The 112,526-nt window shown below is 59.9% G+C and carries 112 protein-coding genes and 5 tRNA genes (2 of these 117 running past the window's edge); 78 read left to right on the top strand and 39 right to left on the bottom strand.

Going from position 1 to position 112,526, the window contains the following annotated elements:
• Together lon and K3166_RS08110 are read left to right on the top strand one after the other, a co-directional pair.
• Positions 1–1,188, top strand: partial view of an endopeptidase La gene (gene lon / locus K3166_RS08115; protein WP_221421779.1) — the final stretch only. The gene continues 1,209 nt to the left of window position 1, outside the view; the window shows 1,188 of its 2,397 coding nt (coding positions 1,210–2,397); its start codon lies beyond the left edge, outside the window; the stop codon is at positions 1,186–1,188.
• Positions 1,189–1,432: 244 nt separating this feature from the next.
• The gene (locus K3166_RS08110; RefSeq protein ID WP_221421778.1) at positions 1,433–1,705 is read left to right on the top strand and encodes an HU family DNA-binding protein; all 273 of its coding nucleotides are present in this window, start codon (positions 1,433–1,435) and stop codon (positions 1,703–1,705) included.
• A 118-nt stretch (positions 1,706–1,823) separates the two neighbouring features.
• Here the strand turns inward: K3166_RS08110 and K3166_RS08105 are convergent, their stop codons facing one another.
• Positions 1,824–2,672: a hypothetical protein gene (locus K3166_RS08105; protein ID WP_221421777.1), complete on the bottom strand. Its 849-nt coding sequence runs from the start codon at positions 2,670–2,672 to the stop codon at positions 1,824–1,826.
• Between the two features lie 19 nt (positions 2,673–2,691).
• The gene (rlmB, locus tag K3166_RS08100; protein ID WP_221421776.1) at positions 2,692–3,483 is read right to left on the bottom strand and encodes a 23S rRNA (guanosine(2251)-2'-O)-methyltransferase RlmB; all 792 of its coding nucleotides are present in this window, start codon (positions 3,481–3,483) and stop codon (positions 2,692–2,694) included.
• A gap of 149 nt (positions 3,484–3,632) precedes the next feature.
• On the opposite strand from rlmB, the gene K3166_RS08095 reads away from it, so the two are divergent.
• From K3166_RS08095 to K3166_RS08080, 4 genes are all read left to right on the top strand, one after another.
• Positions 3,633–3,718, top strand: a tRNA-Tyr gene (locus K3166_RS08095).
• Positions 3,719–3,794: 76 nt separating this feature from the next.
• Positions 3,795–4,937: a beta-ketoacyl-ACP synthase III gene (locus K3166_RS08090; RefSeq protein ID WP_221421775.1), complete on the top strand. Its 1,143-nt coding sequence runs from the start codon at positions 3,795–3,797 to the stop codon at positions 4,935–4,937.
• Between the two features lie 40 nt (positions 4,938–4,977).
• Positions 4,978–5,727, top strand: a complete 750-nt coding sequence (locus tag K3166_RS08085; RefSeq protein ID WP_221421774.1) for a phosphatidylserine decarboxylase — start codon at positions 4,978–4,980, stop codon at positions 5,725–5,727.
• Positions 5,724–6,566 (top strand): CDP-alcohol phosphatidyltransferase family protein, encoded by an 843-nt coding sequence (locus K3166_RS08080; RefSeq protein WP_221421773.1) that lies wholly within the window; start codon positions 5,724–5,726, stop codon positions 6,564–6,566. Before K3166_RS08085 ends, K3166_RS08080 begins: the two co-directional genes overlap by 4 nt.
• On the opposite strand, the gene K3166_RS08075 is transcribed toward K3166_RS08080, so the two are convergent.
• A complete protein-coding gene (locus K3166_RS08075) occupies positions 6,535–6,774 on the bottom strand; it encodes a hypothetical protein (RefSeq protein WP_221421772.1) in 240 nt (79 codons plus the stop codon). The genes K3166_RS08080 and K3166_RS08075 overlap by 32 nt on opposite strands.
• Before the next feature lie 353 nt (positions 6,775–7,127).
• Here K3166_RS08075 and rpsB point away from each other — a divergent pair, with 353 nt between their 5' ends.
• Entirely contained in the window at positions 7,128–7,877 is a 750-nt protein-coding gene (rpsB, locus tag K3166_RS08070) for a 30S ribosomal protein S2 (protein ID WP_221421771.1), read from the top strand.
• A gap of 115 nt (positions 7,878–7,992) precedes the next feature.
• Complete coding sequence (tsf, locus tag K3166_RS08065; RefSeq protein WP_221421770.1) at positions 7,993–8,919, top strand: translation elongation factor Ts; 927 nt, start codon at positions 7,993–7,995, stop codon at positions 8,917–8,919.
• 152 nt (positions 8,920–9,071) lie between these two features.
• On the opposite strand, the gene K3166_RS08060 is transcribed toward tsf, so the two are convergent.
• On the bottom strand, positions 9,072–10,352 hold the full coding sequence (locus K3166_RS08060) for an APC family permease (RefSeq protein ID WP_282098794.1): 1,281 nt from the start codon (positions 10,350–10,352) through the stop codon (positions 9,072–9,074).
• Between the two features lie 231 nt (positions 10,353–10,583).
• On the opposite strand from K3166_RS08060, the gene pyrH reads away from it, so the two are divergent.
• The 10 genes from pyrH (at position 10,584) to rpmE (ending at position 19,941) form a co-directional block, all read left to right on the top strand.
• Positions 10,584–11,309: a UMP kinase gene (pyrH, locus tag K3166_RS08055; RefSeq protein WP_221421768.1), complete on the top strand. Its 726-nt coding sequence runs from the start codon at positions 10,584–10,586 to the stop codon at positions 11,307–11,309.
• Positions 11,310–11,340: 31 nt separating this feature from the next.
• Positions 11,341–11,898: a ribosome recycling factor gene (gene frr, locus K3166_RS08050; protein ID WP_221421767.1), complete on the top strand. Its 558-nt coding sequence runs from the start codon at positions 11,341–11,343 to the stop codon at positions 11,896–11,898.
• A gap of 37 nt (positions 11,899–11,935) precedes the next feature.
• Positions 11,936–12,622: a polyprenyl diphosphate synthase gene (uppS, locus tag K3166_RS08045; protein WP_221421766.1), complete on the top strand. Its 687-nt coding sequence runs from the start codon at positions 11,936–11,938 to the stop codon at positions 12,620–12,622.
• Positions 12,623–12,629: 7 nt separating this feature from the next.
• Complete coding sequence (locus K3166_RS08040) at positions 12,630–13,310, top strand: phosphatidate cytidylyltransferase (protein WP_247714575.1); 681 nt, start codon at positions 12,630–12,632, stop codon at positions 13,308–13,310.
• Positions 13,307–14,464, top strand: coding sequence for a 1-deoxy-D-xylulose-5-phosphate reductoisomerase (gene dxr, locus K3166_RS08035; protein WP_221421765.1), 1,158 nt, complete (start codon positions 13,307–13,309; stop codon positions 14,462–14,464). The genes K3166_RS08040 and dxr overlap by 4 nt, the downstream gene beginning before the upstream one ends.
• A 25-nt stretch (positions 14,465–14,489) precedes the next feature.
• Complete coding sequence (gene rseP, locus K3166_RS08030) at positions 14,490–15,599, top strand: RIP metalloprotease RseP (protein WP_221424019.1); 1,110 nt, start codon at positions 14,490–14,492, stop codon at positions 15,597–15,599.
• A 134-nt stretch (positions 15,600–15,733) separates the two neighbouring features.
• Positions 15,734–18,472 (top strand): outer membrane protein assembly factor BamA, encoded by a 2,739-nt coding sequence (gene bamA / locus K3166_RS08025; RefSeq protein ID WP_221421764.1) that lies wholly within the window; start codon positions 15,734–15,736, stop codon positions 18,470–18,472.
• Entirely contained in the window at positions 18,472–19,149 is a 678-nt protein-coding gene (locus K3166_RS08020; protein WP_221421763.1) for an OmpH family outer membrane protein, read from the top strand. The genes bamA and K3166_RS08020 overlap by 1 nt, the downstream gene beginning before the upstream one ends.
• Positions 19,150–19,169: 20 nt before the next feature.
• Positions 19,170–19,622, top strand: coding sequence for a 3-hydroxyacyl-ACP dehydratase FabZ (gene fabZ, locus K3166_RS08015; RefSeq protein WP_221421762.1), 453 nt, complete (start codon positions 19,170–19,172; stop codon positions 19,620–19,622).
• 94 nt (positions 19,623–19,716) lie between these two features.
• Positions 19,717–19,941, top strand: a complete 225-nt coding sequence (gene rpmE / locus K3166_RS08010) for a 50S ribosomal protein L31 (protein WP_221421761.1) — start codon at positions 19,717–19,719, stop codon at positions 19,939–19,941.
• A 90-nt stretch (positions 19,942–20,031) separates the two neighbouring features.
• Here rpmE and K3166_RS08005 read toward each other — a convergent pair whose 3' ends face one another.
• Together K3166_RS08005 and K3166_RS08000 are read right to left on the bottom strand one after the other, a co-directional pair.
• Positions 20,032–20,349 (bottom strand): TraR/DksA family transcriptional regulator, encoded by a 318-nt coding sequence (locus K3166_RS08005; RefSeq protein ID WP_221421760.1) that lies wholly within the window; start codon positions 20,347–20,349, stop codon positions 20,032–20,034.
• Positions 20,349–20,984: a prolyl hydroxylase family protein gene (locus K3166_RS08000; protein ID WP_221421759.1), complete on the bottom strand. Its 636-nt coding sequence runs from the start codon at positions 20,982–20,984 to the stop codon at positions 20,349–20,351. Before K3166_RS08000 ends, K3166_RS08005 begins: the two co-directional genes overlap by 1 nt.
• A 195-nt stretch (positions 20,985–21,179) precedes the next feature.
• Between K3166_RS08000 and K3166_RS07995 the strand changes: the two genes are divergently transcribed.
• The 11 genes from K3166_RS07995 (at position 21,180) to K3166_RS07945 (ending at position 29,697) form a co-directional block, all read left to right on the top strand.
• Positions 21,180–21,256 (top strand) — tRNA-His (locus K3166_RS07995).
• A gap of 47 nt (positions 21,257–21,303) precedes the next feature.
• Entirely contained in the window at positions 21,304–22,368 is a 1,065-nt protein-coding gene (locus K3166_RS07990) for a Leu/Phe/Val dehydrogenase (protein ID WP_221421758.1), read from the top strand.
• A 65-nt stretch (positions 22,369–22,433) separates the two neighbouring features.
• A complete protein-coding gene (gene ccmC / locus K3166_RS07985; protein ID WP_221421757.1) occupies positions 22,434–23,156 on the top strand; it encodes a heme ABC transporter permease CcmC in 723 nt (240 codons plus the stop codon).
• 1 nt (position 23,157) lies between these two features.
• Positions 23,158–23,298 (top strand): hypothetical protein, encoded by a 141-nt coding sequence (locus K3166_RS07980; protein WP_221421756.1) that lies wholly within the window; start codon positions 23,158–23,160, stop codon positions 23,296–23,298.
• Complete coding sequence (gene ccmE / locus K3166_RS07975) at positions 23,295–23,756, top strand: cytochrome c maturation protein CcmE (RefSeq protein WP_221421755.1); 462 nt, start codon at positions 23,295–23,297, stop codon at positions 23,754–23,756. Before K3166_RS07980 ends, ccmE begins: the two co-directional genes overlap by 4 nt.
• Complete coding sequence (locus K3166_RS07970) at positions 23,753–25,705, top strand: heme lyase CcmF/NrfE family subunit (RefSeq protein WP_221421754.1); 1,953 nt, start codon at positions 23,753–23,755, stop codon at positions 25,703–25,705. Before ccmE ends, K3166_RS07970 begins: the two co-directional genes overlap by 4 nt.
• On the top strand, positions 25,705–26,232 hold the full coding sequence (locus tag K3166_RS07965; RefSeq protein ID WP_221421753.1) for a DsbE family thiol:disulfide interchange protein: 528 nt from the start codon (positions 25,705–25,707) through the stop codon (positions 26,230–26,232). Before K3166_RS07970 ends, K3166_RS07965 begins: the two co-directional genes overlap by 1 nt.
• On the top strand, positions 26,229–26,633 hold the full coding sequence (locus K3166_RS07960; RefSeq protein WP_221421752.1) for a cytochrome c-type biogenesis protein: 405 nt from the start codon (positions 26,229–26,231) through the stop codon (positions 26,631–26,633). The genes K3166_RS07965 and K3166_RS07960 overlap by 4 nt, the downstream gene beginning before the upstream one ends.
• A complete protein-coding gene (locus tag K3166_RS07955) occupies positions 26,630–27,277 on the top strand; it encodes a tetratricopeptide repeat protein (protein WP_221421751.1) in 648 nt (215 codons plus the stop codon). The genes K3166_RS07960 and K3166_RS07955 overlap by 4 nt, the downstream gene beginning before the upstream one ends.
• A 115-nt stretch (positions 27,278–27,392) precedes the next feature.
• On the top strand, positions 27,393–29,351 hold the full coding sequence (locus tag K3166_RS07950) for a potassium transporter Kup (RefSeq protein ID WP_221421750.1): 1,959 nt from the start codon (positions 27,393–27,395) through the stop codon (positions 29,349–29,351).
• A gap of 22 nt (positions 29,352–29,373) precedes the next feature.
• Complete coding sequence (locus K3166_RS07945; protein ID WP_221421749.1) at positions 29,374–29,697, top strand: low molecular weight protein tyrosine phosphatase family protein; 324 nt, start codon at positions 29,374–29,376, stop codon at positions 29,695–29,697.
• Here the strand turns inward: K3166_RS07945 and K3166_RS07940 are convergent.
• The 5 genes from K3166_RS07940 to K3166_RS07920 are packed head-to-tail and all read right to left on the bottom strand — an operon-like array spanning position 29,694 to position 34,873.
• The gene (locus K3166_RS07940; RefSeq protein WP_345719126.1) at positions 29,694–30,347 is read right to left on the bottom strand and encodes an inner membrane-spanning protein YciB; all 654 of its coding nucleotides are present in this window, start codon (positions 30,345–30,347) and stop codon (positions 29,694–29,696) included. The genes K3166_RS07945 and K3166_RS07940 overlap by 4 nt on opposite strands.
• Positions 30,344–31,267, bottom strand: coding sequence for a signal recognition particle-docking protein FtsY (gene ftsY / locus K3166_RS07935; RefSeq protein WP_221421748.1), 924 nt, complete (start codon positions 31,265–31,267; stop codon positions 30,344–30,346). Before ftsY ends, K3166_RS07940 begins: the two co-directional genes overlap by 4 nt.
• Positions 31,264–32,439 carry a tRNA (N(6)-L-threonylcarbamoyladenosine(37)-C(2))-methylthiotransferase MtaB gene (mtaB, locus tag K3166_RS07930; RefSeq protein ID WP_221421747.1) on the bottom strand — a complete coding sequence of 392 codons (1,176 nt, stop codon included), beginning with the start codon at positions 32,437–32,439 and terminating at the stop codon, positions 31,264–31,266. The genes ftsY and mtaB overlap by 4 nt, the downstream gene beginning before the upstream one ends.
• Positions 32,436–33,245 carry a diaminopimelate epimerase gene (dapF, locus tag K3166_RS07925; protein WP_221421746.1) on the bottom strand — a complete coding sequence of 270 codons (810 nt, stop codon included), beginning with the start codon at positions 33,243–33,245 and terminating at the stop codon, positions 32,436–32,438. The genes mtaB and dapF overlap by 4 nt, the downstream gene beginning before the upstream one ends.
• Before the next feature lie 41 nt (positions 33,246–33,286).
• Positions 33,287–34,873, bottom strand: a complete 1,587-nt coding sequence (locus K3166_RS07920; protein WP_221421745.1) for a putative bifunctional diguanylate cyclase/phosphodiesterase — start codon at positions 34,871–34,873, stop codon at positions 33,287–33,289.
• A 272-nt stretch (positions 34,874–35,145) separates the two neighbouring features.
• Here K3166_RS07920 and K3166_RS07915 point away from each other — a divergent pair, with 272 nt between their 5' ends.
• Complete coding sequence (locus K3166_RS07915; protein WP_221421744.1) at positions 35,146–35,556, top strand: EVE domain-containing protein; 411 nt, start codon at positions 35,146–35,148, stop codon at positions 35,554–35,556.
• Between the two features lie 13 nt (positions 35,557–35,569).
• On the opposite strand, the gene K3166_RS07910 is transcribed toward K3166_RS07915, so the two are convergent.
• Positions 35,570–37,240 (bottom strand): thiamine pyrophosphate-binding protein, encoded by a 1,671-nt coding sequence (locus K3166_RS07910; RefSeq protein WP_221421743.1) that lies wholly within the window; start codon positions 37,238–37,240, stop codon positions 35,570–35,572.
• Positions 37,241–37,389: 149 nt separating this feature from the next.
• Here K3166_RS07910 and K3166_RS07905 point away from each other — a divergent pair, with 149 nt between their 5' ends.
• Complete coding sequence (locus K3166_RS07905; protein ID WP_221421742.1) at positions 37,390–37,584, top strand: hypothetical protein; 195 nt, start codon at positions 37,390–37,392, stop codon at positions 37,582–37,584.
• A gap of 4 nt (positions 37,585–37,588) precedes the next feature.
• On the opposite strand, the gene K3166_RS07900 is transcribed toward K3166_RS07905, so the two are convergent.
• Positions 37,589–38,932, bottom strand: coding sequence for an MFS transporter (locus tag K3166_RS07900; RefSeq protein WP_221421741.1), 1,344 nt, complete (start codon positions 38,930–38,932; stop codon positions 37,589–37,591).
• Positions 38,933–39,046: 114 nt separating this feature from the next.
• Here K3166_RS07900 and pgsA point away from each other — a divergent pair, with 114 nt between their 5' ends.
• On the top strand, positions 39,047–39,640 hold the full coding sequence (gene pgsA, locus K3166_RS07895; RefSeq protein WP_221421740.1) for a CDP-diacylglycerol--glycerol-3-phosphate 3-phosphatidyltransferase: 594 nt from the start codon (positions 39,047–39,049) through the stop codon (positions 39,638–39,640).
• On the opposite strand, the gene K3166_RS07890 is transcribed toward pgsA, so the two are convergent.
• Entirely contained in the window at positions 39,637–41,103 is a 1,467-nt protein-coding gene (locus tag K3166_RS07890) for an oligosaccharide flippase family protein (RefSeq protein WP_221421739.1), read from the bottom strand. The genes pgsA and K3166_RS07890 overlap by 4 nt on opposite strands.
• A 157-nt stretch (positions 41,104–41,260) precedes the next feature.
• On the opposite strand from K3166_RS07890, the gene K3166_RS07885 reads away from it, so the two are divergent.
• Complete coding sequence (locus K3166_RS07885; protein ID WP_221421738.1) at positions 41,261–41,530, top strand: hypothetical protein; 270 nt, start codon at positions 41,261–41,263, stop codon at positions 41,528–41,530.
• Here the strand turns inward: K3166_RS07885 and K3166_RS07880 are convergent.
• Positions 41,527–42,423: a hydrogen peroxide-inducible genes activator gene (locus K3166_RS07880; protein WP_221421737.1), complete on the bottom strand. Its 897-nt coding sequence runs from the start codon at positions 42,421–42,423 to the stop codon at positions 41,527–41,529. The two genes, K3166_RS07885 and K3166_RS07880, sit on opposite strands and share 4 nt — an antisense overlap.
• Complete coding sequence (rnd, locus tag K3166_RS07875; protein ID WP_221421736.1) at positions 42,420–43,622, bottom strand: ribonuclease D; 1,203 nt, start codon at positions 43,620–43,622, stop codon at positions 42,420–42,422. The genes K3166_RS07880 and rnd overlap by 4 nt, the downstream gene beginning before the upstream one ends.
• Before the next feature lie 153 nt (positions 43,623–43,775).
• On the opposite strand from rnd, the gene aspS reads away from it, so the two are divergent.
• Complete coding sequence (aspS, locus tag K3166_RS07870; protein ID WP_221421735.1) at positions 43,776–45,596, top strand: aspartate--tRNA ligase; 1,821 nt, start codon at positions 43,776–43,778, stop codon at positions 45,594–45,596.
• Between the two features lie 86 nt (positions 45,597–45,682).
• Positions 45,683–46,666, top strand: a complete 984-nt coding sequence (locus K3166_RS07865) for a tetratricopeptide repeat protein (protein ID WP_221421734.1) — start codon at positions 45,683–45,685, stop codon at positions 46,664–46,666.
• A 53-nt stretch (positions 46,667–46,719) separates the two neighbouring features.
• Here the strand turns inward: K3166_RS07865 and K3166_RS07860 are convergent, their stop codons facing one another.
• Both K3166_RS07860 and K3166_RS07855 read right to left on the bottom strand, forming a co-directional pair.
• On the bottom strand, positions 46,720–47,151 hold the full coding sequence (locus K3166_RS07860; protein WP_221421733.1) for a ferritin-like domain-containing protein: 432 nt from the start codon (positions 47,149–47,151) through the stop codon (positions 46,720–46,722).
• 109 nt (positions 47,152–47,260) lie between these two features.
• On the bottom strand, positions 47,261–49,231 hold the full coding sequence (locus K3166_RS07855) for a serine hydrolase domain-containing protein (protein WP_221421732.1): 1,971 nt from the start codon (positions 49,229–49,231) through the stop codon (positions 47,261–47,263).
• Positions 49,232–49,380: 149 nt separating this feature from the next.
• Between K3166_RS07855 and K3166_RS07850 the strand changes: the two genes are divergently transcribed.
• The 5 genes from K3166_RS07850 to K3166_RS07830 all read left to right on the top strand — a co-directional run bounded on the left by K3166_RS07850 (position 49,381) and on the right by K3166_RS07830 (position 52,627).
• Positions 49,381–49,617: an acyl carrier protein gene (locus K3166_RS07850; RefSeq protein ID WP_006834437.1), complete on the top strand. Its 237-nt coding sequence runs from the start codon at positions 49,381–49,383 to the stop codon at positions 49,615–49,617.
• 94 nt (positions 49,618–49,711) lie between these two features.
• A complete protein-coding gene (fabF, locus tag K3166_RS07845) occupies positions 49,712–50,971 on the top strand; it encodes a beta-ketoacyl-ACP synthase II (protein ID WP_221421731.1) in 1,260 nt (419 codons plus the stop codon).
• Between the two features lie 4 nt (positions 50,972–50,975).
• The gene (gene mltG / locus K3166_RS07840) at positions 50,976–51,947 is read left to right on the top strand and encodes an endolytic transglycosylase MltG (RefSeq protein ID WP_221424017.1); all 972 of its coding nucleotides are present in this window, start codon (positions 50,976–50,978) and stop codon (positions 51,945–51,947) included.
• Positions 51,944–52,462, top strand: a complete 519-nt coding sequence (locus tag K3166_RS07835) for a 2'-5' RNA ligase family protein (protein WP_221421730.1) — start codon at positions 51,944–51,946, stop codon at positions 52,460–52,462. Before mltG ends, K3166_RS07835 begins: the two co-directional genes overlap by 4 nt.
• A gap of 88 nt (positions 52,463–52,550) precedes the next feature.
• A tRNA-Met gene (locus tag K3166_RS07830) sits at positions 52,551–52,627 on the top strand.
• 484 nt (positions 52,628–53,111) lie between these two features.
• Here K3166_RS07830 and K3166_RS07825 read toward each other — a convergent pair.
• On the bottom strand, positions 53,112–54,863 hold the full coding sequence (locus K3166_RS07825; protein WP_247714574.1) for a class I adenylate-forming enzyme family protein: 1,752 nt from the start codon (positions 54,861–54,863) through the stop codon (positions 53,112–53,114).
• An 89-nt stretch (positions 54,864–54,952) separates the two neighbouring features.
• Between K3166_RS07825 and K3166_RS07820 the strand changes: the two genes are divergently transcribed.
• From K3166_RS07820 to K3166_RS07805, 4 genes are all read left to right on the top strand, one after another.
• Positions 54,953–56,197 carry a serine hydrolase domain-containing protein gene (locus tag K3166_RS07820; protein WP_221421729.1) on the top strand — a complete coding sequence of 415 codons (1,245 nt, stop codon included), beginning with the start codon at positions 54,953–54,955 and terminating at the stop codon, positions 56,195–56,197.
• A gap of 45 nt (positions 56,198–56,242) precedes the next feature.
• The gene (locus K3166_RS07815; RefSeq protein ID WP_221421728.1) at positions 56,243–58,279 is read left to right on the top strand and encodes a 3-hydroxyacyl-CoA dehydrogenase NAD-binding domain-containing protein; all 2,037 of its coding nucleotides are present in this window, start codon (positions 56,243–56,245) and stop codon (positions 58,277–58,279) included.
• Positions 58,280–58,621: a hypothetical protein gene (locus K3166_RS07810; RefSeq protein WP_221421727.1), complete on the top strand. Its 342-nt coding sequence runs from the start codon at positions 58,280–58,282 to the stop codon at positions 58,619–58,621.
• Between the two features lie 113 nt (positions 58,622–58,734).
• The gene (locus K3166_RS07805; RefSeq protein ID WP_221421726.1) at positions 58,735–59,385 is read left to right on the top strand and encodes an alpha/beta hydrolase family protein; all 651 of its coding nucleotides are present in this window, start codon (positions 58,735–58,737) and stop codon (positions 59,383–59,385) included.
• A gap of 92 nt (positions 59,386–59,477) precedes the next feature.
• On the opposite strand, the gene K3166_RS07800 is transcribed toward K3166_RS07805, so the two are convergent.
• On the bottom strand, positions 59,478–59,942 hold the full coding sequence (locus tag K3166_RS07800; protein WP_221421725.1) for a nuclear transport factor 2 family protein: 465 nt from the start codon (positions 59,940–59,942) through the stop codon (positions 59,478–59,480).
• A 167-nt stretch (positions 59,943–60,109) separates the two neighbouring features.
• Positions 60,110–61,324 carry a hypothetical protein gene (locus K3166_RS07795; protein ID WP_221421724.1) on the bottom strand — a complete coding sequence of 405 codons (1,215 nt, stop codon included), beginning with the start codon at positions 61,322–61,324 and terminating at the stop codon, positions 60,110–60,112.
• Between the two features lie 285 nt (positions 61,325–61,609).
• Between K3166_RS07795 and K3166_RS07790 the strand changes: the two genes are divergently transcribed.
• From K3166_RS07790 to K3166_RS07780, 3 genes are all read left to right on the top strand, one after another.
• Complete coding sequence (locus K3166_RS07790; protein ID WP_221421723.1) at positions 61,610–63,445, top strand: DUF885 domain-containing protein; 1,836 nt, start codon at positions 61,610–61,612, stop codon at positions 63,443–63,445.
• Between the two features lie 274 nt (positions 63,446–63,719).
• Positions 63,720–64,940: a vanadium-dependent haloperoxidase gene (locus K3166_RS07785; protein ID WP_221421722.1), complete on the top strand. Its 1,221-nt coding sequence runs from the start codon at positions 63,720–63,722 to the stop codon at positions 64,938–64,940.
• A gap of 156 nt (positions 64,941–65,096) precedes the next feature.
• Positions 65,097–65,477, top strand: a complete 381-nt coding sequence (locus K3166_RS07780) for a hypothetical protein (protein ID WP_221421721.1) — start codon at positions 65,097–65,099, stop codon at positions 65,475–65,477.
• 111 nt (positions 65,478–65,588) lie between these two features.
• On the opposite strand, the gene K3166_RS07775 is transcribed toward K3166_RS07780, so the two are convergent.
• From K3166_RS07775 to K3166_RS07765, 3 genes are all read right to left on the bottom strand, one after another.
• Entirely contained in the window at positions 65,589–66,374 is a 786-nt protein-coding gene (locus tag K3166_RS07775; RefSeq protein ID WP_221421720.1) for an enoyl-CoA hydratase-related protein, read from the bottom strand.
• Between the two features lie 64 nt (positions 66,375–66,438).
• Positions 66,439–67,950 carry an acetyl-CoA acetyltransferase gene (locus K3166_RS07770; RefSeq protein ID WP_221421719.1) on the bottom strand — a complete coding sequence of 504 codons (1,512 nt, stop codon included), beginning with the start codon at positions 67,948–67,950 and terminating at the stop codon, positions 66,439–66,441.
• A gap of 46 nt (positions 67,951–67,996) precedes the next feature.
• Positions 67,997–68,071 (bottom strand) — tRNA-Gln (locus K3166_RS07765).
• A gap of 81 nt (positions 68,072–68,152) precedes the next feature.
• Between K3166_RS07765 and argE the strand changes: the two genes are divergently transcribed.
• The gene (gene argE / locus K3166_RS07760) at positions 68,153–69,304 is read left to right on the top strand and encodes an acetylornithine deacetylase (RefSeq protein ID WP_221421718.1); all 1,152 of its coding nucleotides are present in this window, start codon (positions 68,153–68,155) and stop codon (positions 69,302–69,304) included.
• A gap of 24 nt (positions 69,305–69,328) precedes the next feature.
• Here the strand turns inward: argE and yghU are convergent, their stop codons facing one another.
• Positions 69,329–70,180, bottom strand: a complete 852-nt coding sequence (gene yghU, locus K3166_RS07755) for a glutathione-dependent disulfide-bond oxidoreductase (protein ID WP_221421717.1) — start codon at positions 70,178–70,180, stop codon at positions 69,329–69,331.
• A gap of 92 nt (positions 70,181–70,272) precedes the next feature.
• Between yghU and K3166_RS07750 the strand changes: the two genes are divergently transcribed.
• Together K3166_RS07750 and K3166_RS07745 are read left to right on the top strand one after the other, a co-directional pair.
• Positions 70,273–71,277 carry a DNA topoisomerase IB gene (locus K3166_RS07750; RefSeq protein ID WP_221421716.1) on the top strand — a complete coding sequence of 335 codons (1,005 nt, stop codon included), beginning with the start codon at positions 70,273–70,275 and terminating at the stop codon, positions 71,275–71,277.
• A gap of 270 nt (positions 71,278–71,547) precedes the next feature.
• Positions 71,548–73,611, top strand: a complete 2,064-nt coding sequence (locus K3166_RS07745) for an NAD(+) synthase (protein ID WP_221424015.1) — start codon at positions 71,548–71,550, stop codon at positions 73,609–73,611.
• On the opposite strand, the gene K3166_RS07740 is transcribed toward K3166_RS07745, so the two are convergent.
• The 4 genes from K3166_RS07740 to K3166_RS13515 form a co-directional block, all read right to left on the bottom strand.
• Complete coding sequence (locus K3166_RS07740; RefSeq protein ID WP_221421715.1) at positions 73,608–74,237, bottom strand: glutathione S-transferase; 630 nt, start codon at positions 74,235–74,237, stop codon at positions 73,608–73,610. The genes K3166_RS07745 and K3166_RS07740 overlap by 4 nt on opposite strands.
• A complete protein-coding gene (gene trhO, locus K3166_RS07735) occupies positions 74,237–75,175 on the bottom strand; it encodes an oxygen-dependent tRNA uridine(34) hydroxylase TrhO (RefSeq protein ID WP_221421714.1) in 939 nt (312 codons plus the stop codon). The genes K3166_RS07740 and trhO overlap by 1 nt, the downstream gene beginning before the upstream one ends.
• A 2-nt stretch (positions 75,176–75,177) precedes the next feature.
• Complete coding sequence (locus K3166_RS07730) at positions 75,178–76,260, bottom strand: branched-chain amino acid aminotransferase (protein ID WP_221421713.1); 1,083 nt, start codon at positions 76,258–76,260, stop codon at positions 75,178–75,180.
• A gap of 710 nt (positions 76,261–76,970) precedes the next feature.
• Complete coding sequence (locus K3166_RS13515; protein ID WP_221421712.1) at positions 76,971–77,525, bottom strand: hypothetical protein; 555 nt, start codon at positions 77,523–77,525, stop codon at positions 76,971–76,973.
• A 71-nt stretch (positions 77,526–77,596) separates the two neighbouring features.
• Here K3166_RS13515 and K3166_RS07720 point away from each other — a divergent pair, with 71 nt between their 5' ends.
• From K3166_RS07720 to K3166_RS07670, 11 genes are all read left to right on the top strand, one after another.
• Positions 77,597–78,307, top strand: a complete 711-nt coding sequence (locus tag K3166_RS07720; RefSeq protein WP_221424014.1) for a TlyA family RNA methyltransferase — start codon at positions 77,597–77,599, stop codon at positions 78,305–78,307.
• Between the two features lie 67 nt (positions 78,308–78,374).
• On the top strand, positions 78,375–79,907 hold the full coding sequence (locus tag K3166_RS07715) for an acyl-CoA carboxylase subunit beta (RefSeq protein WP_221421711.1): 1,533 nt from the start codon (positions 78,375–78,377) through the stop codon (positions 79,905–79,907).
• Complete coding sequence (locus tag K3166_RS07710) at positions 79,888–80,307, top strand: hypothetical protein (protein WP_221421710.1); 420 nt, start codon at positions 79,888–79,890, stop codon at positions 80,305–80,307. Before K3166_RS07715 ends, K3166_RS07710 begins: the two co-directional genes overlap by 20 nt.
• Positions 80,304–80,753, top strand: coding sequence for a methylmalonyl-CoA epimerase (mce, locus tag K3166_RS07705; RefSeq protein WP_221421709.1), 450 nt, complete (start codon positions 80,304–80,306; stop codon positions 80,751–80,753). The genes K3166_RS07710 and mce overlap by 4 nt, the downstream gene beginning before the upstream one ends.
• A 20-nt stretch (positions 80,754–80,773) precedes the next feature.
• Positions 80,774–81,385 carry a glutathione S-transferase family protein gene (locus tag K3166_RS07700; RefSeq protein WP_221421708.1) on the top strand — a complete coding sequence of 204 codons (612 nt, stop codon included), beginning with the start codon at positions 80,774–80,776 and terminating at the stop codon, positions 81,383–81,385.
• An 8-nt stretch (positions 81,386–81,393) separates the two neighbouring features.
• Positions 81,394–83,643: a methylmalonyl-CoA mutase gene (gene scpA / locus K3166_RS07695; protein WP_221421707.1), complete on the top strand. Its 2,250-nt coding sequence runs from the start codon at positions 81,394–81,396 to the stop codon at positions 83,641–83,643.
• Positions 83,644–83,889: 246 nt separating this feature from the next.
• On the top strand, positions 83,890–84,909 hold the full coding sequence (bioB, locus tag K3166_RS07690; protein ID WP_221421706.1) for a biotin synthase BioB: 1,020 nt from the start codon (positions 83,890–83,892) through the stop codon (positions 84,907–84,909).
• Positions 84,910–85,183: 274 nt separating this feature from the next.
• Positions 85,184–85,918, top strand: coding sequence for a heme-dependent oxidative N-demethylase family protein (locus tag K3166_RS07685; protein ID WP_345719125.1), 735 nt, complete (start codon positions 85,184–85,186; stop codon positions 85,916–85,918).
• Positions 85,919–86,050: 132 nt separating this feature from the next.
• Positions 86,051–86,482: a hypothetical protein gene (locus tag K3166_RS07680; RefSeq protein WP_221421704.1), complete on the top strand. Its 432-nt coding sequence runs from the start codon at positions 86,051–86,053 to the stop codon at positions 86,480–86,482.
• A 74-nt stretch (positions 86,483–86,556) separates the two neighbouring features.
• Positions 86,557–88,611, top strand: coding sequence for an acetyl-CoA carboxylase biotin carboxylase subunit (locus tag K3166_RS07675; RefSeq protein ID WP_221421703.1), 2,055 nt, complete (start codon positions 86,557–86,559; stop codon positions 88,609–88,611).
• 183 nt (positions 88,612–88,794) lie between these two features.
• Entirely contained in the window at positions 88,795–89,055 is a 261-nt protein-coding gene (locus K3166_RS07670) for a hypothetical protein (protein WP_221421702.1), read from the top strand.
• 12 nt (positions 89,056–89,067) lie between these two features.
• Here K3166_RS07670 and K3166_RS07665 read toward each other — a convergent pair whose 3' ends face one another.
• From K3166_RS07665 to K3166_RS07650, 4 genes are read right to left on the bottom strand one after another with little or no spacing between them, the layout of a single operon-like run.
• Positions 89,068–89,529, bottom strand: coding sequence for a GNAT family N-acetyltransferase (locus tag K3166_RS07665; protein WP_221421701.1), 462 nt, complete (start codon positions 89,527–89,529; stop codon positions 89,068–89,070).
• Complete coding sequence (locus K3166_RS07660; protein ID WP_221421700.1) at positions 89,526–90,296, bottom strand: cyclase family protein; 771 nt, start codon at positions 90,294–90,296, stop codon at positions 89,526–89,528. The genes K3166_RS07665 and K3166_RS07660 overlap by 4 nt, the downstream gene beginning before the upstream one ends.
• Positions 90,297–90,305: 9 nt before the next feature.
• Complete coding sequence (aroB, locus tag K3166_RS07655; RefSeq protein WP_221421699.1) at positions 90,306–91,415, bottom strand: 3-dehydroquinate synthase; 1,110 nt, start codon at positions 91,413–91,415, stop codon at positions 90,306–90,308.
• Positions 91,406–91,975: a shikimate kinase gene (locus K3166_RS07650; protein WP_221421698.1), complete on the bottom strand. Its 570-nt coding sequence runs from the start codon at positions 91,973–91,975 to the stop codon at positions 91,406–91,408. Before K3166_RS07650 ends, aroB begins: the two co-directional genes overlap by 10 nt.
• A gap of 62 nt (positions 91,976–92,037) precedes the next feature.
• Between K3166_RS07650 and K3166_RS07645 the strand changes: the two genes are divergently transcribed.
• The 5 genes from K3166_RS07645 (at position 92,038) to K3166_RS07625 (ending at position 97,440) form a co-directional block, all read left to right on the top strand.
• Positions 92,038–92,187, top strand: coding sequence for a hypothetical protein (locus K3166_RS07645; protein WP_221421697.1), 150 nt, complete (start codon positions 92,038–92,040; stop codon positions 92,185–92,187).
• Positions 92,184–94,013: a hypothetical protein gene (locus tag K3166_RS07640; protein WP_221421696.1), complete on the top strand. Its 1,830-nt coding sequence runs from the start codon at positions 92,184–92,186 to the stop codon at positions 94,011–94,013. Before K3166_RS07645 ends, K3166_RS07640 begins: the two co-directional genes overlap by 4 nt.
• A gap of 7 nt (positions 94,014–94,020) precedes the next feature.
• Positions 94,021–94,899: a tyrosine recombinase gene (locus K3166_RS07635; RefSeq protein ID WP_221421695.1), complete on the top strand. Its 879-nt coding sequence runs from the start codon at positions 94,021–94,023 to the stop codon at positions 94,897–94,899.
• A 10-nt stretch (positions 94,900–94,909) separates the two neighbouring features.
• Positions 94,910–95,854 carry an acetyl-CoA carboxylase carboxyltransferase subunit alpha gene (locus tag K3166_RS07630; protein WP_221421694.1) on the top strand — a complete coding sequence of 315 codons (945 nt, stop codon included), beginning with the start codon at positions 94,910–94,912 and terminating at the stop codon, positions 95,852–95,854.
• A gap of 119 nt (positions 95,855–95,973) precedes the next feature.
• Positions 95,974–97,440, top strand: coding sequence for a M48 family metalloprotease (locus tag K3166_RS07625; RefSeq protein WP_221421693.1), 1,467 nt, complete (start codon positions 95,974–95,976; stop codon positions 97,438–97,440).
• 82 nt (positions 97,441–97,522) lie between these two features.
• On the opposite strand, the gene K3166_RS07620 is transcribed toward K3166_RS07625, so the two are convergent.
• Positions 97,523–97,696, bottom strand: a complete 174-nt coding sequence (locus tag K3166_RS07620) for a Flp family type IVb pilin (RefSeq protein WP_221421692.1) — start codon at positions 97,694–97,696, stop codon at positions 97,523–97,525.
• A gap of 123 nt (positions 97,697–97,819) precedes the next feature.
• Positions 97,820–98,050 carry a Flp family type IVb pilin gene (locus K3166_RS07615; protein ID WP_345719124.1) on the bottom strand — a complete coding sequence of 77 codons (231 nt, stop codon included), beginning with the start codon at positions 98,048–98,050 and terminating at the stop codon, positions 97,820–97,822.
• A gap of 32 nt (positions 98,051–98,082) precedes the next feature.
• Here K3166_RS07615 and K3166_RS07610 point away from each other — a divergent pair, with 32 nt between their 5' ends.
• A complete protein-coding gene (locus tag K3166_RS07610; protein ID WP_221421691.1) occupies positions 98,083–98,505 on the top strand; it encodes a (deoxy)nucleoside triphosphate pyrophosphohydrolase in 423 nt (140 codons plus the stop codon).
• Between the two features lie 44 nt (positions 98,506–98,549).
• Positions 98,550–98,626, top strand: a tRNA-Arg gene (locus K3166_RS07605).
• Positions 98,627–98,697: 71 nt separating this feature from the next.
• Here the strand turns inward: K3166_RS07605 and K3166_RS07600 are convergent.
• Positions 98,698–99,096: a metallopeptidase family protein gene (locus K3166_RS07600; protein ID WP_221421690.1), complete on the bottom strand. Its 399-nt coding sequence runs from the start codon at positions 99,094–99,096 to the stop codon at positions 98,698–98,700.
• Positions 99,097–99,185: 89 nt separating this feature from the next.
• On the opposite strand from K3166_RS07600, the gene K3166_RS07595 reads away from it, so the two are divergent.
• Genes K3166_RS07595 through folE form a run of 3 tightly spaced genes read left to right on the top strand, consistent with a single transcriptional unit; the run spans position 99,186 to position 101,846 of the window.
• Positions 99,186–99,677: a hemerythrin domain-containing protein gene (locus K3166_RS07595; protein WP_221421689.1), complete on the top strand. Its 492-nt coding sequence runs from the start codon at positions 99,186–99,188 to the stop codon at positions 99,675–99,677.
• A 1-nt stretch (position 99,678) separates the two neighbouring features.
• The gene (locus K3166_RS07590; RefSeq protein WP_221421688.1) at positions 99,679–101,238 is read left to right on the top strand and encodes a phospholipase D-like domain-containing protein; all 1,560 of its coding nucleotides are present in this window, start codon (positions 99,679–99,681) and stop codon (positions 101,236–101,238) included.
• Complete coding sequence (folE, locus tag K3166_RS07585; protein WP_221421687.1) at positions 101,235–101,846, top strand: GTP cyclohydrolase I FolE; 612 nt, start codon at positions 101,235–101,237, stop codon at positions 101,844–101,846. Before K3166_RS07590 ends, folE begins: the two co-directional genes overlap by 4 nt.
• A gap of 132 nt (positions 101,847–101,978) precedes the next feature.
• Here the strand turns inward: folE and K3166_RS07580 are convergent, their stop codons facing one another.
• The 3 genes from K3166_RS07580 to K3166_RS07570 form a co-directional block, all read right to left on the bottom strand.
• A complete protein-coding gene (locus K3166_RS07580; RefSeq protein ID WP_221421686.1) occupies positions 101,979–103,901 on the bottom strand; it encodes a TIR domain-containing protein in 1,923 nt (640 codons plus the stop codon).
• 154 nt (positions 103,902–104,055) lie between these two features.
• On the bottom strand, positions 104,056–104,316 hold the full coding sequence (locus tag K3166_RS07575; protein ID WP_221421685.1) for a hypothetical protein: 261 nt from the start codon (positions 104,314–104,316) through the stop codon (positions 104,056–104,058).
• A gap of 77 nt (positions 104,317–104,393) precedes the next feature.
• The gene (locus K3166_RS07570; protein ID WP_221421684.1) at positions 104,394–104,873 is read right to left on the bottom strand and encodes a peroxiredoxin; all 480 of its coding nucleotides are present in this window, start codon (positions 104,871–104,873) and stop codon (positions 104,394–104,396) included.
• Positions 104,874–105,050: 177 nt separating this feature from the next.
• Between K3166_RS07570 and K3166_RS07565 the strand changes: the two genes are divergently transcribed.
• From K3166_RS07565 to addB, 7 genes are all read left to right on the top strand, one after another.
• Positions 105,051–105,509 (top strand): S-adenosyl-L-homocysteine hydrolase, encoded by a 459-nt coding sequence (locus K3166_RS07565; protein ID WP_221421683.1) that lies wholly within the window; start codon positions 105,051–105,053, stop codon positions 105,507–105,509.
• A gap of 143 nt (positions 105,510–105,652) precedes the next feature.
• Positions 105,653–107,062, top strand: a complete 1,410-nt coding sequence (ahcY, locus tag K3166_RS07560; protein WP_221421682.1) for an adenosylhomocysteinase — start codon at positions 105,653–105,655, stop codon at positions 107,060–107,062.
• Between the two features lie 87 nt (positions 107,063–107,149).
• A complete protein-coding gene (locus K3166_RS07555) occupies positions 107,150–109,492 on the top strand; it encodes a sensor histidine kinase (RefSeq protein WP_221421681.1) in 2,343 nt (780 codons plus the stop codon).
• Entirely contained in the window at positions 109,489–109,926 is a 438-nt protein-coding gene (gene tsaE / locus K3166_RS07550) for a tRNA (adenosine(37)-N6)-threonylcarbamoyltransferase complex ATPase subunit type 1 TsaE (RefSeq protein WP_221421680.1), read from the top strand. The genes K3166_RS07555 and tsaE overlap by 4 nt, the downstream gene beginning before the upstream one ends.
• Positions 109,923–110,912, top strand: coding sequence for an aminoglycoside phosphotransferase family protein (locus tag K3166_RS07545; protein WP_221421679.1), 990 nt, complete (start codon positions 109,923–109,925; stop codon positions 110,910–110,912). Before tsaE ends, K3166_RS07545 begins: the two co-directional genes overlap by 4 nt.
• Complete coding sequence (locus K3166_RS07540) at positions 110,909–111,631, top strand: nucleotidyltransferase family protein (protein WP_221421678.1); 723 nt, start codon at positions 110,909–110,911, stop codon at positions 111,629–111,631. Before K3166_RS07545 ends, K3166_RS07540 begins: the two co-directional genes overlap by 4 nt.
• On the top strand, positions 111,624–112,526 hold the start of the coding sequence (addB, locus tag K3166_RS07535; RefSeq protein ID WP_221421677.1) for a double-strand break repair protein AddB. It continues 2,118 nt past the right edge of the window; only the first 903 of its 3,021 coding nucleotides appear in the window; it begins with the start codon at positions 111,624–111,626; the stop codon falls past the right edge of the window. Before K3166_RS07540 ends, addB begins: the two co-directional genes overlap by 8 nt.

The following is a 112,526-nucleotide window of genomic DNA, read 5'->3' as shown; positions in this document are numbered from 1 at the left end:
AATCTCAAAAAGGCCGGGAAGAGCAATCCGCTGTTCCTGCTCGATGAGATCGACAAGCTGGGCCAGGACTTCCGCGGCGATCCCGCATCGGCCCTGCTCGAAGTGCTGGATCCAGAACAGAACAACAAGTTCCAGGACCATTATCTGGAGCTCGATCTCGATCTCTCGGACATCATGTTCGTGACCACTGCGAACAGCCTTAACCTTCCGCAGCCGCTGCTCGACCGTATGGAGATCATCCGGCTCGAAGGGTACACCGAGGATGAGAAGGTCGAGATCGCTACTCGTCACTTGCTGGCCAAGCAGGTCAAGGATCACGGCCTGAAGCCGGAAGAATTCGAACTGACCGAAGACGCGCTGCGCGATCTCATTCGCTATTACACGCGCGAAGCGGGTGTTCGGACACTTGAACGCGAATTGGCGCGTCTGTGCCGCAAGAGCCTCCGCCGCATCCTCGAAGGCAAGGCAACCAGCGTCACCATCACTCCGGAGAACCTTTCGGAATTTGCAGGTGTGCGCAAGTTCAAGCACGGCATGAGCGAAGACGAGCCGCAGGTCGGCGCAGTCACCGGGCTTGCCTGGACTGAAGTTGGCGGCGAATTGCTGACCATCGAAAGTGTGACCACGCCGGGCAAGGGCGAAATCAAGACAACCGGTAAGCTGGGCGAGGTCATGAACGAGAGCGTTGCGGCGGCTTTCAGCTTCGTGAAAGCTCGCGCCCCGGCATACGGTATCAAGCCGAGCATCTTCCAGCGCAAGAACGTGCATATCCATCTGCCCGAAGGCGCCGTGCCCAAGGATGGGCCGAGCGCGGGCGGAGGCATGGTGACGTCAATCGTCTCCACGCTGACGGGTATCCCGGTACGCGCCGATGTTGCGATGACGGGCGAAGTGACCCTGCGCGGCCGCGTGCTGGCCATCGGCGGATTGAAGGAAAAGCTGCTCGCTGCGCTACGCGGCGGGATCAAGAAGGTCCTCATTCCGGAAGAAAACGTGAAGGACCTCGAGGAGATACCCGAAAACGTGAAAGCGGGTCTGGAAATCGTGCCAGTCAGCCATGTCGATGAGGTGCTCAAGCATGCACTGACCACGCTGCCGGTTCCAATTGAATGGACCGAGGCAGATGACCTTGCCAGCCAGCCGGGTCATACGGCTGCCGGAGGGCCGCCAGCGCCCACCGCGCATTAACAAAAGACACGCTGCACTGCAGCGACTCGGGAAGGCGTCCGAACTGGTGTTTGGGCGCCTTTCCCATTGCGGGACACCGCTTAACAACGATTCACCGCAGAAATCGAAATTACGCGCCGGAATCCGTGCTTTTTGGCGGATTTTGCCTTTGACAGCAGGTGTAAAAGTCTCTCAATTCGCACGCCTTCGATGACATGATTCATCGTTTCCAATTCAAAACACCACAGAGGGGGTTTTCACCACAATGAATAAGAACGACCTGATCAGCGCGGTTGCAGATTCTAGCGGCCTTTCGAAGAGCGATTCTGCGAGTGCCGTCGAAGGCGTATTCGATGCGATCACTAAGTCGCTCTCGAACGGTGACGAAGTCCGTCTCGTTGGTTTCGGCACATTCTCGGTTGCACGCCGCAAGGCATCGACCGGTCGCAACCCCCGTACCGGCGAACCGATGACGATCAAGGCATCCAACCAGCCCAAGTTCAAGGCTGGCAAGGGTCTCAAGGACGCAGTCAACTAAGATTGCACCTCGCTGCTGGATCGCCGTCGAGTGGTGCAGCGAAGAGTTAAAGAAGCGCCGCAGCCCACTGATGTGTGGCTGCGGCGTTTTTCTTTGCCCGCAAAAACCGGCAGCAGGCCTAGTCGAATGCGATCAGGGCTGTCGGGGCCTGTTCGGTCCGCTGATCTATCTGCCAGACGAGCGATTGCCCGCGAGCAGTCGGTGCCGGGCCTTCGTCAGTATTGTTCGCGAGAATACGGCCATCAGTGACGATGGTGAAGGTCCCTTCCGGCAGCAGGACATTCGGCAATTTATCGGCATCTTCGTCGTCGCCCATCTGGGCCAGGCCCATCATTCCGCTCATCATGCCTTGCATCGGGTTGCCGCCGCCCTGGGCTGCGAAACCGGGCGCATCTACCCGCACCTGTCCGCCGTCACGCAAGATGACGGTGACAAACATGTTGGCCATCGGCATCTTCTCGACAATCGGAAATGCAAAGTCGTGGGTCATGCGGCCCGATACGCGGAAATCGACGTCGAAAATTCCATCTTCCCGGTATTCGACCTTTTCCCAGCCTCGCTGGCGTTCCAGCTGCTGTGCTAGTTTTGCTGCGGCTTCCGGATCGCTGGGATCGAAACCGCCGAGCATTTGCTTGGCCTGCTCCGCTTCGCGCTCTGCCTTTGCGCGGCGTTCACTCGCACTGGCCTGCCATTCGGCTTTCTGTTCGTTGACCTCTTCAAGGGTGCATTCTCGCTCCTCGAACTCCTCATCGTAGCACTCGGCCTCGAACTCGCCTTCGGCCTTTGCCCCCATCTCGGCCAGCTTGCTCAGCGCTAGCATCTGGATTTCACCGTCATAGGAATACGCAAACGAGCCATCTTGCATCAGGTGCAGTTCGCTGGTGAAAGCTCCGGGTGACAACAGGCAGCCAGTCAGTGCAAATGAACTGGCGGCCGCAAGCGCTGCGGCGCGGATTGGTCTGGTCATCTTACCCCCTTCGAAAAAATTATTTGCGCGTCGCTGCTGCGTAGAGCGCCACAGCGGCCGCGTTGGAAACATTAAGGCTTTCGATCTCGGATGAAATCGGCAGCTTCGCCAGCGCATCGCAGTGGCCCTCGATATTATGGCGCATTCCCTCACCCTCGGCGCCAAGGACAAGCGCGATAGGTCCTGCTGGCAGCGCCTCGGCGAGCGTGGTTTCGGTATGGCCCGTCAACCCGATGCGCCAGTAACCGGCTTCTGCTATCTCCTCGAGCGCGCGGGCCAGATTGACCACGCGTATCCAGGGGAGGCGCTCAAGCGCTCCCGATGCAGCCTTGCCGATGACGCCGCCTTCCGGGGGAGAGTTGCGATCCTGCGTGACGATCGCAGCAGCACCGAAAGCGACTGCCGAGCGCATGATCGCGCCGACATTATGCGGATCGGTTACCTGGTCGAGTACGACAATCGGCCGTGCCGGGTCACCATCCAGGACTTCATCGAGAAACTTGTCCTCCAGTGCTGCGCACTCCAGCACGAGGCCTTGATGCGGAGCGTCCTTCGCGACCATGCGCGCAAGATCCTGCACGTCGGCATATTCGATCGGGAAATCGGCGGGCAATTCGCCATCAAGCGATTCGATGGCCTCGCGGGTTGCCGAAAGCTTGCGGTGGACGCGGTCCGGGTTCTTCAGCGCGGCTTCCACCGCGTGGCGGCCCCAAAGACGCACCTGACCCGTGCTGGCTCGGCCGCTGCCGCGCCCGCCCTTCATGCGGCCGGCCCGGCCTCTCAATGCACGTTTACGTTCGCCCTTTGCCATCTTTTCCATCCTGTATCTGGTATTGGGCTGCGCTCCTGCCAGTGAGGGCATTGACAGGCAAGCGCCGCTTCGCCAAAGGGGCGCCTCTCGGCGAGGGCCCCATGGGGTTCCCGACGTGTTTCTCCCCCGGAGAACAGGCGAGCCAGTGTGGACAGGTGGCCGAGTGGTTAAAGGCAGCAGACTGTAAATCTGCCCGCGCAAGCGTACGCTGGTTCGAATCCAGCCCTGTCCACCACCGGCTCACTTTGCAGGCGCAAAATCACGCAGCAACTCTCTTGCGAGCCGAACGGCGCGCGACTAGGCACGCCTCTATGACCCAGACCCCCCAATTGACCGGTCGGCCCGTCATCTCATCGACCGGCCTGTTTACCCCCGCACAGAGCATCTCCAACGAAGAGCTCGTCGCCAGCTTCAATGAATACGTGCGCCGCCACAACGAAGCGAATGCAGACGCAATCGCTGCGGGCGAAGTGGAGCCTCTCACCGAAAGCTCGGTCGAATTCATCGAGAAAGCGAGCGGTATCAAGGCGCGGCACGTCATGTCGAAAGAATCGCTGCTCGATCCCGACATCATGGAACCGCGGTGGCCCCAGCGCTCCAATGACGAAATTTCCATCCTCGCGGAGATCGGTGTGATTGCCGCGCGTGAAGCGTTGGAGCGGGCAGGGCGCAACCCCGAAGATGTCGATGCTGTACTGTGCGCTGCTTCCAATATGGAGCGGCCATATCCGGCGATGGCGATCGAGATACAGCAGGCGCTGGGCATCGAAGGCTTCGGGTTTGACATGAACGTTGCTTGTTCTTCGGCGACCTTCGGCATCCAGACTGCAGCCGACTATATTCGCGCCGGCAACGCCAAAAGCGTGCTGGTCGTGAGCCCTGAAATCACCAGCGGCCACCTCAATTGGCGCGACCGCGACAGCCATTTCATCTTCGGCGATGTTGCTACGGCTGTGCTGGTCGAGGATGCGGCCATCGCTCCCGAAGCGCACTGGGATATTCTCGGTACGAAATTGAAGACTGTCTTTTCCAACAACATTCGAAACAATTTCGGATTCCTCAATCGCGCTTATCCCGAAAACGCGGGCGGGCCGGACAAGCTGTTCGTCCAGGAAGGCCGCAAGGTTTTCAAGGAAGTCGTCCCGATGGTCGCTAAAATGATCACTGACGAGGCGGAGCGGCTCGATCTCGATCCTGCAAGCTTGCGCCGGATGTGGTTGCATCAGGCGAATACCGGAATGAACCGCCTGATCGCACACAAGGTATTGGGACATGAAGCGAACGAGGATGAAAGTCCCACCGTGCTCGATACCTATGGCAACACATCCAGTGCCGGATCAATCATCGCATTCCATCTGCACAACCAGGACTTGGAAAAGGGCGATACAGGGCTGATTTGCAGCTTCGGCGCAGGGTATTCGGCTGGGACTGTTTTCGTGCGCAAGGCGGGTTAGACGGCTTGTGAGGCGCGCTTCCAGCGCCTAGGCCACGGCTATGGCAGGTGATTTACTCGACAGTCAGGGACGCGGCGAGGCACAGTGGGGCCTGCCAGCAATCCATCCCGAGGGGCGGAAATTCGGCATAGCTGCCCTTGGGATATCGCTACTCTTCGCGTTTTTCGCGTGGGAGACGCTGGCCTGGCCCATGGCGTTCCTTTCGCTGGGTATCCTGGCATTTTTCCGCGATCCCGAACGTGTCGTGCCGCAAGATGAGAACGCAATTGTTTCCCCTGCGGACGGGCGGATCGTCCAGATTGCCGAAGTCGCGCCGCCGCGCGAATTGATCGCCGACGATGGCACCGGCTCGGCTTGCCTGACCGACGAACCGGTTGTTCGCGTGTCGATTTTCATGTCGGTCACCGATGTGCACATCAACCGCACCCCGATCGCAGGAATGGTCCAGCGGCTGGTCTATGTGCCAGGTCAATTCCTCAACGCCGAACTCGACAAAGCGAGCGACGAGAACGAACGCCAACACATCCTTATTCAGCGGTCAGATGGACTTTGCGTCGGGTTTACCCAGATCGCCGGACTTATCGCGCGGCGGATCGTGCCCTTTGTGAAACCAGGCGATACGCTGGGCGTTGGGCAAAGAGTGGGACTGATACGTTTTGGCAGCAGGGTCGATGTCTACCTGCCCAAGAATACTGGCTCAAAAGTCGTGCTGGGACAGAAGGTCGTAGCCGGCGAAACGATTATTGCAGAGCTTGGCACACAGCCACTGCTTGAAGGAGTGTCGCAATGAGCCTGCCCGATGAAGCCGATCCGCACCGCAAATACGAAGAACGAGCCCGGCTTGGCCCAAAGGCGGCCGAGGATGAGCCACCTGTAATTGGCAAGTCGCGCGGGCTTTCACTTCGCGCAATGGCGCCCAACGCCATAACGGCGGCAGCACTGTGTTCCGGCCTGACGGGCATCCGTTTCGCGATTTCCGAACAATGGGCGGCCGCTGCCGTCGCGATCATAGTGGCGGGGATACTCGACGGGATGGATGGCCGCGTTGCGCGTGCCCTCAATGCCCAGTCTCGTTTCGGTGCCGAACTTGACAGTCTCGCTGATTCGCTCAGCTTCGGGACTGCCCCGGCGATCATCATCTACCTCTGGTCGCTATCGGAAGACCCCCGGCTGGGCTGGTTCGCTGCATTGGCATTGGCGATCTGCTGTGCCCTGAGATTAGCGCGTTTTAACGCCCAGATCGACCTGCAGGAACAGCCGCACAAATCCTTGGGTTTCCTGACAGGTGTTCCGGCACCCATGGGAGCGGGACTTGCGTTTCTGCCCTTTTTCATTTGGTCGGCCACCGGTCTCGATGTTTTCCGGGAGCCAATCTTGGTCGGGCCATGGCTGCTCGCAGTGGCAGTGCTGATGATTTCCAGTATGGCGACGCCGAGCTGGGCATCTTTGCGCCCGCGCCGCGGAATCAGGCTGTGGCTGTTGGCGTTTATCGGGCTGCTGTTTGCGGCGCTGCTGGTCGAACCGTGGTGGACACTAAGCGCGATAGGGGTAGGCTATCTAGCTCTGCTCCCGTTTACCGCAATGCGGTACGCCAAGATCAGGCGGCGCGCTGCACCTGCTGCCGAGTAGCGCAGCGAGTGTGACAGGGCCGGGTAAAGCCGCCGTGCACGATTGCCGGGCGCATTCCAATTTTTCCGGCCTGCGCTTCTACAGGGAGCTTCAGACGCTGACGCAGCTGGCCGAAAGCGGACAGCCAGCGCAATCCGCCATCGGCAAGCACAATCAGCGCCGCAGTGGCGGCGAGGGCGAAAACGGCAGTCAGGAACAGTGCGAACATCCGAATATCTCCTGCCCGTACCCTGTCGATAAACCTGTTGACAGTCCGGGTAATTCTAGGGGAAAACCCCTATTCACCGCCGATGGTTCCGGCGATGGGAACAATGTTCCCTTTTTGTTCCGGCCTGTCAAGCGCTTTTAGCGTCAGGATTCTCCTTTTTTGCGACGAATCGAGTCTGGCTTTCGCTGGAAAAGCCCGTTAAAGGCCCGTTGTTCGCTTGAGATTCGGCTAATTCGAGCCGCTATAACGGGCGAGCAAATCCACATGGAAGGCGCTCATACCGGTGCCCGGCGCGGGACATACCGCACCACGGGTTCCAGTCTTCCAGAGGTACAACCGGAAAGGAAATGACCATGGCGGCCCCTACCGTCACCATGCAGCAACTGATTGAGGCCGGAGCACACTTCGGCCACCAGACCCACCGCTGGAACCCGCGCATGAAGCCGTATATCTTCGGCGCGCGCAACGGCATCCACATCATCGACCTGTCGCAGTCCGTGCCGCTCTTCGCGCGCGCTCTCGACTTCATCAGCCAGACTGCTCGCTCGGGCGGCAAAGTGTTGTTCGTCGGCACCAAGCGCCAGGCGCAGGATCCGATCCGCGAAGCAGCGCTCGCTTCTGGCCAGCACTTCGTCAACCACCGCTGGCTGGGCGGCATGCTCACCAACTGGGCGACGATCTCGAAGTCGATCAAGCGTCTCAAGACCCTTGATGAGCAGCTTTCGGGCGAAATGTCGGGCCTGACCAAGAAGGAAATCCTTCAGCTGACGCGTGAACGCGACAAGCTGGAACTTTCACTTGGCGGCATCCGCAACATGGGCGGCATTCCGGACATCATGTTCGTTGTCGACGCCAACAAGGAAGACCTGGCCATCAAGGAAGCCAACGTTCTCGGTATCCCGGTCGTTGCCATCCTCGACACCAATGTCGATCCACACGGTATCGCGTTCCCGATCCCGGGCAACGACGACGCTGCTCGCGCCATCAAGCTTTATTGCGACGCCGTGAGCGACGCAGCCCGTTCGGGCAAGGGCGAAGGCGTGACAGATTCGGGCGCCGACGTTGGCGCGATGGAAAATCCGCCGGAAGAAGCCGCGGCTTAAAGCCATTTTTGTGCGGCGGGGGCGTCATGTTCCCGCCATACAAGCGACGTATGCGCCGGGCCACTGATCCAGTAGGCCCGGTGCCCCGCATTCAAATACCAAGAAGGAAAATATCATGGCTGCATTCACTGCCGCTGACGTGAAAGCCCTGCGCGAGAAAACCGGCGCGGGCATGATGGACGCCAAGAAGGCTCTTGAAGCTGCTGATGGCAACATCGAAGCCGCAGTCGACGCGCTGCGCGCCAAGGGCCTCGCCACCGCACAGAAGAAGTCGAGCCGTACCGCGGCCGAAGGTCTCGTGGGTATCGCTGTCGAAGGCACCAAGGGTGTGGCCGTCGAAGTGAACTCGGAAACCGACTTCGTTGCCAAGAACGATCAGTTCCAGGATTTTGTGCGCAAGACCACTCAGGTCGCGCTCGGTGTTGCTGGTGATGATGTCGACGCCGTCAAGGCCGCAGCTTATCCCGACGGCGGCACTGTCGCCGACAAGCTGACCGACAATGTCGCAACCATCGGTGAAAACCAGCAGATCCGCCGCATCAAGACCGTTTCGGTCACCAATGGCGTGATCGTCCCCTACATGCACAACGCTGTTGCACCCGACCTCGGCAAGATCGGCGTTCTCGTCGCTCTTGAAAGCGAAGGTGACCAGGACAAGCTGGCCGAACTCGGCAAGAAGCTTGGCATGCACATCGCCGCAGCTTTCCCGCAGGCACTGACTGCAGACGGCCTCGACGCCGACGTGATCGAGCGTGAGCGCGCGATCGCCAAGGAAAAGGCTGCCGAAAGCGGCAAGCCCGAAAACGTCCAGGAAAAGATGGTCGAAGGCGCAGTCAATAAATACGCCAAGGAAAACGCGCTGCTCAGCCAGGTCTATGTCATCGACAACAAGACCCCGATTGCACAGGTCGTTGAAGCGGCTGCCAAGGACATCGGCGCCAAGGTTGAACTGGTGGATTATGTCCGCTTCCAGCTCGGCGAAGGCATCGAGAAGGAAGAAAGCGACTTCGCTGCAGAAGTAGCTGCTGCCGTCGCTGGCTAAGGCTTACGCCTTTCAAATTCTTGCGGCCGCCGGACATCTGTTCGGCGGCCGTTTTTGTTTGGGGAGGGTGCCCGGGTGGATCACGTCAGGTGGTTGCTTTTCGAGATTTCCACAATGCCGCGTATCAGTTTGCGAAAGTAAACGATGGCCTACTATGCCGGAGCCGTCCCTCTCGGTTTTGTGCGGCCACCGATCAGGAAACTCATAATCATCCCGACCAGCATAAGCGAAATGCCCAAAAGGCTCGCTTCGGTGCCCGTGCCGTAAAGAATCCAGGCACAGAACCCCACACCGAAGATCGCGAGTGGTCGCTGCACCCCGACCTTGATCGCGGTCAGGCAGATGCCAGCGTAAAAGAAGATGGATGACGCAGTAGTGAGGCGGAGCAGGAAATCCAGAACCTGTTCTCCAACCGAATTTGAACTAACCAACACTAAGGCCGCTGCAAGCCCGGTACCGGTCAAGAGCGGTCGCTGCCCGATGCCGCGCTCGCTTCCCGGTGCAATCCACTCTGGCAACTGACCGTCGCGGACCATCCCGAAAGGCACTTCGCCAAGCAACAGCACGACCGCATTCAGGCATCCGATTGCGGAAATGGCTGCAAACAGGGCTACCGCAGAGCCGGCCCACGAACCGGCAAATGTCGATGTGAACATGGCAAGAGGGGCGGGCGCATTTCTCAAGACATCGGCGGGGGTGGCCAGCACGATTGTTGTGCTGACCAGGAAATAGATGACGAGGACGAGCACCAACCCGAGCAGGGTTGCGCGAACGACATTGCGTTCGGGGTCCTTCACCCTTTGCGCAATCAGGCTCGCACTTTCAAAACCCAACAATGCGAAACACAGCACGCCCACTGTCGGGGTCAAGAGCCCCAAGTTGAAAGGTTCGGATTGCGACTGGGTGAAAGTCGACGGGGCAGAAAAGAGAATAAACGCGGCGATGCCGATCACAAACACTAGCGGCAGCAGCTTCAATACGGTGGTAGCGACTTGGAACACTCCCGCGCCTTTCACTCCTCCAAGGTTCAACATGGCAATGGCCGACAGGATGAAGAACGCTGCGAAGGAGCGCATCCCGTTTGTCTCTGCCAACATAGGAAAGAGAAACGATAGATAGTCGGCGGCGACCATGGACAACACAGCGCCTGCACCGACCAGCAGGAGCCAGTAACTCCAGGCGATGATCCGTCCTGGGAGCAGGCCCAGAACATCGCCGCAAATTGTCAAAACGCTTGGCTCTTCGGGGTTTCTAACAGTCAGGTCCGTGATCACGCGGGCGATTGCCAGCACACCGATCCCCGCAGCTAGCCAGCCCACTGTGGAAGTCCATCCGAATTGCGCGAGTGAACTGGGGAGGACAAAAATGCTGCCTCCAATCATAGATCCGACAACCATCGAAATGGCGGTCCAAAACCCGAAAGATCGTTGCATAATTTATCCCCCCTTCTCGAGGTCTCGCACAGAAGCGCGGACAGGGGAATAGTCGTGCAGCTCGCGGGATGATCCGCTTCTCATCCCAAAAGCCCCTGGTTGAAGGGATGTGCGATGCTTTGATGGCCGCCCTTCAGTTTACGAGGGATGTTCGCGGGCCTTTCCCTTTGCGCCTCGGACCCTTCATGGCTAAGGAACCGCATCCCAAGCCGCTACACGGATTCTGCCCGCATGCCCCTTCCCAAGATGAACCGCGTCCTCCTGAAGCTGTCGGGCGAGGTATTGATGGGGGACCAGCAGTTCGGGATTGATCCGGCCTTCGTGCTGGAGCTGGCCAAGGAAGTGAAAGCGGCCAAGGAAACGGGCCTCGAAATCTGCCTCGTCATTGGCGGCGGCAATATCTTCCGCGGCATGGCCGGGGCGGCGCAAGGGATGGACCGTGCGCAGGCCGATTACATGGGAATGCTGGCCACGGTGATGAACGCGCTGGCGATGCAGAGCGCGCTGGAACAGATCGGCGTAGAAACACGCGTGCAGAGCGCGGTCCAGATGGACCAGGTGTGCGAGCCGGTCATCCGCCGCCGCGCAGAACGCCACCTTGAAAAGGGACGCATCGTTATTTTCGCGGCTGGCGTCGGCGCGCCTTATTTCACGACCGACAGCGGCGCTGCACTGCGCGCGGCCGAAATGAACTGCGATGCCTTGCTCAAGGGCACCAGCGTGGACGGAATTTATGACAGCGATCCCAAGAAGAACACCGATGCCAAGCGATACGAAACCGTAAGTTACGGCAAGGTGCTTGCAGACAATCTCAAGGTGATGGATGCCAGCGCGGTGGCATTATGTCGTGACAATGACATCCCGATCGTGGTCTTCTCCATCCGCGAGAAGGGCAATCTGGCGACGGTGCTTTCGGGCGACGGCGTGCAGACTGTCGTAACCGATCACACCAAATAAGAACGAACGACACAAGACGAGGAAGCCTGACATGGCCAAATATGACAAAGCCGATATCGAACGCCGCATGCACGGCGCGGTCGAAAGTCTGAAGGGCGACCTTTCGGGTCTGCGCACAGGCCGGGCAAATACCAGCCTGCTCGATCCCGTCGTGTGCGAAGTCTACGGCTCGATGATGCCGCTAAGCCAGGTGGCAACCGTTTCCGCTCCGGAACCGCGGATGCTCAGCGTCCAGGTCTGGGACAAGGCCAATGTCAGTGCGGTCGAGAAGGGCATTTCCAAGGCCAATCTCGGCCTTAATCCGATGACCGACGGCCAGACCGTGCGCCTGCCGATGCCCGACCTTACCGAAGATCGCCGCAAGGACCTTGCCAAGCTGGCCGGGGAATATGGCGAGAAGGCGAAGATCGCGATCCGCAACGTGCGCCGCGACGGCATGGAAGCGCTGAAGGAAGACGAGAAGAAAAAGGAAATTTCGGAAGACGATCGCAAGCGCTCCGAGGACGAAGTCCAGAAGCTGACCGACAAGCACGTTTCCGATACCGATGAAGTGGTGGCCAAAAAAGTACAGGAAATCATGACGCAGTAAGCCCTCACCGGGGGCTTGCTTCAGCGTCACGATTATCATGGCTACTTCGCCTGACAGGATTGCCCGCCATGTCGCCATTATCATGGACGGCAATGGCCGCTGGGCAAAGCGCAAGCACCTGCCGCGCGTCATGGGGCACCGCAAAGGCGTCGAGGCCGTGCGCGAGCTGGTGCGCAGCCTCAAGGACACCGAGATCGAGTGCCTGACGCTCTATGCGTTCAGCAGCGAGAACTGGAAACGGCCTGAAGAAGAGGTCGATGACCTGATGAACCTCATGCGCAAGTTCATCAAATCGGACTTGCCAGAATTCATCGCCAATGACGTTCGCCTGCACATTATCGGCGATTGGCAATCGCTTGCGCCGGATATCGTCGAAATGCTCGAAGATGCGCTGGCCAAGACGGCAAGCGGCTCACGCACTCTGGCCGTGGCGCTGAATTACGGCGCGCAAGCCGAACTGGTGCACGCCGCGCGTGCAGCCGCGCAAGGCGGAGAGATCAGCGAAGAGAGCATCGCAGCCAATCTCTACACCGCCGATCTTCCCCCGCTCGACCTGCTTATCCGCACCAGCGGAGAGGTGCGGCTGTCGAATTTCCTCTTGTGGCAGGCGGCATATGCGGAAATGCTGTTTACCGACGTGTTGTGGCCCGACTTCACGCCCGAGATGCTGATGGACGCGCTCGACCAGTTTGCGGGACGGGAGAGACGATTTGGCGGACGGTGAGCCAACCGTGAAGAAAAATGCCGACCTGCCGGTCAGGATCGTATCGGCCATCGTGATGATCGCGATTGCGGCTGCGGCGCTGGTGGCTGGCGATCCGTGGCTCGACTGGTTGATCGCCGCGGTCGTGCTGGGGACGCTGGTGGAGTTCATCCTGCTGGTGGTGAAGGCGACGCAGAACGTCTCCTACCGGCTGGCAGGGATACTGGCCGGAGTGGTTTATATCGGGCTTGCGGGGCTGATATTGGCCCGGTTCCCGGTCCCGATGGTCGTCGGCATCATCGGCACCGTAATCGCGGTCGATACATTCGCGTATTTCTTCGGTCGGACCATCGGCGGACCCAAGATCGCGCCGAGAATCAGCCCATCGAAAACGTGGGCAGGGCTGCTTGGCGGTATCGTCGGTGCCAGCCTCTGGATCGCGGCATTCATCTTCTTTGCGGCGCGCCAGATTAGCGGCCCGTCGACCATGGGGTTCGATATCAGCGAGATCGGGACCATCGCACTGATGGGCGTCGTTCTTGCAGTGGCCGCCCAAGCGGGTGATTTTCTTGAAAGCTGGCTCAAGCGCAAAGCGGGCGTGAAAGACAGCTCGAAGCTTATTCCGGGCCACGGCGGCCTTTTCGACCGGATTGACGGTATGATCCCAGTGGTCCTGATTGCCGGCGCTGTCCTGGGCGCCCCTGCATGACGCGCTCGATTTCAATCCTCGGCGCAACCGGATCGGTAGGCGCATCCACGCTTGATCTGATCCGCCGCAATCGCGGCGAATGGCGTGTCGAAGCGCTGACAGCGCATTCCAATGTAGAAGAATTGGCAAAGCTTTGCCGTGAATTCGGGGCCAGTGCCGCAGTTATTGCAGATGAGGCACACCTCGGTGCGCTGAAAGACGCCTTGGCCGGATCGGGCGTCGAGGTTTCTGCCGGGAAGTCGGCGCTGTGTGAAGCGGCCTCGCGTCCGGTCGATATCGTGATGGCGGCCATTGTCGGCTGTGCAGGCCTCGGCCCGGTCATGGCAGCGATCGAACAGGGCACTACTGTGGCGCTCGCCAACAAGGAAGCACTGGTCTCCGCCGGGGAAGTAATGACCGCAGCCGTGGCCAAACATGGCGCCACGCTGCTGCCGGTCGACAGCGAGCACAACGCGATCTTCCAGTGCTTGCAGGGCGGCAAGCTGGCAGAAGTGCGCTCCATCACGCTGACCGCCAGCGGCGGTCCGCTGCGCACCTGGAGCAAGCAGCAGCTCGATGCGGCCACGCCTGCCCAGGCGATTGCCCATCCCAACTGGGACATGGGCGCAAAAATTAGCGTCGACAGCGCGACCATGTTTAACAAGGGCCTCGAGCTGATCGAGGCGCATCATCTTTTCCCGGTCGGCCTCGACCGCATCCGTATCGTGGTCCACCCGCAGAGTGTCATCCATTCCCTGGTCGAATACCGCGACGGCTCGACCCTGGCTCAGCTTGGTCCGTCGGACATGCGAGTTCCGATTGCGTCATGTCTCGCCTATCCGGCGCGCATGGACACTCCGATGGAGCCGCTCGACCTCGCATCGATTGGTGAATTGACCTTCCAGGCGCCCGACGAAGAACGCTTCCCAGCAACCCGGCTGGCCCGTGAAGCGGCAGAAGCGGGCGGAGCGGCTCCGGGAACGCTCAATGCCGCGAACGAGGTGGCAGTGGCCGCATTCCTTGCAGGCAACATCCCGTTCAGCCGCATTGCCCTAATGGTGGAAAGCGTCCTTTCAGAAGCTGAACTTCCGTCGCCGCCGCGGACCCTCGAAGAGGTCCTGCGCGTTGATGAGGACGCACGTAGGCGCGCAAACGCCATGCTGGAGACTTGCTGACTTGGACGGATCGATACCTTTCTGGATGTATATCATCGGCTTCCCGCTGTTGCTGGGGCCGCTGGTAACGCTGCACGAACTGGGCCACTATCTGGTGGGCCGCTGGTTTGGAGTGAAGGCGGAAGCGTTTTCGGTCGGTTTCGGCAAGGAAATCGCCGGCTTTACCGACAGGCAAGGCACCCGTTGGAAGTTGAGTGCATTGCCACTGGGCGGATACGTTCAGTTCAAGGGCGATATGAACCCCGCCAGCATTCCCAATCCTGACGAGATCGAGCGCGCCAGTGCAGAAGAACGTGATGGCAGTTTCCATCACGCCGCGCTGTGGAAGCGCGCACTGATCGTTTTTGCAGGACCTGCAACGAACGTGCTGGTCACTCTGGCGATCCTCGTGTCCTTCTTCATGATGTTCGGCAAGCCGGTGACGGTCGATCCGTCGCAGGTGAATGTCGTAACGAGGTTCGCAGAAGATTCCGTCGCCCGCGATGCCGGGATGAAGATCGGCGACCGGTTGATCTCGATCGACGGCCAGACGGTCGCAAGTTTCGAAGATATTCGCGACCAGGTGATGATGCATCCCGGCAAGGCCGTGGACATGCGCGTGGAGCGCGGCAACGAAACAGTCGAAATTCCGGTGACCATAGCGGACATCCGCGAGGAAGACCGCTTCGGCAATGTATCGCGCATCGGGCGGATCGGCATTTATTCGTCGGAAATCACGACCGAACCGGTCGGCATCGTGGAGGCGAGCAAGCTGTCCGTCATCCAGACGGGCAAATTGCTCGACATGATGGTGACGGGCATTAAGCAAATTGTCGTGGGCGATCGCTCCGTCAAGGAGCTCGGCGGACCGGTGACCATCGGCAAATTTGCCGGTGAGCAACTCAGCCTTGGGGCCCTGGCCTTCTTCAATCTGGCTGCACTGATCTCGCTTAACTTGGCATTCATCAACCTCCTGCCAATCCCGGCTCTCGACGGCGGGCACCTGGCATTCTACGCGGCTGAAGCAGTCCGCCGGAAACCGCTGGGCCCCCGTAGTACGGAGGTGGCCTATCGGGCCGGTGTAGCGGTTGTGCTCGCGCTGATGGTTTTCGTCACCTTCATAGATATCGCCAAACTCCCGTTCTTCGGGGATTAGGCGGGGACAGGGTCTTGTGATGGCGCGTCTGCGGCGTCACACGGCTTGATCGCGCGGCGCGCATGGGGCAGGGGGCCTCCAGACGTTCCGCAAGGCGTCTTTTTGTATATTTGAGGACGGGAATTCCCTTGTCGATGACTGGATTTGCGAACGCCGCGAGCGAGACGAAACCCCATGGTGCGCGGTTCGTCGCCGGACTGTTGGCCGGCACCGTGCTGGCAAGTCTGCCGACCATAGCCTTTGCCCAGGATACGGATGCTACCGCTCCGCAGGCGCAGGAAGCTCCTGAAGCAGAGGCCCAGGCCTCTGTCATGCAGCAGGACACGGTGCGCACTATCGCAGTTGCCGGTGCCCAGCGTCTCGAGCCGCAGACCATCTTGTCCTACATTCGCCTGCGCACCGGACAGCCCTACACCCAGGCCGCTGGCGACGAGGTGCTCAAGGATCTCTACGCGACCGAGTTGTTCTCCAACGTCAGCGTGACGAACAACAATGGCAATGTGGTCATAACCGTGGTCGAAAACCCGGTCATCAACCGCATCATCCTCGAGGGCAACGAGCGGATCAAGAACGACAAGATCCTTCCTGAAATCCGCCTTGCTCCGCGCCAGATTTTCACGCGTTCGAAAGTGCGCGCCGACGTTTCGCGGATTCTTGAGCTCTATAAGCGCCAGGGCCGTTTTGCCGCCACGGTCGAGCCGCAGCTGGTCCAGCTGAGCCAGAACCGTGTGGATATCGTCTACGAGATCGAAGAAGGTCCCAAGTCGAAGATCCGCCAGATCAACATCATCGGCAACGAAGCGTTCTCGGACAGCGACCTGCGCGGTGAAATGGTCACCAAGCAATCGCGTCTGTGGACGTTCTTCAGCTCCAACACGAGCTACGATCCCGATCGCCTTGCGTTCGACCAGCAGCAGCTGCGGACATTCTACCTGACGCAGGGCTATGCCGACTTCCGTGTCGTCTCCGCCGTGGCTGAACTTACGCCGGACAAGGAAGACTTCATCATCACGTACGTGGTGGAAGAAGGCGAACGTTACAAATTCGGCGACGTTAGCGTCGAGAGCCAGCTGCGTGATTTCGACAGCGAATCGATGACTGCGCGGCTGCCCATGCAGACCGGCGAATGGTACGATGCCGAGCGCGTGGAGAGCACGGTCGAGCAGATGACCGACCTTGCCGGTACCTTCGGATATGCTTTCGCCGATGTGGCACCGCAGTTCGTGCGCAACCCTGAAACCCTGACGATGGACGTCAATTTCGTCATTCGCGAAGCGCCGCGTGTTTACGTTGAGCGGATTGACGTGAACGGCAATACGCTGACGCAGGACAAGGTTGTCCGTCGCGAGTTCCGTGTCGCCGAAGGCGATGCGTTCAACACGCTCGCTATCAATCGTTCGGAAGCGCGCATCAGGTCGCTGGGTTACTTCCAGGAGAACTTCGAAATTACGCAGGTCGAGGGCAGTGCCCCTGACCGCGTTATCCTCGAGGCGAACATCGAAGAACAGCCGACCGGCGAATTGCAGCTGTCGGCGGGCTTCTCCTCCATTCAGAGCTTTATTCTTGCCGGCTCAATTCGCCAGCGGAACTTCCGCGGCCGCGGCCAGACGGTCGGGCTGAGCCTCAACTATTCGCGTTTTTCCAAATCGGCGAATGTCAGCTTCTCCGAACCTTATGTGTTCGACCGGAATATCTCGCTCGGTGCAGACATTTACCACCGCGAATATGACAACGACTTTTTCGCGACGGACTTCAATCGCTACAAACAGGCTACCACCGGCTTCTCGGTCCGGGCCGGTGTGCCGCTGTCCGAGTATATGTCCCTCGTCGGTAGCTACACTCTCCAGTACGAAGACGTATCCATTGGCGATGCGTTCTTCGAAGACACCAATGGCGACGGAATCGAAGAGTGTCTGCAGTCACGCTTCATCTGTGAAGCGGTTGGCCAGCGCACGGCGTCGATCCTGGGCGCAACGCTGAATTACAATTCGCTCGATAGCGGTATCCGGCCGACACGCGGCGAAACGATCAGCGTGACTGGCGAATTTGCCGGCCTCGGCGGCAATGTGAAATACTTGCGGATGCGTTCGCGCATGGGCAAATTCTTCAACCTCGGCAGCGGGCTGATCTTCTCGCTAAATGCTGAAGGCGGCTGGATTCACGCGCTCAGCAACAATCCGAACCCCGGTTTCGACGATGTGCGCCTGACCGACCGGTTCTTCCTTGGTGAGCCACAGTTCCGCGGGTTCGACATTCGCGGCGTAGGTCCGCGAGTGGTGCGTCTGCAATATCTCGATGATGATGCCGATCCGACGACGCCGCGGATCTTGGAGACGATCGACCAGTTCCGCCAGAACGACAATCGCCAGTTCGATGATGCGCTTGGCGGTCGTGCCTATTATCTCGCTCGTGCAGAGCTCGAAATTCCGCTCGGATCCGGCGTTCGTGAAATGGGCATCCGGCCTTCGCTGTGGGTCGATGTCGGTTCGCTCTTTGCGATCGACACGCCGCAGCTGGACAATTTCCCGAACAGCTTCCAAGCCAGTTCGGGTGGTCGTTTGATCTATCTCGGACCGCTCTACGATCTGGAAACTGGCGACCCAATTGTGGATGCGGACGGAAATCCGCAAATCGGACGGACTTTCGACCAGTTCGACGCGGATGGAAACGCCAACGAAGCCGACCTGGATGCGAACGGTTTCTATCGTGAAGTCCTGTTTGGCGACAGCATCAGTCCGCGCATCACCGCGGGTCTGGGTGTGAACTGGAACTCACCCTTCGGACCGTTCAGGATCGATCTATCACAGACGATTAAGAAACAGCCGGGTGACGATACCAAAACCATTTCCTTCAATGTAGGAACGCAATTCTAATGAAACTGATTTCCAAGACACTCGCCGCTGCGAGCCTCGCCACTGTTGCCATGGCCGCCGCACCTGCCGCCGCACAGGTTAGCGGCAACATGGGCGTCGTGAGTGCGCCGGCTGCGATCGCTGCGACCAACGCGCGCGCAACTGCCTACCAGCAGATTTCCACGACCTATGCTTCGCAGATCCAGCAGATCCAGCAGAAGCAGCAGCAGGCGCAGGCCCTGCTTGTGCAGCTCGACACCAATAGCGATGGACAGCTCGATCAGGCTGAGCAGCAGGCAGCGCAGAATGCGCCGCAGGCTCAGCAGATCCAGACGCTGGAACGCGAAACGGCGCAGCTCTCGAACCAGGTTGACCTGGCGCGCATCTATGCTGTCGAGCAAATCCTCATGCAGTACGGCGCCGCACTGGAAACGGTTGTCCAGCAGGATAACCTCCAGATCGTGCTTTCGCCCGATGCGGTCCAGTACTCGGTCCCCGCCGCCAATGTGACCCAGAAGGTCGTCAACGCGCTTAACGCCCGTGTGCCTTCGGTTCAGATCACTCCCCCGCAGGAATGGCAGCCGAGCCAGCAGACGGTTAATGCTTACCAGCAGATCCAGCAGATCCTGATGGTTGCAGCCGCTCGTCAGCAGCAGGCCGCTCAGCAGCAGCAGCAGCCGGCTTCCAACGGCCGTTAATCGATACAGGGAGCAGGGGCATGAGCGAGACCGGATTCGACGTCGTCGAGGTGCTGAAGCGCCTACCGCACCGCTACCCCCTGCTTCTGGTCGACCGCGTGAAGGAGCTCGTCATCGACGAGCGTATCCATGCGGTGAAGGCAGTCAGCTTCAACGAAGACTTTTTCCAGGGACATTTTCCCGGTTCGCCGATTATGCCCGGCGTCCTCCAGATCGAAGCACTGGCTCAGGCCGCCGGCGTTCTGGCGGTTGAGAGCCTTGGCCTGGCAGGCTCTGGCAAGCTGGTCTACTTCATGGCGATCGAGAACGCCAAGTTCCGCGCCCCGGTGACACCAGGCGTGCTGCTCGATCTTGAGGCTGAGTTTGTCCAGAAGCGATCGCGCGTCTGCAAGTTCGCCGGCAAGGCGAGCGTGGAAGGCAAGGTCACCTGCGAAGTGCAATTCACCGCGATGATCGCTGACGCCCCGGAATAGGCTTGCAAAATACTGCGCGCGGCGCTAACCGCGCGCCTTCTCCACAAACAGCTGGACCGGTCGGAACCGCTCCGATGCTAAAAGGACGTTTATCATGAAGGCCGAAGGTCACCCCGATTATCACACAATCACGGTCAAAATGACCGATGGTACCGAATTCCAGACGCGCTCCACCTGGGGCAGCGAAGGCGATACGCTGACACTGGAAATCGACCCGACCAGCCACCCGGCATGGACCGGCGGCAAGCAGCAGCTTCAGGAAGGCGGCCGCGTCGCAGCCTTCAACAAGCGCTTCGGTGGCATCAGCCTCAAGAAGTAAGCTTGCTGCATCAAGCACATTTAAAAAGGGCGGTCCTGAAGGGCCGCCCTTTTACGTTTGCGTCCTCAGAATTTCAGTTAGGCGGGAACATCAGTCAGCGCAATCGATGCAGCGCGTTGCGATAGGTCGGGCCTCCAATCGCGCCCGGGCGATTTCCTTGCCGCAACTGCTGCATACACCGTAAGTTCCGTTCTCGATCCTCTGCAGCGCATACCGGATCTGAACAATTTCTGCGCGCAGGATTTCGTCGACACCTTCTAATGCCTCGTCATCGGCCAGATCAACCGCCTGTTCGCTCGAATCGGCCTCGAGCGGGTGACGCAGATCATCTTCGATGATTTCTGCCCGTTCGAGAAGGTCGTTCAGGCGTGTGCGCAGACGGTCTGATAGATCGGAATAATCGGTCATCACCAACCCCATGGTTGTTCGCGGTACCATTTGGTTATGACATATTTCACGCCTTTGCGCACTTTCATGCCGTGATGGATCGTATTCGGGTTCTCGCTTCCGTCCGCGCGCCAGTTGTTCCAGCAGAGAAGTTTGCCGGTTTCCGGGTGAAAGCTTTTCGAGATCGCCTTGAAGCGGGTCGCGCCGCCAGCCTCGACCTCGTTCAAGTAAACCATGAAGGTCCAGGTGCGCTGTCCTGCGACGGAGCAGTATCTTTCCCAATCCTGACCGCTGCGGTTGAAATAGTCGCAGTGCGGTTTGAATTCCTGCCCCAGATCGTAGCGTTGGCCTTGCAACGGTTCGCCGTGGGCAGGATCAATGCCGCCGAGTGCGGCGAAGAGGGATTCCATCTCGCGCACCGCTGGTTCGTCGGCATCAAGGTCGCAGGTTTCGCTGGTGCGAAAATAGTGGTCGTCGCCCGCGTCGGCGAGAGTGGATGGTCGGCGGTCCTGCTCGATAAGCGCGATGAGCCTGGCGCACAGTTCCGGGCTGACAAAGCCGCGCGATTGAAACAGTTCGAGCTTGTTGGTGGGTATGCGCTGCACGCCCGGCCTCGCGAGCAAGATTTCAGCTGAAGATTCGCCTGGTCCGATCATCCTGCGGCACGATAATGAGCCGAGCGCTCTCTGCAAGGGGCTGAAATATAGTTGCGTGAGGAGCGTCTTGAGCGCTTTTTCACTTCCCAATGCAAGCGGTTTGTGCAACAGGCACGCGCCGTTGCGCAAGGCGGGTTGACGCCCGCCTGTCCGCGATTATGAGGCGCCTTCCCGGCTGCGTTCCGGGGGCGTGTGGCGATCGTAGCTCAGTTGGTTAGAGCGCCGGTTTGTGGTACCGGAGGTCGGGGGTTCGAGACCCCTCGATCGCCCCATTTTCTCCCTTTGCGCAGCTTATGAATCTCCTTGCAGGGGCATAGCTATGACGGCTTTCTGGACCGAATCGGATTACGACGACCACGAGCTGGTTCAGCTTGTGCGAGACGCGAAGAGCGGCCTGACTGCCATTATTGCGCTTCATTCCACCCATCTGGGTCCCGGCGCGGGCGGCACTCGCTTCTGGCATTATGCCGAGCCCGACGCCGCCATGCGCGATGCCCTGCGCCTCTCGCGCGGCATGAGCTACAAGAACGCTATGGCAGGCCTGCCGATGGGGGGCGGCAAGGCCGTGATCCTTGCGGATTCCGACAAGACCAAGACGCCCGAAATGCTCGCCGCCTTTGCCGACGCGGTCGAGGCGCTGGGCGGTCAGTACGTGACGGCTGAAGACGTGGGGATATCGGAAGCTGACATGGCAACCGTGGCCCAGCGCACGCAGTATGTATCCGGCCTTCCCGTGCAGGGCGAGAATGCCGCTGGCGGGGACCCGGGTCCGTTTACCGCACTCGGCATTTTCCTCGGCATCAAGGCAGCGGTCAAATACAAGCTCGGGAAAGACAGCATGGACGGCGTCCATGTTGCGCTTCAGGGCGTGGGCAGTGTCGGCGGCGGTGTCGCCCGGTTGCTCGCCAAGGAGGGGGCCAAACTGACCCTGTCCGACATTAATCATGACCGGTGCGAAGCGCTGGCAACTGAACTCGGCGCCGATTTCGTCGAAAGTGACGCGATCATGTCGGTGCCGTGTGATGTTTTCAGCCCCAACGCACTTGGTGCGATCCTGGATGAAGACGGCATTGGCCGTCTCGATTGCAAGATTGTTGCAGGCGGGGCGAACAACCAGCTCAAGCGCGCCGAACATGGCCCCATGTTGGCAAAACGCGGCATCCTCTACGCGCCCGATTACGTGATCAACGCGGGCGGCATCATTTCTGTGACGCTCGAATATCTGTGCCGTCAGGACGAGGCGCCCTGTGATATCAACGAAGTACGCAAGCGTATCGCGCTGATCCCGGGCAGGCTCGAGCAGATCTGGCAGAAAAGCGACGAGACCGGCGAATCGTCCGATCAGGTCGCCGACCGCATGGCTCAAGCGCTCATCGGGCGCTGAGGGCCGTGATCTTCACTTGCGGGTCAGGCTGGCACCTGTAAAAGCGCTGGCGACGGCTTTAGATCATGCACGGCTTCGCCAATCCCAAACGATTTTTATCGCTCGCCCAGTGGCTCACGCCGCTGCTTTTGGTGAGCGGATTGGTGTTGACCGGCATCGCGCTTTTCTGGGGCGTGACATCGGTTCCGCCTGACCGGTTGATGGGTGAGACGGTTCGCATCCTTTTCATCCACGTTCCTACCGCATGGTTGGGGATGGGCGGGTGGAGCGCGATTGCGGTATCCAGTCTCGTGTTTCTGGTCTGGAGGCATCCGCTGGCAGCGATTGCCGCGCGGGCAGCGGCGGTGCCCGGCCTGGTATTTACGCTGATCTGTCTCGCAACCGGTTCCATCTGGGGGCGTCCGACCTGGGGCACATGGTGGGTCTGGGATGGCAGGCTTACCAGCATGCTCGTGCTCGCTTTCCTATACTTGGCCTACATAGCATTGGCTCAGGCCGCCGAACGTGAAGGCGTTTCGGCGCGCATTCCCGCGATCTTCGGCCTGCTGGGCGCGGTCAACATCCCCATCATCAACCGCAGTGTCGTGTGGTGGAATTCGCTTCACCAACCACCGAGCATAACGATGGGCAATAGCGCTATCGACAGCGTGTTCCTGCAGCCCTTGCTGCTTGCAGTGCTCGGCTTTTCGCTGATCTTCGGCGGAGTGGTGCTGGCGCGAATGCGGGCTTTGCTCGCAGACATTCAGGCTGAAGCCCGCCTGCGTAGACGTGCGATGGAGGCGAACTGACATGCGTGAGGCGCTGAACCAATGGGACTTTGTCATCGCCGCATATGTGGTGGCCGTATTGGGCACCTTGGCAATGATTGCCTGGAGCTGGCAGTCGATGAAGCGCGCTGAACGCCGCCGTGAGGAGGCTCGCCGGAAATGAAGGCGAAGCATCAACGTCTCGTCCTGATCGTGTTGGCACTGGTCGCGCTCATCGGCGCGGGCTTGCTCGCCACATACGCGCTGCGTAATCAGGCGAGCTATTTCTACCTCCCCGAGCAGATGGCAGAAAATCCGCCGGAGCCGGGTCAGGCAGTGCGCCTTGGCGGAATGGTCGAGCCGGGCTCTATGGAGATGCTCAGCGACGGGATAACGGTTACTTTCGCGGTGACCGGGCGCGAGCAATCGCGCATTCCGGTGCGTTTTGCCGGCATACTTCCGGACCTCTTCGTGGAAGGTTCGGGTGTCGTGGCCGAGGGCCGTCTCGATGCAGACGGAACCTTCGTGGCCGACAATCTCCTCGCCAAACATGACGAGAATTACGTGCCCCGCGAACTGGAAGGCATGAGCGAACACCAAGCCGCCGAGATGGCGGAAGAAACCACGGTCGGGCTCGAATGATAGCTGAACTTGGTCACGCTGCGCTGTGGCTTGCAGCAGCGCTCGCAGTGCTACAGCTCATTGCAGGTGCTTCGGGTACTCGTGAAGGTGCGATCGTGGGCATTGCTTCGCTGTCACGTCCCGCCGCGATCTTGCAGGGCGCGCTGGCGGGGTTCGCCTTTGCTGCGCTGCTGTGGGTCTTTGCCGTCACCGACCTTTCGGTGAAGCTGGTCGCAGCCAATTCCCATTCTCTCAAGCCGCTCATTTTCAAGCTGTCCGGATCCTGGGGCAATCACGAAGGCTCGATGCTGCTGTGGGTCACGGTCATGGCGCTGGCAGGTGCCTTGATCGCGGCGGTAGAGCGCAGGCTGCCCGAAAGAACCATGCAGGCCACCCTCGCTGCGCAAGGCTTTGTAGCGCTTGGGTTCTATGCCTTCCTGCTGCTGAGCTCCAATCCGTTCGAGCGACTTCCAGTCCCGGCATTGGAGGGTCAGGGGCTAAACCCGCTGCTTCAGGACATCGGCCTCGCGCTGCACCCGCCGACGCTGTATTTCGGCTATGTCGGACTGTCGGTCGCCTTCAGTTTTGCGGTCGGTGCGCTCCTGACGCGCTCGGTCACGCCCGAGTTTGCGCGCGCCATGCGGCCGTGGGTGCTGGGAGCGTGGGTTTTCCTGACGCTGGGCATCACCGCCGGTAGCTACTGGGCTTATTACGAGCTGGGCTGGGGAGGCTGGTGGTTCTGGGACCCGGTCGAAAACGCTTCGCTGATGCCATGGCTGGCGGCGACTGCGCTGCTGCACTCGGTTAGCGTCCTGGCCAGCAGGGATGCCCTGCGGGTCTGGACGATCATGCTGGGCGTCGTCGCATTTTCGATGAGCATGCTGGGCACGTTCCTGGTGCGCTCGGGCGTGTTGACCAGCGTCCATGCGTTCGCAGTCGATCCCGAAAGAGGCAGCTTTATCCTGGCGCTACTGGCGATCTATATCGGCGGTGCATTGCTGCTGTTCGCACTCCGCGCGTCAGCCATCAGCGAAGGGGAACGCTTCTCCGTGGCAAGCCGCGAAGGGGCGCTGGTGTTCAACAATGTCATGCTCAGCGCCATCCTCGCAGTTGTGCTCCTGGGAACGCTCTATCCGCTGCTGACCGAGGCGTTTGATGTCCGCGTGTCGGTGGGACCTCCGTATTTCAATCCTGTTTCGGCGATTTTCGTGATCCCGATGCTCATGGTCATGGCGGTCGGTCCGCTGCTTCGCTGGCGGCGCGACAGTTTCGGACGGATTTCAAAAGAACTCGCGCTGATCGCCGCGCTGGTCATCGCCGGCATCATCTTCTTCGCGCTGTTCGAGGGTATTTCGATCCTGCCGCTACTCGGCCTTGCGCTCGCCGTCGCGCTCGGCATCGCCAGCTTCCTGCCGCTGCGTGGCCGCAGCATCCGGCGAATGCCGATTTCGGTGTGGGGAATGGTGGTCGCCCACTTTGGGATTGCCGTGGCACTTTTCGGCATGGCGAGTGAAAGTGCATTTTCGACCGAGAAACTGGCGGCGCTAGAAGTCGGGCAAACGACGCAGGTCGGCCCCTGGAGCGTGAAGCTTGACGCTGTCGCACCGGTTGCGGGACCGAACTGGACCGCGATCGAAGGGCAGATGCTCGCCAGCTACAAGGGCGGCGAAGCGTCGAAGATCGCACCGCAATCCCGCAATTTCTGGGCTCCGGCCCAGCAAACTGCCGAAAGCGTCCTGCTGACCCGCTGGAACGGGCAGCTTTACGCTGTCATGGGCAGCGAGGCGAACAATGGCCGCTGGCAATTGCGCCTGTGGTGGAAGCCGTTCGTCACCTTCATCTGGTATGGCGGCATATTGGTCGCGCTAGGCGGGGTCCTGGCAATTATCGGACGCGTTCGCACCGACCTCAAACGGCGTTCTATCCGCCGCAAGATCGCGGTTCGCCGTGCTGACATGGAGACCGTGTGATGGGTTGGCGCATGTGGCTTCCCCTGATGCTGTTCGCAGGCTTCCTCGGCGTGGCGGCCTATCAGCTTACGCAGCCCAAGGACGATTTTATCGCAAGCGGGATGATCGGCCAGAAGCTGCCTTATTTCGAATTGCCAGCTTCGATTGAAGAACGGCCCGGCGTATCCGCTACCGATTTCGCCGATGGGAAACCGCGCCTCCTCAACATCTGGGCGAGCTGGTGCCTGCCTTGCATCGCGGAGGCGCCGCAGCTGGAAGCGCTAAAGGAGCAGGGCGCGGACATCGTCGGGATTGCCATTCGGGATGATCCGGCAGACGTCACCGAATTCCTCGCGCGGCATGGCAATCCTTACACGCGCATCGGGCGCGATGATCTTTCCGAAGTGCAGCTTGCGCTCGGATCCTCCGGCGTTCCGGAAACCTTCGTGATCGATGGGGAAGGGACGATCACCTACCAGCACATCGGTGATATCCGTGCGGATGACGTGCCCATGCTGCTTGAGAAACTGCACGAGGCGGCCCGGTGAAGCTGCTGTTCGCGCTCGTTTTGGGCAGCCTTGCTGTGCCGCTCTCCGCGCAAGGCGACGCGCCGCCTGCGCCCTATGCCTATCGCCAGCTTGAAGATCCTGCGCAAGAAGCCGCGGCGCAAGAACTGATGGAAACCCTGCGCTGCCTGAAATGCCAATCGCAATCCATTGCGGACAGCGATGCTTCAATGGCCGGCGATATGCGCCACCAGGTTCGCATCCGTATTGCAGCGGGTGAAGAGCCTGAAGAAGTGCGCGCGTGGCTGATGCAGCGTTATGGAGACTACGTGAGCTATGCGCCCGTGGTCAGCCGGAGCACATGGCCGCTGTTCGCGCTCCCGGCGGTGTTCCTGCTGCTGGTTGCGGGCGTGTTGTGGCGCAGGTTCGGTAAAAATTCATGAGCTGGCTCCCGATCATTGTGCTCGCCTTGGCGACCTTCGGGCTCGCTGCCTTCGCGCTAAAATTGCCCCGGAATACGTGGACTTTACTGGGGGCCGCGCTGTTATTCGGCCTTGCCGGGTATGGTCTCCAAGGTTCGCCTGGACAGGCAGGAGCGCCCAAACCGGCGGCTCAGGTTCAGGCCGACGGTGGGGAGCTGCTGGTTTCTGCGCGCCGGGCATTTTTCGGCGAAGGTATGCTGCCAAGCCGCTGGATCATGACGGGTGACGGCTATGCCCGCCGGGGAGAGTTTGAACCCGCGGCTGGCCTCTACAGCAATGCAATCAGCGAAAATCCGGGCGACACGGAAGCTTGGCTGGCACTTGGCATAGCGTTGACCGAACACGCGGAGGGCAATTTGACGCCTGCCGCCATTCACGCCTTTGAGCGTGCCGCCGAATTGCAGCCGGAGAACGGCGGTGCACGCTATTTCCTTGGTTTATCATGGCTTCGCGCAGGCGAGCCTGTCCGGACACGGGAATTATGGACGCAGGCAATCGAGGCTGCTCCCGAGTCGGCGGAATGGCGCGCGGACCTGGAATTGCGCCTGGAAAGGCTCGATATGTTGATGGAAATGGCGTCCCGGCAAGTGAATCCCGCTGAGTGACACCCGTGCGCGCGCCATTGCGGGGCCTGCGATGCGGTGCTAAGCGCCCCGACCTTGCGAGGGATACAGGCCCTCGCGGACAGGCAAATGACACTATGCGGCCGGACTTCCTCCTTTGACGAACGATAATGCCACTCCCAGCGAAGCGGTACCTGATGATGGTGCACGCCGCGAAGGACCAGGCCAAACGCATAGCCACGGTCACGGTGCTTCGAAGACGGCGCTTGCGGTGGGCGCTGTCGGTGTCGTGTTCGGCGATATCGGCACCAGCCCGCTATATGCGTTCCGCGAAACCTTCTCCGGTGCGGCGAACATCGCCATCGACCGGATGCACGTCCTGGGCGTCGTCAGCCTGATCTTCTGGTCCATGCTGATCGTCGTTTCGATCCAGTATGTCACAATCCTGATGCGGGCCGACAACAAGGGGCAGGGCGGTAGCCTTGCTCTCGTTGCGCTTCTGAGCCGTCACATTGGCAAATCACGCTGGGGTTGGCTCGTCGTTCTGCTCGGGGTCTTCGCGACGTCGCTGTTCTACGGCGACTCGATGATTACGCCTGCTATTTCCGTCCTGTCGGCGGTCGAGGGTTTGGCGGTCGTCAATCCGGGCCTCAGCCCGCTGGTGATCCCCATCGCGCTGGTTCTGCTGGTTTTCCTGTTCATCTTGCAAAGCCGCGGCACCGCCAAGGTTGGCGCTTTGTTTGCCCCCGTCATGATCGTATATTTCGTGACGATTGCGGGCCTTGGTCTCAACCAGATCTGGCAGAACCCTGACATTCTGTGGGCGCTGAACCCCTATTATGCCGTGATGTTCTTCGTGACAGACGGGGTGGTAGCCTTCCTGGCGCTCGGCGCAGTGGTCCTCGCGGTGACTGGCTCTGAAGCGCTTTATTCCGACATGGGCCATTTCGGACGCGGACCTATGCGACTGTCGTGGTTCGGCTTTGTCATGCCGTGCCTGCTGCTGAACTATTTCGGGCAGGGCGCAATGATTGCCGGTCTGCCGCCCGAACAGGCCGCCGAAGTCGTGCGCAATCCGTTCTTCCTGCTGGCGAGCGAGGAATACCGGCTGCCGCTCGTGATCCTCGCCACGATGGCGACTTTCATCGCAAGTCAGGCGGTTATCTCCGGCGCGTTCTCGATCACGCATCAGGCGATGCAGCTGGGCTTCATGCCCCGTATGTCGATCCGCCACACGAGCGAGACCGAAGCCGGCCAGATCTACATTCCGGTCATCAACTGGGCGCTGATGATCGCAGTGATTGTCTTGGTCCTGACGTTCCAGAATTCGTCCAGCCTCGCCAGCGCATATGGCATTGCCGTGACCGGGGCGGTCACTATCGATACACTCTTGATGGGCGCGCTGTTTGTCGGCGTGTGGAAATGGAAGTGGTGGTACGCCGCACCGGTGGTCGCCTTCTTCCTCATCGTAGACGGCGCTTACTTCGCAGCAAACCTCGTCAAGATCCCGGATGGCGGCTGGTTCCCGTTGGTGGTGGGGCTTGTGGCGTTCACGCTGCTGACAACTTGGGCCAAGGGCCGCAAGCTGATGCGCGACCGCATGAGCGAGACCGCGCTACCAATCGAAATCTTCGCCAAGAGCGCCAAGAATAGCGCTACCCGCGTTCCGGGTACTGCGATTTTCATGGCCAGCCAGACGGCCGGGGTCCCCTCGGCACTCCTCCACAATATCAAGCACAATAAGGTGCTCCACGAACGCGTGGTCATCCTGACGGTGCTGATCGACGATACGCCCTATGTCGATCAGAGCGAGCGGTGCGAGATGGTCGATCTTGGCGACGGCTTTTACCGTGCGGTGCTGCATTATGGCTTCATGCAGGAAACCGACGTGCCGCAGGGCCTGAAGGAAATGGAACGCTGTGGCGGCGAGTTCGATATGATGCACACCAGCTTCTTCCTCAGCCGCCAGACACTTCTGCCGAGCGATAAGCCCGGGATGCCGATCTGGCGCGAGAAGATCTTTGCTTGGATGCTGCGGAACGCGGCGACAGCGATGGATTTCTTCCGGCTGCCCACCAATCGTGTGGTTGAGCTGGGAAGCCAGGTCGAGATTTAATGCCGGACCTGCATTACCGCACATGACGAACGTGCTTTTTGTTTGCAGTCAGAACAAACTACGCAGCCCGACTGCTGAGCAGGTCTTTGCCGGCAGGTCGGACTTAGAAGTATGTTCTGCTGGAACTTATAGCGATGCTGAATACCCACTTAGCAGTGAATTGGTGCGCTGGTCCGACATCATCTTCGTGATGGAGAAGGCCCACCGAGAAAAAATCCGCCGCAGATACGCCGGCTCTTTGAAGTCAGCGCGCCTGATTTGCCTCGATATACCGGACAAATTCCGCTTCATGCAGCCGGAATTGATCACCTTGCTTAACAATAAGGTGCCGCCCCACCTGCCTTAGGCGCCAGTGGGCGGCTCATCCTTGAGCACTTCATCCGCATCGTCGAACGACAGACCGTTGCGCAGCAGCATCGGGATTTGCGTGAAGGTGAACAGGAAGGTCAGCGGCAGGAAGACCCACAGCTTGGCCCATAGCCAGCCCTCGAACGTCATGGTGCGAACCAGCACCTCGTTCAGCGCGGCAAGGGCGAAGAAGAAAAAGCCCCAGTTGCGCGACAGTTTGAGCCATCCTTCGTGGGTCACGCCTTCGAAGGCGGCTTCGAGCAGAACCTGCAGCCAAGCGCGATTTCTCAGCCACCCGATTACGAGCACGATGCCAAATAGTAGGTAAATCGCGGTCGGCTTGAATTGGATAAAACGTTCGTCTTGCAGCCAGATCGTCAACCCGCCGAAGCCGACAATAAGCGTGGTCGAAAGGATCAGCATGGGCGACACCTTGCCGAACTTCCACTTGCTGAACGCCAGCGCCACTACGGCGGCGATCATGAAAGCAATCGTACCGTATATGACGGCCGCGATTTCCCCAAAAGTCGATGTCGCCGGCGGTTCATAGAGCTTGTAGACACCCAGGAACACGAGCAGCGGGCCATAATCGACCAGCGTGTGCAACCAGCCGGTTTTCTGTTTGGGCTTGGCTTGTTCGCTCATCATGCAATTCCCGCAATTACGCGCGCGACCAGGTCTGGATCGAAGGGGCGCAGGTCGTCGATTTTCTCACCCACTCCGATTGCGTGGATCGGCAAGCCGTATTGTTCGGCCGCCTGAACCAGGACACCGCCGCGGGCGGTTCCATCGAGCTTGGTCATCACGAGGCCGGTCACGCCGGCCACTTCCTTGAAGACGTCGATCTGCGAAAGTGCGTTCTGGCCATTTGTCGCATCGAGCACGAGTACCACGTCATGGGGCGCTTCGGGGTTGAGGCGGCCGAGAACCTTTCTGATTTTGGCAAGCTCGTCCATCAATTCGCGCTTGTTTTGCAGGCGTCCGGCAGTGTCGACGATCAGCACATCGGTGCCAATTTCCGTGCCCTTCTTGACCGCGTCGAAGACGATAGAGGCCGGATCGCCGCCCTCTGCGCCGCGAACGATGGGGACGCCGACCCGGTCCGCCCATGTCTGGAGCTGGCCAATCGCTGCCGCACGGAACGTGTCCCCAGCGGCCAGCATGACGTTGTAATCGTCCTCGACAAACAAGTGAGCCAGCTTGGCAATCGTGGTGGTTTTCCCGCTGCCGTTCACACCGATCACCAGCACCACTTGGGGACGCGGAAAAGCGGTGATTTCCAGCGGCTTTGCAACCGGGCGCAGGATGGCCGCGATTTCCTCGGCCACTGCTTCCTTTAACTCGTCCGCACTGATTTCCAGGCCGAAACGTTTTTCCTTGAGCTTGGCTCGGATGCGCGCTGCGGCGCTCGGGCCAAGGTCCGACATGATCAGCGCATCTTCGACATCGTCGAGCGTTGCATCGTCGAGCTTGGCCTTGCTCACCACTTCGGTGAGGTTTTCCGTCAGGCGTTCGGAAGTCTTCTTGAAGCCGCCGAACAGGCGCTCGGTCCAGCTGGGTTTACTCATGCCAGGAGGTCGTCCTCGAATTTGGTCGGGGTGATGGTCAGGATTTGCCCCGGCTCGGTGCCTACGGGCAGGTCCACCCGCGCGAAGTTTTCCGCATAGCCGGTACCGTCGCGCTCTGCGAGGATACTGAGCGGCTTATCGACGAGTGACGCCAGCCACTCGGCCCGCGTATCAGCCACAGCTGCGCGCAATTGCGATGCCCTGTCCTTGATCGTTGTCCGGTCGAGTTGGGGCATCCGCGCGGCCGGGGTTCCGGGCCTGGGCGAATAGGGGAAAATATGGCCGTGCACGATGCCAAGCTCGCGAATGATCGAGAGGTTCGCCTGATGATGGTCTTCGGTTTCCGTAGGGAAACCGGCGATCAAATCGGCGCCTACAGCCAATTCCGGCCGGCATTCTTTCAGCCTAGCAACTAGATCGACTGCGTCGGCGCGCAAATGGCGGCGCTTCATGCGCTTCAGGATCAGGTCGTGGCCGTGCTGCAACGAGAGGTGGAGGTGCGGCATCATACGCCGTTCTGCAGCGAAAAGTTCGAACAGTTCCTCGTCGATCTCAATGCCGTCGAGCGATGACATGCGCAGGCGCGCAAGTTCGGGAAACGCATTGAGCACGGCGCGGACCATGCTTCCAAGCGAGGGTTCGCCGGGCAGGTCGTGGCCCCAGGAAGTCACATCGACCCCCGTGAGCACCACTTCGCTCGCGCCTTCGTCGACATGGCGTGCGACTTCGCTCAGGACTTCTTCGACGCTGAGCGATCGGCTTTTTCCTCGGCCTTGGGGAATGACGCAAAAGGTGCAGGCGTGATCGCAGCCATTCTGTACGGCCACGAAGGCGCGCGTGCGCTGCTTGGCGACCGGCGGGGCTTGTGGCGGCACATTCCAGGCGCGCGGGTCTAGTTTCGCCTCGTTGGCAATCAAGCCATCGACTTCAGGCATGGCGGAAATCTGTTCGCGTTCGATCTCTGCGGCGCAACCGGTTACCAGCAACCGCGCTGTGGGATTGTCGCGCCGCGCACGGCGGATTGCCTGCCGTGTCTGGCGAACCGCTTCGCTCGTGACTGCGCAGCTATTGACGACGACAAGATTGTCTTCGCCGGCCAGCATGGCGCGGATCCGCTCGCTTTCCGAAATGTTCAGACGGCAACCGAGCGACACGACACGGGGCGCGTTCATGCGTAATCGTCCCATTCGAAACTACCGCGGAAACTTTCGCTCGCCGGGCCGGTCATGCGGATATTTTCACCCTCGGACCAGCCGATCTGGAGGTCGCCGCCGGGAAGGGTAACCGTGACTTCACGATCGACAAGTCGGCGGCGCATGGCGATGACGGCCGTGGCACAGGCCCCTGTTCCGCATGCCCTTGTCAGGCCGGCACCGCGTTCCCACACCCGCAACCGAATATGCGACGGGCTGACGATGGTGGCCACATTCACGTTCACACGCTCGGGAAACAGCGGGTCGTTCTCGATTTCCGGGCCAATCCGATCGAGCGGGACGGCATCGGTATCGTCGACAAAGAGTACGACGTGCGGATTGCCGACGTTCACCGCGCCGGGGTTTTCCAGCATCTCCCAGCCCACCGGCATCGACAGAGTGTCCATGGGATAGGCGAGGGGGATTGCGTCCCAATCGAAGTGCGGCGGGCCCATGTCGACGCTCGCGCCGTCATCCGTTGGCGAAGCCAACAGCGCCCCGCCAGCTGTCTCGATGCGTGCTTCGCTGCCATGCAGCAGCGCGACTGCGCGCGTTGCATTGCCGCAGGCGCCCACTTCGCCGCCATCGTGGTTGTAAATCCGCATCCGAAAATCAGCGGTTTCGCTGGGTTGCAGCAGAATTAGCTGATCGCAGCCGATTCCCGTGAACCGATCGGCAAGGTTGCGGACCAGTGCCTGGCCGAGATCGGGCAATTCCTGCGCGCGTGCGTCCAGCACGACAAAGTCGTTGCCAAGGCCATGCATCTTGATGAACGGTACGCGCATTATGGCGCGCATCTATGCGCTGGAAGGGCCAGCGTCCAGTATCAGCCGGTAAGCTTGTCGCTGGCGGCTTTTTCGTTCCGTATCTCGCGGGCCTTGGCAAGGTCGGCCACATTCTGGTGCGATCCTGCCAGCATACCCCGCGCTGCGAGACGTTCGACCACCTTATCGGCCGGTTCGGGCCGACCATAGTGGTAGCCTTGGCCCTTCATCTTACCCATGCTTTTCAGGACTTCGAGGACAGCCTCGTTTTCGATGCCCTCCGCGGTGATTGGCAGCTTCAGGCCGTCGCTCATCGAGATGATGGCGTCCACCAAGGCAGAACCGTTTTCTTCCTGCTTCAATTCGCTGATGAAGCTGCGATCGATTTTCAGGCGGTCGAACGGCAAGCTGCGCAGCTGTGCCAAGCTGGAATAGCCGGTGCCGAAATCGTCGAGGCTGACGTGAACGCCCTGATTGCGCAGCGACGTGATCATCGAACGGACCATACCGATGTTTTCGTGCAGGCACGTCTCGGTGATTTCGATGTCGAGCCGATCCGGCGGGAAGCGGTGCGCGACCAGCAGCTTGAGGATCTTCTGTGAAAACCAGGGATCGCGCATCTGCACCGGCGAGATATTGACCGACAGCGTGAGGGTTGGGTCCCATTCTTTCGCATCTTCGAAAGATTGGGCGATCAGGCTTTCCGACAGCTCGCCGATTGCGCCGATTTCCTCGGCGATCGGGATGAAAATATCGGGACCGACGATGCCCAGCTCAGGCGATACCCAGCGGGCGAGCATCTCAAAGCCGACCAGTTCCTCGGTTTCGAGGTCAATCTGCTGTTCGTAATAGGGGACGAATTCGCCGTTCGCGATGCCATCACGAATGCCCGCCTCCAGCTTGTTGCGGAAGCGAAGCTCGTTTTCCATCGGCGGTTCGAACCAGTAGAAGCGGTTCTTGCCCTGCTTCTTGGCGTGATACATCGCGATATCCGCTTTGTGCATCAGGTTCTGCGCGGCCTGATCCCCGAGATCATCGCCCACCAGGTGAATGGAACTGGCGATACCGATGGATACGGTCACTTCAAGCGCCGAGCCTTCGTGTTTCACACTGCTCGCGACCTGTTCGATCATCCGCGTAACGAGGTTTTCGATCCGGTCGGGGGCATTGGCGTGATACGGCAGGACGCAAAGAAATTCGTCCCCGCCGATGCGGGCAAGCACGCCGCCTGCGGGCAGGACACGCTCGATCCGCTGGGCGGTGGCGCGCAGGACGGCATCGCCGGCCAGGTGTCCGTTCAGGTCGTTCACGCGTTTAAAATTGTCGAGGTCGACTGCAACAACCGCAAGGGAGCGGTCTTCGGTGCAGCCGGTCTCTAGCAGGATCGAAAGACGCTCCGCGAAACTGCGGCGGTTCAGACAACCCGTGAGGTCATCGATTTCAGCAAGGCGCCGCGCTTTTTCTTCGCTGATCCGGCGGGCTTGGAGTTCGGTGTTGAGGTCCTTGTATCGGTGCCAACCCAGCAAGATCAGCGCGATATTCAAGATCAGCGCGTTGGTAAGGATGACATCCGGCCCGCCCACGCCGCTCATCAAGGTCTTGAAGACGACCGGCATTGCAACGCCCGCCGTGCCTACGAATAGTATCATGGCTGCAAAGGCGATGCCCTGTGTAACCAGGTCGTGACGTGGGGTGGCGGCAGGACCCCGGGTCTTGCCGTCTAATTGCTTTTGCCGCTCTTTTGACGGTTTAAGGCCCAATTCGTCCCCCGGACACTTTAGATCGAGGGTTACTGATAGGGCGCGAAATCTAAGAACCGGTTAATCGGAACCGCAAGAGTTTACAGGCTTTCTGGCCTTGAGCTTTCCGGCGCGCTAGGCAGCGCCCGGACAGACAAATTTCCCTGAGGAGCAGACGTACAATGGCCCGTCACTGGCTGATGAAATCCGAACCGTTCAAATATAGCTGGGACGACCTTGTCGCGGAAAAAGAGGGAACCTGGGACGGTGTGCGCAATCACCGCGCCAAGAACAATCTGGCGGCCATGGAAGTTGGCGACCAGGTGTTCTTCTACCATTCGCGTGAAGGGCTGGAAATCGTCGGCATTTGCGAGGTCAGCGTAGCAGGTATAACAGACCCGACCGATCCCGAAGGCAAATGGGCGGCGGTCAAGGTTGTGCCCAAGACGAAACTGCCGAGCCCTGTGACCCTCAAGCAGATCAAGGCCGAACCAATGCTGGAAGATTGCGAACTGGTTCGACTGTCGCGCCTGTCCGTTGCCGAGATCAAGCCCGAGGAATGGTCGGTGATCATGTCAATGGCCGGGGTCTGATCCGGCTTTCGAATTAACTGCGAGCGCGCAGTCCGCTGACCGTCGCGCCGCTGGCTGCGAGCTGTTCGACTTCGATCAGGCAGTGAATAAGCCGCAGTCCGCTGCGGCCCTGCGCGGCGACGAGGGCGTCCTTGAACTGAGCGGTCGTTTCCGCACGGGCAGACCAGCCGCCGTAGGAAGTGGCGAGCGCCGCGAAATCGGGGTTGGCCAGCCGCGTCCCGCTGATCCGTTCTTCGCCCGGAAATTCGCGCTCCTGGTGCATGCGGATCGTGCCGTAAGCGCCATTGTCCACGACGATCACAATCAGGTCGGCGCCGTGCTGGACGGCGGTGGCGAGTTCCTGCCCGTTCATCATGAAATCGCCGTCACCGGCGACGGCAACAACGGTTCGCTCGGGGAAACGCAATGACGCTGCCACCGCAGCAGGCACGCCGTAACCCATTGCGCCGCACGTCGGAGCGAGCTGGCTTGGGTATCCTTCATACCGCCAGTAACGATGCCACCATCCGGCGAAATTGCCCGCTCCGTTACAGATGATGCTGTCCGCGGGCAGTGTGTCGCGCATGAATTGGACACATGCTCCCATGTCGAGCGTGAAATCGTTCGGCACGGCGGTGGCCCATTCCTGCCACTCTGCATTGGCCTGCGCTCCAGCGTCGAAATCGATGGCCTCACCGTCGTCCCACAAGGCTGCGCTTTCGGCGAATTCATCCATCTCCGCACAGATTGCTAGATCAGTGGGATATACCCGGTGAAGTTCTTCCGGGTCGGGATGGATGTGGATCAGCGTGCGGTCCTCAGCCTCCAGCGGCGGGACGGTATATCCATCGGTCGTCGCCTCCCCCAACCGGGCACCCACTGCCAGCACGAGGTCGGCATTTTTCACACGCTCGACCAGCTTGGGATTGGGGCCATAGCCAAGCGAGCCGGCATAGACGCGGCTGGAAGGCGAGATCGCGTCCTGCCTGCGGAAAGCGGTGGCAACTGGAATGCCGAGCCGTTCGGCGAAAAGCTGGAAATGTTCGCGGGCCTTCGCATTCCATCCAGCGCCGCCGACAATTGCAACGGGCGAGGCTGCGTCGGCGATGAGCGCCATCATCGCTTGCATGGCGTCGGGACACGGTGCCTGCGCCGGACGTTCGATCCGCTTGCGCGGCGCAGCCTGCGTGTCATGGCTGAGCATGTCTTCGGGCAGGGCGAGCACGACAGGTCCGGGGCGGCCCGAGATCGCGGTCGCGTAAGCGCGCGCAATATATTCCGGAATACGGTCAGCGCTGTCGATCCGTGCCGCCCATTTGGCAATCGGCCCAAAGAACGCTGCAAAGTCGACTTCCTGGAAGCCTTCACGGTCTCTCATGCCGGAATCGACATCACCCACGAACATGATCATCGGCTGCGAATCCTGCTGCGCCACATGGATGCCGATGCTGGCATTGGTCGCACCGGGACCGCGCGTGACGAAAGCCACCCCCGGCGTACCCGTCATTGCGCCGTCTGCGCACGCCATCATCGCAACGCCGCCTTCTTGACGGCAGGTGACGAGCTCAATGGTGTCCTGCTGCCCCAGCGCGTCGAGCACTTGCAGGAAGCTTTCGCCGGGAACGGTGAAAATCCGTTCGCATCCCTGCTCGATAAGGCAGTCGACGAGGAGCTTCGAAGCGGCGGGCGTGGGGCGTGATGTCATGGTTATGCCGATTAGCCCCGAGCGATGCTGCGCGCAATCGGCGTCGTCTATGCTGTGGGTATCCTTGGTAAACGCCCTTATTGTCCCGAATTGCGACAAGGCCATTTCTGCGGAACCCGGATGGTTAAAAATGCGTTAAAAGCCACATCATGAGACGCGCACTAGTCCTTAACAGCGAAGCCGCCCGCCACTGGCTGCGGGCAAGTCTACCCCATCGCCGGGCAATGTTTGCCGACGTTCCGCAGGAACAGGCGGTAGACTGGCGATTGACCGCTTCCGACGTGCGCGGCGCAGCGACCGTCTATTTTGCGACCTTCGCTGCCGTACTCACATTTATCGCCTGATAGTCTAGAACATCCGTTCCGCAATTGCGTCGCGTTCTGCGACCAAGAGCTTGCGCGCCAGCCAGGCGGATATCACGCACATCAATGCGCTGATGAGCACTTGCTCAACGATCGGCACGCCCGCAGCGCTCATCGCCATGGCGAGCAGCGAGCCGCAAACCATGGCCCCTGAATTGACGATGTTGTTTGCTGCAATCGTGCGCGACGCCTTTTCCGGCGCGACCCGCGTGGTGAGAAATGCGTAAAGCGGCACCACGAACATCCCGCCGGCCACCGATATGCCGAGCAGACAAAGCAGCAGCACAGTCGCCATCGGCCAGGCGAGAAACCCAGCCACATCGAGCAATTCTGTCGGCTGATCCGCCTGCCACAGCTTGGCTACCAGATAGAATGCAACCACGAACAGGCCCATGACGATGACTGCCTGCGGTGCATAGCGGGCCGAAACCTCGCCTTTGAGCAAGGCGTTGATTGCAATCGAACCGATGGCAATCCCGACCGAGAACACTACGAGGAACAGGCTGGCCACCTCCTTGCTCGCCATGATTACATTCTTGGCAAGCGGGGGAAACTGGATGAACAGCACCGCACCGATGGTCCAGAAAAAGCTGATGGCGATGATCGCGAAGAATACTTCGCGCGAATGCATCGTTTCGCGCACGAGCTGGATCGACGCGCGAAGGATGTGCCAATCAAGCTTCTCGGGAGCGCCTTGGGGCGGCGCGTCGGGCACTTGCCTGCTGACGAAATAGGCCACGACGGACGTCAGGATGATCCCGACCGCTGCAATTTCTACCGGGATCCAACCTGCCAGGATGGTGCCTGCAAGGATGGCGATATAGGTGCCTGCCTCGACCAGGCCCGTGCCAGCCAGGACTTCGTTTTTCCTGAGATGTTGCGGCAGGATCGCATATTTGATCGGGCCAAGGAATGTCGACTGGACGCCGGTCAAGAACAGGGCAAACAGCATCAACGCGATCGGTAGCGTAGTCTCGATGCCGAAAAGGTTGAGCGGAAGGTCATAGCCCTTCCAGGCCAAGTAGAGCCCGCTTGCCCCGATCAGCATCAGGATAATCTCGCAAAACTTCACCTTGCGGATGATCGCAGCCTTGTCGCGCATGTCGGCCAGTTGCCCGGCAAGTGCGGAAAGCAGGAAGAAGGGCAGGATGAACAGTCCCGAAGCGATTGCGCTGAACTGCCCTTCGGCTTCTTCGGAATTATAAATGCTGTACACTACAAACAGCACCATGGCGGTCTTGTAGAGATTGTCGTTAAAAGCATTGAAAAGCTGAGTGATGAACAGCGGTAGAAACCGTCTGCTGCGCAGCAAATGCGTAGATGTAAGCATGACCCCCCGCGCGCAACTTCGCGTCTCGGCGCCCTTGTGAGGAACAACAGAGGCGCGGACAAGGTAATTGTGCGGCTTTTGCGGCGGAGAGTTTGCGGTTAGGGGGATGCTATCATGTTGAGCCTGCCCAACGTCCTCACGCTCTCGCGCATTGTCGCGATCCCGCTCCTGGCTTTCCTGTTATGGTGGCCAGGTTGGGAAACCGGCTATCTTGCTGCATTCGTGCTGTATTGCGCGATGGGCATTACCGATTACTTCGACGGAATGCTGGCCCGTTCAAGCGGTGCGGTATCGAAGCTGGGCATTTTTCTCGATCCGATTGCGGACAAGATCATGGTGGCTTCGGTCATCCTCGTACTCGCTGCGCAGGGCGTCCTCCGCGGTCCGTATGTCGGCGATATGCACGTGATTGCCGGACTTATCATACTGGTCCGGGAAATCGCCGTTTCAGGCCTGCGCGAATTCCTGGGCGGGCTTCAAGTATCGGTCCCGGTGAGCAAATTGGCCAAATGGAAAACCACGTTCCAATTGATGGCGCTGGGATCACTTATTCTTGGTCAGGGCCTGCCGCGCTGGACGGTAATGATCGGCGATCTCGCGGCCAACGTCCCGCATACCGTGGGTCTCATCACCTTGTGGGCCGCCGCAATGCTGACGGTGATTACCGGCTGGGATTATCTCAGGGTCGGCCTGAAGCACATGGACTAGCCAAGGCGCGCAAATTTTCGCGCCACACGAAACAGTTCGCTCTCGCTCGATTTCGGGCGACCTGACACAAACCACAACACCCACAGCATTACGCCATAAAGTGCCGCGCCGACTGTCGCACGCCAGACCAGTTCGAGCAGGGGCGAGGGCGACAGACCCGGTAGAGCGCGAACGGCGAAATACATGATCGTTGCGGCAAAGAATGGCCTGACGACGGCGACCACGAACTGGACGATGCTGTGGCGCGCATAATACGCCATCACGAACAGACCCAGCAGCAAGGTCGCGATGCTCACGCCGAGGCCGGTTTGCGCGATCCGGAGAGGTGAGCCACCTGCGTCAGCTACCGCAATGACCGCCGCAAGCATCCCGGCCAACCCGGCAAGTGACACTAGCCCGGAAGCGCGCTCGTGCCCGCCGGCCTGCAGAGATGAGGCGATTAAGCGGAACACTGCCATGAGAGCGGTTGCGACCGCGATGGGTGCGACAAGCGGCACCGCGGCACCCCATTGATCCCCGAGAAAGACGCGGATGAAGAATTCGGCGACCGCGGCGAGCCCCAGGCCCATCGGAGCAGCCATCATCGCATATCCGCCAAGTGACCTGCTTATGCGTTCACCTTGCTCTGAGAATGCGCCGCTGCGCGCGGTAGTTACGAAGGTGACGCGGTTAAGCGCCATGGCAATTTCCTGCGTCAGGATGTTGGAAACATCCTTGCTGACCGAAAAAGCGCCGACAGTGCCGGTGTCGGCGGTCCGGCCAATCACGATCCGCTCGACCTGACTGTAGATTGTCTGCGCTACGACGCCGACGAAAATCCACAGTGAAACCCCGAGCAATTCTGCCCGGCGGGCGAGCGACAGGCGCGGCCGGTAAGGCTGCATCGTGTACGAAAGGATCGTCAGCAGCAGCGATTGTACGATCATTCCGGCAACCAGCGCCCAATAGGAACGCAGCCACAGGGCAAGGCCGACCGTAACGAAGAAGGAGACGATACGCGCCGTCCCCTTCATTTTCAGATCGCGCCCGAAGGCGAAATCGCGTTCGAACTCGACCACGCCGATATTCATCAGTCCAAGCATCAGGAAGCGCAAAGAAAGCGCATAGATCACCGGCTCGACGCGCGGTTCGGCGAAAAACGCTGCCGCCGGACCAGCAATCGCAAACAATACCAGCGCGAGCAGCGCGAACATCACGATCTGTATGGTCCAGGCGGTGTCGTAATAATCCCGCTCGAGACGATCCATCCGGAGCAGGGCCTGCTTCATGCCGAGATAGGAAAATGTCTCGACGAGGGCGACAGCGGTCATGGCAAGGCCCACGACACCGAAGTCCGACGGCGTCAGCAGGCGCGCGAGAATAAAGACCGATACCAGGCCGATAGCGCGCAGGACCCAGGTCAGCCCAACCGCGACAGCGGCGCCGCGGTAAACGCCGCGCGGTTTCCCAGCTTCTCCGCTCATCGATCGGCCGCGACTGTCTGTTTGCTTACCCGCATGATTCCCCAGAGGTCATCTTGATTGGCGATGACCAGACCGCTCCACCTTTAGTTTGGGCTGCGCGGGATTGCCAGACGCGTGGTCAACGGTTCCTTTACCATCGGCGATTAGAACCGCTCACATGAGTGCAACACTACATCTAGCTCTGGCTGCGCTGCTCAAGATTGGCGCTGTGGCGATCATCTTCAACGAGATCCGCGGGCTCGTCCTCGCGGTGCCAGTGCTTTATGGCCTGTATCTGTCCGGCGGAACTGCCATGGCAATATGGCTCGCGTTCTGCTCGCTTGGGGGTATAGCGCTGAGTGTGATCGTGCCGATGTTTGCCGTAAAAAAGCTCGACAAAGTCCTGAAATCGAAAGCGAAACAGGACAGCGAACCGCTCGCTGCCTAACCGGCGCGCAGTTCTTCAGCCAACAATTCGAAGTCGTCCCGGCGCGGGGAATTCTTGCGCCAGATGAGCGCTATTTCGCGGCTGGCCGCTTTGCTTTTTAGCGGGCGGGAAACCACTTCGGTGCCGTTCAATATACCTGCTTTCACCGCCATTTCCGGCAGCATCGTCAGACCAAGGCCATTGTCGACCATCTGGACCAGCGTGTGCAGGCTGGTGCCGATCATGGTCGCGCTGCCGCGCAGTTCAGGCCGGTTGCACGCAGCCAAGGTGTGTTCTTTGAGGCAATGACCGTCTTCGAGCAGCAGCAGACGGCCTTCGTCTATCATGTCAGCGGAGATCGTTGCGGGCGGATCGCGCGGATCGTCCTTGGGAAAGGCAACATAGAGCGGATCGTCCGCAATATGCGCTTGCTCTACCTCGCCAGTGGCAAAGGGCAGGGCAAGCAGCACGCAATCGACCCGTCCATGCTGGAGCGATTCGACGGCATCCTGGCTCGTCTCTTCCCGCAGGAACAGTTCAAGATCGGGGCGTTCCTTGCGCAAGCGCGGCAAGAAACGCGGCAGCATGAAGGGCGCGATTGTGGGTATCACGCTCATCCGCAATTGGCCGACAAGCGGTTTACCTGCGGCTTGGACCAGATCGGAAAGCTCTTCTGCCTCACGCAGGATGCGGTGCGCTTTTTCGACCACCTGATTGCCCAGCGCCGTAAATCGCACGACGCGGCGGCTGCGTTCGACCAAGGTCACGCCGAGGAGCGATTCCAACTCGCGAATGCCTGCCGACAGCGTTGACTGGGACACAAAGCTCGCCTCTGCCGCACGGCCGAAGTGACCATGTTCATGAAGCGCAACGAGATATTGAAGTTGCTTGAGCGTGGGGAGGTAAGTGCTCACTCTGCGGCCTGCGCGTCGCTCAGTTCGCTCTCCATGTCGTCGATGTGGGTCATCAGCAGCTTGCCGTCCTTGACCGCGAAGGCGAGGCGGCCCTCGACGAGTTCGAGCGCGTCCTTGCCGAAGACTTCGTAGCGCCAACCCTCGAGGATCGGCAGCTTGCGCACGCCGGCAGCCAGCGCTTCCATCTCGTCGGAACGGGTCAGGAGGCGGGCTGCAACGTCGATCTCGCGGGCCCGGATCTTGAGGAGCAGCTTGAGCAGGTCGGCGACCAATGCGCCTTCCTTGCCCAGCGGTGCGCCGCGCTTGGGCTTGTCGGGCATTTCGTCCTTTGGCAGCGGCTCTGCCTTGTCGAGCACCTTCAGCAGCCGTTTGCCTATGTCATTGTCACGCCACGCATTGGACAGGCCGCGAACCTTGGTGAGGTCGGCCTGTTTCTTGGGCGGATGGCTGGCAATATCCGCCAGAGTTTCGTCGCGCATGATTCGGCCGCGCGGAATGTTCTTGTGCTGCGCTTCGCCTTCGCGCCATGCGGCGAGCGCTTTCAGACGGCCCAGAACGGCAGGATTGCGGCCGGAAGAACGAATCCGCTTCCACGCAAGGTCCGCGTCATTCGCGTAATTGGCCGGATTGGCGAGCTTTTCCATTTCCGCATTAAGCCAGCCGCCGCGATCGGTCTTGATCAGCTTCTTGAGTATCTTGGGAAAGATTTCCGACAGATGCGTGACATCGCCGATGGCATATTCGATCTGTCGGTCGGTCAGGGGGCGGCGGCTCCAGTCGGTGAAGCGCGCTCCCTTGTCGACCGTGAAGCCGAGCCAGCTTTCGACCAGATTGGCATATCCAATCTGCTCCGACTGGCTGATCGCCATCATCGCGATTTGCGTATCGAAGATGGGGTGGGGCGTCTTGCCGGTGAAATTGTAGACAATTTCAACATCTTGCCCGCCAGCGTGGAAGACCTTCAGGACATCCTCGTTGTCGCACATGAGGTCCCAGAGCGGGCCCAGGTCGATCCCGCTCGCCAGCGGATCAATGGCCGCAGCTTCTTCCTCATTCGCGATCTGGATGAGGCACAGTTCCGGCCAGTACGTGTTCTCACGCATGAATTCGGTATCGACGGTGACGAAGTCGCTTTTCGCAAGGCGCTCGCATAGATGGGCCAGCGCATCGGAAGTGGTAATCAGATCATGTATTTTCATCGTATCTTTTCTTATCCTGAGCGGAGTACCGCTCTCGGCCCGGTTGGACTTGACAAAAATCCGCCCTTGCCCTGTTAGCGCGCGCGATTCCTGCTAGAGGAGCGCGGCGCTCGCGCCCCTAGCGGTATAACTCCGAAAATGGAAAGATTTTAGATGCACGCCTATCGTACCCACAACTGCGCACAGCTGGCCAAGACAAATGTCGGCGAAACAGTCCGTCTGTCGGGCTGGGTGCACAATAAGCGAGACCACGGCGGCGTGCTCTTCGTCGACCTGCGTGACCATTATGGCATCACCCAGATCGTTGCCGACAGCGACAGCGAAGCTCTGCCGGTGCTGGAACGGCTGAAGCTGGAATCGGTCATCACTATCGACGGCGATGTTAAGGCGCGCGACGATGTGGCGGTGAACAAGAACCTGCCGACCGGCGAAATCGAAGTGTTCGCCCGCTCGATCACCGTCCAGAGCCGGGCAGAAGATTTGCCGCTGATCGTGAACCAGGCGGAAGATTATCCGGAGGAAACCCGCCTGAAGTACCGCTTCGTGGATCTGCGCCGCGAGCGGGTTCACAACAACATCATGCTGCGCAACCGCGTGATCACTTCGCTGCGTCAGCGCATGACGGCGCAGGGCTTCTCCGAATTTCAGACGCCGATCCTTGGCGCATCCAGCCCCGAAGGCGCGCGCGATTACCTCGTGCCCAGCCGCCTGCATCCGGGCCGGTTCTATGCCCTTCCGCAGGCACCGCAGATGTTCAAGCAGCTGTTGATGGTCGCCGGTTTCGACCGCTACTTCCAGATCGCGCCCTGTTTCCGCGACGAAGACCTGCGCGCAGATCGTTCGCCCGAATTCTACCAGCTCGACTTCGAAATGAGCTTCGTGACGCAGGAAGACGTCTTCCAGGCAATCGAGCCGGTTCTCGCGGGCGTGTTCGAAGAGTTTTCCGGCGGCAAGACCGTGACCCCGGCTGGTGAATTCCCACGCATTCCATATGCCGAATCGATGCTTAAATACGGCACCGACAAGCCTGACCTGCGCAACCCGCTGATCATTTCGGACGTGACCCATCATTTCGAAACGAGCGGTTTCGGCCTGTTCGAGAAGATCGTCGGCGGCGGCGGACGTGTACGCGTCATTCCGGCTCCGAACACCAACGAGAAGAGCCGCAAGTTCTTCGACGAAATGAACGACTGGGCGCGCCGCGAAGGCTTCGCTGGCCTTGGCTATGTCACTCGCAAGGGCGGCGAGTTCGGCGGTCCGATTGCCAAGAACCACGGCACGGAAGGCATGGAAAAGCTTTATGCCGAACTGGGCCTGGGCGAAAACGACGGTCTGTTCTTTGCCGCTGGCAAGGAAAAGGACGCCGCCAAGCTGGCAGGTGCCGCACGTACCCGCGTTGGCGAAGTGCTCGAACTGATCGAAGAAGGTTGCTTCAAGTTCTGCTGGATCGTCGACTTCCCGATGTTCGAATATGACGAAGAGCTCAAAAAGGTCGATTTCAGCCACAACCCCTTCTCGATGCCGCAGGGCGAGATGGAAGCGCTGGAAACGCAGGACCCGCTCGATATTCTTGCTTGGCAGTACGACATCGTCTGCAACGGGTACGAGTTGTCCAGCGGTGCCATCCGTAATCATCGTCCGGACATCATGTACAAGGCGTTCGAACTGGCCGGATACTCGCAGGCCGACGTGGACGAAAACTTCAGCGGCATGATTGAAGCGTTCAAGCTGGGCGCACCGCCGCACGGCGGGTCTGCACCGGGCATCGACCGCATCGTGATGCTGCTGGCCGACGAGCCGAACATTCGCGAAGTGATCGCTTTCCCGCTAAACCAGAAGGCACAGGACCTGATGATGGGTGCGCCCAATCTCGTCAGCCCGCGCCAGCTACGCGATGTTCACATTCGCACCGTGGATGCGCCCAAGCCCGAAGGCGCGGAATCAACGCGTGTGGACCATGCCGGAGACGCGTAAGAGTTGATGACTGGATACTGCCAAGCGGCTTCATGCCTCGTTTAGACTGACGAAAATACAAGTGACCCCAGATCAAGGGGGTTATCATGAAGTCCGCATTGGCATTTCCGATCGCTGCACTCGCGCTTTTGGCAGCCGCGCCTGTCGTCGCGGAGACCCTGTCCATCGAAAGCATCGAACCCGCCGGTAGTGAAGCGCTCATCGGAGTGCGCACTATCGCGGTCGAACCCTTCCTTGGCCTTGGCGGAGACGATTTCCGCGCGCGCATGATCGCTTCACTGGCAAGTGCCAATGTCGACGGTCAGCCGCTGTTCGAAATAAGGAACGGTTTCGACCGCGACGATGCTGACATCGTGATCGGTGGGCGGCTCGGCTGGGATCAGACCATCTATTCGGTCGAGCCCGAAATTACGAAAAAGTGCGTGGAGCGCGACGATGACGACAAATGCATCAAGCGCGTTCGCAAGGTCATCCCGTGCAACCGCCTCGACGTGTCCATTTCCCCCGAATTGCATATCCGCGAAGCTGATGACGCCGAGCTGATTTTTGCGTTCTCGGATTACCGTACGAATGGCGTTACCCATTGTTCGAGGCATTCCTTGCCATCGAGTGACGGCATCGGTGAACGCCTGCTTTCATCGACCGTCAGCGATCTACGCCGTGAGTTGGCACCGCGGCAGGTGCGCACAGATCAGCGGATTCTGGAGCGCCGCGAAGGCATGAAGGGCGAAGGGCGCGAACAATTCAAGCAAGCGATCAAACTGGTCGAACACGACCCGATTGGTGCCTGCATGACGTTCCGCGAACTCGAAGCCGAATACCCAGCGCACGCGTCGGTGCTGTTCAATATCGCGCTGTGTTCCGAGGCGGACGGCAACTTCGAACAGGCTGTTGCCTATTACAACAAGGTTCTGGAGAGCGACGCTGGTCACGCGCGCTCACGGGGCGGAATTACCCGCATCGCAGCCACGCGGCTGGCCGAACAGCAACTGGCAGCCCACTTTGCGGACGAAGCGCTGGCTGAGGAAACATTGGCTTCGGATGGTCGCGGTGAAAGCGGCGCACCATAAAAAAAGGGCGCGGATCACTCCACGCCCTTTTTCTCGATTAGTTTTTTAGCGGATCAATCGAACTGCTTTTCGATCATGTCGCCAAACCGTTCGCCTTCGCAGATTTCAGCGTAGCACTGCTGCACGATGGCGCGCTCCTGCGCTTCCATCTGGGTGTCGTCGAGCGCTGACTTGAACTTGCCCTTGATGTAATCTTCGCCTTCTTCGACGCGCTCCGCTGCGGCTTCATCGTTGTTTTCGAATGCGCTCGTGATGCTCGCCCACATCTGGTGCGCTTCGCCGGCCATGGTGCCCTTGGTTACGAGTTCGTCACCCTGGCGCTGCAGCTCGGCATTCATCTGCTGAAGCGTCTGCTCGCGGTGCTGGCAGCGCTGCTGGAGAGCCTGCTTGAGCTGCGGGCTGTCGGCCTTTTCGGCTGCTTGACGATAGCCTTCGACAGAATCGAAAGCGGTGTCGGTCAGGCTCTTGAACACGGTGCTGGTCATAACATTATTACCTTTTTTGAATGAGTTATGACCTACCAACGGGGATAATAGGAAAAAGGTCCGGGATAATTCGCCCGGACCTTTCCGTATGTCGCTCTAAAGGCTCCGATCAGCCCGGAAGGCGAGTGAACACGTACTCATGCTGCCCATCGTCAAGCACCAGAACTGTCCCGCCATCACGCTGCGACACGAGGATCGATGAGCCGAACATGCCAGGCGCGGTCATCACCAAAGATTGCGATCCATCCTCATTCTTGCGGGTGGCAAGTTCTGAACCGATCGAAGTCGACTGGAGATGCCACGCGTCGCCTTTGCGCGCCAAGGTCAGCGGTCCGAGATCGTCGTTGGTGTAACGACCCGCGAGCTCCGCCATCATTTCTTCGTCCGGAGCTGTTTCCAGTTCGCTTATGAACTTGGACCGGCCTTCCTCGCGGCGGGCCAGGCCATTTGCCAACTCATCAGCAGCGCGGTCTTGGCCGTCATACAGGATCTCCAGCCACTTGCGCTGGACTGCACCGACCAGACGGCCGCCGGTGTCGGAGTTGGTGAGGATCACGATACCGGCCCCCGCTTCCGGAATTGCGAACCAGTTGCTCTTGTAGCCGACGAGGCTGCCGCCATGGCCGATGATCGAGATACCGTTGCTCCGGTCATCCGACAGACCCATGCCATACCAGGCATTTTCGGACGTCTTGACGTTGTGCTTGCGCCGTTCGAGCAAGGCATCCTCGTCGATATAGCGTTCGCCATTGGGCAAGAGTCCGCCCGATAGCTCGTTCATGACGTATCTCGCCATATCATGAGGCGTCGACCAGGCCGCACCGGCGGGGCGGTAAGGCTCGATGGTGTAGTTCAGGTCCATCGGTGCCTGAACCAGCTCGTCGGTGATGTCGTAATCATACGGCAACGCCCAATTGCCCTGCATTGCCAGTGCATTGTCGAAAGTGGTCCGGGTCATCGCGAGAGGTTCGAAAACGCGCTCGTCCATTGCACGGTCGAATGCCTCGCCCAATTCCATGTCAGGGTAGATGATATGACCGCCAAGGAATCCGGCGGCCGAGGCCATGAGGTTGTTGTACTGGAATGTCTCACCGAATTCGGTGGTCGGCTCGGTTGCGGCAAGCTGCATGAACGTGTTTCGTGCCGGCGTTCCGGGCGGGGTATTGAAAATCCACTCCATGTCCTTGCGCGGGAGACCGGTGCAGGCGCACACGAGGTGTTTGACCAACGTCTTGGAAGTGGTTGAATCGCTGCCCAGGCGGAAGTCCGCGTAATAGTCCGTCACCGGCCTGTTCCAGTCCAGGCGCCCCTCTGCGACCAGCGTCGACAGCAACAATGTCGCCATGCCCTTGGTGTTGGATGCGATCATGAAGCGGGTGTCTTTATCCACTTCCTCCCCGGTCTGGAGGTCACGAACGCCCAGACCGCCTTCAAAAATAACCTTGCCGTCTTCAATCAGGGCAAGGCCAACGCCGGGCACGCCGACATTCTCCATCGTGGATTCTACGAAGCCCTTCAGTTCAGCCATGCGTTCAGGCGTCATTGGATTGGCCTGCTTGCCCGCAAATGTCTCTTTCTCGAAGCCGGAGGGTCTGAGCGATCCGGCTGCCTGTGAAATCTGCGCGCCGCGTTTGGCCATCGTAGCTTGCGCGCCTCTAACCAGGACAACGGTCCAAGCATCACCCTTGCGCAAGGCCACTCCGACAAGGGCCAGTTTTTCTGCCGGAGATATCTCGTAGGAAATATTGGTGATCTGGTCCCAGCCGTCACGCGGACTGCCATCCTGTGCCAGCCGAACCTCCCGGTTGAATGCTGGATCGAACTGCTGCCACGCCAATTTGACCGCATCACTTGCGTCGGCCGCCGTTTCCACCGGAAGAAGCGCGATCGTCGCGTCACCCTCTGGCGCGGTAAACACCGTAGCACTGCCCCGTTGTGCGCTGGTCCAGCCAGGGATCGGGTTCATTTCCGCTCCCGAGCCGACCGCCATCTTTTCAGGAGGGACTGCATCCTGCGCTGAAAGGGCAACCGGTGCAGTCGCGATCAGCAAGGCTGCAAAAATACTACGGGCAGGTTTCATGGTTCTCTCCCTATCGACGAAGTCGTTGTTTTATCGTGGGCGAACCGTTGTGCGTGTCACTAACACACTGTCCCCCCTTGCGCTACATCGCGCCGTTCATTAGGGCGAAACCCAATTTGCAAACCCCCAGGAATTCGAGAGGGATAAAAATGAGCGATACTGCCGACCGCGTGCAGAAGATTGTTGTTGAGCACCTCGGCGTTGAAGCCGACAAGGTGACACAAGAAGCCAGCTTCATCGATGATCTTGGCGCTGACAGCCTCGACATCGTCGAGCTGGTCATGGCGTTCGAAGAAGAATTCGGCGTCGAAATCCCCGATGATGCGGCTGAGAAGATCACCACCGTCGGCGATGCCACGAAGTACATCGAAGAGCATAAGGGCTAATCCCCTCCAAGGCTCAGTTTCCCGCCCAGAGCGGGACCGGACAGGCCCGACCCGATAGCGGGCCGGGCCTGTTGTCTTTTATGCGGAGAATTTCATGCGTCGTGTGGTCGTAACCGGACTTGGCCTCGTCACCCCCTTGGGCGGCGATGTCGAAACAACGTGGTCCAACCTTATCGCAGGCAAGAGCGGGGCAGGGCCTATCACCCGCTTCGATGCCTCGAATCAGAAGGCGCGGATCGCCTGTGAAGTGAAGGGCAAGGACCACGAATACGGTTTTGATCCCGACAAGCGTGTCGATCACAAGGTCCAGCGCCAGGTCGATCCCTTCATTATTTACGGGATTGATGCAGCTGGCCAGGCATTCGAGGATGCCGGGCTTGAAGGCATGGATCAGGCGACCAAGGAACGCACTGGCGTTTCGATTGGCTCGGGCATCGGCGGACTGCCGGGCATCGAACTTGAATCAATCAATCTTCATGAACGCGGCCCGGGCCGTGTCTCGCCGCACTTCGTTCACGGGCGCCTGATCAACCTGATCAGCGGCCAGGTCTCGATCAAATACGGCCTCATGGGCCCCAACCACGCGGTTGTGACGGCTTGCTCGACAGGTGCGCACTCCATCGGCGATGCGGCGCGCATGATCGCGCTGGACGATGCCGACATCATGCTGGCAGGCGGCGCGGAAGGCACTGTCAACCCGCTCGGCGTGGCTGGCTTTGCACAGGCCCGTGCGCTCAACATGAGCATGAACGACACGCCCGAAAAGGCCAGCCGTCCCTACGACAAGAACCGTGACGGCTTCGTCATGGGCGAGGGCGCCGGTGTCGTGGTGCTGGAAGAATACGAACACGCCAAAGCGCGCGGCGCGAAGATTTACGCCGAAGTCGTCGGTTACGGACTGTCAGGCGATGCCTACCACGTGACTGCACCGCATCCCGAAGGCAAGGGCGCGGAACTCTCCATGCGCATGGCGCTCAAGAAGTCCGGCCTTGGCCCGGGCGATATCGATTACGTCAATGCGCATGGCACATCGACGATGGCCGATACGATCGAACTGGCAGCGGTGAAGCGTGTATTGGGCGACGATCTCAGCGGAGCATCGATGAGCAGCACCAAGTCCGCCATTGGCCACCTTTTGGGCGGTGCAGGTGCGGTCGAGGCGATTTTCTGCATCCTCGCGATCCGCGATCAGGTGGTGCCGCCAACGCTCAACCTCGACGATCCTGATGAAGGAACCGAGGGCGTCGATCTCGTGCCGCACACAGCCAAGAAACGCGAAGTCAAAGCCGCGCTCAATAACAGCTTCGGTTTCGGCGGCACCAATGCCTCGCTGATCGTGAAGAAGGTCGATTGATATGATGCGCAAGACCGCGCTGATCCTCGGCGCGGTCGCCGCGTTGCTGGTCGCTATCGGCGGCATCTGGTTCGCCAGCGGATGGTGGAGTTCGGCCGTGATCGAGGAGGAAACCGCATTCATCGTGCCCTCCGGCTCGACACTGACATCGGTGGCCAAACGGATGGAGGAAGAAGGCGTGATCGGTTCTGCCGACGCCTTCCTCCTGCGCGCCAAGATCCTTGGCGGCAGCGATCCGATCCAGGCCGGAGAATTCCTCTTGCCCGCCGGAGCGAGCCAGGCGCAACTGCTCGGCATGTTCCAGAGCGGGGACGTGATCCGCCGCTTCGTGACCATTCCAGAAGGCATGCCCTCGATCCTCGTCTGGGAGCGCCTGATGGCGCAGGATCATTTGACCGGCGACATACCTGTGCCGCAGGAAGGCAGCATCCTTCCCGACACCTATGACTTCGAGCGCGGCGAAGACCGCGCCGACGTCCTCGCCCGGATGCAGGCGGCTATGCAAAACTACCTCGCCGAAGCCTGGCCCAAGCGCAAAGACGACATTGCAGTAGACAATATCAGGGATGCGCTGATCCTGGCCTCGATTGTCGAGAAGGAAACGGGTGTTGCGCGGGAGCGTCGCATGGTCGCGGGCCTGTATTCAAACCGCCTGAAGGACGGAATGCTGCTTCAAGCCGATCCGACGATCATTTATCCGATCACCAAGGGCAAGCCGCTGGGGCGGCGCATTCGCCAGTCCGAGATCGCAGCGGTCAATGATTACAACACCTATTCGATGGTAGGTCTTCCCAAGGGACCGATCACAAATCCGGGGCGCGAATCGATTGCCGCCGTCCTCGACCCCGAGGCCACTGAAGCTCGCTACATGGTGGCGGATGGCACCGGCGGTCATGCCTTCGCGGAAACTTTGGCAGAGCATAACGCCAACGTCGAAAAGTGGTTTGCCCTGCGCCGTGAACGTGGTGAGATGTGACACAGAGCGATGCCCCGCTCATCCTGACAGCCGAACTGCCGGCGGACCTCCACCGGCGCTACACCGGGCTGCGCACTGAACATTTCCCGCCTGAACGCAACTATCTCGAGGCGCACGTCACGCTGTTTCACGCGCTGCCTGCCCAGTGCGAGGGCGAGGCGCGGAGCTACCTTGCGCGGCTTGCCGGCGAAGTGCCGCCCATCTCGGGACGAGTGGAAGGCCTGATGTCGCTGGGCGGCGGCACTGCCATCAAGCTTACCAGTCCTGATCTGCTAGCTCTTCGTGACGAGATTGCCGATCATTTCCATGGCATGCTGACGGCCCAGGATCAGCACCGACCGCGGCTTCACGTGACGATCCAGAACAAGGTAACGTCCAAAGAAGCCAAGGCTTTGCAGGCAGAGTTGGCGGGCCAGATAGAGCCGCACGACTTCGCTTTTCCGGGGCTTGCACTCCATGCATATCGCGGCGGTCCGTGGGAGTTCTTGCGGCGCTTCGCATTTCGCGGGAAATGAGTGTTGACCGATAGGCCTGCGCGCCCTAAATGCGCCGCCTGCCGAGCGGGTGGCCACAACGGCCAAGGCTCGCATCACGGCCCTTTGGGGCGGAGTAGCTCAGCTGGTTAGAGCAGCGGAATCATAATCCGCGTGTCGGGGGTTCGAGTCCCTCCTCCGCTACCATAGACGGATCCTCATCGGTTCGCTTGCTTCAGCTTCCCAATGCTAATGTTTCAAGTTTGGCACGAGGTTGGCGCGCAGAGATTGCCATCCCTTCGATGCTTGCTCTGACGCCAGCAGCCTATTGCCGCTCTGGCAAGCGAAGCGTGTGGCACTGAGCGGAGGCAACATAGCCGAACTCTGCTCAACTATGCCTATGGTCGCTGAAATCCTTGTGGCTACTTCCTACTAAAAAGCGCGGCATTCAATGTCCGTAATCGGGTCGTTGGCTGCCCGTCCGCTCATGGCACATCGATCGTGCGGTAAATCCGTCCTCAAATGGGTGGAAACCGGTCGTACGGAAATGGTGCATAAATATCTGCTTCTGGCCGATACAAGGCCGTCCAATTTACAGTATGCCAAGCCATGAGGTCGCTTAAGGACTACAGACACTTTAGCTGATGCTATCCGCCAGCGATCAAAAAACGTGTCGCTTTGGGCCGCAAGCTCAATCCTGCTCGAACCCTGCTTTCAGATCCTTCTTGAGAATTTTGCCATTGGCGTTGCGAGGCAGAGTTTCCGCAGAAAAAATTATGCGGACTGGCACTTTGAATTTCGCCAGTCGATCCGCCACCCACTGTTTCAGCTCTTCCTCGCTCACCTTCATACCCGGTGCCAGATGCACCATCGCTGCGGGCTCTTCTCCTAGTGTCCTATGCGGGATTCCCAGTACCGCGACATCAGTTACCGCTGGGTGATCGTAAAGGACGTTCTCCACCTCGGAAGAATAGATGTTTTCTCCGCCGCGGATGACCATGTCCTTGGCGCGGTCGACGATGTAGCAGAAACCCTCCTCGTCGAGACGGGCGAGGTCACCGGTATCGACCCAGCCGTCGGCGAAAGTTGCCGCAGTTGCTTCTGGCTGGCCCCAATAGCCAATGACGACCTGCGGGCCGCGCGCGTAAAGGTTGCCGACCTGGCCAGCCGGGAGAGTGTTTCCCTGATCATCCGTTACCTTCACATCGCTTACCGGCACGGGCGGACCGGCGCTTTGTGGCCGGTTCAGATAATCCTCGGCTGAATGGACGGTGAGGGTAGCCATCGTCTCGGTCATGCCCCAGCCATTGCCGGGCATGGAACCGAAAGTTTCGTAGATCTTGCGGACTAGTTCGGGTGCCGCAGGCGCGCCGCCGTAAGCGATAGCCTCCAGACTTGAGAGGTCGTATTTTTCACGCTCAGGATGCTCGATCATCTGCCAGGCAATGGTTGGCACGCCGCCTGTTATGTTGACCTTTTCGCGCTCGATAATCTGGAAGGCTTCGACGGCTTCCCAGCGATGCATATAGATGATCGTGTGGCCGGCATATAATTGCCCCATCAGCCCTGCCGAACACGCTGTGACGTGGAACAGCGGGATCACGGTAAGCCCTACTTTGGGCGCTGGCGCGGGGATCGGGTCTCCGCGGCGGAGCAGATTGCGGGCTGCGGCATAGGCGCTTGAGAATATGTTGGTGGTCAAATTGCGGTGGCTGCCGAGCGCGCCCTTCGGTTTGCCCGTGGTGCCGCTAGTATAGAAAATGGTCGCCGGATCATCGGGCGAGATGCTAACCTCCGGGATAACGGCATCGGGTAGACCAGCCCACTCGCGCGGAGAGCCGATGACGCTTTCGAGTTTCCTAGCAGTCTGATCTTCGCTGTCGGAGCGCGCGACGAACACCGTCTCAATATCCGGGCATTCAGCCTGATGCGGCGCGATTCTCTCCCAGCGCTCGGCATCGCAAATCAGCACCTTTGCACCAGAATCGGCAAGGCCGAATGCGAGTTCCTGCCCCGTCCACCATGCGTTGAGGGGCACGCAAATCGCGCCGATCGCAGTCGCTGCAAAGAATGCGACTGGCCATTCGGGCAGGTTCCTCATGGCAAGGGCAACTCTGTCCCCCTTATCAATTCCGCAGTGCTGCAATTCGGCGGCAAGCCTGGCTACCGCGCGGTACCAAGCATCGTATGAAATCCGTTCATCTTCGTAGATGGTGACCAACCGTTCGCCATGCCCACGCGCATGATCAGCCAGAGCCCGCAGTGACGGCGGTGCATTCTTCCACGTCCGGGTCGGGATACCGCGAATATCGAGCGTTTCCATTTCGAAGGTCTGGCCCGCCGCGCAGAGCTCCTTTTCGATCTGCGCTAATGATTTGGCCGGCCAGCCTGCAGGTGGCTGCCAATGCCACGGTGCTTCGGCGCCCGCCTCAATTCCGTTCAAACCATCTCTCCCAATGGGGTATGTTTTATTCTGCAACCGATGCTAGGTCGGTTTGGCAGCGCGCTCAAGCGTCGTGCTGGGGAGAGAGAATGCCGACACCGTTTCATTGCGCCGACCCTGCTTCACTGGGCTTCGATTCCGAGCGGCTCGCGCGCATCCCGGAATTTTTGCAAAGCACGTATGTTGGCAATGGCCGCCTCCCGATGACCCAGCTGGTCGTTGCGCGGGACAAGCAGCCCGTATTCTACGATGCGCAAGGAACGATGGGCGAAAACCGCGAAGATCTGCGGCACGACGCGATTTTCCGGATAGCGTCGATGACCAAACCGGTCACTTCGGTGGCCTTCATGCAGCTGGTGGAAAAGTGCGCGGTCGCTTTGGAAGACCCCGTCAGCAAGGTCATTCCCGAACTCGGCAATTTGAGCGTCTATGCCGGCGGCGGCGGTTCCATACCGTTCGCTCCAGGTGCGAAGGCCGCGCCGATGCGTTTCGTCGATCTGCTTACCCATATGTCCGGGCTTACTTACGGGTTGCAGAACCGGACCAATATCGACGCCGTCTACCGCGAACATAACCTCGATTTTGCACGCAATTCGCACGATTCTGATACCTACATCGATATTCTCTCGAAAATGCCGCTGGAGTTTGCGCCCGGGGAAGGCTGGAATTATTCGGTCGCCACCGACGTGCTTGGCGTCGCAGTAGAGCGCATCTCGGGCATGCGGCTGGGCGAGTATTTCGAGAAACATATCTTTGGCCCGCTTGGAATGACAGACACCGCCTTCGGTGTCCGCAGTCAGGACAGTGACCGGCTGGTCGATGCTTATCAGTATCTACCCGGCAAACCGCCCAAGATGATCGATGCTGGACAAGGCAGTCGGCTGGCACAGGAAGGATTATTTGACAGCGGCGGCGGAGGCTTGTGCGGAACGATCGCGGATTATCACCGCTTCGCCACAATGCTGCTTAATGGCGGGAAGCTTGGAAATGCCCGCATCCTCAGTCCGAAGACGCTACGACTGATGCGTACCAATCATCTGCCAGGCGGTGCAGACTTGACGGACATGTCGAGCAGCCTCTTTTCCGAAGCCAATAATGCTGGAACCGGCTTCGGCCTTGGCTTCGCGATGGTCATCGACCCGGCAAAGACGCTGATGCCTTCCAGCATGGGGGAATTCTATTGGGGCGGTGCTTATTCAACCGCTTTTTTTGTTGATCCGGTGGAGGCGATTACGATGGTCTTTATGACCCAGGTTTACCCGTCCAGCACCTATCCCATTCGCCGCCAGCTCAAGACTTTAATCTATTCCGCATTGACTGAAAGCCGGGCCTGAAGCCCCGCCGGAAAGACCAGTTCAGCACATTCAAGGAGTACCCCGATGACTTCTCCAATTCGTACCGAACGTCACGATGATGTCTTGGTAATCATCTCCGACAATCCTCCGGTCAATGCGCTGGGCCATAAGGTGCGCCAGGGACTGAAAGACGGGATCGAACAGGCTTTGTCCGATGACAGCGTCAAAGCAGTAGTCATACGCTGTGACGGACGGACTTTTTTTGCGGGTGCCGACATCACCGAATTCGGCAAGCCTCCGGTCGGCCCGAACCTTCCTGAAACTCTCGATGAGATGGAGGCAAGTGACAAGCCGGTGGTAGCTGCGATCCATGGAACTGCCCTCGGCGGTGGATGTGAAGTCGCTCTTGCATGCCATTACCGCGTTGCTGTGCCGAGTGCGAAGATGGGACTACCCGAAGTCAAGCTGGGGCTGATCCCAGGCGCTGCCGGAACACAGCGCCTGCCGCGCGTCGTCGGCGTGGAGAACGCCTTGCCCATGGTTGTTCAGGGTAATCCGATTACAGCCAAGAAGGCATTGGAAATCGGATTGCTCGACCAGATCGTGGGAGAAGACAGTTTGGAGGCGGATGCCATCGCCTTTGCCCGCGCGCAAATCGGCAAGCCAGTGAAACGCAGTTCTGAAGGAACCGCCCAACAAGATGGAGTGAAGAATCCCGGCCTGTTCGACGAATTTCGCGCCAAGAACGCACGCCGGATACGCGGTGTGCATGCGCCTGAGGCTGGCATTCAAGCGGTCCAGGCAGCGACGCGATTGAACTATGCCGATGGCGTGAAGAAAGAACGCGAACTCTTCGTCGAACTGATGTCCGGTACCCAGAGCGCAGCAATGCGTCATTATTTCTTCGCTGAACGCGCCGCCAACAAGATCGACGACATCGATCCCCAGACCAAGACGATCGAAATCGCCAAGGTTGGCGTGATCGGAGCGGGCACGATGGGCGGCGGGATCGCGATGAATTTCCTGTCTGCCGGAATTCCGATCACCATCCTGGAAATGAAGCAGGATGCCCTCGATCGCGGGACCGGCGTAATCCGCAAGAATTACGAGCGTACCGCGGCGCGCGGACGGATGAAGCCGGAGCAGGTTGACCAGGCGATGGGCCTGCTAACTACCACGCTCGACTATGCGGATCTGGCCGATTGCGATCTGGTGATCGAAGCAGTCTACGAAAGCATGGAAGTGAAGATCGATGTGTTCGGTAAGCTTGATGAGGTGGTCAAGCAGGGCGCGATCCTGGCTTCCAACACCAGTTATCTGAATGTCGACGAGATCGCGCAGGCTACCAAGCGGCCAGGATATGTCCTGGGTCTGCATTTCTTCTCGCCCGCCAACATCATGAAGCTGCTGGAGATCGTGCGGGGTGCTGAAACGCGCGACGATGTTCTGATGACGGCAATGAAACTGGCCAAGAAAATCGGCAAGGTCGCCGTGGTGTCAGGTGTATGCCACGGCTTTATCGGCAACCGTATGCTCAGCCCGCGGCAGGTTCAGGCCAATGCCCTGCTGATGGAAGGGGCCAAGTACTGGGAAGTAGATGACGTATTGCTGGAGTTCGGTTTTCCTATGGGGCCATTCCAGATGGCTGACCTCGCCGGGATCGACATCGGCTGGCACCGGGATCCGTCCAAGGTCACCAATATCCGCGAGGCACTGTGCGCGGCAGACCGTTTCGGCCAGAAAAACGGCAAGGGTTTTTACGATTACGACGAGGCGCGCAATCGCACCCCGTCAGATGAAGTGCAGTCCATCATCGCGGATTTCGCCAGGAAAGAGGGTCACGAGCAGCGTGAGATCTCGACCGACGAAATCCGTGAGCGATTGCTCTATCCCATGGTCAATGAGGGCGCGATGATCCTGGATGAGGGTATGGCGCAGCGCGCGAGCGACATCGATGTGGTCTGGATCAACGGCTATGGTTGGCCGCTGACCACCGGCGGCCCTATGTTCTGGGCCGACACGGTCGGGCTTGATGTTGTTTTAGCGGGCCTCGAAAAGCACGGCCTGCCGGTCAGCGACTATCTTCGGCGCAAAGCGGAAGCGGGCGAACGGTTCAACTGAATGGCGCGCAAATATTCCAAACATGGTCCCCGAGAAGACCTCAACCGCGATGAAGTCGAGGCTCCGGCGATGCCGGTTACCTGCTGGCTGTGCGGCCGGCCCACCGGGAAGACCATTATCTGGCACCATCCCGTGCCAAAAAGCCGGGGCGGGCGCGATGTCGTGCCGATGCATCCTATTTGCCAGAACACTCTGACAACCAATTTCACCAACTCCGAACTGGAACGCCATGCGATGGATGTGGATGCACTGCTGGCAAACCCCAAGGTGCGAAAATTTGTCGACTGGGTAGCGAAAAAAGATCCTGATTTCACCGCGACTACGGCAAAAAAGCAGCGCTGATCAGCCTGCATATTGTTGAGACTTCGCTTCTGCTGCCACCCGCAGCGACAAATGCAAATTGAACGGCATTCTCTTCAGCGATCGCTTTGGGGATTAACGAGGGGGAAGCTCGATTGACAATCTCGGCTCAAGCTACAGCTAAGACCGTAGCCCCCAAGCGGCGCTGGTGGCTGATCGTCGCCGGATTCGCCATTGTCCTGGCAGGTGCATTTCTTGCGCACACTATCCGCACAACCGATGGCACTACTGTTCAGGACATACGGTTTACCGGCACGAACGGTACCGTCATGAGCGCTCTGCTGTACGTGCCCAAAAACGCCACTGCCGACACGCCCGCCCCAGGTGTTCTTGCAGTTCATGGTTACATCAATTCACGCGAGACACAGGACGGTTTCGCCATTGAATTCGCCCGCCGCGGTTACGTTGTTCTTTCGCTCGATCAGACCGGGCACGGATATAGCGGCGGCGCAGCATTCTCGAATGGTATTGGCGGCCCGGATGGTCTGAAATATCTTCGATCCTTGCCGATGGTCGATACAACTCAGATCGGCTTGGAAGGGCACAGCATGGGCGGCTGGACAGTGCTCGCAGCGGCACACGAAATGCCCGGTGCTTATGCATCAATGGTGCTCGAAGGATCATCGACGGGTGCGCCATTTGCGGCAGACGGGTCAGTCAAATGGCCGCGCAATCCTGCGCTCTTCTCCAGAATCATAAGCGTAGCCCCTCATGGCTCGCGACCCGAATTCTGCGCATTTCAGTAGATTCGACTGCTCTTTTTCTTTGTTTCGATCTCGCCAAATCGAACGGTTCGCCGGCTGGCGCTTTGCCGGGCGAACCGCTGCAACCTATCGAATTAGTCGTCCGATCCCGAGCTCTTGGTTTCACAGAACCAACCGAGGAAACGCCACTGGCCACCTCGCTTTACCAAGGTATCGGCACAACGTTCCGTGCTGTTCTCACGCTTGCCTTCGTAATTGGTTTCAACAACGTTGGCGTAATAAAAGGCAATAGCGGTATCGCCGCTAACAGCGATCTTGATGGGATCCAGTTGGTAGTGGAGCACTTTGCCCTCGGCGCCGAAAACGCGGGTGCGCGCCGCCATCTGATCGCGCGAGGTTGGAACTGGATAATCAGTGTTCCAGCCATAACCGTTGGGGTCGAGCTCTTCGGACCAAGTCCCGGGATCGACGTGTTCTGACCACGATTCCGAGACATAAGTCCACACTTCGGTCTGGTTGTCGGTCCACTGCTGTGCGCTTAGCGGTGCCGCAAACGCACCCAATGCGAAAGCAGTGATGGCGAATTTAACAGTTCGCATAAAAGATCCCTTATCTGGCCCGGCGAATTGCCTGGGCTTCCAACAGGGAGAAGGCGACCTCAGTTATTGATTTTTTTTGGGCCCCTGTGCTCGCCACACTAGGCCTATTCGTTTCGAATGCAAATCCGCGTTTCTAGGGGCGAGTCCCTCTCCGCTACCATTTTCGTTCAGCGCGAAAAGACGGCACCGTGAGGTGCGCCTTCCCCGGTCCACCCGTGAGGCCAGTTTCGCCTTCCGAAGCTAAAACCTACCTCGCTGTCTTCGCCGCGGAAGCGATCATCTATCGTCAGTGCTCCCGTCGCTTCATCGAGCTCGAGAAGATACATCCGTTGGCCAGGTTTGCTGGGGGTCACAACGAGCCTGCGAATTTCGGTGTCCCAAGCTGTCCAATGAGGATCGAAGTCCTCTCCCATGTCGAGGCGAGAGACCTCCACCGGTTGAGCCCCGTCTGAAATATCGAGGACAACGAAGGAATGGATGTCGGGCACGGCCTGCACCATGTATCGGCCCATTATCGTGGGAACGCCGCACCAGTTTCCCGGATATTGGTGCACCAACTGCGCTTGGGGAGCTGGGCCGTCGAGGCCGGTCACGCGCTGCAATCCGCATGACAGGGTGTGCACATAGACTGCGCCATCCGGCCCGACCCGCGGTTCTTCCGGGGAGATATGACCATTGAGGCGGGGGCCGGGATCAAGGCGATATGTACCGAGAAGTGCGAGATTTGATAGCTGGAAGACCTGGTAGGTGTTGCTGGTCATCAGCCAGTCGTCGCCCATGGGGGAGTTGGTGACGAGTACCCGGTCAATCTCAGGGAGGACTGCCAAGCCATAGGGCAGCAGGCCTTCGTCGGCGAATGCAGGATCAGCGTTCCCGACCGCACGCACCATCTCGCCTGCGTCGTTAATTTCCACGATCCCGCCGCTCAAGATCGGCATCTTCATACCAGCCTGGTGTTTTGCGTGTTGGAATGTCGCGAGGACGTTGCCATTCGGCAGGCGAGCGAAGCTGTGCGGCATGTTATAGCCGCCAAGGCTCGTAAATGCCGCGGCCTGGCGCGGCTCCAACGGGTTCGTGAGATCGAAAATTACCGTCCGGTTCGCGTCGTGATCATTTGCGAACAGCATGCCGCTTGCGGGCATCTCATATTCAGTGTGATGCGCATTCACGCTCTGTTGGTCGGAAGCCTTGCTTGTGACGATCCGGCCGTAGTTTGTGGAGCCCGGGTCGGCATCAATAACCGCGATGAAGTCGTTTCCCTCACCGGCGCGATCGCCAACCCAGACGTAAAGATATTTCCCGGTATCATCTTGGGCCACGGACTGCCCGCTGATGGCGAATGCCGACAGAGCACCGAGGACGGCTAGAAGTTTTCGAAACATTGCATTGTCCCCAAGCTTGCGACCCGGTGGACGGTGCCTAACATCCGAACCGTGGATTTGCCAATCGTTGCCACCCGGCCAACGACTTCTCGCCGCTGGAATCGAGAGCGCCTTTATTTGTAGGGCCGATATTCACCTTACGCGGTGGGCGGCGGTGTCCTGACACGGCGCCGCAGAAATCCGATGTTGTTCGCAGGTAGTGGCAATGAGAGCAGGCATGGGGGCTGGCCATGTCGCTTCAACTCTAGCTAGGGTCGGCCAACTTTAGAATTCGAGGATTATACCATGCGCCTTTTGCTGCTCAGCACCACTGCATTGCTCTCCGCTTGCGCGACAGCTCCGACGCCGGTCGGGGTGGCTAGTTCCCCGAGTGAAGCGATTGCTCCTGAAGCGAACAAGAGTGCTCAGCTCGCTCAGCTTTTCGAAGATTACGATACGGCGCAGTTGGCCATGTCGCCGGTTTCGAAAGCCTATCGCGGCATTGTCGATGAAAGTTATGGACAGTGGAACGAGCTGTCGGACGCTGCTGATGCAAAGAGCCGGGCGCTCGACATCGCTACAGTATCGCAAATGCGTGATCAGTTTGACCGCGCCAGCCTCAACACGGAAGATCGCCTGTCGTATGATCTTTTCGAAGCGAAGGTCGCCCGGAGCACCGCAGCCTACGAGTTCCGCGAGAATTATTTCCTCTTCGACCAGATGAATGGGCTGCAAAGTTTTGTCCCAAGCTTCCTCATCAACATACACCGCGTGTCCGACCTCGCGACCGCCGAAGCTTATATCAGCCGTTTGCAGTCTGCAGATACACTGATTGACCAGGCGATCTCTGAGAGCGCGGAGAGGGCTGCGGCTGGCGTCACGCCGCCGCGCTGGGTCTATGCTTATGTGATCAGCGACGCCAAGAATGTCATCAAAGGTACCCCTTTCGAAGCGGGCGATGATTCACCGATTTTCGCCGATCTCAAGGAAAAGGTCGGCGCGCTTGAGATTTCCGATACCGAGAAGAATCGGCTGATAGCTGCCGGCGCTGCGGCGATGGTTGACGATATGGCGCCGGCCTATCGCCGAATGATCGCCGAGATGGAACGCCAGCAAGCGAACGCTCCGACAGACGATGGCATTTGGCGCCTCCCTCGCGGAGCTGAATACTATGCCGAGCGATTGGCCAATTACACGACGACTGATCTTTCCGCCGATCAGATTCACTCGCTGGGATTGCGGGAGGTTGAACGCATCCACGGAGAGATGCGGGCGATCATGCAGACAGTCGGGTTCGAAGGCACCTTGCAGGAATTCTTCGCCCACCTGCGCGGCGGCGATCAGTATTTCTATACCACGAGGGAGGCTTACCTCGCAGATGTAGCGAAGGTGCTTGGAGCCATGGAAGCCGAGCTTCCCCGCTATTTCAATACGCTTCCCAAAGCAGAACTGCGCGTCAAACCGGTCGAGGAATTTCGTGAGAAATCGGCGGGCAAGGCATTCTACCAGTCACCTACACCTGACGGGTCCCGGCCGGGCACATACTACGTCAACCTCTATAATCTGCGAGACATGTCGAAGAACGAGCTGGAAGCACTCGCTTATCACGAGGGTGTGCCAGGTCACCACTTGCAGCGCGCTGTGCAGACAGAACTAGGCGACGTTCCGCCGTTCAGGCGGTTCGGCGGTGTGACTGCCTATACCGAGGGCTGGGGTCTCTATTCGGAAGAGCTGGGCAAGGACATGGGTTTCTATACCGATCCCTATTCCGATTTCGGCCGCCTTGGCATGGAATTATGGCGAGCGGCGCGGCTGGTCGTGGACACCGGTATCCATCACAAGCGCTGGTCGCGGGAACAGGCGATTGAATGGCTGCAAACCAACACGCCAAATCCTGAAGGGGACGTTCGGAAAGCGATCGAGCGCTACATCGTGTATCCAGGTCAGGCGACCGCCTACATGATCGGGAAGCTCAAGATCATGGAACTCCGCGAACGCTCGCGGGAAGCTTTGGGTGAGCGATTCGACATCCGGGAATTTCACGATGTGGTATTGCTCTCCGGCCCCGTACCGCTCGACGTTCTGGAGAGGCGGGTGGATGCATGGATTGCGACCAGTTTAGCTTCCCCTGCGAAGGAGTAATGCACTCAGGGGCGTGGATAGCTGATGCGTCGCGAGAGACGCAGCTATGCCATCCATTGCTGACGTGAACTTTGATGTTCTTGGTCATCGGGGAAGGATGGCGAGATAGGGCGGGGCGATACGCGGCTCGATATTCGCAGATGCCGATCAGCCCAAGTCTTGTTAGCGGCCCCGCTGATTATGCCGGGGTTTGAAAGCCAGCTGTACCCCAATGTAGCAATTGCAAGTGTGCAGAGCAGTGTTAGTCTCCTCGTTCATATCGGGGGGTGGACTGATGATGAAGAAGTTCGTGGCCGTTGCGGCTATGCTTGGAACACTAGGCGCTGGCACCACGGCGCATGCTGACGTTGTTACAGATTGGGCCGAGTTCGGCCGCACAATCGCGAGCGGGGAAGAATCGTCCAGTTCGCCCGAGCGTTTCTTTGCTCAAACCCAGCTTGCATTGGCGATGTTCGAAGCTGCGAACGCGATCGAGCAGGATTATGAAAGCCATCTATCGTTTCCTCCAGAGGAGGCCGAAGCTTCCGTAGAAGCGGCTGTAATGACCGCTGCGAAACACGTCTTGCTGGCACATTTCAGTTCGAGAAGCGAAGATATCGAGCGCAGCTATGAACTCGCCTTGGCAACGCTTCCTCAGGGCGACGAATTGGAGCGTGGAGTAGCGGTTGGCAAACGCGCAGGGGCTGCTGCATTGATGGCTGGAGCTGTCGATCCGGAGCGGGTCGCGACCCCCTATCGGCCAGTTACAGCGCCAGGCACCTGGGTCCCTGTTCAATTGCCCGTATTTCCCGATTGGTATGCGAATTTGCCGTTCTGGTCGCTCGAAGATCCTGAAGCCTACATGCCGCCCCCGCCGCCTGATTTGAGCAGCGAAGTCTGGGCGCGAGACTTCAACGAAGTCAAACGACTTGGCGGAAAAGAAAGCACTGAAAGAACATCACTGCAAAGCCGGATCGCCCGATACCGGATCACTCCGATTATCATGCCTACGCTGGAAGCTATCGCGGACATGCCTGGTCGGAGCACGTCGACCAATGCGCGGATGATAGCACTGCTTTACATGGCGACAGATGACACCGGCGTAATTACCGGCCTGGCAAAATTGCGGAATAACTTCTGGCGGCCGATTACCGCTATCCGGAACGCTGATATTGACGGAAGTCCGGAAACGGAAATGGACCCAGGCTGGGAGCCCTATATCCGCACTCCAAACCATCCTGAGTATCCTTGCGCGCACTGCAGCTGGGCTTCAGCGGTAGCTGAGGTATTGAAGGCGGAGGTGGGTGATGCGCCCCCTGGCGGAGTGCAAGTTGGCTCGCGGTCTCTCGACTATGCCGTGGTGCAGGTTCTGCCTACCTTTGATCAATGGGTGGAAGAGGTTTCATTTTCACGAATTGTTGGCGGCGTTCACTACCGTTTCTCAAACGATGCCGCTGAAGACATTGGGCGGACGGTTGCGGCAGAAACATTGAAGCTGATGCCGCCTCGGGAATAGCCAACGATAGATTCTCTCCATTGTCGAGGTTAGATTCGCACGTCAATTGCACGAGACCGAGATCGGAAATCATATCTGCATCAATCGGTTGCGTGGGCGATTTGGCCGCCATCAGCCTGTGTGATAAGTCACAACCCTTCAAACAGGAGGGGTATTATGAAATTTTATGTCACACTCGCGGCCAGTCTTGCAGTCATGGCCTGTTCGCCAGCAGCAGAGCCAGAGGCTGAGCCGGCGGCCGAACCAGCGGTAGAGGAAGTTGCTGTCGTACCCGGCGGCGTGGCTCCCGGCGACTACATTGTCCAAAGCGGCGATGACAGTTCACCTTTCTCGATTGACGCGGATGGCAACTGGACCGGCGTTGACGATGACGGCAATCCATCGAGCGGCACATCCGAAGTTGTCGATGGCAAGATTTGCTTCACAGATACCGGCGAAGACGAAGCAGAATGCTGGCTCAATGAAGCGACAGCCGAAGACGGTAGCTTCTCCTCGACGAGTGACTCTGGCGAAACTGTCACCGTGACACCTGCTTAAAAAGCAGGGCCAAGTGCATGATGTTAAAGGCGGCCTGAGGGCCGCCTTTTTCATGAGAGGTGCTGTTGGATCGCTATCACGCAGACAGACGCGGAGCAGCCAAGGCGATGGCTATGCGCCCTTGAATTCGGCTTTGCGCTTTTGCAGGAAAGCCATGGCTCCTTCGACAGCATCTTGCGTGCTGCCCGCTATGCGTTGGCCGTTGGCTTCAGATGCAAGGGTGGCGGGAAAGTCGGCTTGAAGGCCGTCGCGCAAAGTTCGCTTCATCTGGCCAAGCGCCACTGTCGGGCCATTGGCAAGCTTGTTCACCAGCGCTTCCGCCTCGGAAGCCAAGGCATCATCTTCGACGCATTTGTAGATGAGGCCGATTCGCTCTGCCTCTTCGCCGTGGATCTTCTCGCCCAGCATCATCATGCGCGTGGCCTGGGCTGTGCCGATCAGGCGCGGAAGCATCCAGCTTGACCCGCCATCGGGCACGAGGCCGATATTGACGAAGGCCTGGAGGAAATAGCCGCTCTTTCCGGACAGTACGAAATCTGCCGCGAGCGCGATCGAGCAACCCACACCTGCTGCGGGTCCTTGGACCATGGATACAACCGGCACGGGCAAGGCGGCGAGCGCCTGCACCATTGGATTGTAATGCTGGCTGAGTGAGGCAAATGCACGGTCGCCGCCGCTAACCGACATCTCTGCATTGGCAGCCAGATCCGCGCCCGAGCAAAATGCCCTGCCTTCGCCGCGCATCAGCACCGCGCGTGCATCGCCAAGATCGCGAATGGCAGTGAATATCTCGTCGGCCATTTGCGGCGGACAGGCATTGAGGCGTTCGGGCCGGTTGAGCGTGATCGTGAGCACAGGGCCATCGCGGGTCGTCTTGATCATTTCGAAATCGCTCATGGGTCCTCGTCCTCTCAAATTCTGTTGTCGGCTCCGTTTGGGCAAACAGGTGCGGTATTGCAACCTATTGCGAAGCCATATGCCACTGCGCGAGACCGCCATCACCGGTTGAGATGGTCCCCTGTGTGCCAACGGGCTCTGCTGAGCCATCGGTGAAAAAGGCGATCATCGCCTCATCACCACCGGGAATTTCTGCAAGCGTGCGGGCGCCCTGCGGTGTCAGAGCCACGACAACTCCGCCGCGAACGCTGCCATCCCGATTGTAGAAAACGGTATAGGTTTCCACTGTCGCAGGGCCGGCATAGTTTTCGTCCATGTCCGGAATGGGGCCGCGCTTTTCGTCGGCTTTTTTCTGAAAGTCGAAGTCTTGCGGGAAGGTCGCACCGGTTGGTGCACCCGACAGCATGATCGTGTGGCTATAGGTGGCATAGCCGCCATTGGCGAAGAGCAGACCCTTGTCCTTCGTCCCGCGCAGCAGTTCGACCATTTCGGCAACAGCATGGCTCATGTAATTGCCGATAGGTCCTCCGCCGAACGTCAGTCCGCCGAAGACAGTCGCCGGTTTGTCGAGCGGCCAGTTCAGGACCCTGCGGGCCATTTTCGGGACGCAGGGGAAACAGGAATAGAGTTCGGCATGCGCAAGATCGTCAGCTGACACTTCGTTCAACTTCAGCGTTTCCTCGATCGAGACAGTCAGGCTGAAGGACGCGTCGTATCTATCACGGGCGAGGAAATCGCCGTCCTTGCGCGCCGCAGCGCCGTAGCCAAGGTAAACCAGTCGATCTTCCGGAACATTGCGCCTGCGCGCCTCCGCGAGGCTTGTAACGAGAAAGCCCGCGCCTTGGTTCACCGACGAATTTGCCACCTGTAGCTTGGTGTAGGGGAACGCGATGAGGCGGTTATTCTCTGTCGGCGTCACGACTTCTTCGGCTGTGACCGGCGTGCGGAGCCAGGCGCTCGGCGTGCGCGATGCGACCTCGCTCATTTTCTCCCAGATCGCACCGCTTTCTGCCTGGCCTTCCTCCAAGGTCTGTCCGTAGGCAGCGCGGCAGGCGTTTTCATAGAGCGGATAGACATCGGTCGGGACCACAAGGCCGAAGCTTTGGCCGTATCCTATGGTCTGACGGTGTTTCGCATCGCGAAGGGCGTTCGGCTTAGCCTTGTCTTTGCGCGGTTTCAAAGCGGCCAGCTGGGCGGCTGTGCGCAAGGCTTCTGCCCCAACTACGGCGCAAACGACAGCTTCGCCCGCCGCGATCCGGTTAGCTGCTTCATGGAGGAGCAGGATCGGGCTATCGCCGCTGGGTATCGCCGTCTGCTCGCGGTGGGCCGGATCAATGCCGAGCGTTTCGGCCAGCTTGCCATCAACCGGGTTCAAATGGGGCCAGCCAAGCTGCGCCACCACGGCCAGCGAATCGCAGTCCTGTAACCAGCCGCCGCCAGCGTCGCCATCGGCGCGGCGCAGCGCCTCTGCCATCAGGCCGATGGGGTCGAGCCCGTCCGCGGGATCGCCGGGCCGGTCGTTGATTTGGCCAACGCCGATGATAACAGGTGTGTTTGCTGGGCCGAGTGCAGTCATGACTACACGGTTAGCCGCCATGCGGATTTTCGCAAATGAAAGAAAATGGCTGGGGTGGCAGGGATCGAACCTGCGAATGGCGATACCAAAAACCGCTGCCTTACCACTTGGCTACACCCCAGCAGGCGGGCGCTCCTATAACGCGCTCGGCAGGAATGTGAAGGGGGTAGCAGCGCAGCGCGCGATAAGCGATAGCATGGCCATGACCGACACCGCTGTTGCCCGCTCTATCCTCGACACGCTTGTCGCCTTCGACACGACCTCGTCGCGCAGCAATCTGGCTCTGATCGAATGGGTGAAAAATTATCTCGCGCAATTCGGGGTGCAGGCAGAGCGCGTCGCGAACGAGGCGGGCAACAAGGCCAATCTCTTCGCCACTTGCGGACCATCCGTGGCAGGCGGAGTGATTCTTTCAGGCCATAGCGATGTTGTGCCTGTGGAAGGACAGGCGTGGAGCAGCGATCCGTGGGCGGTGCGCGAGGCTGAGGGACGCCTTTATGGCCGCGGCGTGGCCGATATGAAGGGCTTTCTCGCACTGGCGCTGGCGCATGTCCCTCGCTTTGTGAAGGGCGCCAGTCCCGTGCATCTCGCCATCAGCTATGATGAAGAGGTCGGCTGCCAGGGCGCGCCTGCCATGATCGAACGGATGGCTGCGAGCATTCCTGCACCGCGTCTAGCGATCATCGGTGAACCCAGCAGCATGAGGATCATCACTGGTCACAAGGGGATCAGCGTTTTCGAGGTGCGAATTCGCGGCCACGAAGCGCACAGCTCGCTTACCGGTCACGGCATTTCTGCAAATATGGTCGCCGTGGAAATCATGTCGCACCTCAGCGACATCGCTCGCAAGCTTGAGGCCGAGGCCGATGTGGAGAATGGTTTCGACCCGCCGCAGGCGACGCTCACCATCGGCGAGATGGAAGGCGGGACCGCGGCCAATATCCTGGCCGGACATGCGCGGTTCGTGTTTGATCTCCGGGCGCCTCCCGGCGTCGATACTGCGGCCGTTCTGGCGCCCTTGCAGGACCAATGCGCTGCGCTTGATGCTTCGATGAAGGCGCGCTTTGCGGGCACAGGGGTCAAGCTGACCCAGATCGCCAGCGCTCCGCCGATGACGCCGGACGGAAGCGACGATGCTGTAGCGTTCGTTCGGCGGCTAACCGGCGAAAATGCGCCCGCCTCCCGGGTCGCTTACGCGGCGGAAGGCGGGCAGTTTCAACAGGCTGGATTTCCGACCTTGATCTGCGGGCCGGGCTCGATCGAACAGGCGCACCAGCCCGATGAATGGATCGCTTCGGAGCAGTTCGAGGCCGGAGCGCGCTTCATGGACCGTCTGGCCGGACAATTAGCCTGACGCTCAGCGCATCGCTCAAACGAACTAGAGCTTCTTGCCTTCGAAATCGGCGGCCGAATGACGCTCGAGCAGCTGGGTGTCTTCATCACCCCATGCCTTGTTGACGATGCGGCCTCGTTTCACGGCGGGCCGCGCCCCGATCTGCTTCGCCCACCGGGCGACGTTTTCATATTCGTCGATCGAGAGGAAAGTCTTGGCTTCGTTGTAGATCGTGCCTTCGACGAACGGCGCCATCCACGGCCAAGCTGCGATATCAGCGACGGTATAATCCTTGCCGCCCAGGAATTCGCTTTGCGCCAGACGCTGGTCCGCCACGTCGAAGAGGCGCTTTGTTTCCATCGCATAGCGGTTGATGGGGTATTCGAACTTCTCGGGCGCATAGGCGTAGAAGTGACCGAAGCCGCCCCCGATGAACGGCGCGCTTCCGATCTGCCAGAACAGCCAGCTGAGCACTTCGGCGCGGGTATGATCGGTGGGCAGGAAGGCGCCGAACTTTTCGGCCAGATGCATCAGGATCGCGCCGCTTTCGAAGATACGGATCGGCGTGTCGCCGCTGCGGTCGAGCAGGGTGGGAATCTTGGAATTGGGGTTGAGGTCGACAAAGCCCGAACCGAACTGGTCGCCATTGCCGATGTTGACCGTCCAGGCATCATATTCCGCGCCTGAATGCCCCGCTTCGAGCAGCTCTTCGAACATCACGGTAGCTTTCACGCCGTTGGGCGTGGCGAGTGAATGGAGCTGGAAGTCGTGTTCTCCGACAGGCAGTTCCTTTTGTTCGCGGGCACCGGCGGTCGGGGCGTTGATGCTGGCAAACTTGCCGCCGTTCTCGGCATCATGAGTCCAGACTGCGGGCGGGGTATAGGTTGCGTCGGCCATTAGGGTCTCCTTTGGGCAAAGGGCTAGTTCACCCTTCCGTTCGTCGCAAGATGGGGAACCGCTACACCCCTGCCACGGTTCTTCCCTTCGCCATGACGAAGCTCATCTATATCGACGACAGCCTACCCGGCATCACCCGCAAGGGGGCAGGGAGGGGCTGGGCCTATTACGATCCCCAAGGCGCGCTGATTACCGACCGGGCCGAGAAGCAGCGGCTCAACGCCGTCGCATTGCCGCCGGCCTATGTCGATGCGTGGTTTTGTCCGGCGCACAACGGGCACATCCTGGCAACCGGCGTCGATGCGAAGGGACGCAAGCAATACCGGTATCACCCCGAATTTCGTGCCGCGCGTGAAAGTGAGAAGTTCGACAGCTGCGTGACATTTGGCAAACTATTGCCGCTGGTGCGCAAGCGGGTCGAAGATGATCTTCGCGGCCGCAAGTTGACCCGCGAGAGGGTCATCGCCAGCGTGATTCGCCTGCTCGACCTGGGCGCTGTCCGTATCGGGAACGAAGGGTACGCCGAACGCAACAAGAGCTTCGGAGCCACCACGCTGCGCCAGCGTCATGCCGATGTGACGGGAAAGACGCTGAGCCTTCGCTACAAGGGCAAGTCCGGTAAAATGCGCGAAGTCACTTTGACCGATGGCAGCCTGGCCAGGATCGTGCGCAAGATGCAGGACCTGCCGGGTCAAAACGTGTTCCAATATCTGGATGACGACGGAGATGTGCGGTCGGTCGGTTCGAGCGATGTGAATGAGTATCTCGAAGAAACGATGGGCGAACGCTTCACCGCGAAGAACTTCCGCACCTGGCACGCAAGCGTTTTGGCGTTCAAAGCCCTGTGGGAAGGCGATGGGCGGATGCCGATCAAGGACCTGCTCGATTGCGTCGCGACGAAGCTGGGCAATACGCCTGCGGTCACGCGAAAAAGCTACATCCACCCTGCGGTGATCGACCTTGTCGAGCGGCAGGAAGAATGGCGCGATACCATGAACTTGCCGCGTTCAACCCGTTGGCATACGCGTGAGGAACGCGGCTTGATCGCGCTCCTCGAAGGTTCACCCCACTCTGCGGACCTGCTTGCAGCCGCGTAAGTGTTGATGCGTTTATCTTTTTAGGATAATCGCATCAACATGCACCTTGCAGGACAGAAACTGAAGGCATGGCGTCAAGCGCAGCGCCCGGCGCTGTCCGCAGCGGATTTCGCCGATCAGCACGGTTTCAAGACTCAGACGGTATTTGGCTGGGAAAGCAAGGGCCGGATTGCCCGTGCCGATGCCCAGCGCAAGCTTGCCGAATTAGGTATCTGTGAACCGGCAGACTGGATTGCGCCGGCGCAAGACCAACAGAAAGACCACCAGGAAATGGCCAAGAGCGACACGCATCCCTTCTACGACATGCACACCCACGGCTTCGTACGGGTGGCGACTGCTACGCCGAAGGTGCGTACGGCCGACGTCGCATATAATGCGCAAGGGATCATCGAACAGGCGCGCAAGGCCGATGGCCAAGGCGTCGACCTGCTGCTCTATCCGGAGCTTTGCCTGTCTTCTTACGCTATCGACGATCTGCATCTGCAAACCGCACTTCTGGAATCAGTCGAACGCCATCTTGCCCAGATCGTCGACGTCTCGCGTGACCTCACTCCGGTGCTGGTGATCGGCGCGCCGCTGCGCAGGAACGGGCGGATATACAATTGCGCCATCGCTATCACTCGCGGTCAACTCCTGGGCGTGGTGCCGAAGAGCTATTTGCCGAACTACCGCGAGTTTTACGAAAAGCGCTGGTTCAGCCACGGGCGCGACTGCGTAGGCTTACAAATCGATGTGAACGGTGAGAGCGTGCCTTTCGGCACCGACTTGATCTTCAATGCGTCGGACCTGCCCGGCTTCACTTTCGGTATCGAGATTTGTGAGGATTTCTGGTCGCCCAATCCGCCCGCAACAGGGGCGGCGTTGGCAGGGGCGACGATCCTGCTCAACCTGTCTGCGTCCAACATCACTATCGGCAAGTCGGACGAGCGCCATATGCTGACCCGCGCCAGTTCCTCGCGCCTCGTCTGCGCCTATGCCTATTCGGCCAGCGGATACGGCGAAAGCACGACCGACCTTTCGTGGGACGGGCAGGGCATGATCTACGAACTTGGCGATTTGATGGTCGAAAGCGTGCGGTTCGACCACGAGCCTGAGCTTTGCGTTACGGACATCGATACGCGGCGCATACTTGCCGAACGGATGCGGATGCAGACCTGGGGCGATGCTGCCGACGCCGCTGACCGGCCCGAAGATTGGTACCGCCGCGCCAGTTTTGAACATGGTGCTGCACGCAAGGATATCGGACTCGTCCGTCCAGTCCGCCGTTTCCCCTTCGTGCCCAACCGGCGGGAAAAGCTGGACGAGGACTGCTACGAAGCGTTCAATATCCAGGTCGATGCCCTGATGCGCCGGATCGAGGCGACGCATGCCAAGTGCCTCACCATCGGGATTTCCGGCGGACTGGATTCGACCCATGCCCTGTTGGTTGCAGCCAAGGCGATGGACCGGCTTGGCCGCCCCCGCACCGATATTCGCGGTTATACGATGCCGGGGTTCGCGACATCTGATCACACCAAGTCGAACGCCTGGAAGCTGATGAAAGCCTTTTCGATCAGCGCAGAGGAAATCGACATCAAGCCGGCTGCCAGGCAGATGCTGGAAGATATCGAACACCCGTTCTCAGAAGGAGAACCGGTCTATGACGTGACCTTCGAGAATGTGCAGGCGGGACTGCGCACCGACTACCTGTTCCGTCTTGCGGGCCATCACGGCGGGTTCGTGCTTGGTACTGGCGATTTGTCCGAATTGGCGCTCGGTTGGTGCACCTACGGCGTGGGCGACCAGATGAGCCATTACGGCGTCAATTCAGGCGTCCCGAAAACGCTCATCCAGTATCTCATCCGCTGGACCACCACCACGCACCAGTTCGACGACGGCGTCGATGACGTATTGCTGGCGATCCTCGATACCGAAATCAGCCCCGAGCTTGTCCCTGCGGGCGAAGACGGGGAAATCCAGTCCACGCAGTCCATCATCGGGCCGTATGAATTGAACGATTTCTTCCTCCACCATGTGATCCGCTATGGCCAAAGCCCCAGCCATGTCGCTTTCCTCGCCTGGCACGCCTGGCAGGATGCGAAAGACGGACAGTGGCCGATCGATTTCCCGCAGGAAAACCGCAACGAATACGATCTTGCCACGATTGCAGGATGGCTGGAAAAATTCGTGAAACGGTTCTTCGGCCTCAGCCAGTTCAAGCGCAGCGCGATGCCGAATGGCCCCAAGGTCAGCGCAGGCGGCGCATTGTCGCCGCGCGGGGATTGGCGCGCACCGAGCGATGCGGTCGCCGATGTCTGGCTGGAAGACCTGAAGCGGGCCTTGCCCCCGCTTTAAGCAGGGAACAATACGGCCTCGTCGCCTGTTTGCCAGACCGGATGCTTCATCATGATAGAGGCGAACAGTTCGCTTTGCAGATGCCGTTTGAGCCATGCCTGAAGCCGGGGCAGCGGCAAGGCATCGAACCACGCACGGTCATGATTTGCGAATTGCCGGATGAAGGGAAACAGGGCGATATCCGCCATGCTGCGGGTGTCACCGCACAGGTTCGCCTGACCTTCCAGACGCGCGTCCAGTTCGGACAGGATCGCCAATGCCGCCGCGCGGTGCTCCATCGGGTCGGTATCGTGGCGGGTATAGTATTTGTACCGGTCGAGATGATGCTTGAACGGGCCGTCATTGCGAGAGATCAATTCTTCGACCTCACCTGCGAGCCAGCCTTCTGGATCGCTGCGGCCAAGCGCATGGCGCATCACGTCGAGACTTTCCTCAAGGGTCTGCCCATCCGGCAGTACCAGCACCGGCACGGTCCCCTTGGGCGAAGCCTCGAGCATTTCGGCAGGCTTGTCAGCTAGCTTAACCTCCCGCAGTTCGCACCGTGTCCCGCTGATCCACAGCGCCATGCGCGCGCGCATCGCATAGGGGCAGCGCCGGAAGCTGTAGAGTATGGGAAGATCGCCCATCAGCGCCCGGGCGGCTTGACGCCGACGTGTCCGACACCGCGCTTGCGAGCGAGTTCTACCTGTTTCTGGCGTTCGGCATAGCGGGCGCGCTGTGCTTCGTCGCGGTCGCCGATGCAGTGCGGGCAGCTGACCCCTTCGGCGAAGTCGGGGGACTGGCGATCGTCTGCGTCCAGCGGCATCCGGCATGCGCGACAGAGCGTGTAGTCGCCCTGTTTCAACCCGTGCCCGACCGCCACACGCTCGTCGAATACGAAGCATTCGCCCTGCCAGCGGCTTTCCTCTTCAGGCACCGTTTCGAGATATTTGAGGATGCCGCCTTTGAGGTGATAGACTTCGTCCACCCCTTCTGCGCGCAGGAAGCTGGTCGATTTCTCGCAGCGGATGCCCCCTGTACAGAACATCGCGACCTTCTTGCGCCCTTCGAGCAGATCGTCGCGGTGTTCGCGGAACCATGCGGGAAAGTCGCGGAAGCTGGCAGTGTGCGGATCGACTGCACCTTCGAACGTGCCAATGGCGGTCTCGTAATCATTGCGCGTGTCGATCACCACAGTATCGGGATCGGCGATCAGCGCATTCCAGTCTTCCGGTGACACATACCGCCCGACACTGGCACGCGGGTCGATATCGGGTTCGCCCATGGTCACGATTTCCTGCTTCACCCGCACCTTGAGGCGGATGAACGGCATTTTGGCGGCATAGGAGTATTTGACTTCAAGATCGGCGCAGTCGGGCAGAGCGCGCAGGTGGTCGATAATCGCACCGATGGCGTTATCCGTGCCTGCAATCGTGCCGTTCAACCCTTCGCGGGCAAGCAGGAGCGTACCCTTGATGCCCAGCTCCTCGCACTTGGCGAATAGCGGTTCGCGCATCGATGCAGGATCAGCAAACGCGGCAAAACGATAAAGGGCCGCTACGGTAATCGGCAGAGCTTCGGACATGATCAGTCCAGCCGCATGGTCCAGCCATGCTTATCCTCGACAACGCCCTTCTGGATGCCGACCAGCTTTTCGCGAATCTTGTGCGTGATCTGTCCGGTCCCGCCCGAGCCGATGCTAAACTCGCCATCGGGGCCGAGCACGGTTCCGACCGGCGTGACGACGGCGGCAGTTCCGCAGGCCATCGTTTCAATCAGGCGCCCTTCGGTCGCATCAGCGCGCCACTGATCGATGCTGTAAGGCTCTTCGCGCACATTGAGGCCTTCTTCGCGCAGCAGCTGGATCAGGCTGTCGCGGGTAATTCCGGGCAGGATCGTGCCGGTGAGGGGAGGGGTGATGACCGAGCCATCGTCGAACACGAAGAACAGGTTCATGCCGCCCAGTTCCTCGACCCACTTTTTCTCGACTGCATCAAGGAAGACCACCTGGTCGCAGCCGTGCTCGATGCCTTCGGCCTGCGGAACGAGGCTGGCGGCGTAATTGCCGCCGGTCTTCGCTGCGCCAGTGCCGCCGGGCGCCGCGCGGGTATAGTTGCGACTGACCCAGATCTTCACGGCTTTCGCGCCGCCCTTGAAATAACCGCCGACGGGCGATGCGATCAGGATGTATTTATACTGCGTCGCGGGGCGCACGCCGAGGAAGGCCTCGGATGCGAACATGAAGGGGCGCAGGTACAGCGCGCCATCGGGAATGGTCGGCACCCAGGCGCGGTCTTTGGCGACCAGCTGGCGGATGGATTCAAGAAACAGCTCTTCCGGCAATTCCGGCATCGCCATGCGCCGCGCACTTTTATTAAAGCGGCGCGCATTCTGTTCGGGCCTGAACAGGGCAAGGCTGTCATCGCCTTGCTTGTAGGCTTTCATGCCTTCGAAGATTTCCTGCGCGTAATGCAGCACTGCCGCCGCCGGATCGAGGCTGATCGGTTCGCGCGGACCCACGGTTGCCTTGTGCCAGCCGCCTTTTTCCGAGTCATAGTCGATGACGACCATGTGATCGGTGAACAGCTTGCCAAAGCCGGGGTCCTGCAGGGACTGTTGGCGCGTTTCGTCAGAGACGGGTGCGGGGTGGGGGATGAGCTCGAAATCCATGACGCGCGGTTAGGATTTCGCGGCAGTCAGCGCAAGAGGCGCTACCACTCCTTTGCCTCGCAATGCGGACAATTGCGCAGCGCATAGGGCCAGAAGAAGATCGGCAGGCGACTTTGGCTTACCAACCCGTGGCCGCATTTACGCGGCAGATATGCAAGCCAAGTCGCAAGAACGAACGTTACCCCGAGAGCAATACCGGCAGCCAATTTCCATGGCCAAGGCGTTGCAAAAAAAGTTGGGAATAGCGGAAGCATCAAAAGAGACAGAGCCGGAGAATATCGGAGATATCGACGCATACAAATACTTTAGCGTCTTCGAAGACCCATGAAAAGCTTGGCAATACTTCGGCAAATTCTAATCAATAAATGAGGTGCAAATGAGAAGGGCAGCGCCACCCTTGGGTGATGCTGCCCTTCGCATGGTCAGCGGCCGGAAGTGCCGCTCACGAAAGCCTTACTCGGCTGGAATATTACCGAATATGCTCCGTAGGGATCTTCACCGACCTCGCTACTGAACCATGAGACATCGGATCACCTCCTTTCAAGCTTGTGAGCTAGAACCCCGTTTCACCGGGATCCAAGACCGCGTGCGCCGCTGATCTTGATTACAATTTGTTGCTTTTCAGCGCCGAAAACAAGGCTTGTAAAAAAGTTTTCCCACGTCAGAATAAGTGTTTGTGGCCCGGCAGATTTGCGCGGGCCTTTTTGATTCTAGCGGCAGTCCTCGATTACACGCGTTACCTCTGCCCATGCGGGCAGGTAGAGCGTCGGCATGCCGGGACTTTCAACTGCGAAACGGCCCCGCGTCAGCGCCATCGCATCGAGTAGCGGGTCGCGTGCGGGAATGAAGGCGACAAAGCCTTGCGGGCCGTCGCTCGTCGCGCTTGCCGTCAGCGTCCTGTCGGTCGTCTCCGTACGTATCTGCATCTGTTGGTTCCCGCTCGCTGAACCGGGCCGCATCAAGCCGATTCGCCCCTGTCCGCCCAGGCACTGGATCACGAACTCCTCGCCGGAGGTGCCGGTAAAAAGAGCTTGCGTGCCGAACTGGAACGAACGGTACTGCCAGTCCCCTGCCGTCTGCGGAGCGTCGATCCAGTTCTCGAAGGTAGGAGCCTGCGCAACCGAGGTGGGCATCGGAGTGGGTGATGGCGCCGGGACGGGTGCGGGGCTGGGCGCAGGGGTCGGCTCCGGCGCGGGCGGGATGCACGCGGCCAAACCGAAGGTGAGGGCGAGCGCGGCGGCAAATTGTCCGTAGATCGGTTTCATAGAGGCTCAATGCGCGCTAACGGCGTTGGTTTCAAACGGAGTTTACAGTGGCGAAGAAACGTCTCGACCAGATGCTTGTCGACCGGGGGCTGGTGGAAAGCCGCACGCGGGCACAGGCGCTCGTCATGGCGGGGCTGGTTTTCTCTGGCGAACAGAAGATGGTCAAGCCGGGCCAGCAATTGCCCGAGGATGCACCGCTGGACGTGCGCGGTCGCGATCATCCCTGGGTCAGCCGCGGCGGGATCAAGCTCGCCCATGCGATCGAACACTTCGGACTGGATCCGAGCGGGGTGACCGCCATGGATATCGGTAGCTCGACAGGCGGCTTCACCGATGTCCTGCTGCAGGGCGGGGCAGAGCATGTGTTCGCTGTCGACAGCGGCACCAACCAACTTGCGTGGAAGCTGCGGCAGGACGAGCGCGTCACGGTGCTTGAACAGACCAGCGCCCGCATTCTCACCCCGGGAATGATCGACCGCCCGGTGACCTGGGTGGTCTGCGATGCCAGTTTCATCGGGCTTTCCAAGGTGCTTGAGCGCCCGCTTGAACTGGCCGAAAAGGACTGCCGACTTTTGGCACTTATCAAGCCGCAATTCGAAGTTGAGCGCGGCGAAGTGGGCAAGAAGGGCGTGGTCAGCGATCCCGTGCTTCACCAGCGCGTGTGCGACGAGGTTCGCGCATGGGTCGAGGGGCTTGGCTTCGAGGTTCAGGGCATCGTCGAAAGTCCGATCACAGGGCCGGAGGGTAATGTGGAATTCCTCATAAGTGCCCATCGAGTTTGATCGGAGCCGTTGACGCTTCGGCTCTTGCCGCTCTAGGCGCTTGGCCGAGAGATTTAACGGAGAGAGCATGTCCGCCAATATCGCCGAAATGGAACGCCGCCGCGAAGCAGCCCGCATGGGCGGCGGTCAAAAGCGCATTGATGCGCAGCATGCCAAAGGCAAGCTGACCGCGCGCGAACGGCTCGACGTGCTGCTCGACGAAGGCAGTTTCGAAGAGCTCGATCGCTATGTCGAACATGACTGCGTCGATTTCGGCATGGCCGAGCAGAAGATCCCCGGCGACGGTGTGGTGACGGGCAGCGGCACGATCAATGGCCGCCTCGTCTATGTGTATAGCCAGGATTTCACCGTCTTCGGCGGCTCATTGTCGAAACGCCATGCGGAGAAAATCTGTAAGGTGATGGACACCGCGATGAAGGTCGGCGCGCCGGTGATCGGTCTGAACGATAGCGGCGGCGCGCGCATCCAGGAAGGCGTGGCCTCTCTCGGCGGCTATGCCGAAGTGTTCCAGCGCAACGTGCTCGCCAGCGGCGTGGTGCCGCAGATCAGCCTCATCATGGGGCCGTGTGCAGGCGGGGCGGTATATTCGCCCGCCATGACCGACTTCATCTTCATGGTCGAAGACAGTTCCTACATGTTCGTCACCGGTCCTGACGTGGTGAAGACGGTGACCAACGAAGTCGTCACGCAGGAAGAACTGGGCGGGGCGAAGACCCACACGACCAAGACTTCGGTCGCCGACAACAGCTTCGAAAACGACATCGAAACGCTGCTCGCGACGCGCAACTTCTTCGATTACCTTCCGCTGTCGAACCGTGAAGACGTGCCTGAACGCCCCACTGCCGACGCATGGGACCGCGAAGTGCCCAGCCTCGACACGCTGATCCCCGACAATGCCAACCAGCCTTATGACATGCATGAAGTCATTCGGAAAACCGTGGACGAAGGCGATTTCTTCGAAATCCAGCCGAACCATGCCGCGAATATCATCTGCGGCTTCGGCCGGGTGGAGGGCCGCACCGTGGGCGTTGTCGCGAACCAGCCGATGGTGCTGGCGGGCGTGCTCGACATTAATGCGTCCAAGAAAGCGGCGCGCTTCGTGCGGTTCTGCGATGCCTTCGAAATTCCGATCCTCACCTTCGTCGACGTACCCGGTTTCCTGCCCGGTACCGCACAGGAGCATAACGGCATCATCAAGCACGGCGCGAAGCTGCTGTTCGCCTATGCCGAGGCGACCGTGCCCAAGATCACCGTCATCACCCGCAAGGCCTATGGCGGCGCCTATGACGTGATGGCGTCCAAGCATCTGCGCGGCGACCTCAACTACGCCTGGCCCACCGCCGAAATCGCGGTGATGGGCGCCAAGGGTGCGGTGGAGATCATCTTCCGCCAAGACCGCGGAGATGCGGAAAAGATTGCCGAGAAGACGAAGGAATACGAAGACCGCTTCGCCAACCCCTTCGTGGCGGCGAGCCGCGGTTATATCGACGAGGTGATCTACCCGCACTCGACGCGGCGGCGCATTGCGCTGGGGCTAAGGAAGCTGCGCGGCAAGGTGCTTGAGAACCCGTGGAAGAAGCATGATAATATTCCGCTATAGCCTCGTCTTTTGCGCAGCGCTGTTCGCTTCGAGCTGCAACCAAATTGCTAGCGGTGGCGACGATCGTATTTGCAACGCACCCACGCCGATAGATCTTAGTGCGGCAAACAAGGCCCAAAAATCTTGGCAGCAGATGACCTTAACCGAGAATTGCATTCATCGCTGGGGCTATCGTCTCGCTAAAAGCGAAGGCGACAACCGAGAAATTGCTGACGCTGTTGTCGCGGCCTGCAGAGACGCGATACTTCGAGAAGGCAACATGAAGTTTGACGAAAAGTCTGGGACAGAGCCAGACGCTAAAGATGAAACACTCATGTTTGACGACTTACGAAAGAGTTACGGCGAATTGGCTCTTTTTAGGGTCGTTCAAGCTAGAGCGGGAAAGTGTGAACCAATATGAAACTCGGCCGTCTCAACCATATCGGCGTCGCCACGCCGTCGATCGAGGAATCGATCCGCTATTACCGTGATGTCATGGGCGCGACGCGCTTCCACAAGCCGTTCGATCTTGAGGCGCAGGGCGTGAAGGTTTGCTTCGTCGACACGCCCGGCCAGAACGGGACTAACGGCACCCAGATCGAGCTGATTGAGCCCCTGGGCGAAGACAGCCCCATTGCCAAATTCCTCGAAAAGAATCCGTCCGGCGCGCAGCACCATGTTTGCTACGAGGTCGAGGATATCGAGGACGCGCGCAAATGGTTCGAGGAACTGGGCAAGCGCATCCTTGGCCCCACGCGGCTGGGCGCGCATGGCACGCCGATCTTCTTCCTCCACCCCAAGGACATGATGGGCCAGCTCACCGAAATCATGGAAACACCCAAGGATAACGCGCACTGGTCGAACTGACCGGGAAGGAAGCGACCGACATGCTGTTCTACGATAGCCCCAATCCCGCGCCCAATCCGCGCCGCGTCCGCATCTTCGCGGCGGAGAAAGGCATCGAGCTTCCCATGCAGGAGGTCTCGATCCCCAAGCGCGAGCAGAAGGCGCCGGATTTCGTCGCCAAGAATCCGCGCGGCCAGACGCCGATCCTTGAACTGGATGACGGCACAATTATCGCCGAAAGCGTGGCGATCATGCGCTATCTTGAAGCGGTACACCCCGAGACGCCGCTGTTCGGCACCTCTCCGCGCGAGATTGCGGAAATCGAGATGTGGAGCCGCCGCGCCGAGATGATCCTGATGGCACCGGTTGGCGCGGTCTGGGTTCACACCCATCCGTTCACCGCCGCGCTGCCCGGCCGCAATGCCGATTGGGGCGAGACCAACCTTCCGCGAGTGGCAGAGGCGTTCCGGTTCTTCGATGGTGCGCTGGCAGATCGCGACTATCTTGCCGGCGACAGCTTTACTGCCGCCGATATCCTCCTGCTGACAACCGCCGATTTCGCCACTTTCGTCGGCTGCGGGATGCCCGAAGACTGCGAGAACCTGCGCGGCTGGCACGAGCGCGTGTCCGCCCGCCCAAGTACACAAGCCTGAGTGCGAAAATGACCGACAAACCCACCTATGACGACTGGAAGCCCCTTGCCGACAAGGAGGTGAAGGGCCGCGACCTGACGTGGCACACGCCCGAGGGGATTGCGGTAAAGCCGCTTTACACCAGCGAGGACACCGAGGGCCTCGACCCAGGCGTTCCGGGCATCGCGCCCTTCACGCGCGGCCCCTATGCCTCGATGTACACTGGCCGTCCGTGGACCATCCGCCAGTACGCAGGCTTCTCCACCGCCGAGGAATCGAATGCGTTCTATCGCCGCAACCTTGCGGCGGGCCAGAAGGGGCTGAGCGTCGCTTTCGACCTCGCCACCCACCGCGGCTATGACAGCGATCACCCGCGCGTAGTCGGCGATGTCGGCAAGGCGGGCGTGGCGATCGACACCGTGCGTGACATGGAAATCCTGTTCGACCAGATCCCGCTCGACACCATGAGCGTCAGCATGACGATGAACGGCGCGGTGATCCCCGTGCTCGCCTTCTACATCGTGGCAGCGGAGCGACAGGGGGTGAGCCAGGACAAGCTTGCGGGGACCATCCAGAACGACATCCTCAAGGAGTTCATGGTCCGCAACACCTATATCTATCCGCCCGAGCCGAGCATGCGGATCGTTTCGGACATCATCGCATATACCTCGGCCAACATGCCGAAATTCAACAGCATTTCGATCTCGGGCTATCACATGCACGAAGCCGGGGCGACAGCGGTGCAGGAACTTGCCTTCACCATCTCCGACGGCAAGGAATACGCCAAGCGCGCCATGGAAGCGGGCCTCGATATCGATGCCTTCGCGCCGCGCCTGTCCTTCTTCTGGGGCATCGGCATGAACTTCTTCATGGAGATTGCCAAGATGCGCGCGGCGCGTGCATTATGGCACGATGTCATGACCGACCTCGGGGCCGAAAACCCCAAGTCGAAGATGCTGCGCACGCACTGTCAGACCAGCGGCGTGAGCCTTCAGGAGCAGGACCCCTACAACAACGTCATCCGCACCACGATCGAGGCGATGGCGGCGGTGCTGGGCGGCACGCAGTCGCTCCACACCAATGCGCTGGACGAGGCAATTGCACTGCCGACCGACTTCTCCGCCCGCATCGCGCGCAACACGCAGCTGGTGATCCAGGAAGAGACCGGCATTACCAATGTCGCCGATCCGCTCGGCGGCAGCTATTACATCGAAAGCCTCACCGCCGCGCTGGTCGAGCAGGCCCAGGCCATGCTTGGCGAGGTCGAGGCGGCAGGCGGTATGACTGCCTATGTCGCCAGCGGTAAGCCCAAAGCCGCCATCGAAAGCGCCGCTGCAGCCAAGCAGGCCAGCGTCGACCGGGGCGAAACGGTGATCGTGGGCGTGAACAAGTACCGCCGCGACAAGGAAGACGAGATCGACACGCTCGATATCGACAACCACGCCGTGCGCGACAGCCAGATTGCCCGGCTCGAGAAGGTGCGCTCCGGACGGGACGAAGCCGCATGTCAGGCAGCGCTTGCGCGGCTCACCGAAGCGGCACAGACCGACCCCAAGGTGCACCGCGCCGCGCAGGCCGACGGGCGCGACGATGCCGGCGTTCCGCTGCGCCCATCTGCCCTCAAGGACCTGCAGGCGCGCGGCGAAATCAACCTCCTCGCACTGGCGGTCGAGGCGGCTCGCCACGATGCGACACTGGGCGAGATCAGCCAGGCGATGGAAGACGCCTTTGGCCGCTACAACACGCTGCCCAAGCCGGTGCGCGGTGTGTACGCGGCGGCCTATGAGGGTGACGACCGGTATGAGCAGGTGATCGAAGGCGTGAAGGCGGTGGAGCGCCGCCTTGGCCGCAAACCCAAGCTGATGGTCGCGAAGATGGGGCAGGACGGGCACGACCGCGGCGCCAATGTCATCGCATCGGCCTTCGCTGACATGGGCTTTGACGTACTCTCCGGCCCGCTGTTCCAGACCCCGCGGGAAACGGTGGACATGGCGCTGGAAAACGGCGTTGATGCCGTTGGCGCGAGCAGCCTTGCGGCGGGCCATAAGACGCTGATCCCCGAACTGATCGGCCATCTGCGCGACGCAGGGCGCCCCGACATCAAGGTCATCGCGGGCGGCGTGATCCCGCAGAAGGATTACGACTTCCTGCGCGATGCCGGGGTGCAGGGTATCTACGGTCCGGGCAGCAATGTCGTGGAGTGCGCGGCGGACGTGCTGCGCTTGCTCGGTCACAACATGCCGCCTGCGGGTGAGGATCTGGATGAGGCGGCGGAGTGACTATCGGCCGACTAGTTGGGATTTTACTAGGTATCGGTGTGGTCGGCGTCCTTTTTGCGGGGCTAATTCGCATCTATCTGGCATTCACGCTTACGTCCCCCCTCACATATTGCGAGAAGGTCTCAGAAGTTTTCAGCACTGCCGGGCGGTGCGGTAATCCTTCGGTATTGTTCTGGATTGCCTCCTCGGCTGTTTTCTTAAGCGTCTGCGCTTGGATTGTCTTACAAGCGCTCCGAAGTAAATGAGATGGATCTTTTGACCAAAATTCGTACCGACTGGACGCGCGAGGAAATCGCGGACCTTTTCGACCTTCCTTTCACCGAACTGCTCTTCCGCGCAGCTACGGTCCACCGCGAGTTCCATCCGCCCGAGCAGATCCAGCTCTGCACCTTGCTCTCCATCAAGACCGGCGGGTGTCCGGAGGATTGCGGCTATTGCTCGCAGTCGGTGAAGGCCGACAGCGGGGTCGAGGCGACCAAGCTGATGGAGGTGCAATCGGTCCTCCAGCGCGCAGCGCAGGCCAAGGATGCGGGTTCGCAGCGCTTCTGCATGGGCGCGGCATGGCGCAACCCTAAGGACCGCGACATGCCAGCGATTGTCGAGATCGTGAAGGGCGTGCGCGCGATGGGGCTGGAGACCTGCATGACACTCGGCATGCTGACGCCGAAACAGGCGGACATGCTCAAGGAAGCGGGCCTCGATTACTACAATCACAATGTCGATACCGGGCCGGAATATTACGAACGCGTGATCTCCAGCCGCAAGTATGAGGACCGTCTCGACACGCTGCAAAACGTGCGCGACGCAGGCATCAACGTGTGCAGCGGCGGGATCGTGGGCATGGGCGAAACGCGTAGCGACCGCGTCGGCTTCGTCCATACGCTCGCCACGCTGGAACGCCATCCCGAAAGCGTGCCGGTCAACGCGCTGGTGCCGGTCAAGGGCACGGTGCTGGGCGACATGCTGGCCGACACCCCGCTCGCCAAGATCGACGACATCGAATTCGTGCGCACCGTGGCGGTTGCGCGCATCTGCATGCCGATGAGCATGGTGCGGCTTTCCGCTGGCCGTGAGAGCATGAGCGAAGCGACGCAGGCGCTGTGCTTCATGGCGGGCGCGAACTCGATCTTCACCGGCGACAAGCTGCTCACCGCACCCAATGCTGGTGACGACAGCGACGCCGCGCTGTTTGCAAAGATGGGACTGACTGCGCTGGCGCAGGAAGAGCCAATGCGGGCGTGCAAGGTGATGGAGCCCGCCGAGTGATCCTGCGCGGCCTCGCGCTGGTGGCCAGTTTGGCCACGGCGGCGGCCGCACTCGCATTCGCTTTCGGTTGGCGAAGTGCCGTCCCTAGGATGGAGTGCGAGTGGTCCCAAGATTTCTGTAGTGACTACGGCGTGCTTTACGGTGGGCTGGCGCTAGTTTGTCTAGTCTTCAGCCTTGTTTTCTTCTTCGCATTTCGAGCTGGTACGCGGAAATGATCCTCGGCTTTTCCGTCGATGACCTTCTTCCTCGAGCGCGCGGTGGGGGAGTACTCAAGATGGGGCTCGCCAAGCTTGATGAGAGCGAGTGGCTTCAGCCAAACCCGGACGTTGCTGCCCGCGCTGAAGGTTTTGCGGCCTATCCCGCAGGCATCCAAATTTCGCCAGACGGTGAGGTGCCCGGCGCGGAGCTAGCCAAGATGCTTGGCCTCTCGGGCGGCCTGCCCGAAGCAGCAACAGCGCATCACGAGGATATGTGCCTGCTCACCCTGCGCCCCGGTGACGAACAATACCGCCTCGTCGGCGCGGCTGTTGCATGGCCCTCCGACTGGACTCCTGCCGACAAGCTGGGCCTACCGCTGCGCGCCCTTCATGCGCCGATACAGGGCTATGAGGAACAGCTGGCGAGCGGTGTCGATCACTTCATGGCGAAGCTCAAGGCCGGCGCGATCTATGGCCGGTGCAATTGGTTCATTGCCGCAACGCCGGAGCGGCGCTGGGTTGCCGAGCCGCCCGAAATAGCTTTCGCCCATGTTTCTCCCGAAAATGCGGGCGAAACGCTGTTCGTCCGGTCCGAAAGGCAAACACTGCGGCGCTTACCGGAAACAGGCGCGATCTTGTTCACTATCGGCATCTATGTATCGCCGCTGGCCGCATTATCTCGCGGCAATCAGCTCCGTTTATCCGAAGCTATGCAGGGCCTCCTGGATGGAGAAGGCGACCGCCGCGGGGCAGGCCAATATGCCGATGCCCTGATCCAATTTGTAAAAAAGCGACATCGCGATATCTCATAAAAACAGCGATTTAGGCCGCCTCCTTGACTCCCAATCGAATCCAGTGGCTTATCGGCGCAGCTGGGGGGACATCAGCCTTAAACAACCGGATCGCTTCTCAGGGTCGTATTCCTGAATAGGGGGAAAGACTAAATGAAGAAGCTTGCACTCACACTCGCCGCACTTGGCCTCGCCATCCCGGCAGCTCCTGCAATTGCTGACAATCACGCACCGGAACTTTCCGAAGTCGATTGGTACCGGGTCAACATGATCAAGTGGAAGCCGGGCAAGGCAGAACGTGCGCACGAAATCATCGAAATGTTCGAGAAAGTCGATGCCGCGCTGGGCCGCAATGACGTGGTCGATATCCACATGAACACCGGCGCTTGGGACAGCATTGTCGCGATGCCGATGCGCCAGGGTATTGCCGCGATGGGCTGGAAGGAAAACCCCGAAGGCAAGAAATGGGAAGCTGAATTCGTCAAACAGGCAGGCGGCGAAGCAAACGCCAAGGCTATCTGGGAAGAATTCGATTCGCTCGTAGCTACCCGCGAACGCCATATCGGTCATATCGACCAAGATTGAGGCACTTGCCTTGATACCGGGCTTCCGCTGCGGCATGGGCTATGCACAATAGTTCGCCCGCATCGGAGGCCCCTTTGTTTTCCAAGATCCTGATTGCCAATCGCGGCGAAATTGCCTGCCGCGTCATCAAGACCGCCAAACGCATGGGCATAGCCACCGTGGCGGTATATTCCGATGCCGATGCCCGCGCGCCTTTCGTGCGCATGGCAGACGAGGCTGTTCACATTGGTCCGGCACCAGCGTCGGACAGCTATCTCATTGCAGAGAAGATCATCGACGCCTGCAAGCAGACCGGAGCCGAAGCCGTGCATCCGGGCTATGGCTTCCTGTCCGAACGCGCGAGCTTCGTTGAAGCGCTTGAAGCGGAAAACATCGCTTTCATCGGTCCTCCCGTGAACGCAATCGCTGCGATGGGCGACAAGATTGAATCGAAGAAGCTGGCCCGCGAAGCCGGCGTGAACGTGGTCCCCGGCTTCGTCGGCGAGATCAGCGATACCGAACACGCGGTCGAGATCAGCAATGGCATCGGCTATCCGGTGATGATGAAGGCCAGTGCAGGCGGCGGCGGCAAGGGCATGCGACTTGCCTATTCTGAAGCCGACGTGCGCGAAGGCTTCGAAGCGACCAAGCGCGAAGGCCTCAATTCCTTCGGCGATGACCGTGTCTTCATCGAGAAATTCATTGAGAATCCGCGCCACATCGAAATCCAGATCCTCGGCGATAAGCACGGCAATGTGATCTATCTGAACGAGCGTGAATGCTCGATCCAGCGGCGCCACCAGAAGGTCGTCGAAGAAGCGCCTTCGCCGTTTGTCACGCCGAAGATGCGCAAGGCGATGGGCGAACAGTGTGTGGCCCTGTCACAGGCCGTGAACTACCACAGCGCCGGTACGGTCGAACTCATCGTCTCGGGCGCGGACACGACAGGCGAGAGTTTCTACTTCCTCGAAATGAACACCCGTCTCCAAGTGGAGCATCCCGTTACCGAGGCGATCGCCGGTGTCGATCTGGTCGAACAGATGATCCGAGTGGCTGCGGGCGAAAAGCTCGCAATGACGCAGGACGATGTGACAATCGACGGCTGGGCGATTGAAAACCGCGTCTATGCCGAAGATCCCTATCGCGGTTTCCTGCCTTCGACAGGGCGCCTCGTGCACTACCAGCCGCCAGTCGAACCGTGGGCCGATGACGGAACAGCGAACGGCCGAAGGGGCATCGACGGCGTGCGCGTCGACGACGGCGTTTTCGAAGGCGGCGAAGTCTCCATGTTCTACGATCCCATGATCGCCAAACTCATCACCTGGGGAGAAACGCGGGATGAGGCAGCAGATTTGCAGGTCCAGGCGCTAGACGCTTTCCGGGTCGAGGGATTGGGCCACAATGTCGATTTCCTCAGCGCCATCATGCAGCATCCGCGCTTCCGGTCCGGCGAACTGACCACCGGCTTCATCGCCGAGGAATATCCCGATGGTTTCGAAGGCGCAGCGACGTCTGACGAACTGAAGCGCGTCCTCGCAGCGGTTGGCGGCGTGATTGCAACCGCCGATGCTGACCGCGCGCGCCGAATCGACCAGCAGCTCGACGGCGACTTCTATGCGCCGGGCGATTGGACGATCCGCATTGGTGACAAGGCTGACGGTTCGAGCAGCTATGCCGTCCGGCTGACGGAAGACGCGATCCTGGTGGATGACGAGCCGGTCGATCTCGAAATGCAGTACACTCCGGGCGAGCCCATGGTGCAGGTCGAGCATGGCGGGGCAGACGGAGAAGACGGCGATACGCTGACCTTGCAGCTCAAACCTTCCCGCACAGGGTATGCCATAACGACCCGCGGAGCCACGCATCAGCTGCGTATCCTGCAGACCCGCATCGCGGCGCTTGCCGATCACATGATCGAAAAGGAGCCGCCGGATCTTTCGAAAATGCTGATCTGTCCGATGCCAGGTTTGCTGGTGAAACTCCACGTGGGCGAAGGTGACGAGGTTCAGCCCGGGCAGCCCTTGGCAACGGTCGAAGCGATGAAGATGGAAAACATCCTCCGCGCTGAAAAGCAGGCCACGGTCGGCAAGATCAATGCCGGCGAGGGAGATAGCCTCGCGGTGGACGAGGTCATCCTCGAACTCGAATAGCCAAGACCCGCGCACAGTTAAGGATAAACCAGCGAAATTTTTTGGGTGCGCTGCGTCCCGATCGTTGCGTTTTTTGGGGTTCGGCGAAAATTTATGGTGAACGGGCTTTAACCGAATCACCTTCGGACAGATAATGCACTTCTTCGGTTCGCTTCTGACGCAACACATTCAGGAGTATTTCGCATGGCACACAGGGGAACAGGGTTCTTCGACGGAAGAGGGCACTTCCACAAAACACCGGAAGAGGCGACGATTGCCGACCTCGCCGGGATCCTGGGCAAGATTGGTGAAGGCGACAGCCTCGCGCCGGGCATCGCGCAGATGCTGCTCGAACGCAGGCCCGAGATCGAACGCCTCTTTGGCGAGCATGACACGATGTTACAGGATTATCAGCCGATCGGCGCTGGATCTAAGGTTACCAGGCTCGAGCCTCGCGCTGGGTAGGTTTCCGACCAGCTAGAGCGTCAGATGGTAGCACTGGTTGTGCGGGCCGTTGGCGTATTCGGCGAAACCTTCGCCAGCCACGAATCCTCGCGTCGTGTATAGTCTGACCGCTGGTTGAAACGCGGCTGAGGTTCCTGTTTCAAGGCTGAGGCGCGTTACTCCAGATGCCCTTGCGATCTCGATCAGCTCCTGCAGGATACCGCGCGCTGCGCCTTTACCCGTGTGGTCGGGATGGGTGCGCATCGACTTCAGTTCGGCGTGATTGTTGCCGAGCGTTTTCAGCGCCCCGATTGCGATGAGAACTCCGTCATCCCATGCGCCCACGATCGTGATGTCCGGCGACGAAAGCCCGCTCACATCCAGCGCGAAATCCGTTCCCGGCGGCGAGACCGCGTGCATGTTCTGCTGATGTAGCGTGGCAAGAGCGCGCACATCCGGATCGTCGATACCGGCTTTTGCGATCCGCAGAGTCATTCTTCAACCATCGCGACTGCGCGAATCCAACCGGCACTTGCACGTTCGATCTTCACGGGAAAACAGCTGAATGTGAAACCGTGGTCGGGCAGGGCGGCCAGATTAGTCAGCTTTTCTATCTGGTAATACGGACGGATGCGGCCCGCTTTGTGGCCTTCCCAGATGATCGCGGGATCACGGGTTTCCGCCCATCTTCTGGCGGTATGGCTGAAGGGAGCATCCCAGCTCCATGCGTCGGTCCCGACAACTTCGACACCGCGCTGCGTTAGCCAGAGGGTGGCTTCCGCGCCGAGGCCCACGCCCTGATCGGTGAAGTTCTCGGTGCCATAGACTGCACCCGATTGCACCAGCACGATGTCGAGCGGCTTGAGATCATAGCCGATCTTGTCAAACGCCTGTTCGACTTCGGCGCCGGTCACCACATGGCCATGCGGGAGATGGCTGAAGTCCAGCTTCACCCCGGGTCGGAGGAACCTGTCGAGCGGCGCCTCATCGATGCTGGGCGCAGGGCTGGCGCCATCGTTCGTGGTGGAATGGTAATGCCATGGGGCATCCATGTGCGTGCCATTGTGCGTGGACAATTCCAGCATTTCCACCGCCCAGCCTTCGCCATCCGGCAAATCGTCCTTCTCTAGCCCGGGAAAGAACATGGCGATCTGTTCCCACGTGCTTTCGTGGGTCATGTACTGGATCTTGGGCCGCATCACTTCGGGGTCGGAGATGACCTCGTTGGTGATCGGAATCGAAAGGTCGATAAAGCGCGTCATCGCCCCAAACTAATGCGCCTGAAGCTGTTCGTCGAGGAAGCTTGCCACGTCGTCCAGCGCAACATCCTTCGCCAGGTATGCTGCACCGATGCTGCGCAGCAAAATGAAAGGCAGGGTGCCCGCATCCATCTTTTTATCGTGCAGCATGTGATCGGCCAACGTGCGCCCATCGCAGTTCAGACCAAGCGCGGAAATTTCGGCCGGGAGGCCCGCAGCATCAACAGCGTGTGTGACCCGTTCTGCATCATTCAACGATATCTCTCCGCGCCGTGCGGAGTAGCGCGCTGCCAAAACCATGCCGAGCGCGACGCCCTCGCCGTGCAACAACCGGTCGGAAAAACCTGTTTGCGCCTCGAGTGCATGGCCGAAAGTATGTCCGAGGTTAAGCAAGGCCCGGGCACCAGAAGTCTCGCGCTCATCCTCGGCTACGATCCGCGCTTTCATGGCGACGCTTGTCGCCACGGCGTGTTCGAGCGCTGCGGGTTCGCGGTCCACGACAGCGGCCCCGTTCTCGTCAAGCCAATCGAAAAAAGCCGCATCGCCAAGAACGCCGTATTTCAGCACTTCCGCATAGCCTGCGCGCATCTCGCGGTCCGGCAGGGTGCCGAGGGCGGAGAGGTCCGCCAGCACCAGGCTGGGCTGGTGAAATGCACCGACAAGGTTCTTGCCCGCCGATGTGTTGATCGCAGTCTTGCCCCCGACCGAGGAATCGACCTGTGCCAGCAATGTCGTGGGCAATTGCACGAAGCCGCAACCGCGTTTCAGGATCGCGCACGCAAAGCCGGTAAGGTCGCCGACTACACCGCCGCCCAGCGCCAGCACATGGTCGCCGCGCTCGACACCCTCGGCCAGCAGCCAGTCGGTCAGCCGGGCAAGGCTTTCCCAGCTTTTGGAGCCTTCGCCGGGCGCAACCTCGTACCAGCGCGGTTCCTTGCCGGCAGAGCGCAGCGATGTTTCGACCACTTCGCCCCAATGACGGCGCGCATTTGCATCGGCGACGATCGGGACGACGGGCTTGCGCAGGAATGCGGCGGCCTCCTCGCCAATTCCTGCCAGCAGATCGCGGGCCACGCGCACCTCATAGCTGCGTCCGGCCAGGGCCACGTCGATTACTGCCATTGAGCAAGCTCCTGAATGATCCGCGCAACCGCAACGTCATGCGGTCCGCCGTCTGTCACCACATGTATCTGGGCCTGCGCGTAGGCAGGGCTGCGTTGTTCCTTCAGATCGCGCAATATCTGCCGCGGGTCACCGGTCTTGAGCAGCGGCCGCGTATTCTTGCGGGAGGTTCGCTCGACCAGAGTATCGAGATCGCAGTCAAGCCAGACCGCGAGCCCGCGCTCCAGTACCAGCGCGCGAGTTTCCGCATCGATGAAAGCCCCGCCACCGGTCGCAATGACACCGTGCCCTTCGTCCATGAGCCGTGCGATCACCCGGCGCTCCCCATCCCGGAAATACGCCTCGCCATGCGCTTCGAAGATTTCGGCAACTGTTCGATCAGCCGCACGCTCGATCTCTTCGTCGGCATCAATGAAATCGCGGTCGAGGGCTGCGGCCAGCCGCCGCCCAATGCTGGTCTTGCCGACGCCCATCAAGCCGACGAGCACCAGAGGGCGGTCGATCTTGCGGGCGCTGCGGACCGTATCGGCCATATCGTGCGATGTATGCGCGTTGCTCATTGCCGCTCGACCTATAGATGGGCTAGAGCGCGGGCAACCCACACGGATTGTTGAACGAGGATATGAAAATCTTGGCCGTGAAACGCTCGCGCATGATCTGGATAGCTGCGTTTGCCCTATTGGCCGTGCTGGTAGTGGCATGGATCGACGGCGGTGAAGAACCGATCCGTCCAATAGCCCAGCCGCTCGAGATGCCTGAGGGTTCACGATGAACCGTGCATATTGGCTAAGCGGCGCAGCGCTCGTCCTCACATCCGGTATGGTTCTGGCGCAAAGCGCGCCGGAAAGCATCCTGCCGCCCGGCGCTTCTACCCCGGCGCCAACGCCCGCACCTGCACCGGCAAATCCTCAGCCGACTGCTTCGCCAGGAGCGCAGCCTGGTGGTGGCGAGGTCGTCCAGCCACTGCCATCCGCGCCCGAGCCGGTCGATACGTCGGGCGTGAGCCTGGCCGGCATCCCCTCGGTGGCCGAACTTGAAAAGATGACTGCGTCGGAGCTCGATGAAGTGCTCGGCCTCAGGCCGCGTTTCGATATCCCCCCGGCAGCTCGGCGGGCGATGAGCAAGATCGGCGTGATCGATCCTGCTGAAGGCGGTCTGCCGACCGGCTCTCTCAGCAATCAGCCGGCAACCCTCGTCCGCGCTGCACTGGGCGGCATCCAGGGACCTCTCGTGTCGCGCTGGGGCCATATTCTCATGCGCCGTGCACTTGCCAGCAGGCTTGAAGCACCAAGCGGTATGGGGGCGATCGAGTTCGCTACGCTCCGCGTACGCGCACTCAATCAGATGGGCGAATATGCCGCATCGCGCGCGCTGGTTCAGGATATCGACACAGCGAACTATTCGCCAGCGCTGACTGAGGCGGCGATCGACGCATACATCGGGACTGCCGATATTGTCGGCGCATGCCCGTCCGTCCGATTTGGAACGAGCGATGAAAAATCCGCGCGCTACGAAATGCTCGAAAGCATTTGCGCCGCATTCTCGGGCGAAAGCCAGCGCGCTCAGAACGAACTTCGCCGGCTGCTTGGGCGAACTGAAGAAGACGCGCGCATCGATGTGCTTCTGGCCCAGCGCTTTGCCGGTGCCGCTGGTGACGGGCGAAGAGCTGTTACGATCGAATGGGACGGCATCAGTGCGATGACGCCGTGGCGGTTCGCCTTGGCAAACGCCTTGGGCGAACAGGTGCCGGACAATTTGAACGAGGATCTGGGCAACCCCTACCGGATTTCCCAAGCCATCACACCAGCGCTCCCTGTCGAGCAGCGCATTCGCGGCGCCGATGTGGCTGCCGCTTCGGGTGTGCTTTCTGCCCAGGCGATTCTGGACCTTTACGGCCAGCTTTATGCCGCGCGCAGCGATGCAGGGGAGGTGCCTGAACTCACCACCGCTTCGCGTCTGCGCGATGCGTACGTCGATCCGTCTCCCGCCAACCGGATCGCAGCGATCCGTGACGTCTGGAACGGCAGCGATACGGATTACGGTCGCTATGTCCTGACAGCTTACGCCGCGGCGCGTGTCACCCCCAGCGAGGAATTCGCGGACGATGCCGGTGACCTCATCGCCTCGATGCTGACGGCCGGTCTCGACAAAGACGCTATGCGGTGGGCGGATGCAGTCGAGGAAGGCAGCCTAGGCTGGGCCCTGCTGGCAGTCGGCAATCCCGAAGGCGGCATGGTCAGCGATGGCCAGCTCGACACTTTCTTCGATGCCGACGATGCCAGGGGGAGTCGCAAGTCGCATATGTTGCTCGCCGGGCTCATGGGGCTGGAGCGCGTCGGAAGTGCGGATAGCGCTGAATATCGCGAACGGCTGGGCTCCAATCTTGGTGCGCCAACGCGGTGGACGGCCATGATCGACAAGGCCGCTGCGGTGAACAATCGCGCGCTGGTGGCCTATCTTGCCGGTGTGGGAATGCAGGGCACGAGCTGGGACCAGATGACCGGTCGGCACCTTTACCATATCGTTGGCGCGCTGAAGAAAGTGGGCCTTGAGGCCGAGGCAAGAATGATCGCCGCGGAGGCGGTCGCGCGGGCCTGACCTGTCCATGAGCGCGATTGAGGATTTTCTTGCCATGCTGTCCGCAGAACGCGGTGCGGCGCGCAATACGATCCTCGCCTACGGCCGCGATCTCGCTCAGGCAGAAGAAATGGTCGGCGGCAATCTGGCCGGTGCCAGCAGCGCGCAGCTTTCGAAACTCGGTCAGGGATGGTCGTCGCTCGCGGCGTCGACGATGGCGCGTAAGATATCGGCGTTACGGCAGTTTTTCGGATTTCTCGTCGATGAGGGGATGCGCGAGGACGATCCGGCACATGCGCTCCCGCGGCCGGTGGCTCGCCGTCCGTTGCCCAAGATCCTGTCACACGCGCAGGTCGAGGCACTATTTTCCCGCGCGGAAGACGAGGCCACCAGTGAACGGCCCGAGGCGCTCCGGATGCTGGTCATGCTCGAACTACTCTACGGCTCGGGCCTGCGCGCAACCGAACTGGTTTCATTACCACTTTCGGCGGTCCCGCGCGACGAGCCTTTCCTCACAGTCACAGGAAAGGGAGGGCAAGCGCGCCTCGTTCCAGTCAGTCGCCGCGCGAAACAGGCGCTGGCGCGCTGGCTGGCAGTCCGGCCCGGCGATTCGCAATTCCTGTTTCCATCGCGCAGCGCGCATATTTCGCGCGTGCGCCTGTTCCAGATGCTGAAAGAGCTTGCTGTGAGGGCGGATCTTCCCCCGGAAAAGCTGAGCCCCCACGTGCTGCGCCACGCCTTTGCGACCCATTTGCTGGAGGGCGGGGCGGACTTGCGAGCACTGCAAACCCTGCTGGGCCACGCCGATATCGCGACCACGCAAATTTACACCCATGTCGATGCGGCGCGGTTGGTAAAGCTGGTCAACGAACGGCATCCACTTGCCCGTCCGCGCGCGAGCGACTAGCGGCATTGCGATGATTTCTTATCTTGAATTCGAAAAGCCTGTCGCCGAGCTTGAAACCCGCATTGCCGAGCTGCGCAGTGCGGCCGAAGGCGATGACGTCGATATCTCCAACGAGTTGCAGCGTCTTGAGCTGAAAAGCGCGGATTTGCTGGCGGCGGCTTATTCCTCGCTCACTCCGTGGCAGAAAACCCAGGTTGCGCGGCACCCTTCGCGTCCGCATTTCCGCGACTACGTGGAGTATGCGTTCGAGGATTTCGTTCCGCTGGGCGGTGACCGCAACTACGGCGAAGACGAAGCCATCATGGGCGGCTTCGCCAAGTTGAATGGCCGCAAGATCGTGTTGATCGGTCACGAAAAGGGCAACGATACCGCCAGCCGCCTGCGCCACAATTTCGGCATGGGAAAACCCGAAGGGTACCGCAAGGCCATCCGCCTCATGGAAATGGCCGGGCGCTTCAACCTGCCGGTGGTGACGCTGGTCGACACATCCGGTGCGTTTCCCGGCGTTGAAGCCGAAGAGCGCGGACAGGCAGAAGCCATCGCTCGCTCGACCGAGGCTTGTCTCGGCCTGCCGGTACCGATGGTGGCGAGCATCGTTGGCGAAGGCGGATCGGGCGGCGCGGTTGCGCTGGCCAGCGCCGAGCGGGTGCTGATGCTGGAACACGCCGTATATTCGGTGATCTCACCCGAAGGCTGTGCCTCGATTCTCTGGCGCACGGCGGAAAAAGCGCCAGATGCTGCCGAAGCGATGAAGGTAACGGCCCAGGATTTGAAGAAGCTGGGTGTCATCGACCGAATCGTATCCGAGCCTGTTGGCGGCGCGCATCGCGATCCGCGGGCAGCGGCGCACGCGCTCGGCGAAGCGATCGGCGAAGAACTGGATATGCTCTCGCGCCATTCGTCTGAAGAGCTGAAACGGATGCGTGAAGAGCGCTTCCTGCAGATCGCAGGCTAGCCAATCGTTTTTTGAAGGGGCGGTTCGGGAACAAACCCGGGCATCCCCCTGTTCTCCCTAGCGTAACTAATCGGGCGCAGCGGCGGTGGGACCCGCGCGTTCATAAAGGGGAACACTGCATGTCCATCACCAAGACACTCGCCGCATCCACGGCAACGATCGCGCTGGCTCTTTCCGGCTGCGCGACAATTCCAGGGGCCTCAGCGCCCATTTCGCAGAACGAAGCACAGCAGGGCGCCGAAGCGCACCCGCAACTGCTCGCCGAATTTGGCGGCGCGATGACCGGTTCGCAGGCTCAGTATGTCGAGACCGTCGGCCAGAATATCGCGGTGCAATCCGATCTCGCCAATGCGCGCGGAAGTTTCACGGTTTCGCTGCTCAATAGCCCCGTGAACAACGCTTTCGCGATACCGGGCGGCTATATCTACACCACTCGCCAGTTGGTTTCGCTGATGAACAACGAAGCCGAACTGGCGGGCGTGCTTGGTCACGAAGTCGGCCACGTCGCCGCTCGTCACTCGCAGCGCCGCCAACAGGCTGCGCAGCGCAATTCGATTCTCGGCGTGCTCGGCGCCATCGCCAGCCAGGCGCTGCTTGGCGGCACCGGATTGGGCCAGCAGCTTGGCCAGCTTTCCCTTCAGGGCTCGCAGCTTCTCACACTAAAGTTCTCGCGCAGCCAGGAGTTGGAGGCTGACCGTCTCGGCATCGATTATCTGAACCGGGCAGGCTATGACACGCGCGCAATGAGCACTGTACTTGCCAGCCTGGCAGCGCAGAATTCGCTCGATGCGCAGTTGATGGGCCGCGACAATGCGCGCCTTCCTGAATGGGCATCGACCCATCCCGACCCGGCCAGCCGAGTGCAGACCGCTCTAAGCGTTGCGCAGCAAACCGGCGGTACGGGCGGCGTTACCAACAGGGACACCTTCCTGACGCGAATCGACGGTATCCTGTACGGCGATGATCCCCAGCAGGGTGTCGTCGAAGGCCGTGATTTCATCCATCCCGACCTGCGTCTCCAGTTCACGGCGCCGCAGGGCTTCTACATGGTCAACGGCACCCGTGCCGTTACGATCAGCGGCCAGAGCGGCAAGGCACAGTTCTCGCTCGGACCGTATGATGGCAATCTGCAAACCTATGTCGGCAATGTGTTCAACGCATTGAGCGAACAGCAGCAGGTCCGTCCGGCAAGCATCCAGACTACTACGGTCAACGGATTGCCCGCCGCATATGGCACTGCACGCGTCACCTCGGGCAACCAGAACCTGGATGTGACCGTCTTCGCGTATGAGTTTGCCAATGACCGCGCCTATCACTTCCTCGCGCTGACCCCTGCGGGACAGTCGGGAACATTCAATTCGATGTTCTCGTCGATGCGGAAGATTTCAGCGACCGAGGCCGCGAATGTCATCCCGCGCCACGTCGATGTGGTGACAGTCGGTTCGCGCGATACGGTTCGTACGCTGGCTGCGAAGATGGCGTATTCAAATGCGCAGGAAGCCCGCTTCCGCGTGTTGAACGGCCTGTCTTCGAACGAAGAAGTCCGCGCCGGACAGAAGGTCAAGATCGTGGTGCGCGGACGTTAAGTCCCGGCCACGCATCTATCTCAGACACAAAAAAGGCGGCGAGGGTGACCTCGCCGCCTTTCTATTGGAAAGCTTGGAACGATTAAACGTTCGCAGTCGACATCGCTGTATCAACGGTGTTGAAAGTCGTAGCGACTTCGCCGCCAACCGAGTTCAGTGCAGTGATCATGGCAACGGCGATGAGAGCAGCGATAAGGCCGTACTCGATTGCGGTTGCGCCTTCTTCGTTGCTGCGCAGCTTGTTGATGAACTTCATGTGTAGTCTCCTGGTTCAGTCTTCGTTTACCCGGCTCTTACCCCTGTTGCGGTTCGAGCTATCGTCGTTCTGACGCCGACAAGTTGATAAATCCCTAATCAACCTGCTGACGTTTTTTCCCGCTCAGACCGTTGCAGTCACGATGGTTGTGGAAATGGTGTTCCACATCGCAATCGTGGTTCCTGCGAACGAATTCACCGCGCCGATCATGGCGAGGAAAATCAGAGCGACAATCAACCCGTATTCAACCGCAGTTGCACCACTGTCGTCGCGACCCAATTTTTTGAGAAACTTGACCACCTGTGTTGCCCCTAAAGTCAATTCGTAGCTGACACCGTCGAAATACTCGGACACGTGTTAAGAAAAGGTTTCGAGGGAATGTGGTTTTGGAAAATATTCCGACATGGCGCTGTGTGGTAGCCATCGCCCTGCGCGCAAGTGATGGCCGCTGGCTGATGCATAAACGCCCGCAGGAAAAGCATCATGGCGGCTTATGGGAATTCCCCGGGGGCAAGGTTGAACCTACGGAAACCCCCGTAAATGCGTTGATTCGCGAGATTGCCGAAGAGCTTGGTATCGCCGTCCAGGCCGAGCATCTGACGCCGTGCTGTTTTGCACAGGAAGATCCGCAAGTCGGCCAGCGCCCGATTGTCATACTCCTTTACACATGCACCCGTTGGGACGGGGACGCGGCTGCGCTGGAAGGCGGAGAGGTGGCATGGTTTGCGCCTGAAATGATCGGCGAACTCGACAAGCCGCCGCTCGATGTCGAATTAGCTGCACAATTGCTCGCAAAGATGCCCGATTAGGTGTTGCCAAGGCAGGATCACCCACCTATGTGCCCCCCTCGGACGCGCCAGTAGCTCAGCTGGATAGAGTACCTGACTACGAATCAGGCGGCCGGAGGTTCGAATCCTTCCTGGCGCGCCATTGATGGCCATCTTCCCGACGGGGAGGGTGGCCTTCATTGGTTCTGGGGCCCGGAATATTGAGTTTCGGGACTATTCCGCCCCGTCTTCCAGCCGGTGCATATCATCGTCGCTGAAGCCGAAATGGTGGCCAGCCTCGTGGATTACCACGTGCCGCACCAGATCATCCATGCTCACGCCCGTCTCGCGCCATTCGGCGATCAGGGGACGGCGGAACAGCCAGATACGGGCCGGCATACGACCGCTCGCCCAGATCGAACGGTCCGGTAGCGATTCGCCCTCATACAGTCCGGTCAGGTGCCATTTGCTTTCGATCTCGACACTGGCCAATTGCTCGGGCGTGGCGAAATCTTCGACCCGCAGGACTATCTCTTCCATCTGTTCGCGAAAATGAGCGGGCAGTGCAGACCGCACTGCTTCGGCCATCTGCTGCATCTGCTGCTGGGTCGGTCCGGAGCGGTTGTGAAGCATCTCCTGTATATGAGTCGCCAACTAACCTTGCGCAAGGACGGAACCCCTCGCGTTGTCGCCTGTTCAATCAGGCAAAGGAGTTTACCCATATGACCGACACAACCGAAATCTTCGACCGCCTGAAGCAAGACCACGATCGCCACCGCGAACTTCTGGACAAGCTGCTAGAGACAAGCGGTGACAGCGCGGAGCGCGAAGAATTGTTCACTGAACTGACCAAGGAATTGAAAGGTCACGCTGCAGCTGAAGAGCAGGCGCTTTATTCTACCATGCTGCGCAAGCCGCCGACCACGGACGAGACTCGTCACTCGGTCGCCGAGCATCACGAAATCGACGAAATGCTCAACGATCTTGCGGCAACCGATATGGCGGAAGGTGGATGGTTGACTAAGTTCAAGACCTTCGCACACGATTATCGCCATCATATCGAAGAGGAAGAGGAAGACCACTTCCCCGATTTCGCCAAGTACCTCGATGACGAAGACATGAAGCACATGCGCGAAGTGTTCGACCGGCGTAAGGATGCTGAGAAATCTGAAGCGGAAGTGACTCCGGAAAAGAAAGAGGAAGCCAAGGAATAATATGGCGAAAGGGGTGGGCGACCTGGACCAAGAAGAAAAAGATCCGAAGAAAGTCTCCCGGCTCGACGAAGGTGTCGAGCCGGGCGTCTGGCGTTACGCCAAGGTGGATCGTGCGCGGGTGATCATCGATGCAGCGGATTACTTCGCTGCAATGCAGGCAGCCATGCTCAATGCGAAGCACCGGATCTTCCTGATCGGCTGGGACTTCGACACCCGAATTCACCTCGGCGAAGGTCGCCGTTGGTGGCAGAGGCCCTACAAGGACGGGCATCCCGCGCGGCTTGGAAGCTTCTTTTCCTGGCTGATCGGGCGTGAAAAATCGCTTGAGCTACGAATCCTTAAATGGAGCTTCGGCGTCTTCAAGTTCGTGGCGCGCGGATCGATGTGGTGGGACTTGCTGCGCTGGGCGCGGCACCGCCGGATCGATTTCAAATTCGACAGCGCTCATCCAACGGGGTGCAGTCATCACCAGAAGATCGGTATCCTGGACAATTCGCTCGCCGTGTGCGGCGGTATCGACATGACCGTGAAGCGGCTCGACACCCGTGAGCACAAGGAAGACGAGCCCTTGCGCCGCACTCCAAGCGGACAGACATACGAGCCTTGGCACGATGCCTCCATGATGATGGAAGGCGAGATCGCCGATGCGCTGAGCGACCTGGGGCGCGATCGCTGGGTCCGGGCAGGGGGCACGCCGCTGCTGCCGGTCAAGCCGCGCAAGGAGAGCCTGTGGCCGGAAGGCCTCGAACCCACGTTCGAGAATATCGAGATAGGGATTGCTCGCACCCGTGCAGCACACCGCGATTGGGGAAAGGTCGACGAGATCGAGCGTCTTTTCCTCGCCCATATCAAGCGAGCCAAGCACTTCATCTATGCCGAAAGCCAGTATTTTGCTTCACGTGCCGTGTCCGAAGCCATCATCGAGCGCGTACAGGAAGAAGATCCGCCTGAAATCGTGATTGTGCATCCCGAAAACGCCGATGGATGGCTTGAACAGCAGGCGATGGACCATGCGCGCGCTGAAATCGTCCGGTGCATCGAGGAAGTCGATCACAAGCACCGCTTTACGATATGGTGTCCCTGGTCGGGCGAGACGCCGATCTATGTCCATGCGAAAATGATGATCGTCGACGACGAGATCTTCCGCATCGGGTCCGCCAATCTGAACAATCGTTCGATGGGCCTCGACAGCGAATGCGATGTTTTCGTCGATACGGCGCGCAAGGGCAATGAACACGCCGCAGACGCGATCCGCGATATTCGCCATTCCTTGCTGGCAGAGCATTGCGGCGTCGAGGAAGACGAAGTTGGCGAATTGATCGCACGCCATGGCTCGATGGCTGCGATGATCGATCACACTGTTACCGAAGGCGGCCGCAATCTGCGCCGCTATCATCCGCCAGACCTCAACGGTGCCGAAAAGGCCGTAGCGGAAAGCGGAGTTCTCGACCCGGAAGAGCCGGATGAGATGTTCGAGCCGTTTGCAAATGGCGGACTTTTCCGCAAGGGAAGCCGCCTCCAACGGGTTCGCAACAAGATTAAAGGGAAGTGGGGCAAGTGAGCAGCCTTGTAGGTCCGGACGAAGACGATCCGCGCGGTAAACCGCCGGTACCCCAGCATGTGCAGGACGCGATCCGCACTCTTATCCAGTGGACCGGAGACGATCCCGACCGCGAAGGCTTGCTTGACACGCCGAAACGCGTTGCGCGGGCGTGGAAGGAATATTGCCTCGGTTATGAAGAGGACCCCAGCTACCACCTGAGCCGCGTTTTCGAAGAAGTGGGCGGCTATAACGAGATCGTGCTGCTGAAGGACATTCCCTTCCAGTCGCACTGCGAACATCACATGGCGCCGATCATCGGCAAGGCGGCCATCGCCTATCTGCCAAATGACCGTGTGGTCGGCATTTCGAAGCTGGCCCGCGTGCTCCACGGATTTGCGCGCCGGTTGCAGGTTCAGGAGCGTCTGACGGCCGAGGTCGCCGATTGCATCTGGGAGCATCTCCAGCCGCAGGGTGTAGCGGTGGTCATCGAAGCCTCGCACAGCTGCATGACCGCTCGCGGCGTCCGCACACCCGGCGTGGGCATGACCACCAGCCGCATGATGGGCACCTTCCTCGAAGACCAGCGCAGCCGCAAGGAAGTGCTCGGGCTGATGGGTTACGGCTGAGGGGTTTGCGGCTGAGTTAGCTTAATGTCGGCTAGCGACCCGATCGCGGACTTAAAGCCCACGATTCAGCTACGGCCGAGGAGCAAGACATAGGTATATGGTCCGATTGGCGATAGTTTGCTCGTCTAGATATTAATCGATCGTCCAGGCTCCATTTGAGCCATCGGTGCCGGGGTTTGGTCTCGCGAGATCGGGCCATCCAAATTTTTGCCAAGCATCTACAAGACCGATTTCCTCAGCGAATGGCTTGAATCCAGGGTGCTGACGAAAACCGTGGGCGCGATCTGACGGCTGCCAAAAGGAATGAGCAATGCAAAAGTGCATCGCAGGAGAACTCTTCTTCTTGTAGAGACGAAAAAAGGTCTCGGCGCTTTGCTCGCAAATCAGCACCGTCAAAACCAAATAGTTTACAGGCAGCGAGCCCTCTGCATCCATTGCGACGATCGATGCTTCGACCTTTGCTTGAGCTTCCTGATCACCCGCATAAGCAGCCCGTCCAACCAACTCCCACTGTTCTCGCGAGCGCATGTGAGGATAAATGCCTTCCCCTATCGCTTCGTAGGCAGACATCATCATATTAATTGCTTCGTCCGGCTTCCCTTCAATCATTCTAATTTTGGCTAATCCAAAGAAACCGGCGTTAAAGCCATTCTCGATCGACTGATTAAACAATTCTTCGGCGCGCTCGAACATCGATAGTTCTAGGTGACATTCTGCAAGATTATAGGCCATGCGTCCGGACAAAGGATCGCGATTTAATGCGTCCCGAAACTTTGGCAGTGCCGCTGATACTCGGCCCAAGATGAGCTGCGTAAGTCCACCCACGAAGACCAACTCGTCGGCGGTCGCTCGGTCGACGGGACGTGCTATTCGTTCAAGAAATAGTCCAATGTCCTGCCCGTCCCAACTCGCGGCCTGCACAAGGTACTGTGCGAGATCGGAACTGGGGTCCAGGTCAAGCGCTCGGCGAGCGGCCTTTTCGCTTGCAGCGTAATTCAATTTCTCATCATTGTTTGAGATGAACTGTGGGACGAGAAAGTGCGCGCGTGCCAACAACTCCCACGCGCTCACAAACTGCGGATCCAACTCGACAGTTTGCTCCAAAATCTTCACGGCGCGTGTAAGCGTGTCATCACCCCAGACCTTGTTGACCAATGCTCGAGCACGTAAAAATAAATCATAGGCTTCCTGATTGTCAGTCAGTTGTTCTGCCACACGCCCATCTTGAGTGCTGGTCAGAACTGCCTGTAATTGTTCGACGATCGACCCGGAAATTCGGTCTTGTAGATCAAAGACATCTTCGAGCGTCCCATCATATTGCTCTGACCACAATTGAAACCCGTCACTCGCCCGAATGAGCTGTGCGGTAATGCGGACACGATTGCCTTGTTTCCTAACCGAGCCATCGAGAACATGATCGACATTTAGCTGGGCGCCAATGTCTTTCACATCGGCATTCTTGCCTTTGAGCGCAAAGCAGGAGGTCCTGCCAGCGACGAGCAAGTCCGTCGAGCTGGACAAGGCGTTGAGAATGTCTTCGGCTATCCCGTCGGAAAAGTACTCCTGTTCAGGGTCCGATGACATGTTGGTGAAGGGGAGCACTGCGATCGAAGCGCTGCCACCAGGCGCCTTTGGGCTGAACTCTTCGCAACGCGACCGGGTGCCTTGCGAGGGAGTTTTGCCGAGCGAAGCCAACAGCTCGCGAAAGGAAGAATGCGAACGGTCACCATTCCAACCTTCAAATGCCAAAACGTGTATCTGCCTGAAACCAAGTGGAGGAAGGACGCCGTCTAGCGAAATCGGCACTAGCTTCTCACCAGTTCTGGCAAATTCGGCTTCGTCGCGAACCCAATGAGAGCGAAGCGAGTTCTCCGACCAAGCTACTACGACGGTCTTGGCGGCGATGAGTTCGCGTTCAATGACAGCGCTGAATTCGGAGCCTCCAGTGATGTCACGATCCCACCAGACATCATACCCGCTGGTCGCGAGAGTTCCCGCGAGTCTTTCGATCTTTGCGCGATCTGCTCGTGTATAAGAAATGAAAATATCGGCCACGCTTGCTCCAACTGTGCGACCGATAATTTGTTAGCAGGTCAATGAATGATGCCACAATGTTTGTTTACGAGCTGTCCTTTGGGCGCGAACGTCAACGTCCGCTGTCTACCCAATACCAGGCTTTCGGTTTGCCAAATTGTAGTTGAGAACGCAGTCAGCCGCCCATCAATCTTTCTATGAAGCCGCGCTTCTTGCGGGTGGGCGCCGTTTCGCCGGCCAACCGATATAGATAATTCCCGAGCTGGACGGCCTGTTCCTTGCTCAGGAAATAGCGGAATTCGTGCACGTCTTCGGAGCTCTCGACGACTTTGCGTGTGCTTTGCAGTTTGAGCGCGATGCGTTCGCCGGCGGGGGCGGATTCCCAGCCGAGTAGAACGCCGAATTGCGTGTCGCCGCTGTCGGTTTCCTTTGCCATGCCCGAAAGACTGCGCCCCGCCTTGCGCTGAGGCAAGACGGGGCGCGCATTTGTCCGCAATCGGGACAGGTATTCCGCTACATCTGGCTGAGCATATGCTCTGCGCTGGAAACCGAGAAATCGCCCGGTGCCTCGACGTTGAGCTGCTTCACCACGCCGTCTTCGACCAGCATGGAATAACGCTGTCCGCGTTTGCCGAGGCCGAAACCCGATCCATCCATGGTAAGGTCGACCGCTTCGGCGAATTCGGCGTTGCCGTCTGCCAGCATGGTGACCTGATCCGCGTTATTGGCACCTTTCCATGCGCCAAGCACGAAGGCATCGTTGACCGCGGTGCAGGCAATCTCGTCGACGCCCTTTGCCTTCAGTTCATCGGCCTTTTCCACATATCCCGGCAGGTGCTTGGCAGAGCATGTCGGCGTGAATGCACCTGGCACCGAAAACAGCGCCACGGTCTTGCCCTTGAAATACTCGCTCGACTGGACCTGCTGCGGCCCATCGGGCGTCGCCTTCACCAGTTTCACGTCAGGGAGGCTGTCGCCTACAGCGATTGTCATTTGATAAAACTCCTGTGTCTTCCCGTCCACACTCACGATGTAGAGAGACGAAGCGTGCATGCAAGGGAGCCTGTTGGTTAAGGCCGGTTTACTGCGCGGGTTTAAATTCCGGTAAATTTTTGCAGCCATCTTTCTCATCGCGGGCAACGGGTCGCTCGCGGAGGGAGACCAGGGACTATGAAAATACATAAGACTTTCGCAGTTGCAGCTTCGGCGGCGGCGCTTCTTTTCGTGCCAACCACTGCCAGCGCCGGGACGGGCGACGAGCAGATCCGCAAGCTGGACATCATGCTGATGGTGACATCGCTGCGCTGCCGCATGGGAAGCGACGATTTCCAGGCAGACTATCGCAAGTTCTCCGCCAATCACCTGAGCACGCTCAATGGGGCGGCTCGCCGGATGGAGAGCGGACTTGTGAGCCGGCACGGCCATAAAGGTGCCAAGCGCGCGCTCGATAAGGTGAGCGTCGGCATGGCCAATCAGTACGGACAGGGTCATCCCTGGCTTGGATGCGCGGAGCTCAAGGAGATCACTTCGGATCTTTCGCGCTCGAAAGACCCGGCAGTCCTGTCGCAGGCGGCAGACGAACTGCTGGGCCCGCGGCCGCGCAGCGGGGGGCGCTGGGCACGTCGCTAAGCCTTTCGGGGCGCTTGGGAGAGCATCAGAGGGGGCGCTGTTGCTCTCCCACAGTTGAAGGGCTAGGGGCGGCGCTTGCGGGTGCCGCCCCTTCTTCATGCGCGGTGCCGACACCAATTTATCGATCAGAAAAAGGACCGCCCGTGGCCCAGTTCAACGACTACGTCATCAAGGACATTTCACTCGCCGATTACGGACGCGAGGAAATCCGCATTGCCGAAACCGAAATGCCCGGCCTCATGGCCACGCGTGAGGAATTCGGCGAAAGCCAGCCCCTCAAGGGCGCACGCATCACCGGATCGCTGCACATGACGATCCAGACCGCCGTGCTGATCGAAACGCTCACCGCACTGGGAGCGGAAGTGCGCTGGGCGACCTGCAACATCTATTCGACCCAGGACCACGCAGCCGCTGCGATGGCTGCGAACGAAATTCCCATCTTCGCGGTCAAGGGTGAAAGCCTTGCCGAATATTGGGATTATGTCGGCAAGATCTTCGACTGGTCGACCGAAGAAGATCCGGATTGCACTGCCAACCTCATCCTCGATGATGGCGGCGATGCGACCATGTTCGCTCTGTGGGGCGCACGCATGGAAGCGGGCGAAGAAATGCCCGAGCCGCAGAACGCCGAAGAAATCGAGATGCAGCGCGCGCTGAAGGAATTCGTTGCTAAGAAGCCCGGTTACCTCACCAAGAGCGTGAAGAACATCAAGGGCGTATCGGAAGAAACGACCACTGGTGTCCACCGCCTGTATCACCTCGCCAAGCAGGGCAAGCTGCCGTTCCCCGCGATCAACGTGAACGACAGCGTGACCAAGTCGAAGTTCGACAACCTATATGGTTGCCGCGAATCGCTGGTCGACGCGATCCGCCGTGCAACCGACGTCATGCTCTCGGGTAAGGTCGCCTGCGTTGCCGGTTACGGCGATGTCGGCAAGGGATCGGCCCAGTCGCTCCGCAATGGCGGCGCACGCGTGCTGGTGACGGAAATCGATCCGATTTGCGCGCTTCAGGCTGCAATGGAGGGCTTCGAAGTCGTAACGATGGAAGAAGCGGTCACGCGCGCCGACATCTTCGTGACCACCACCGGCAATGAGGACGTTATAACCGCCGAACACATGATGGCGATGAAGCCGATGGCCATCGTTTCGAACATCGGCCACTTCGACAGCGAGATCCAGATCTCCGCGCTCGACAATTACGAGTGGACCGAACTCAAGCCGGGCACCGACCTGGTGAAGTTCCCCGACGGCAAGGAAATCATCGTGCTGGCCAAGGGCCGGCTGGTGAACCTGGCCTGCGCCACCGGCCACCCCAGCTTCGTGATGAGCTGCTCGTTCACCAACCAGGTGCTCGCGCAGATCGAACTCTGGGAAAACACCGACGGTTACGAGAACGACGTTTACGTCTTGCCCAAGAAGCTGGACGAAAAGGTTGCCGCGCTTCACCTCGACAAGCTGGGCGTCAAGCTCACCAAGCTGAGCAAGGTGCAGGCAGACTATATCGGCGTGCCGGTCGAAGGTCCGTTCAAGCCGGAACACTATCGTTACTGATCATTTCGCCGGTTTTTCGACCGGTAAGCATGGCAATAGGGCGGCGGGGCATTGCATCCCCGCCGCTTGCCGCATAGCTGGCAGATAATGGAAGTTTCGCCGACCCTCCTGCCGCTGATCGGACTGCTGCTGGCCGTGTGGACCGGCGCGGCAGTCTGGCTGATGCTGCGCGCGACCACGCGCACGCAGGCAGCCGAGGCGCACCGCAAGGCTGCCATGCGGCTTTCGCGGATGGTTGAAGAAGGTCCGGCAATCCCGTTGATGGTGCGCAGCGACGGGCGGATCGAGGCTCCGGACCGCTTTGCGCGGTGGCTGGGGCTGGAAAGAGTACCCGAATATCTCAGCGAACTGGCGGGCGGTGACGGGATCGGGCTGACCGAAGAGCAGATTGAAGAGCTTTCAACGCTCGTGCGCCGAACCCAGAAGAGCGCAAAACCGTTCAAGATGTCGCTTCGTCCGCTCGGGTCCGGCAAGACCCTGGCTTTGCGCGGCGCGCTGGCCGATCCCGCAGTTTCGCCCAACGGGGCAGCGCTGATCTGGGTGTTCGATTTTACCGAGACAGAAGACGAGCTGGCACGCCTCGGCGAAGAAGCGGCGCGCGCACGTGACGATTTCGGCGCGCTGGTCGGCCTGATCGAAGCGGCCCCTATGCCGATGTGGTTCCGCGGCGGCGATATGCAGCTGCGCCTGGTCAACCGGGCCTATGTAGAAGCCGTTGGCGGCCAGAGCGCGGATCAGGTTGTCAGCGATCAGATCGAGCTGGTCGAAAGAGTGGGCGGGCGAACGGCTGCCGAAGTCGCGCAGCAAGCCGCCGACCGCCGCCAGCCGATTGAACGGATCCTGTCTGCCACGATCAAGGACGCGCGCCGCACGGTCCGCGTCACCGACTTGCCCCTGGCGGGCGAGGGGATCGCTGGCTACGCAGTCGATATCGAGGAAATGGAGGAGCAGGCCCGCGAATTCCGCGCGTTCCGCGAAGCGCAGCGTTCCATGCTCGACCAGCTTTCCATCGGGGTTGCGCAGTTCGACGCACGCCGCCGGATGGCCTTTGCCAACCAGCCTTTCCACCGGGTCTTTTCGCTTCCGCCGGGCGTCGTAAACGAGCGCACCAGTTTCGAGCAGATGCTGATGGTAGCGCGCGAAAACGGGCGCATCCCGGAAGTGCGTGATTTCCCGGCGTGGCGCAACGAACTGGTCGGGTGGTTCCAGAAGGACGAATCGGAAGACGTCGCCTGGCCATTACCCGATGGCACCCATCTGCGCGTCGTGGCCCAGCCGCTGCCGGACGGCGGCCTCGTGATGATCGCCGAGGATCGCACCGAACAGCTTGCCCTGTCCGCTGGCCGCGACACGATGCTGCGCACGAGAACGGCGACTTTCGACAACCTGTTCGAAGCGCTCGCGATTTTTGCGCCGGACGGACACTTGGAACTGTGGAACCGCGGTTTTCCCAAGGCATGGGGCCTCGACAGCGAGGTCCTCGACAATCACCCGCAGGCAGAGGAACTGCTCGAAGCGATTGCGCAGCAGCTCGTCGATCCCGCTGCGGTCACGCAGATTGGGCAGACGATCCGGTCCGCCACGCTGGACCGGAAGAACCGCGAAGGCCGGATCGAACTCGCCGACGGTCGCACGCTCGACTATGCCGGCGTCCCGTTGCCCGATGGCAATGGATTGCTGACCGTAATGGACGTCACCGCATCGCAGCAGGCCGAAGAGGCGCTGCGCGAACGCAACCGGGCCTTGGAAGAGGCTGACGCGGTAATGACTCGTTTCCTCGCCAATATGAGCTATGAATTCCGCACACCGCTGACCACCATCGGCGGATTTGCCGAAATGCTGGAAAGCGGGCTGGCAGGTGAACTCACGCCTCAGGCCAAAGAATATATCGAGGCGATCACCCAGTCGGTCGGCAAGCTTACCGAACAGGTGGAAAACGTGCTCGACCTGTCGCAGTCCGAAGCAGGACTGATGCCGCTGCGCAAGAGCAAAGTCGACCTGCTGCCGCTGCTCACCGAAGCCGTGCGCAAGCGCGAGCAGGCCATTATCGAAGGCGGGCTGACTCTCGACCTGAGGGGCAATGCCAAGAAGGTCATCGAAGGCGACAAGCAGCAGCTTCAGCGCGCGGTGGGGCAATTGCTCGACAATGCCATCGCCAACACGCCGCAGGGCGGCCGCATTGTCATCGACGTTGCCAAGCAGCGCGGGCTCAACCGGATTGCGATTTCCGACAATGGGCGCGGGATGACCCAGCACGAACTGGCGCGCGCGCTTGAGGGTATCCGGATGGCTGCCGACGGCAAGGGTATAGAACGCCGCCACGGCCTCGGCATCCCGCTCGCGCGGCAGTTGGTCGAAGCGCACGGCGGGACGCTGGAAATCCAGAGCAGCCGCAATGCCGGAACCAGCGCAGTCATCACGCTGCCGTGATCGAAGCATTACCTGATCTGGCGGCGATGGATGCGTTCGGGAAACGCATCGCCGCACAGCTGAGACCCGGAGACGTCGTCGCCCTTTCCGGAGGGCTGGGCGCAGGCAAGACGACGCTGGCGCGCGCGATCATCGCTGCACTGGGGCACGAGGGCGAAGTCCCGTCGCCCACCTTCACGATTGTCGAAACATACGATCATTTGCGCGTTCCGCTGGTGCATGCGGATTTCTACCGGCTGGAAAATCTGTCCGAGGCTGAAGAAATCGGGCTGGACGATTACCGCGAAGGTGCCGCCTTGCTGGCTGAATGGCCGGATCACGCTGGCGGCTTTGCGCATGAGACGAGCTGCCTCGAAATTCTGCTCGAAACCGTGGGAGAGGGCAGGCAGGCCGTTGTGAAACCGGGGGAAGATTGGCAAAGCCGGATGCCATGAGCGATAACCTGCCCGACGGCATCCATGACTTTCTCGGCGATACCGCCTGGCAGGGGGCCGAAATCGCCCCGCTGGTGGGTGACGCAAGCTTCCGCCGCTATTTCCGCCTCCGCATGGGCGGACGCAGCGCGATGCTGATGCACGCCCCGCCGCCGCACGAAGATCCCCGGCCATTCCTGCACGTTGCGCACTGGCTTTCCGACAACGGCATGCGCGCGCCACAGATACTGGCGGAACTGCCGGACAAGGGATGGATCCTGACCGAGGATTTCGGTGACGAGCGGATGAAGGAATGGATCGACGCTCATCCCGAGGACGAGCACGCGGTCTATGCCCAAGCCATCGATGCGCTGGTCAAGCTGCATACCCTGCCGCCCGGGCCGTTCGATCCATACGATATGGCCGTCTATCACCGTGAAGCAGGGCTATTCGTGGAATGGTACTGCGCCGCTGCAGGTTTGAGCGTGGACGAGGCTGGATGGGAAGCGGCGTGGAACAAGGTGCTGACGCCATTGCTTCAGCGCCAGAACCCCGGTGTAACGGTGCTGCGTGACTACCATGCCGAGAACATCATGCTGCTCGAGCCAGGCGAACTTGCCGGGGAGCAGGGCATCATCGATTTCCAGGATGCACTGGTCGGGCACAAGGCATACGATCTTGTCAGCCTGTTGCAGGATGCCCGGCGCGATGTTTCGGAATCGCTCGAACACGACATGCTGTGCCGCTACCGCGCTGCCGCCGCGCCGGACGAGCATTTCGAGGCCGATTACGCGCTGCTCGGTGCCCAGCGTAATGCCAAGATCGTCGGCATTTTCACCCGGCTCTTCAAGCGTGATGGCAAGCCGCGCTACCTGCGCATGATTCCGCGCGTATGGGCGGCGATGGAGCGGGACCTGAGGCATGAAGCGCTTGCCCCTGTGGCAGACTGGTTCGCGGCCAATATTCCGCAGGATTTGCGTGACAATCATGGCGGAGAGATCGGGTGACCAAACTCGCTTCCGATACGGCGATGCTGATGGCGGCAGGGCTTGGCAAACGCATGCGCCCGCTCACCGCGACGACGCCCAAGCCGCTGGTGCGGGTGGCGGGCAAACCGCTGATCGATAGCGCGCTCGACCGGATCGAAGACGCGGGGATCGCCAAGGCGGTGGTCAATGTCCATTACCTTGCGGAATCGATCGAAGCGCACATCGGATCGCGCAAGGCGCCCACCGTCGAATTTTCAGACGAGCGCGAACAATTGCTCGAAACCGGCGGCGGCATGGTCAAGGCCAAGGCGGCTGGCCAGCTTCCCGATCCCTTTTTCGCGTGCAATGCCGACAGCATCTGGCTCGACGGGCCGCGCAATGCGTTCCTGGACTTGTCGCAGGCGTGGGATCCGGACCGGATGGATGCGCTGCTGCTGGTTGTCACACACGTCCGCGCCCACAACTTCAACGGCACCGGCGATTTTTACATGGATGCCGGCGGCCGGCTGACGCGCAAGAAGCCCGACCGGATCGCTCCCTTCATCTATACGGGCATCCAGCTGGTTTCGCACCGCCTGCTGCGCGATGCCCCGGACGGGAAATTTTCCACCAACATCCTGTGGGACCGCGCAATCGAAGAAGGCCGCCTGTTCGGTGTCGCCTTTACCGGCCAATGGTACGAAGTCGGAACTCCCCAGCATATCCGGCCGACCGAAGTGGCGCTCAGAGGTGGCTGACACAGACCGGGTCGCACCTCAGCCGCAAGTCTATTCGATCGCCGCGCATCGCGGTTTTGCCGACGCACTGGTTGCAGGCCTCGTGCCGCGATATTCACAAGCTGATGTCGGCCTTGCTCGCCTGACTCTGTTGCTGCCGAGCAGCCGTGCCCGGCGGACCGTTTCAGAAGCCTTCATTCGCCATGCCGGAGAGCAGGGCACACCCGGCCTGCTGATGCCGCGTATGGCAGTCGTCGGCGATCTCGATCTGGACGAGGCACTGGGGCCGCTGCTTGATCCGCTTGGCAGTAGCGATATCAAACCTGCGGTCGATCCGCAGCGCAGGATGTTCGCGCTGGCCGCGCTTATTGCCGAGGAAATGGGCGACGATGCACCCAAGGGCGCCACCTTGCTGCGCCTCGCGCTGGAAACCGGCGCGACGATGGACCGGCTGCTGGTCGAAGATGTCGGGCCGGAGCAATTGCTCGACGAAAAGGTGCTCGAGATCCACCCCAGCCTGTCGGAGCACTGGCAGCATTCGCTGAGGCTTTTCGCACGCGTCCAGACGCGGTGGCTGGCTTGGCTCGGGGAAAACGGTTCGCTCGATGCAGCTGCGCGGCGGAACCGGTTGTTCGATCACGCGGCGGCTTCATGGAAGGCCAATCCCCCAGATACCCCGATCGTGGCTGCCGGTGTCACCAGCGCTGCGCCTGCACTGGCAAAGCTTTTGCGAGTTGTGAGCGAACTGCCGAGAGGCGCGGTCATCCTGCCCGACTTCGATCTTACGATGACCGAGGAAGTGTGGGCTGAACTGGGCAGGGCAGGAAATCGCCCCGAGCCGGGCGACACACCCTTTGCGCGCGAAGATGCGGTCACACACCCGCAGTATCATCTCAAACTGCTGCTCAATCGGATG

Origin of the sequence: Qipengyuania psychrotolerans (genome assembly GCF_019711355.1) — a bacterium.
In the GTDB taxonomy this organism is placed as follows: domain Bacteria; phylum Pseudomonadota; class Alphaproteobacteria; order Sphingomonadales; family Sphingomonadaceae; genus Qipengyuania; species Qipengyuania psychrotolerans.
Note: the sequence above shows the minus strand (reverse complement) of the source record. Positions and strands in the feature narration are given on the sequence as shown.

Excerpts from the sequence above, each read along its gene's own strand:
- K3166_RS08110 (WP_221421778.1), top strand. The coding sequence starts at position 1,433 with ATGAATAAGAACGACCTGATCAGCGCGGTTGCAGATTCTAGCGGCCTT.
- K3166_RS08105 (WP_221421777.1), bottom strand. The coding sequence starts at position 2,672 with ATGACCAGACCAATCCGCGCCGCAGCGCTTGCGGCCGCCAGTTCATTT.
- rlmB (WP_221421776.1), bottom strand. The coding sequence starts at position 3,483 with ATGGCAAAGGGCGAACGTAAACGTGCATTGAGAGGCCGGGCCGGCCGC.
- K3166_RS08090 (WP_221421775.1), top strand. The coding sequence starts at position 3,795 with ATGACCCAGACCCCCCAATTGACCGGTCGGCCCGTCATCTCATCGACC.
- K3166_RS08085 (WP_221421774.1), top strand. The coding sequence starts at position 4,978 with ATGGCAGGTGATTTACTCGACAGTCAGGGACGCGGCGAGGCACAGTGG.
- K3166_RS08080 (WP_221421773.1), top strand. The coding sequence starts at position 5,724 with ATGAGCCTGCCCGATGAAGCCGATCCGCACCGCAAATACGAAGAACGA.
- K3166_RS08075 (WP_221421772.1), bottom strand. The coding sequence starts at position 6,774 with ATGTTCGCACTGTTCCTGACTGCCGTTTTCGCCCTCGCCGCCACTGCG.
- rpsB (WP_221421771.1), top strand. The coding sequence starts at position 7,128 with ATGGCGGCCCCTACCGTCACCATGCAGCAACTGATTGAGGCCGGAGCA.
- tsf (WP_221421770.1), top strand. The coding sequence starts at position 7,993 with ATGGCTGCATTCACTGCCGCTGACGTGAAAGCCCTGCGCGAGAAAACC.
- K3166_RS08060 (WP_282098794.1), bottom strand. The coding sequence starts at position 10,352 with ATGCAACGATCTTTCGGGTTTTGGACCGCCATTTCGATGGTTGTCGGA.
- pyrH (WP_221421768.1), top strand. The coding sequence starts at position 10,584 with ATGCCCCTTCCCAAGATGAACCGCGTCCTCCTGAAGCTGTCGGGCGAG.
- frr (WP_221421767.1), top strand. The coding sequence starts at position 11,341 with ATGGCCAAATATGACAAAGCCGATATCGAACGCCGCATGCACGGCGCG.
- uppS (WP_221421766.1), top strand. The coding sequence starts at position 11,936 with ATGGCTACTTCGCCTGACAGGATTGCCCGCCATGTCGCCATTATCATG.
- dxr (WP_221421765.1), top strand. The coding sequence starts at position 13,307 with ATGACGCGCTCGATTTCAATCCTCGGCGCAACCGGATCGGTAGGCGCA.
- rseP (WP_221424019.1), top strand. The coding sequence starts at position 14,490 with ATGTATATCATCGGCTTCCCGCTGTTGCTGGGGCCGCTGGTAACGCTG.
- bamA (WP_221421764.1), top strand. The coding sequence starts at position 15,734 with ATGACTGGATTTGCGAACGCCGCGAGCGAGACGAAACCCCATGGTGCG.
- K3166_RS08020 (WP_221421763.1), top strand. The coding sequence starts at position 18,472 with ATGAAACTGATTTCCAAGACACTCGCCGCTGCGAGCCTCGCCACTGTT.
- fabZ (WP_221421762.1), top strand. The coding sequence starts at position 19,170 with ATGAGCGAGACCGGATTCGACGTCGTCGAGGTGCTGAAGCGCCTACCG.
- rpmE (WP_221421761.1), top strand. The coding sequence starts at position 19,717 with ATGAAGGCCGAAGGTCACCCCGATTATCACACAATCACGGTCAAAATG.
- K3166_RS08005 (WP_221421760.1), bottom strand. The coding sequence starts at position 20,349 with ATGACCGATTATTCCGATCTATCAGACCGTCTGCGCACACGCCTGAAC.
- K3166_RS08000 (WP_221421759.1), bottom strand. The coding sequence starts at position 20,984 with ATGATCGGACCAGGCGAATCTTCAGCTGAAATCTTGCTCGCGAGGCCG.
- K3166_RS07990 (WP_221421758.1), top strand. The coding sequence starts at position 21,304 with ATGACGGCTTTCTGGACCGAATCGGATTACGACGACCACGAGCTGGTT.
- ccmC (WP_221421757.1), top strand. The coding sequence starts at position 22,434 with ATGCACGGCTTCGCCAATCCCAAACGATTTTTATCGCTCGCCCAGTGG.
- K3166_RS07980 (WP_221421756.1), top strand. The coding sequence starts at position 23,158 with ATGCGTGAGGCGCTGAACCAATGGGACTTTGTCATCGCCGCATATGTG.
- ccmE (WP_221421755.1), top strand. The coding sequence starts at position 23,295 with ATGAAGGCGAAGCATCAACGTCTCGTCCTGATCGTGTTGGCACTGGTC.
- K3166_RS07970 (WP_221421754.1), top strand. The coding sequence starts at position 23,753 with ATGATAGCTGAACTTGGTCACGCTGCGCTGTGGCTTGCAGCAGCGCTC.
- K3166_RS07965 (WP_221421753.1), top strand. The coding sequence starts at position 25,705 with ATGGGTTGGCGCATGTGGCTTCCCCTGATGCTGTTCGCAGGCTTCCTC.
- K3166_RS07955 (WP_221421751.1), top strand. The coding sequence starts at position 26,630 with ATGAGCTGGCTCCCGATCATTGTGCTCGCCTTGGCGACCTTCGGGCTC.
- K3166_RS07945 (WP_221421749.1), top strand. The coding sequence starts at position 29,374 with ATGACGAACGTGCTTTTTGTTTGCAGTCAGAACAAACTACGCAGCCCG.
- K3166_RS07940 (WP_345719126.1), bottom strand. The coding sequence starts at position 30,347 with ATGATGAGCGAACAAGCCAAGCCCAAACAGAAAACCGGCTGGTTGCAC.
- ftsY (WP_221421748.1), bottom strand. The coding sequence starts at position 31,267 with ATGAGTAAACCCAGCTGGACCGAGCGCCTGTTCGGCGGCTTCAAGAAG.
- mtaB (WP_221421747.1), bottom strand. The coding sequence starts at position 32,439 with ATGAACGCGCCCCGTGTCGTGTCGCTCGGTTGCCGTCTGAACATTTCG.
- dapF (WP_221421746.1), bottom strand. The coding sequence starts at position 33,245 with ATGCGCGTACCGTTCATCAAGATGCATGGCCTTGGCAACGACTTTGTC.
- K3166_RS07920 (WP_221421745.1), bottom strand. The coding sequence starts at position 34,873 with ATGATACTATTCGTAGGCACGGCGGGCGTTGCAATGCCGGTCGTCTTC.
- K3166_RS07915 (WP_221421744.1), top strand. The coding sequence starts at position 35,146 with ATGGCCCGTCACTGGCTGATGAAATCCGAACCGTTCAAATATAGCTGG.
- K3166_RS07910 (WP_221421743.1), bottom strand. The coding sequence starts at position 37,240 with ATGACATCACGCCCCACGCCCGCCGCTTCGAAGCTCCTCGTCGACTGC.
- K3166_RS07905 (WP_221421742.1), top strand. The coding sequence starts at position 37,390 with ATGAGACGCGCACTAGTCCTTAACAGCGAAGCCGCCCGCCACTGGCTG.
- K3166_RS07900 (WP_221421741.1), bottom strand. The coding sequence starts at position 38,932 with ATGCTTACATCTACGCATTTGCTGCGCAGCAGACGGTTTCTACCGCTG.
- pgsA (WP_221421740.1), top strand. The coding sequence starts at position 39,047 with ATGTTGAGCCTGCCCAACGTCCTCACGCTCTCGCGCATTGTCGCGATC.
- K3166_RS07890 (WP_221421739.1), bottom strand. The coding sequence starts at position 41,103 with ATGAGCGGAGAAGCTGGGAAACCGCGCGGCGTTTACCGCGGCGCCGCT.
- K3166_RS07885 (WP_221421738.1), top strand. The coding sequence starts at position 41,261 with ATGAGTGCAACACTACATCTAGCTCTGGCTGCGCTGCTCAAGATTGGC.
- rnd (WP_221421736.1), bottom strand. The coding sequence starts at position 43,622 with ATGAAAATACATGATCTGATTACCACTTCCGATGCGCTGGCCCATCTA.
- aspS (WP_221421735.1), top strand. The coding sequence starts at position 43,776 with ATGCACGCCTATCGTACCCACAACTGCGCACAGCTGGCCAAGACAAAT.
- K3166_RS07865 (WP_221421734.1), top strand. The coding sequence starts at position 45,683 with ATGAAGTCCGCATTGGCATTTCCGATCGCTGCACTCGCGCTTTTGGCA.
- K3166_RS07860 (WP_221421733.1), bottom strand. The coding sequence starts at position 47,151 with ATGACCAGCACCGTGTTCAAGAGCCTGACCGACACCGCTTTCGATTCT.
- K3166_RS07855 (WP_221421732.1), bottom strand. The coding sequence starts at position 49,231 with ATGAAACCTGCCCGTAGTATTTTTGCAGCCTTGCTGATCGCGACTGCA.
- K3166_RS07850 (WP_006834437.1), top strand. The coding sequence starts at position 49,381 with ATGAGCGATACTGCCGACCGCGTGCAGAAGATTGTTGTTGAGCACCTC.
- fabF (WP_221421731.1), top strand. The coding sequence starts at position 49,712 with ATGCGTCGTGTGGTCGTAACCGGACTTGGCCTCGTCACCCCCTTGGGC.
- mltG (WP_221424017.1), top strand. The coding sequence starts at position 50,976 with ATGCGCAAGACCGCGCTGATCCTCGGCGCGGTCGCCGCGTTGCTGGTC.
- K3166_RS07820 (WP_221421729.1), top strand. The coding sequence starts at position 54,953 with ATGCCGACACCGTTTCATTGCGCCGACCCTGCTTCACTGGGCTTCGAT.
- K3166_RS07815 (WP_221421728.1), top strand. The coding sequence starts at position 56,243 with ATGACTTCTCCAATTCGTACCGAACGTCACGATGATGTCTTGGTAATC.
- K3166_RS07810 (WP_221421727.1), top strand. The coding sequence starts at position 58,280 with ATGGCGCGCAAATATTCCAAACATGGTCCCCGAGAAGACCTCAACCGC.
- K3166_RS07800 (WP_221421725.1), bottom strand. The coding sequence starts at position 59,942 with ATGCGAACTGTTAAATTCGCCATCACTGCTTTCGCATTGGGTGCGTTT.
- K3166_RS07795 (WP_221421724.1), bottom strand. The coding sequence starts at position 61,324 with ATGTTTCGAAAACTTCTAGCCGTCCTCGGTGCTCTGTCGGCATTCGCC.
- K3166_RS07790 (WP_221421723.1), top strand. The coding sequence starts at position 61,610 with ATGCGCCTTTTGCTGCTCAGCACCACTGCATTGCTCTCCGCTTGCGCG.
- K3166_RS07785 (WP_221421722.1), top strand. The coding sequence starts at position 63,720 with ATGATGAAGAAGTTCGTGGCCGTTGCGGCTATGCTTGGAACACTAGGC.
- K3166_RS07780 (WP_221421721.1), top strand. The coding sequence starts at position 65,097 with ATGAAATTTTATGTCACACTCGCGGCCAGTCTTGCAGTCATGGCCTGT.
- K3166_RS07775 (WP_221421720.1), bottom strand. The coding sequence starts at position 66,374 with ATGAGCGATTTCGAAATGATCAAGACGACCCGCGATGGCCCTGTGCTC.
- K3166_RS07770 (WP_221421719.1), bottom strand. The coding sequence starts at position 67,950 with ATGACTGCACTCGGCCCAGCAAACACACCTGTTATCATCGGCGTTGGC.
- argE (WP_221421718.1), top strand. The coding sequence starts at position 68,153 with ATGACCGACACCGCTGTTGCCCGCTCTATCCTCGACACGCTTGTCGCC.
- yghU (WP_221421717.1), bottom strand. The coding sequence starts at position 70,180 with ATGGCCGACGCAACCTATACCCCGCCCGCAGTCTGGACTCATGATGCC.
- K3166_RS07750 (WP_221421716.1), top strand. The coding sequence starts at position 70,273 with ATGACGAAGCTCATCTATATCGACGACAGCCTACCCGGCATCACCCGC.
- K3166_RS07745 (WP_221424015.1), top strand. The coding sequence starts at position 71,548 with ATGGCCAAGAGCGACACGCATCCCTTCTACGACATGCACACCCACGGC.
- K3166_RS07740 (WP_221421715.1), bottom strand. The coding sequence starts at position 74,237 with ATGGGCGATCTTCCCATACTCTACAGCTTCCGGCGCTGCCCCTATGCG.
- trhO (WP_221421714.1), bottom strand. The coding sequence starts at position 75,175 with ATGTCCGAAGCTCTGCCGATTACCGTAGCGGCCCTTTATCGTTTTGCC.
- K3166_RS07730 (WP_221421713.1), bottom strand. The coding sequence starts at position 76,260 with ATGGATTTCGAGCTCATCCCCCACCCCGCACCCGTCTCTGACGAAACG.
- K3166_RS13515 (WP_221421712.1), bottom strand. The coding sequence starts at position 77,525 with ATGAAACCGATCTACGGACAATTTGCCGCCGCGCTCGCCCTCACCTTC.
- K3166_RS07720 (WP_221424014.1), top strand. The coding sequence starts at position 77,597 with ATGCTTGTCGACCGGGGGCTGGTGGAAAGCCGCACGCGGGCACAGGCG.
- K3166_RS07715 (WP_221421711.1), top strand. The coding sequence starts at position 78,375 with ATGTCCGCCAATATCGCCGAAATGGAACGCCGCCGCGAAGCAGCCCGC.
- K3166_RS07710 (WP_221421710.1), top strand. The coding sequence starts at position 79,888 with ATGATAATATTCCGCTATAGCCTCGTCTTTTGCGCAGCGCTGTTCGCT.
- mce (WP_221421709.1), top strand. The coding sequence starts at position 80,304 with ATGAAACTCGGCCGTCTCAACCATATCGGCGTCGCCACGCCGTCGATC.
- K3166_RS07700 (WP_221421708.1), top strand. The coding sequence starts at position 80,774 with ATGCTGTTCTACGATAGCCCCAATCCCGCGCCCAATCCGCGCCGCGTC.
- scpA (WP_221421707.1), top strand. The coding sequence starts at position 81,394 with ATGACCGACAAACCCACCTATGACGACTGGAAGCCCCTTGCCGACAAG.
- bioB (WP_221421706.1), top strand. The coding sequence starts at position 83,890 with ATGGATCTTTTGACCAAAATTCGTACCGACTGGACGCGCGAGGAAATC.
- K3166_RS07685 (WP_345719125.1), top strand. The coding sequence starts at position 85,184 with ATGGGGCTCGCCAAGCTTGATGAGAGCGAGTGGCTTCAGCCAAACCCG.
- K3166_RS07680 (WP_221421704.1), top strand. The coding sequence starts at position 86,051 with ATGAAGAAGCTTGCACTCACACTCGCCGCACTTGGCCTCGCCATCCCG.
- K3166_RS07670 (WP_221421702.1), top strand. The coding sequence starts at position 88,795 with ATGGCACACAGGGGAACAGGGTTCTTCGACGGAAGAGGGCACTTCCAC.
- K3166_RS07665 (WP_221421701.1), bottom strand. The coding sequence starts at position 89,529 with ATGACTCTGCGGATCGCAAAAGCCGGTATCGACGATCCGGATGTGCGC.
- K3166_RS07660 (WP_221421700.1), bottom strand. The coding sequence starts at position 90,296 with ATGACGCGCTTTATCGACCTTTCGATTCCGATCACCAACGAGGTCATC.
- aroB (WP_221421699.1), bottom strand. The coding sequence starts at position 91,415 with ATGGCAGTAATCGACGTGGCCCTGGCCGGACGCAGCTATGAGGTGCGC.
- K3166_RS07650 (WP_221421698.1), bottom strand. The coding sequence starts at position 91,975 with ATGAGCAACGCGCATACATCGCACGATATGGCCGATACGGTCCGCAGC.
- K3166_RS07645 (WP_221421697.1), top strand. The coding sequence starts at position 92,038 with ATGAAAATCTTGGCCGTGAAACGCTCGCGCATGATCTGGATAGCTGCG.
- K3166_RS07640 (WP_221421696.1), top strand. The coding sequence starts at position 92,184 with ATGAACCGTGCATATTGGCTAAGCGGCGCAGCGCTCGTCCTCACATCC.
- K3166_RS07635 (WP_221421695.1), top strand. The coding sequence starts at position 94,021 with ATGAGCGCGATTGAGGATTTTCTTGCCATGCTGTCCGCAGAACGCGGT.
- K3166_RS07630 (WP_221421694.1), top strand. The coding sequence starts at position 94,910 with ATGATTTCTTATCTTGAATTCGAAAAGCCTGTCGCCGAGCTTGAAACC.
- K3166_RS07625 (WP_221421693.1), top strand. The coding sequence starts at position 95,974 with ATGTCCATCACCAAGACACTCGCCGCATCCACGGCAACGATCGCGCTG.
- K3166_RS07620 (WP_221421692.1), bottom strand. The coding sequence starts at position 97,696 with ATGAAGTTCATCAACAAGCTGCGCAGCAACGAAGAAGGCGCAACCGCA.
- K3166_RS07600 (WP_221421690.1), bottom strand. The coding sequence starts at position 99,096 with ATGCTTCACAACCGCTCCGGACCGACCCAGCAGCAGATGCAGCAGATG.
- K3166_RS07595 (WP_221421689.1), top strand. The coding sequence starts at position 99,186 with ATGACCGACACAACCGAAATCTTCGACCGCCTGAAGCAAGACCACGAT.
- K3166_RS07590 (WP_221421688.1), top strand. The coding sequence starts at position 99,679 with ATGGCGAAAGGGGTGGGCGACCTGGACCAAGAAGAAAAAGATCCGAAG.
- K3166_RS07575 (WP_221421685.1), bottom strand. The coding sequence starts at position 104,316 with ATGGCAAAGGAAACCGACAGCGGCGACACGCAATTCGGCGTTCTACTC.
- K3166_RS07570 (WP_221421684.1), bottom strand. The coding sequence starts at position 104,873 with ATGACAATCGCTGTAGGCGACAGCCTCCCTGACGTGAAACTGGTGAAG.
- K3166_RS07565 (WP_221421683.1), top strand. The coding sequence starts at position 105,051 with ATGAAAATACATAAGACTTTCGCAGTTGCAGCTTCGGCGGCGGCGCTT.
- K3166_RS07555 (WP_221421681.1), top strand. The coding sequence starts at position 107,150 with ATGGAAGTTTCGCCGACCCTCCTGCCGCTGATCGGACTGCTGCTGGCC.
- K3166_RS07545 (WP_221421679.1), top strand. The coding sequence starts at position 109,923 with ATGAGCGATAACCTGCCCGACGGCATCCATGACTTTCTCGGCGATACC.